Here is a 109,736-nt window from a genome sequence, read left to right as displayed (position 1 = left end):
GAGCAGTTTCAATATACATAATGACGCCAAAAGGCAATTATTTTTCCGCCAGCAATTTTGATAAGGGTGCAAGCAGCAAAGTCCATTTCCGCGCGGCAAGCGTTACAAAAACTTTTACTGCAGCCGGGATCATGCTTCTTCAGCAACAGGGAAAGCTGAACATTGACGATAAGATAACAGCTATGATCCCCGGCTCAACAGAGCCATATGTTCCAAACACTGCGGCATATGATATTCCAAACAAAGACAAGATCACTATCAGACTACTTCTCAAACACAGGGCCGGGGTATGGGACATATCCAACAACAGTATTCCCGCAACGGCCAAAGCTCCCTATGCCGGAAAGAATTACGTTGATTATGTCAAAGAAATTGATGCTTCACACACATTTACTTTTGACGAGCTGACAGGGGTTGTTGCCGCAAACAAATTAAGTTTCTTTGCGCCTGATGCCTCCTACCACTACAGCGATACAGGGTATTCCATCCTTGGGAAGATAATCGAGAGAGTTTCCGGCCAAAGGTATGATAAGTTTGTGGCAAACAACTTGTTGATCCCCAACGGCCTCAACGATACAACTTTGCCCTATCTTGGCAGCCAGCAGTCCTTGCCGGTCCCTTTTGCTAAAGGATATTCAACCGGCGGAGATCTGTTGATCGAAACAACCGAGGATAATATGACTCCCCACATTGCCGAGGGAAATATCATCTCAAATGACGCGGATCTGGCCGTCTGGATAAGAAAACTGTTAAGAGGAGAAGCGGGAGTAAACAAAACAGGCGCCAAAATGATGATGGAGGGCACCCGCTCAAAGAATTATGGCCTGGGAATATCATATGTCCCGGGATTGGGATACGGCCATGACGGCGGACACGCCGGATATGCAACGGTAGTTAAATATGATCCCGACCAGGATGTAACGGTGGTCATTTCCGCTTCAATGATAGTTTTTGATGATCTTGCACCCTACTACGGTTTTTTGCACGAGTTGGGAAGAAAGTCCAAAGCCTGTCTAGGCTATTGAACCGCGGCACCCGAACTGCTTTCCGTCTCGTTTACAGGGACCGGAATATTTGATAAACTGAAGTTAAAGGAGAAAAAATGAGAAAACCGATAATAGCCGGCAACTGGAAGATGTTCAAGAACGCAAAAGAAACAAGGGCCATGCTGACAGAGCTGATCCCTCTGGTCAAAGAGGCAGCCGAAAGGGAAATAGTCGTCTGTCCGCCTTTTATCGATATAGAACCGGCAGTAGGCGTCTGCAAGGGAACTAATGTCAAGATAGGCTCACAAAACATCTTCTGGGAAGAAAAAGGCGCCTTTACCGGGGAGATCTCGCCCGGAATGATAAAGGACAGCGGCTGCGAGTACGCGATAATCGGACATTCGGAAAGAAGACAGTATTTTGGGGAAACCGATGCAACAGTGAACAAAAGGCTTAACGCAGCACTTAAGGTGGGACTGATCCCAATAGTCTGCGTCGGCGAAACCCTTGAAGAAAGAGAAAAGAACAGGACCTTTGAGGTGATAGAAAAGCAGTTGAAAGGCGGGCTCAGCGGGCTTTTAAAAGAACAGGCATTAAAGACCGTTATCGCCTACGAACCTGTCTGGGCTATCGGGACCGGTAAAACCGCGAGCCCCGCACAGGCGCAGGAAGTCCACGCTTTCATAAGAAAACAGCTGGAGGGCCTCTTTGGCAAAGATGTTTCTTCTTCCATCAGGATACTCTACGGAGGAAGCGTAAAAGCCGACAACATCAAGGAACTGATGTCGCAGGAAGATGTTGACGGCGGGCTGGTCGGAGGCGCAAGCCTTGAAGCCGCAGGATTTTCTAAAATAATCAACTTCTGACGCATTATTTGACCTGTTTGTAATATATAACAGAAGTGCTACAATTGTCCTGGGATGGGACTTCCCCGGATATATTATGGGTAAGATAGACCTTAGGGCTCTGATGATAGCATCTGTCCTGCTGCTTGCAGGTTCCCTGGCGACTTCTCTTTGTGCCGCCACGCTCTTTGAAGACAATACAGTATACGAATTAAACTGCTCTCCCGGTCCTGTTTTTTCAAGGTCCTTTGACAAAGGACAGACCTTTTCCTCAAAAAGAGACCTTGCCTCGACAACCGAAGAAGCTTGCTTCCAGCATTTGATCAGGGAAAAAAATCTGCTCGAGGCTTACTGGTATGTTTCGGGACGGTTGTATCTGTCTTTTTCCAGCGATAACGGCGATACATGGAGCAGGCCTGAATCTGTCCATATTTTCGATACAAGGCCCTCAGACCTGAAAGTCTTAAGGCACAAAGGCAGCATCCTGCTTGTCTGGGCAGGCGGCCAGGACAGGCTGTTTTCCAGCTTTTCGGATAGCCTCCCCTATTTTTCTGCCCCGTTTGCCGTAAATGCGGACTCCGTTCCCGAAGGGGTCCCGGCCGTTTCGTCAAGCCAAGACCAAGTACTAATCGTCTGGAAGGATAAGGCCTCCGGACAATTAAAGTATTGTGAGTCCTTTGATCTTGGCAGGACTTACACAGCACCTAAAGAGGTCTCTTCGTCATTCACGCAACAGTCCCTGCCAAAAGCGGCAGTTAATCACGGAAGCGCCATCTGCTCCTGGAGAGTGTTTGACGGCATAACCCACAAATTGATGGCAGCAAAAAAAACCGCCGACAGTTCTGCCTTCGGCAGGCCTTTTGAGATAGCATCCTCAGGCACAAGTATCCCTGCCTGGGATATCGTCCTTTCGCCGCAGGGGGCCTGCTTTGCCGCCTGGAGCTCAGATTCGCATCTCTACTACTCCAGAGCATTCCTTTCCGGAACAAAATGGGCCTCTCCGCAGAAAGAACTGCTTGCTTCGGAAGAAAGCACATCAATAAAGGTCCTGGCCTGTCCCGGAACCGTTATTGCCAAAACAGGCGGCTCTATAAGGACGCTGTCATTTGCCCGGTTGAAAAGCCTTGGACCCAAAATACCGGACGACCATGTCTTTGCTCTGAACAAACCAGCGATCACCTTTGAAGCCGACCCCGTGCAGGAGGCCGACACCTATTTATACTCGGTCAGGCTGGGCAGGACAAGCGACTTTGCCTCATTTTCCGATATTCCGGCAGAGTATCCGATAGCGGCCTTTTTAGAGCCTCTTTCTGAGGGAAAGTATTATTACAGGTTATATGCCTGGGACGGCATCTCTTCTTTTGAATCGCAGGCCAGAAGCTTTAACATAGATACTTCTCCAAAGGTCCTTTCTATGTCTGTCGAAAAACCGCCGTCTTCTTCCTGGTTCAAGAAAGGCTCAACAGTGGTTTTTGAGGCCTCTATTGCCGGCACGACTCTTGAAATAGAGGACGAAACCGAAGCCGCGGCCTATATTAACGGCAAAGCTGCCGAGTCCTCGCTCTACCTTGATAACAGCAGGAACAAAGTCCTCGGGATCATATATCTCCCGCAGGAAGTCACGCAAAAAGAGAACGAGCTTGAGGTAAGGCTGCCTCTGCCTGACGGAACTTACGCAAAAGCCTCGGCAAAATTGAACGTTGACCTTGTAGGGCCTGGGCTCCTGTTCCCATCAAAAGAACCTGTGTTATATTCGGGCAGCGGCAAAAGGATCTTGATAGAATTGTCCGATGACGGGTCGGGACCTGACAACAGGAACTCCTCAGTGAAATTGTTCCGGGACGCTTCAACAATAGAAGGGTCCTGTTCTGCCGGGTCCGGGGAAAAGGAACTGGTGTTCGAACCCAGGACCGCTCTTTCTGACGGCATCTACAAGCTGGAAGCAGTGATCAGGGACCTTGCCGGCAACACCGCAAAACCCGCCACGGCAGTTCTTGTAGTAGATACGGTCGTCCCGGTCATTACCCTTGATGAAACACTTCCTGGAGAGCTGAACCGATCAAGTTTAGCCGTAACAGGAAAGGTTGATAAGCCCTCGGTCAAAAAGATCTTTGCCTCGGTAAACGGAAAACAGTCAAAAGAACAGCTTGTGTCTTGCGACGGCACGTTCTGCCTGGGTATAGGATTAGAAAAAGGAGAGAACAAAGTTGTGATAAGCGCAAAGGACCCGGCGCAGAACACTGCGACCGTGTCAGGGACCATAATCTGCACGGTCATGTCCTCGTCCGCCATTTTTGAGTTCGACGGCAAACAAATAGCCGAGGGGGATTATGTGCCCGCATCCCCTTCCAGCGTAAAGATAACAGACTCCTCAGGCGCGCCGTTTGCCTTTGCCTCTGCTAAGCTGGATTCAACCAGCATAGCTTACGACACATCTACCGGATCTGCCTCTGTGGGAACCCTTTCTGCCGGAAAGCATGAACTTGAGCTTGAAACGCCATCCCATACCTATTCTATAGAGTTCTTTGCCGAAGGTTCTCTCTGCCTTAAAGATCTTCTGCCCTGCCCCAATCCCTTTGACCCGTCTTTGGGCCCCTCAAAGATAACCTATAACCTTTCTAGGCCTGCGCAGGTCAAGCTCTACATTTTTGACCAGACCGGAAGGCTTATCACTTCCTTAAGCGTGCCCGGTACGGCCGGCTACAACAACAATCTTGAATGGGATGGAAAACTGGCCTCAGGAGAGAATGCTTCTAACGGTATCTACCTCATAAAAGTTCTGGCGCAGGAGAACGGACAGGCAACTGCCTCAGCAAAGGGCAGGATCATCGTCCTTCGATAAGCCGCTCGATTTTTTTTGCTGTTTCAAAAGAAAGACAGGCCGAGCGGATATCCGAGGCGGGAGCTCCATTACCTTTTACGGCCTTCAAAAAATCCGACACCTCCGCCCTTATGGGCTCCAAGCCTGACGCTTCGATCTCGCTGACAGTGCCGTCCTTTGTTATTTTGAGCTTTTTTGAGATAAGGTCGGCTTCTGCCAAAATACCGCTGCAAACAGCCCTGATGGTCCTGAGTTTTTTGCCGGACACTTTTGATGCCCTTAAAAAAGCCTTGGTTCCGTCCTTAAAAGCTATTGCGCAGGAAGCGTCTTCAATAACATCCCTGCTGGTCTTTCTGCCTTCGGCCTTGATCAATTCCGGGCTTCCATAATTAGTTGCGGCCAGGAGTATATCAATGTCATGGATCATAAGGTCAAGCACCACGCTCACATCGTTGGCTCTGGGCGCGGGAGGGGCTTCCCTTAAGGCTTCGAAAGAAAGTATCTTTTCCCCCTTTATCGCTTTAAACAATTCCTTGACCGCGGGATTGAATTTTTCTATATACCCTATGGCAAAGACAAGACCGCTTTTATCGAGCGCTTTCTCAAGTTCTTTTGCCTCATCGATCGTTGCAGCTATGGGCTTTTCCATCAGAAGATGGACCCCCTTTTCTATACAGGCCTTTCCAATTTCATAGTGCAGGGTGGTTGGAGCGGCAACAGAGACAGCATCAACATTCTCAAGTAGTTCCTGGACAGAATCAAAGGCTTTGATGTTGTATTTTGAGGCCTGGTCGGCAGAGGACTTTTTGTCAGCGTCAAAAACGCCTGTAAAAACACAGTCTTTGTCCATGGAATAAGCGCGGCAGTGGAGGGACCCCATAAAACCGGTCCCTATAACAGCGGTCCTTATTTTTTTATCTGGATCCATCATTTCTCTTTAGAGGTCAGTATCCGATGTCAAAACTAAGAAGCTGGTCGATCTTTCCGGAAATGAACTTTATCCTGGAAAGCATTTCGCAGGCTTCCGCCCTGGTTATGGGCCGCTGCGGTTTGAAGGTGCTCTCTTTTATGAAAGACAAAAGCCCTGCCTGTCTGGCCGCGCTTATCGACCTAAAAGCCCAGTGTTTTGAAGCAATATCGCTGTAGGACGCAGAAGCAGCTGTTTCCTTTTCCCGGATATCGCCAAACCTTACCAGAACGGACACGGCCTCGGCCCTGGTCAGCCCCGCAGACGGTTTAAAGGTGCCGTCAGGATAGCCTTTTACAATATTGGAATTAAGAGAGGCCTTTATGTACTGCGAAGCCCAGTGCTCCTTTCTGACATCCTTGAACACGTTGCCAGACGGCTTCGTAAGAACCGTATTCTTTGCCCGAACAAGAAGGGTAACCATTTCGGCCCTCGTAAGCCCCTTCTGCGGCTTGAAAGTTCCGTCAGGGAAACCGGACACAATGCCCAGAGTCGCCATATGGGAGATCGGATCGCTGGCCCAGAACTGATGAGGAACATCACTGAACTCGGCCAAGCGAAGCACTCTGCATTCTCCGGAAGCAATATTGGCCCCCTTTTCGTCATACCCCTCCATTTTTATCGGATTTTTTCCTAAAGACAGGTCCACGACCGTTTCAAAAGATCCGGCCAAAGTTTTTATCGCTGCTCCTCCCACTCGGACCTCCCTGACCTTAGATGGCGATTTTGCTTTGAGCAAAACGGAGGGCTTATATGTGATGGTCCTGTCCCTTGGCTCCAATGCAACTATGACCTGCCTTTCAGAAAACGTTGGGATAAGGTAGGAGATCGAAAAATAATGCGAATTTGCATCCGTCAGGCTGGAGGGCTTGAAAGCATAATCAAAAAGGAAACTTGAGAACTTGAGTCCTGCTCCATAGGTGAAACTGCTGGCCACGACCATGGAGTCGGTCTGTCCAGCAGAAGCAACATCCTGATCAAGCCCCATCCTGAGTCCCAGATAGTCGGAAGGCCACCACTCCGTCCCTATATGCAGCAGAGCGGGACGCGGTTTTGCTATGAACATATCCAAATCCGCATCTATTATGAGCTCCTTACCCATACCCTTTGGAAGCATAGAAGAAGGTATCTTTAACCCGATCCCCGTTTTTATTACATTTTCTATACCTTCTTTGCGCTCCTCCCCTGAATCCCAGTTATTGGACCCTCCGATCTGGTTATAAGAATCAGGGAGCATGTTGAGGGCGCTGAACCCTATCCGCAGCCATTCCGAGGGCCTGATGAGCAGGCCGCCGTCAATATCGATCCCGGAAGAGCTGGCGGCCCCAACTGTCCCACCCCCAAGGCTTTGCCTGAACAATTTCACATTGAACCCCAGAGTAGCTTTTACATCAGGAGAAAAAGGGCTGATAAAAGGCAGAGAAGAAAAGGAAAGAATCGCAGAACTTCCCGAAAAAGACATCCCTTCCCTGGTAGAATCGACCGCGACCTGCCCAAGGGCATCCCTGTAGGTCACAAAGCTCCCGGATATGCCGTAAGTGGCGTAAGCAAACCCTACGGAGCCGTAGTGCGTGGGAAACATTCCTGCCAGAGAAAGCACATTGGTGTCATCAAGCAGGCGGGTAGTGGTAGAAACAAGGCTTACTGTCTTTGCCCAACCGCCCCCCGCAGGGTTATAAAAGATAGAGTTTGCGTCATCAGCAATGCCGACGAAGGCCCTTCCCAGGCCTACGGTCCTTGCACCAACGGCAAATCTTGACACATCCGGGATCAGCGCCGCACAGGCAGCCGATGACAGCAGACAAAAAGCAAATATGGCATGTAATATTTTTTTCATTTACTGAAATACTGTTATTTTGTTCTTTGCCAGGACTTTTCCATTTGCTATTAAAAAAGAGAGCAGGATCCCGTTAGGGGCGGTTTCTCTCAGGATATACCCGCTGTATTGTCTCTTTGAAGCCCCCGTATCCAGAGCTCCGTCCCAAAACACTTCGTGATAGCCGGCAGAGCCTTCGGGATCCGTCGAAAGAAAGCTCCTCTTCCACACAAGCGTACCGTCTATCATATAGATCCTTATCTCAATATTGGTAGCGGAAGAAAGACCGTAGGCAAAATAGGTCCCCTCGGTGGTGCCGGCCTTAGAATCGCGGGTCTTGAAAGGATTCGGGTAATTCAGAAAGGGAGAAGTAAGAGTAGCCGCGTCACAGGCGCAGAAAAGCACAAGTATAAGGAGCACAGCCCAAAAACACCCTTTTTTTATCATTGTTCCGGTCCTTTCTCCTTGGGCTGGGATGAATAATAATAGGATTTAGCGCCGTAGTAAGCCTTGTACACCGCTCCCCCCCCATCGAACATTGTAAGCACAAAACCGTAGACCGAGGCTTTGGCATTTTCCAATATCGTTTTTGCATCCACCACTTCATTCCGGTCCGTCCTCCCGTAAGCAATCACAAAGATCACTCCATCGGCTATCGAGCAGAGATGGTGAGCATCCGGAAGCCCCACCAGCGGCGGGCTGTCTATAAGCACAGAATCGTACCTGTCAGAAAGATCGTTTAATATCGCTTTCATTTGGGGAGAGCCGAGCAGAATCGCAGGGTTGGGGGGAATAGGGCCTGAGGCGATAAAATCAAGGTCTGTGATAGAAGTCTTTTGGATGACATCATCCACTCGCTGTTCCCCGCAAAGCACATCCGAGAGGCCCTTTTTAGATGCAACCCCGAACAGTTTGTCCAGAATGGGTTTGCGCATGTCAGCATCTATCAAAACAGTTCTCTTTCCGCTCTGCGCCCTGATAACCGCATAATTTGAGACAGTTGACGACTTACCCTCGCCCGGAAGCGAACTGGTGAACAGAAGCACCTTTCCGGGAGAACCGGCGGCGGCAAATTTAATATCGGCATCCAGTGTTCTGAAAGCTTCCGCCACCTGGGACTTCGGCCTTTTTTCAGCGATCAGGTATTCGAACGGTTCGTTCTTTTTTGCGCTTTTGACGAAAGGGATTACCCCGAGGGCAGGAAAACCGGTGATCTGTTTTGCCTCTTCGGAAGTTCTTATGGAAACATCAAAATATTCCGTAAGGAATGCCGCCCCGGCGCCCATCAACAACCCTATAATGACTGCCATCATCAGATTTAGCAGTTTTTTGGGTTTGATGGGATCTTTCGGTACCACAGCAGGAGAAACAATCTTGGCGCTGCTGGTCTTCATTGCCTCGGCGATCTTGACCTCATTAAGTTTTTCCAGGAGCATTACATAAGTGGCGTCAGCAACTTTGTTGTCCCTCATAAGCCGCGCAACTTCGAGCTCTTTTTGAGGAAGGTCCTTTAACTCGCTGTTATACCTTGCTATAGCGGCATCAAGAGCTTTTTTTCTTTCTGTCAGGCCGGTCACATCGCTGCCAAGGGCACCAGAAGTGAGCCTGGCGCGGAATTCCCTTAGCGCGATGGTCACCTTGGTGCGCTCTATTTCCAGTTCCGCAAGTTTATCGATCTTTACCTGCATCTCCGATGACAATTGGACAGACCCGGACTTTTTTCTGTATTTAAGCAGTTCCTCTTCAACTTTGGTGAGAGATCCCTTTGTCACAGCGATCTGTTCTTCGATGAACTGTTTTACCGACCTTGCCTCAGCCTGGTTCATTTCCTGGCTCCAGGCCACATATCTCTCGCTTATGGTATTTGCCGTGTCTGCAGCCAGCCTAGGAACTTTATTCTGGACCCTGATCTGTATTATGTCCGTATCCCTAAGAGGAACCACTCTGACGGAATTGAGAAGATCTTCAGGGTCAAGAAGCTCGCCTTTGCTGTCCCTTAGGTCGAGCTGTTTTATGGCTTCGCTTATGACCGGACGGTCTTTAATAAGCTCCACATGAGTTTCGATATCATTGCTTCCCTGCAGCAGACTGGCCATGGAAGTAGGTTTATCCACAAGAGGATTAAGAGTGCCGGCATCCTTTGAGATAAGCAGCTTGGCAGTGGCTTCATAGACCGGAGGAACGACAAAAGTGTAAACAAGAACAACAAAAAAAACAACAAGAAAGGAAGCTATCACAAGCTCCTTCCTCTTGAGGAGAAGTCCTATATACTCCCGCAGTTCCATTCTGATATATTATACACAATAAGGTAAGCGAATATCAAATAATTTTTCGGAGGTCTTTCACTAACTAATATGCTCCTTTTGAGGAAAGGACCACGGGGATCGTCTTAAGGAGTATCTTGATGTCAAGCCACAGGGACCAGTTCTCTATGTAATAGATGTCCAGTTTAACCATTTCCTCAAAAGACAGTTCCGATCTTCCGCTTACCTGCCAGAGCCCCGTCATTCCCGCAAGGACCCTTAACCTTTTCCAGTGCCATTCGTTATATTCCTTTACCTCCTGCGGAAGCGGCGGACGCGGCCCAACCAGGCTCATCTGACCCAGCAGGACATTGAATATCTGAGGAAGTTCGTCCAGGCTGAACCTTCGAAGAAGGCCTCCGATGCGTGTCACCCTCGGGTCCCTGCGCATCTTAAAGATGGGCCCGTCGGCCTCGTTTCTGTCCGCCATGAGGCTCTTTTGAGCATCGGCTCCTTCTACCATAGACCTGAACTTGAACAGGTGGAATTCCTTGCCGTTCTCCCCCACCCTTTTCTGCATGAAGAACACTGCGCCTTTTGAATCCAACTTGATAAGCACTGCTATAACGGCAAAGATCGGCGCAAAAAGGAGCACCGCCAAAAAAGAGGCGGCCAGATCAAAGGTCCTTTTAAGCAGCGCGTTGAGTCCGTACAGCTTGATCTCTTTTACGGTAATGAGAGGGACCCCAACTATCTCGTCCGAACTTATCCTGGACTCGATTATGTCAAGCACTCTGGGGACGAACTGGAACTCTGCTCTGCTGACTTCGCATACCTCTATCAGCTTCATGACCGCAGTTGAATCCGCTAAAGAACAGGCAAAGATGATCCTGTCCACCCTGCCAAAGGAAAGCGTTTCCCTTAGCTTTGAATAGAATTGCTGGTCTATTCTTTCCTGAATATAGTCCATCTGCCCCACAATGCGCAGTCCCATTTCTGGATGCTCTGTTATTCTTTTGACAAGACCTGCCTTTTGTGCAGGGTCGCCTATTATGAGGACTTTCGCTACTCCGACACCTTTTAAAAAAAGCCATCTTCTTATGCGGATCACAATGATCCTGAAAGCCGCGATCAGGATTATTGACAGGCCCCAGGCCGCAAAGATGACCCTTCTTGATATCACTATCTCCCTGTAGATTAGCGAAATGATGAAAAAGATCAGGCTGGAAACGGTGACAGCACCGGCCACTGAGGCGGCTTCATCCACGGCATCCCTGTTCTGGTTTTTTGAATAGAGCGAAAAGAAATTGAACACCGAGATCGTGGCAAAAACGGCGAACAGCAGGTTCCTTGAATACCTCTCCAGAAGGAACAAAGGATAGACCCCTGATACCCATGGCGGACCGTACTTAACATAGTAACCAAAGATAAAAGAGACGGCCAGAAAGAATATGTCGGCCGCAAGAAGAAGTATTATTATCAGAGTGCTTCTTTTTTTCATTTTTCTAAATAGATGCCCCGCTCCCTAATTTTAGCATCAATATATGAGGCCATCCTCTTTTTGAACACCTCTCTGGAAAACTTTTCCGCATTGGCCCGGCAGACAGAGGAGGTAGTATCCATAGAATTGAACCTCTTTACGGAAGAGGCCACGCTTTCTGCCGTCTGCTCGCCAAAAAAAATGCCTGTTTTTCCGTCAACAACGGTCTCAAGCGCTCCGCCCCTCCCAAATGCAATGACCGGGCGGCCTGCTGCCTGGGCCTCCAGGGGAGTGATCCCAAAATCCTCCAGGCTGGCAAAGACCAGAGCCCTGCAGCCTGCCAGGTATTCTGCGACGTCAGAGTCATCAAGGTAGCCGAGGAATTCAATATTGCTATTTGCCAGTTTTTTCAGGCGGTTTTCTTCTCTTCCCTCCCCTATTATCTTGAGGGGAAGCTCTAGGGCGTTAAAAGCCTCCACTATTATATCTACTCTCTTTTGAGGAACCAGCCGGGACACCACAAGGAAAAAGTCGGAAGGCCTCCCGGAGGGAACAAAAATACTTGTTTCTACCGGCGGATAAATGACTTCGGAAGGTCGTCCATAACAGTTCTCAACCCTTTGCCTGATGAACTGCGAGATGGAAATGAATTCATCGACCCGCTTTGATGAAGCGCTATCCCAATTTCTAAAGCGCTTCATCATAAGATCGAACACAGCCTGTTTAAAGAGGCCGAACCCGGCATATCCGCTGTAATCATATTGCATGTCCCAGGCGTATCTCATGGGAGTAAGACAGTAGCAGATGTGAAGAGCGCCGGGAGCTTTTTTTACGCCTTTGGCAACGGCATGGCTGATGCTGATAACAAGGTCGTAACCCGACAGATCAAAAGCCTCAACAGCCATCGGCATCAGAGGCAGGTAATACATGTATCTTGAGATTGAAAATGGAAGTCTTTGTATAAAAGAGGTCTTGATCCTGATATCTTTTAAGCGCGCGGGCATTCTTGCGCTGTCATGGACACAAGTGAAAACATCCGCCTGCGGGAACAGCTCCAGAAAGACCTCAAGACATCTTTCGGCGCCGCCGTAGCTTACCAGCCAGTCATGAATGAGAGCAACTTTCATAGACCTTTATCGTCTCCCTCGCGCATTTTTCCCACGAGAACATCTTTGCCCGCTCAAGCGCCTTTGCCGCAAGACCGTCTCGACGGTCAGCATCCCTTAAAAGAGCTATGATCTCACCCGCCAAAGTATCTGTATCCTTGGGATCTATCAGGACGGCGGCGTTTCCCGCGACCTCGGGAAGCGAAGATACATTCGAGGTTATCACGGCAAGGCCGCACGCCATGGCCTCTATCACCGGAAGCCCGAACCCTTCGTAAAGCGAAGGGTATACGAAGATTGAAGCCATACTGTAGAGCGAAGGCAGGTCCTGCGTCTCCACATTGTCAAGCCAGAGGACCCTGTCGCAAGACCTGATCTCTTTTATTATGGGCTCCGACAGCCAGCCGGGTTTCCCGGCTATTACAAGCGGCCTGGCGGCTCGGCTCTTTTTATATGCCCTGACCAGGCTTACGATATTTTTTCTCGGCTCTATGGTCCCCACGAACAGGATATAGCTGTCAGGAAGCCCGTATTTGTTCTTTACCCCATCAAGCCTCTTTTTGTCCGCGACCCGCAAAAAATCGCTCCCCACTCCGTTGTGGACAACGGTTATCTTTTCCGGGGCTGTCCCGTAAATATCGATAATATCATTTTTGGTATTCTGCGAAACCGCGATTATCCTGTCGGCCCGTTTAAGCGAGACCGGGGTCATGAGCCTTTTGTAGCGCCTTTTTAAAAAAGTGAACAGCTCCGGGAATTTGACAAAGGAAAGGTCGTGCACTGTCAGGACCTTTTTGCAGTACAAAGGCTGCGCCGGCAGAATATGGTCGGGGGAAAAAAAGAGATCGAACTTTCCCTTGTTGACGATCCCGGGAAGTTTTAAGTGCTCCCACGATTTGCTCTGCGTCCGATCCAGCATAAGCGCATATTCATTTGACCTGTCTATCTTTAACAACCGGTCCGTCAGGCGCTGAAGGTAGGTCTTTATGCCAAAATCCCTGAAGTTGAGCAGTTGGGCGTTTACGGCTATTTTCATCGTCTAATTGGCGCGCCTACGGGTAAAGGCTATCTGCGCGCACTTGAGCACGATCTTGATGTCGAGCATGAGGGACCAGTTCTCTATATAGTACAGGTCGTATTTTATCTTTTCTTCGGGCGGCATGTCATAGCCGCCGGACTGCAGCTGCGCCCATCCTGCGATGGCGGGTTTTATCCTGTGGCGCTCCATGTATTTGGGAACCATTTCCTTGAACTTGCTCACAAAGATGGGCCGCTCGGGCCTGGGCCCCACAAAGCTCATATCGCCCTTAAGGATATTGAAAAGCTGAGGAAGTTCGTCAAGATTGGTCGAGCGCAGAAAGGCGCCGAACGGGGTCTTGCGCGGGTCGTTTTCTGTGGCAAGCACGGGACCCGAGAGCTTTTCGGCGTTCGGCACCATGGTCCTGAACTTATAAAGCCTGAAGATCTTGCCTTTTAATCCCACCCTTTTCTGAACATAGATCGCAGGCCCCCCCGGCGAAGTGACCTTTATCAGAGCTGCGATCAACAGCATCGGTATTCCGAAAACTGCCAGTCCGGCTAAAGCCGCAAAAACATCAAAAGTCCTTTTGACCATCCTGTTAAAAGGTGTCAGTTTTACCCTTTTAAATCCGACCATGGGAAAGCCCTCTATGTCCTCAACGGCTGGGGAAGTGGTCAGGATCTGAAAGATGTCCGGAAGAGAACCCAGAGAAACCTCTTTCTGGTCGCAGAGGTCCGCCAGCTCTGTCAGTGTATCGCGGGAGATCGAAGGATCGGACACAAAAACCGACTGGATCCTATGCTCGTCAATGATCTTATCCAGCCTGTTGAGCCCTCCAAGGACCTTATCACCTGGCTCTCCCACAAACCCCACAAAATGGATGCCGTAGGAAGGATGCTCCTTTATCTTGGCCTCAAGCGACCTTGCAAGGTCCCCGCTGCCTATTATCACACACCTTCTTGCCCCAAAACCCCTGCCCCTTGCCCAGACCTCAAGACGCAGGACTATCTGCCTCGAAATAAGGATCAACACCAGGGCAAAAGCCCAGCTGATGAGGATAAGAGCCCTTGAGTGTTCGTATTCGCGGTGAAGCAGGGTCGGCACCATGACCAGCAGATAGGACAAAGAAACCGCCACAACTCCAGAAACCAACTCGTCCAGTTCGACAAAGATGCCTCTTCTGGTACGGTACATTCCCAGAAAATAGAACACAGCGGCATTCAAGATGATAAGCCAAAACAGATACTGGGCGTACTGGCGCAGAGGAAAGGACAGAAATCCCGAAAAATAAAAGTCCCCGAACCTGAAATGATAGGCCGCAAAATACGCCAGCGCCAGGCTAAAAGCGTCAAGAACAAGTCTGATTGCGGTGAACATAAGAGAATTGTATCTCAATTAGAGCGTTCATTCAACTTTTCAAAAGCCAGTAATCCAGTGTATCCCTGAGGGTCTTTTCTATAGGGACCTCTGGCTTCCACCCGGTTTCCCGCGATATCTTTGAATTATCTATATTGGCCTCTAAAGCATCAGTTCTGCGGAGTTTTTCGCTTGATCGGCGGATCGCTATCTTTTTCCCCGACATAGCTATGAACATTTGCACAATGTCCCTAAGCAGATAATTTTTGCCGGAAGAAATATTGTAAGCCCCGGTTTTTCCGCTTTTTGCAAGTGCTAAGTAAGCGTCTGCAACATCTCTCACATCCAAGAAGTCTCTCTTTACATCAATATTGCCAAGTTCAATGACCGGCGCCTGCCTTTCCTTCATTATGAGAGCCACCTGCTTTGCAACAGTTGGGACAAAGAATACAGGCGACTGCCTCGGTCCAAGATGGTTTCCCGGTCTTGCCACAATTATATTAAGCCCAAAAGAAGACGCGTAAGTTCTTGCCAAGATATCCGCGGAAGCTTTGCTTGCGGAGTACGGATTAAGCGGCAGTAACGCCGCGTTTTCATCAGCCTTGGTCATAGATGAACTTGCTCCGTACACTTCTGAAGAAGATACGATCAGGGCTCTCGTCTTTGGGCTGCCATTCCTAACAGCTTCTAGTATGTTGACAGTACCCGAGACATTTGCATCAAAGGCTTCTTTTGGGTGTTCCAGGGACAGCTTTACGCTGCTTGCAGCCGCCAGGTGAAAAAGAAAGTCGGGCTTGTCTGAAGCAATAAAAGAATGGAGCTTGTTTTCATCAAGAATATCGGTTTCTTCCAACTTGAGACCATCCAGACAGTGAATGATATTTTCCGTGCCGGTGTCAGGCTGAATAAGACCGTGAACTTCATATCCCTGTGCAAGCAGCAGATCGCAAAGATGGCTCCCGGCAAACCCGTTTATCCCGGTAATAAGGGCTTTCATTATTTGCCAGGAGCTTTGCTGGCCAAAAGATCGCTGTCAACCATAAGTTTGACCAGTGAGGTAAAGTCCGTTCTTGGCGTCCAATTAAGGACCCTTCTTGCTTTTGAACTGTCAGCAAGCAGCAGATCGACTTCGGCCGGACGCAAAAACTCTTTATCTATCTTAACATATTTTTTATGGTCCAGCCCTGCATGTTCAAACGCAATTTTAACAAAATCCAAAACACTGTGCGTCTTTCCCGTTCCGATCACAAAATCCTGCGGCTCCTTTTGCTGCAGCATAAGCCACATGGCCTCAATATAGTCCCCTGCAAACCCCCAATCGCGCTTTGCATCCAGATTCCCGAGGCTGAGCTCTTTTTGAAGCCCAAGCTTTATTTTGGCAACAGCATCAGTGATCTTCCGCGTCACAAATTCCTTGCCTCTTCTGGGGCTTTCGTGGTTGAACAGGATCCCAGAACACGCAAAGATCCCGTATGATTCTCTGTAGTTGACGGTAATAAAATGCCCGTAGACTTTTGCCACGCCATAAGGACTTCTTGGGTAGAATGGAGTATCTTCGTTCTGCGGTGTCTGCCGCACCTTTCCGAACATTTCACTTGATGACGCCTGGTAGAACTTGATCTTCTTGTCTACGTGTCTTATGGCTTCCAGCATCCTTGTGACGCCTATGGCAGTGAACTCTCCCGTCAAAAGGGGCTGGTTCCATGAGGTGGGAACAAAGGACTGCGCAGCAAGGTTATATATTTCATCCGGGCCGGTTTCCTTTATCAGTTCTATCAAGGAAAGCTGGTCCAATAGATCGGCCTGCTTCAAGACTATCTTATCCATAATATGGTTGATGCGCTCAAAACTTTCTGTACTGGACCTTCTCACCATGCCAAAGACCTCATAACCTTTAGAAAGCAGAAGTTCTGCTAGATAAGACCCATCCTGGCCGGTAATGCCTGTTATTAGTGCTTTTTTCATTAGATGTCCTTTCTTTCCGCCCGCCCTAAAATTAATATCCGCTAAGCACTTCCATAATATGCTCCTTGCTAAGAAGAAGAGCTTCGCCTCTGTCTTCCAGAAACGGCAAAACATCTTTTACAATTCTTTTAAAATCAGCCTCGGCTATTTTATGCTTCAATAGATCTTTCCATCTGGACTCAAGATCCGGTATTCTAAAATTCTGCGTCTGATAGATGGCATTGTCCAACAGTTCAATATTTGGCACTGCCTTTTTGCCCAAATACCACACAAGATCGTAGTAATCCCTTCCTTTTTCGAATTTCCTAAACAAGATCGCGTGCAGTTTGCCGGCCATGAGTGAAGACAGATCGTAGGACTGCACATAAAAAGAATAATCCTTATTGAGCAGATGCAGCTGCACGGCGCCTCCTTTGGGAGGATTATAGTCTATTTCCAGTTTGATTGATATTGTTTCATTTTTGTGCGGCGAAAGGTCCAGCTTCTCAAGTATTCCCGGAAATTTAATAAAGGCGTTTCGCACATTACCTTGCGCTTTTTTTCTTGTATTCACGGCAAGGTTGTAACATCTTAATTCCTTTTCAAGGTCCGCTGACATCTCTAAAAATCCCGCCTTGTCCGAGAAGGATGAAAAATCAAGGTCCTCCGAAAATCTTTTCGTGCGGTAAATGAACCTTAGCGCCGTGCCTCCGACAAAGATAAGATCTTTAAAATATTTCTTTTCAAACAACACCTTCAGGACCAATGATTGCAAGTATTCACGAAGCGCATTTCTTTTTTCAAGATCCGAACTGTATTCATTTAACTTTCCCTTTAATAGTTCTTCCATGTCTTCTCCAGTATTTTTACGGCAATATCCACCTTTCTTAACCCAAAAAACCTCGCGTATTTTTTTAACACGGACAATTTTAACCCCTCAATATTCTGAAGACGCATATTCCCCGCGAAAAAGTCCTCTCCCATGGCGCCGGCAGATTTGACATTTAAATATACATGGTCAAGCAACGCTTTTTCCGGTGTCGCGATCATAATACCGTTCTCTTTTACATACCCGAAAAAAAAGTTGTTTTTGATATGCCGGTAATGGTAGATGCCTGTTCTATTTTCAAATCTATTGGTTTTTTTGGTGGATACTGAAGTATAAACCCTGACGATATCAGGGATAAGGCCGTAGTAAGAAAGCGCGTACTCAAGGCTCAAATACGAAGGCTGGACCAAAAGGTTAGCAATAGATCCTGGCTCCGGAAAAGGTTTGTAATCACGGGAAAAGACATAAAGGCCCTTTTTGAGTTGGACAAGAAGCCCCTTTTTTTTCCAGCCTGCCACCTGATTCCTGATTATTTGCTTGTCTTGCCCAAGCATGGGAAAAAGCCGACTATCAATGACAGGCTCGGATTTAAATTTTCTAAAAAACTCTGCAAATTCCATTCGTTTCTCTAAATAACAATATTTTGTTATCTGTCGAAATCATAGCACTTCAGGAATTGACACGTCAAGAGGCCCAAATTTTAGCTTTATCTATGCCTCATCAAAAAACTGTTCCGTTCCACGCATCATAGAATCTATTGAAAACTTTTCGGCAATTGTTCTTTTGGCGGCTATTGCCAGAGCGGAACTCTTTGCAGGGTCTGCCAGGAGTTTAGATGCCGCATCACTAAGCTTGTCCGGATCCCCCGGTGGGACAACGTACCCGTTCTCCCCTTCTTTTATCAATTCCCTTATTCCCCCCACATCTGTCGAAATGACCGCCCTTCCAGCAGCCATAGCCTCCAGAAGCGAGAACGGAAGTGACTCTGACAAAGAAGGCATGACAAAGATGTCCATGCCGCACAAAAGAGGAAGGATGTTTTTTGCATGCCCGGTAAATGTGACCTTGCTTTCTATCCCAAGTTGTTTAGACATCCCTTCAAGCTCTTTTCTTTTTGGCCCGTCCCCTACCAGCAAAAGCCTGACGCATGAAAGGTCCTTTAGAAGCAGGGAAAAGGCCTTCAAAAGAACTTCAAGCCCCTTATTCTTTACAAGCCTGCACACTGTTCCTATTACCACAGTCCCGCCGGAAGTTCCAAAAGCTGCGTCGGGCGGCATATCAACGCCGTTATAGATGACGGCAACTTTGTCCGTAGAAATACCATAGTTGCGGCAGAATGTTTCTTTGCTGTTTTGGGATACGCAAATAAATCTTTGCACACCCCTGAGCGAGGCCAACGCGATCAGTTTCTTTAGCCGGGAAAGAAAAGGGAACCTGGAGGACTGTGCTGCTACAGAGTGGACCGTGGCCGTGATCTTCACACCTCTAAATAAACCGCTGACCAACAGATTGGCTGCGCAGTGGATGGGAAGCCCGAGGTTAAAATGCACCAGATCCGGCTTTTCTCTCTTAAGCAGGAAAAAGAACCGCAGGGGATCCAGATTTGACGCAAGTACCGGAAGATATCTGTCGCGCGGGATGCGGCTTGATATAACGGACAGATAGTGCTCCGCTCCCCCTGATTCCTTTGAGCCGGAGTAAAAAAGTATCTTTTTCAAAGACTTTTTACTTGTCCCTTACGGCAGAAGATACTCCCGGACCGAAAGAAGCGCTTGATTCAATGTGCTTCCAGTTGTTCCTGAACCATTCGATAGTGTTTGCAAGCCCTCTGTCAAAGGGCATTTGCGGTTTATAGCTTACCAGTTTGCCGGCTTTTTCCACCGAGGCAAGCAGCCGGGGCTTGGTATCCCATTTTCTTCTCTGGATCAACCTGATGCCGGCTTTGTTGCCTGTGTGCTCGTTTATCATTTTTGCCAGGCTGATGATGCTGGTCTCTTTACCCGAAGCCAGATTGAACTCCTGGCCTACCGCGCTTTCAAAGTGGCCGGCCCGCAGCAGCCCGTCCACCAGGTCGCCCACATATGTAAAATCCCGCGTCTCTTCCCCGGTGCCTGTAATGGGAAGAGCCTCTCCCTTCATCGCCCAATAAATAAAGTTCGGGATCACATTCCTGTACTGGCCCGGGACCTCGCCGGGGCCGTAGGAATTAAAAAAGCGCGTCTTTACCACGGGCAGTTTGTAATGGTTAAAAAAGAAATTGCAGTAGAGTTCGCCGAGCATCTTGGTGATCTGGTAAGGGGTGGTCAGGTTCATCGACATGAACTCTTCCCTGAGGGGCATTGGCGCGGAGCTCCCGTAGATGGAGCAGCCGGAAGACGCATACACCACCCTCTTAACGCCGTTAAAGAGGCTGTACTCAAGCACCTTTAGTATGCCAAATCCGTTAGTCTGCAGGTCTTTTTCGGGATAGTCAACTGAGTTCTGGTTGGCAAAAAAAGCCGCCAGATGGAAAACAATATCGGGTTTTTCAAAGAACACCCTCTTTAGGTACACATCATCGGCGGTATCCCCCTTAACGAACATCAAGCCCTTCTTTTGGGGGACATTCCAGGTATAACCCGAGGAAAGGTCGTCCAGGACCACCACAAGTTTTGCCCCTGCGTCGCTCAAAGCCGAGCAGAGATTGGTCCCTATGGCGCCTGCTCCTCCCGTAACAAGAACGGTCTTTCCCTCGTAGCTTTTCAAATGGTCGGCTGTCATAATTACTTCCTCCCGCTGTCCTTAATTATATCAGTAAAGATATTCAGGATGTCCATAGCTACCTTCTTCAGCGAAAAATTCTCTACGACATAGTCCCTTCCTGACCTTGCCATCTTAAGGCATTTATCGCGGTTATCAGCAAGGGCCCGTAACTTTTCCGCCAAAAGAGCCGGTTCTTCAGCCTCTATGCAGAGCCCGCACTCGGACTCATTTATCAATTTGGGGGCATCACCCTCCAAAGGCATGCTGGCAAGCACAGGGCGCTCTGCAGCCATCATACTAAGTATTTTTGACGGCACCACGGGGGTTTTGACCTTTTTATTCAGAGTTACCAGGCCGACATCGCAGGAGGCCACGACCAAAGGATAAACGGCTTTTGACTGCATCGGAAGAAACCGGATGTTATCAAGTCCGTACTCCCGGGCCTTTTCGATCATGTTCTTTTTTTCTATTCCGTCGCCAACTATAAAGAATTCAATGTCTTTCCTGTCCTTAAGCAGGCGGGCAGCTTCTATGACACTTAGAAGCCCTTGAGACATCCCCAGAGTTCCGGCATATCCGACAACGAACTTATTATTAAGGTCATGCTGTTTTGAAAATTCATTTATCCTGGGAAGAGGCTTTAAATCATCTGTGTCAACCCAGTTGTGCAGCACCCGTATTTTGCTCTCGTCTATGCCCCTGTTTTTTATGTATTCCCTGTTGCCGGCGGAATGAACTGTGATGGCAGCCGCTTTTTTATAGCAAAATCTTTCTATCGAGCGCAGCGCCGCTATTGAGAGCTTGTTCTTTAGCACGCCCTGGTCTATATAGCACTGCGGATGAAGGTCCTGTACTCCAAATACAAAAGGGACCCTTTTAAAAAGCCGCAGCAGCCAGGCGGAGATCCCCATGAACAATGGAGGCGAATAGACATATACTATGTCGGGGTTTTTAACCATAAGACCCGCGAGGAGGGCTGAAACCGGAGCCGTTAAATGCCCAAGCGCAAGCTTAACTTTTTTTGGGCCTATCAGAGGAAAGCTGACCCTGACCACCTCAACGCCGTCCAGGCTTTCACGCATGAACAGCCTGCCTCTGTATTTGGCAGGGATCTCTTCAAGATTGTACCAGGGGAATCCCGTAACGACCGTTACGCGGTTGCCCAAGGAGACTAGTTGTCTGGCCAGTTCATAGAACAGGTTGGCTGCGGTCCCTATCTCCGGGGGAAAATATCTTGATAAAAGGACTATGTTCATTCAAGAAGGCCTTCAATTGCTTGAAGCTGTTTTGTCTTTAGCGATTCAATGGCCTTAAAAGTGACCAGCGTAGTATACATGTACTCCTCAAAATCCACAGGATTGCCGCTTCCGTTCAATATCGCATCAAACAAAGCTTTGAATTCCGCGTCAAAGCCCCTGTCAAGGTTGAAAGACTTTTTCTTCTGGCTTTTTCCTTCTTTTGCAAAAAAGAAGTTCTTAAAATTATCGATGACGCAAACCGATTTCTTGCTGAACACCTCAACCCTTTCCCTTGGCAGCAGCCTGTCGCCCTGTGAGGCATAAAGGATAGTTGCAACAGAACCGTTCTTCATTTTTAAAGAGATTATCAGGTTGTCTTCACCGTTATCGGACGTGTTCTGCGCAAAGACGCTGACCGGCAGGGACCCGGCCAAAAACTGGACCAGGTCAACAAAATGGCAGGCCTCCCCTATCACGCGGCCCCCGCCTTCGCCTGAATCATGCACCCAGCTGTCTTTGGGAACAAAACCCGCATTCACCCTGCAGTTTATGACCATATTGTCGGCTCCCGCCAGAAGAGCCTTTGCTTTTTGAGCGAACGGAGAAAAACGCCTATTAAACCCCACCATGAATACGAGCCCGGGATGGGAGTTATAAGCTTTTGCTATCTGCCTGAGTTCTTCTTCATTCATCGCAAGTGGTTTTTCGACAAAAACATTTTTACCCGCGTTAAGGCAGTCTATTGCCATCCTTGCGTGAAGATTGTGGCGTACGGCTATAAGAACACAGTTTACCGCTGGATCTTTCAGCATTTCTTTATAATCGGAAACAACATATTTGAACCCGTATTTTCTGGCCGTGTGTTGTGCTTTATAACCGTCCGCATCCGCAAGACAGACAAGCTCGATATTCTTGATCTTCTTTATTGACGGAAGTATCCCCGTATTAGCGTGAAGTCCGGCGCCGATAAGACCGACCCCGACTTTCTTTAAAGGATTAGATGATGCCTTTTTGCGCCCCGGAAGGTCCAGCTTAACGGACCTTGTTTCCTTTTTAAGCTGTTTAGGATATTCCAGTATGACCCCCAAATACGGCTCTTTGCCCTTTAAGATCATGTCATAGGCATCAAGAGCATTGTCGATGGTAAATCTGTGGGAGATAAGTCCTTTTACATTTACTTTTTTTTGGCTGATAAGGGTCAGGAAATATTCCATATTCCTCTGGGTGGTCCATCTTACATACGGCAGAGGATAATCAATGCCTTTGGATTCATAAAGAGGGTCAAACTTACCCGGACCCGTTGCGCGGGAAACAATAACGCTCAATTCTTTCTTAAAAAAATCCTGCCTGGGAACATCAAGGGAGATCATTCCGCAGGCAACTATCCTGCCGTGGTCGCGGCTCAGTTCTGCAGCAAGCTCTATCGGTTTATTGTCCTGGGAACCGGCCATTATTATTACCGCGTCGGCTCCAACACCGCCCGTAAAATCAAGAACAGCCTGCGAAATGTCGTCACGGCCGATAACGGCAGTTTTATCGCAGCCTGCTTCAAACGCCATCTTTACTTTTGACTCGCTTATATCAATTCCTATAACCTTGCAGCCAAAAGCCTTTAGCATCTGCACGGTCAGCTGGCCAAGAAGGCCCAGACCGATGACGGCAACATTTTCACCGAACGACAGGTTCGCAACTCTTATCGCGTTCAAAGCGATAGCGCCAAGCCCAACGAAAGAGGCTTCCTCAAAGGAGACATTTTCCGGTATCTTTACGAACAGGTTCTTGGGTACAAAGTTATATTCGGCGTGTGACGCGTAGGGTTCGCTATAGCATGCGACCCGGTCCCCTTCTGCGACACCAGGGACTCCGTCGGCGACCTTTATAACGCTTCCGCAGCAGCTGTAGCCCAAAGGCACCGGTGAGTCCAGCCTGCTCATGGAGGCTTTGTAGGCTTCCATCAACCCGTCAACCTTGATCTTGTTTATCACCATCTTGACCAGATCGGGCCTGCCAAGGGCCTTTCCCAGGTATCCTTTTTTGGCAAAATCTATCATCAGTTTTTCAGTGCCAACGCTTACAAGCGAATTCCTTGTATCAAGGATCATTCCTCCCGGAAGGAGTATCGGGTCCGGGACTTCCACAAGCTGGAGCTCTCCTGACTTATAGTTCTGGATTATCTGTTTCATACTTTAACCACCCATTTGATTACCTTTCTTATATCTGAAGCCAACATTTTTGGCTCCGACCTGTATGCCCTTCTTCTTGCCCAACCCCGGCGGACAAGGTTGATCATCTTTGTATTGTGCTTGTGAAATGCATCCATCATAAAATTCGCAAGTTTTTCAAATTTTTCATTATCGATTTGCGCCACTCTCTTTTTAGGGTCTTTAAAATACATGTCTTTGGGATTTACCTTGAAAAAGTGGTCCAGCCCCACTTTTTCATACAAAAGCCCCATCTTTACGCCAGTATCGTACAGTTCCGTTTCCGGCATCGGGTTATAGACGCCAAGCCCCGCGTAATAAGGGTTTAATTCTTTCATAAAAGTGTATGTGCTGCGGATATCCTCTTCAGTTTCTTGAGGAAGCCCCATCATAAAATATGCGCTCCAAAAAACATTGTATTTGTTCAGCAGCGCCGCGGCTTTTCTGATCTGCTCCATGGTCACGCCCTTATTTGTCTCTTTAAGTATCTTTGGGCTTCCGGTCTCAACTCCTATCTTGACCACATTGCACCCCGCCTCGATCATCTTTTTGAGCATCTCTTCGTCAAGAACATCCACTCTGGTAGTGCACTCCCAGTTTATGTTCAGCTTTTCATCTATCATCCGCTGCAAAAGCTCGAACAGTCTTTTTCTGTTTATTGTAAATGTATCGTCTTTAAAAGCGAACTGTCTTGTCCCGTAGTTGGTTTTTACAAGTTTGATCTCTTTTATCACGCTGTCAATAGATCTGTATCTTACCCTTCTTGCCCACATATGAAAACAATAGGTGCAGCCGTAGGGGCAACCCCTGGTGGTCATTATAACTCCCATATCCTCTGATGAATAATTTTGGGCGTTCATCAAGAGTTCGCGCGCAGGAAGCGGAACAATATCAAGATCTTCGATCAGAGCGCAATTGGGGTTGTTGATGACCTTTCCGTCTTTTTTATATGAAAGTGACCCGATCCCCGAAAATCCGCTCTTGGCCGCAATAGCCTTCATTAATTGAGGCAGAACCAGCTCCCCCTCGCCTCTAACGGCAAAATCTATATCGTTGCTTGACAAGACCTGTTCCGGATCAAGTGTCGGATGGGCTCCTCCTACGATGACGGGAACAGAAGCATCCCATTTCTTGCAGATTTGCGCCAGCTTGACGGCTGCCCCCAGTTTCTGGGTCATGACCGTAAGACCTATGACATCAGGCCGGAATTCCTCCAGATATTTTTTGATGTCCCCCCAGATATGATGATGATCATTGTTGATGCCATCCACATAGAGTTGAAGCCGCTTGTACTCGTCGCTGTAGTTGATGTCATTGGTCATTGTGATCTTATCGACTTCAAGGACCTTGACCTCATGCCCTTCTTTTGTAAGGACAGCGGCCAGTATGGCCAGGCCGATCGGGAAAAAATTGTTCGCGTATCCCGTAAAGACCTTAAATGGAGGATCTATCAATAAAATCCGCATTATTACCCCTATATCAATACTGCTCGATCTTGAATTTATTTCCCTTGATCAGCCTGTTGACCCTCTGCAGGAATTTTGACACGAATGTTCCGTAGAATATCTGATTGGCAAGTCTGCTCTTGAACAGCACCAGAGCCCCGTAGTTGTGAAGCGTTCTTTTTAAGTAGAACTTGACCGTCTTGAATTTTGAGATATCATCATTGAATGTAACTGCGCTTATGTCTTTTGGCATTATCCCTTTTTTCTTTGCGACATTAAAATGCTCGATGTTATCGGACCTGATACCCATAATATTCGTCATGACAAGGTCTCCAGCCGCGTGATCGTCCGTAACCGCCACAATATCCATCTTTATTGAATCGCCAAACATCGGACCGCTCCTGTTGAGCATAAAAGTCCCGTCATATACGGCCATTTTTATATTGAACAACTTATTGATGGCATTTATTATTTCGCTGAAATCCGAATGATAATACAGCCGCATAACTCCCGGTATACAGCCCCACTGGTTCTTAATAGCTCCGGTGTATCCTGTCATCATGTGTATTTTAGGTACCGGAACTGTTATAAAGGTGTCCGCCTGGTCCAATAAAAGGATCGGGAGCTCTATTTTTACAATTCTTCTGCCTATCTTTATTTCAACCGTTCGCAGCGGGGATTTAGTAAGATTGACCAGCTTTACCCCGTATTTTTTCTGCAATTCGGGAAGGCAGTGGTGTTTGAAGGCCGTTTCAGTTGCCCAGGCTTTGTTGCCGCCGTCAGATTCAACTATCGTTATATCGTCAGTTATATCCTTTAGCGCTCTAACCGCGGCTTCAAGAACCGGGGTTGAAGTTGTAACACCTTCTTTGTATCCGGGATAAGTGTAGTTTGGCTTAAGAACGACTTTTGAGCCGTTTTTTATGAGGTTTTTATACCCTGCCCATTCCATACCCGCGCGTATGTCCTCAAATAATGACGCAGCGGAGGTCTTTTTGATAAAGAACTTGCTCATTTATGAATATTATTATATCACTAATCAAAAGGGGCGTTTTGAACAGGTAACTTCTATATATACTGATTCGTACAGTTTTGCGATCTTATCCCATGTAAAATTATCTCTGACCATCTTATAGCCTTTTTCACCGTAAGCAGCGCGTTTTTGCGGAGAATCCAGAAGCAGTTTGATCTTTTGTGCAAGGTCTTCATCATCATACCGAGCAACTTCACCGCAATTGTCCTTAACAACGCCGGCTATTCCACCTTTGTCATTGATCACCACCGGAGTGCCGCAGGAACATGCTTCCAGTATCGTATTTCCGAAGATCTCATAGCTTGAATTAAGGACATATATGTCCGCGGCGTAATAGGCAAGATATTTGTCCCTGCCGTAAAGCGGCCCCGTCACAAGCACATCTTTTTCTATCCCTAGTTCTTTGATCAAGGCCTCGGCCCCTTTTGTAAAACCGTCGTCCGGCCCTGTTATGATCAAAATGGCGTTATAGTTATCTTTCAACAGTTTTGAGAACGCTTTGATCAATATGTCAACTCCCTTTCTTTTGTGTACCCTTCCAAGATATAGAAGAATTGTTTTGTCTTCCGGTATGCCGTATCTTTTCCTAAACTCTTGTCCGTCCTTGATATCCTCCGGAGGAAGTATTACGGCATTTGATATTGTGACGATCTTGCTGTCAGGAACGCCTTTTGACGCTATCTGTCGCCTTTCCAGGTCAGAAACGCCTATCACCCTGCTGGCGTTCCTAAGTATCCTTGCCCCGAAAATAATATCAAACAGATACTTCTTGATAAAACCGTTCATTATTATAGGAATGCTGCCGTGCGGAGAAACAACATATGGGACACCCGCTCTTGTAGCTGCAGCAGAAGATATCATGTTTTGATATCCCCAATAATTATTCAAGTGAAGAACATCATAATTTTTTGTCTCTTGCTCCAGCCAGTCTTTCATTTCCGGGGTATATCTGTATTTGCCGAATTTTGACGCGAACTTTTTAACTTCAACTCCTTTTAGCTCTTTAGCATAGCCTTCGTCAAAAGCAAAGTCTGTTGTGCAGATAGTGACCTCATGCCCCATTTTTGCCAGCGTTTTTGAAAGCCCAAAGACATTGCCCACCGAGCCTCCCATCTCCGGAGAAAAGAACTGGATCACCTGCATTATCTTTAATTTTTTCATTTGCTCACGCTCTTTGACAGCAACCTCTGCCTGTTTTGCTGTTTCAGATAATAAAAATAAGCCATATTCACCACAAACAAAAGATTAGCGGGAAAAGACTCAAATAGAATATTAGTCATCATAAAAGGCAGATATATTGCCCACAGATGAAAACATATTTGCCTCTTGAGAAACAGACCCAGGGCAAACGAAAAGAACAGGACCAGAGAGAACAATCCGGAGTTATACGCGATCGATGTTACCGTAGAATCGGCAACAAAAGAAGCACCATCATCATCCGTTGACATCCTTTTTGCGGTGGATGCCACATTTGACGCCATCCCGAATTTCTGGGATAGGACCAGATTTTGAAAACCGATACTATCCCCCATTATTCCAACCCGCGCATAAAAAGACTTATAGATATCCCCTCTATTGGTGAGCGTGGGAAGCATAATGACTCCGGAAAACATTATCAGAACAGAAAGGATCAATATCAGCATTTTTTGCCTGGTAAAGCAGTATAAATTTACAAAATAGAACAGCATCAGAGAGATGAGCCCAGTGCCGGACGCGGCTAATATTACGCTTGCCGGGCCAAGCAGATATACGACCCCATTCTTAATAAAACTGTTCTTTACAAAGTGATATGTGTAATACATGGTCAACAAAGCAAACACCGCCATCAATGTCGGAGCAATAAAAAACCCCGGGTTCCGCAGACTTAGCCCCATAAAACCCGGGCCAAACCAGGTCTTTAAATGGAACAATTCCCAAACCTGAAGAACGAATGCAAATAAAAAAAGCCATAGAAGAAGCCTGGTCAGTGTTTCCTGAAATCTCTCATCAATATATTTATATACAAAAAACAATGTCAGAAGCGGAAGGATCCATCTCGCACCATAAAGGATATATGAGATCCCGGTCCCTGCAATGACAGAAATAACGACGGAAAACAATATGGATATCATAAAATACACAAAATTCTTATGGAGAAACAGTCTTTTGTTCTTGAGATAATTTAAAATGCCGACGCAAATGATGGCGATAAATCCTGCATCCTTTATAAGTTTTATGTATATTGGCGTGAGTGAAATATCTGAAACACGCAAAGAATTGCTAAGCAAAGCCAGAATCTCCCCCAAATTAAAGATCGGTGTCAACGCGATCAGGATCAGGATTAAAATACGATATGTCCTGCCGGGAGATATGACTGGTTTATTCATGAGGTATTATAAGTAATTATAACAAACATATTGGCATGAAATAAGTAATAGCTGCCAACATTATGTATAATTGTGACAGGAGCGGCAAAATTGAAAGTAGCATTTCTTGTGACCGGAGGAAGATATGGCGGAATAGAAAGAGTGTTCCTTGTTCTTGCAAATGCCATGTCAAGCCATGTAAAACAGATAGACCTTGTCTTTACAGACATTGAAGGTGAAGTGTATCCCAGAATACCCAAGGGATCCGGATATAACATTGTAAATCTAAAGGCAAAACGGCTAAGAAAAGCACTTCCTGCTCTCATTGGATATTTGGCAAGGGAAAAACCGGACTATTTGATCTCCGGCTCTTTAACAGTAAATCTTTTTGCCGCGCTCGCCAAGATACTCTCATTTTCAAAAACCAATATCATTTTGGGAGTGCACAGCATTATTTCCGAGCTAAAGGAATCCGGAGGGATAACCTTCAGCCTCCTTCCTTTATTAAGCAGGCTGACTTATTGGGCTGCCTATAAGGTCATAGCAGTTTCCAATTTTGCCGCGGAAGATTTTTCTAAAACTACGGGGATCCCAAGAACGAGAATAGATGTAATATACAATCCAGTACCAATAGAAGATATAACAAAAGAATCCTTTGCCCGATTTGAACATCGTTTTTTCAGCACCGGCCATCCGCCTGTCATCATTTCTGTCGGCAGGATTGAAAAAGAGAAGAATTACTCACGCCTCATTGAAGCCTTTTCTATTATTAGAAAACACCATGAAGCAAAACTGCTTATTATCGGGGAGGGTAGCCAAAGAAAAATGCTTATTGAAAAGGCAAAAGCACTCAACATTATTAAGGATGTTGATCTCCCAGGTTTTAATCCAAACCCTTATCCTTATATGAAACAATCTTCGGTATTTGCGCTTTCATCTGATCATGAGGCGTTCGGGATAGTGCTGATTGAGGCTCTAGCTCTTGGACTTCCGATCGTTGCAACAGATTGTCCGGGCGGTATACGAGAAGTGTTGGAAAACGGAAAATACGGAATAATAACGCCCAAGTCGGATACGAAGTCGCTTGCGGATGCAATTGAAAGGTCTTTAGATGCTCGCCGTGATGAAATTTTTTTAAAAAACCGCGCGCGCGATTTTTCCGCAGAAAAGATATCGGATCAGTATCTGAAGCTCCTGGGAGTGCTGGGATAATTTCTCATTTTTAAATAAATGGATTCAATGATCATCCCTATTGCAACGATCACAGAAAAAAGCATTCCTTTTATTCCCAGGTTCTTTTTGTTTCTGTAAATCATCGCGGAGATATTACCAAGAAGAGACTTAATTCCCCTGCCCCTCGCTTCAGACGACGGTTTATGCGCGGCTTTCGCAAAAGGGGTGTAATAATTGACATATTTTCTGGACACTCTGTATGAAAAATCAGCGTCTTCGCCGTAACAGTACCCCATAAGCTTCTCATCAAACATAAATTCTTCAAACACCTTCCGTTTATAGGCGGTCACTCCACCTGCGATAAATTCTACCTTCCTAACGTTTTTATCCCCGTAGACAAATGTAGGCATTCCAGAGATCCTAAAAGCTCCGTTCCCGAACATCGGCATCAAAAAGACCATTTTTAATACGCGGTATAAGCCTTTTTCCGTTTCGGTATTTTGATTTATAATGTTGCCGGATATCCCGCCGATATTTTCCGATCTCTTTTCCTCAAAGAGCTCCAATATTTTAAAAATAAAATCTCTTTCTATAAAAAGATCGTCGTCAAGAAAGATCAGAATATCACCCTTGGATTGTTTTATGCCATAATTCTTTGATTGAGTAAGTCCGGTGCTATTTCTGAACTCCAGATATTTCAAGCCTTTGTATCTGCTCTCAAAATATTGTTTATTCCCCTTCTTCCCCCCTTCAACAACGATCACTTCTTCAGGCAAATATGTCTGGCAATAAACAGCATTCAGACATTTTTCAAGATCCGATTTCCTGTTTTTTGTGGGGACAATCACGGATACGGAATATTGCATTTGGCGCACGATTTAGCTTTCTTTTTTAATAAGATTTGATGTTGTCTTGATCCTTGAGTAGGTTCTACCGATAATTGTTTTTAACAGCATTTCTTTTAGCGATTTTGACATAAAGACCTTGATCCTTGAAGATATATTTCTGTTTAGCATAATAACGCCATACAGGTCCTGCTGATCTTTGGTCCAAAAGTACTTGTACTGCTCATTCCCTCTTAATAGATCAAATATCTTAAACCTTCTGCTGATCGCATTTTCTATCAGTTTGGCCAGCAGCAGTTTGCCCGGAGAATATTTTGCGTACTCGGGATTATAGGTCGGCGTATACCAATAATATCTATCTTCATATGTAAACCCGTAATGCATGGCAACAATATTGTTGTCGAGCCGCAGGACAGACAGCTCAAGCAGGCCGGTGTCATCCAGATCTTTTGCAAGAGATGTGTATCTTTCCGTAAGGGCCCTGTCATAGAACTGGCTGGCCATTTTCTGGTCTTTCCATTTCTTTTTATGCAAAGAAAAGAAATTCGGCAGCAACGACAATATTTCATTGCTATTTTTATAAACATCAAATTTGATCTTCGCGGTCTTTTCGATATTGTTCATTTGACGGGTAACATCGTGCCTTACTTTTTTATTCAAACTTCTTAAATACTTATCATAGCTGTCATGAGCACCAATATTAACTATCACAGACACATCCTTTTTGTCAAAAACCATATCATTTACATCTGCGCCAATATTACGCCAATACTTCAAATTAGATGAGTCGTTCTTTAAATATATAAATTCGGCCCAATCCCATAATGAAGAAGAGGATTTAATTTGCGCCATCAATCTGTTAAAATTCGCAGCATGGTCACTTACTATCATAAAATCCATATAATCCGAAACATCATGCGCGATAAATTGAAGCTTTCGCACTTTTATTATGCGAAACAGCTTTTTGTTAAGGATCATCATCGGAGCAGCAGCAGCTATTTCCCCGTCATGAATGACCAGGATGACAAACAGGTCATGGCCGCGCCCGTAATGCTTCCACCAGTTTAAAAGCCATTCATGCCTCAAAAAAAACAGGTTTGAAGAGCTCTTTTTAAGGGCAAGATTCCATTTGTCTTTTAACGCTTCAAACTCGTCAAAGCTTTTAATGACCTTAATTTCCATATTTTCTCCAGACGGGGACCAAAACCACCTGCTTGTAGAAATCGGGATACTTGGTCAAATTGGACGGCAGGGTCGGCCAGGGGCAGCAGCATGCGCCCTTATCATACATTTCTTTGATAAAGCCTTTAACATCCTTTGAATAAACGGGAAACGCATAAGGGACAACCCCATCCGGTAGTTCCTTGAATACCGGTTCGGCACTTTTTATTTCCTTAATGAGAGCTAAGAACATCTTTCTACGGTTTCTTTTGATCTCGTCATAATTGCTTCTTTTTGCTATGGCCTGGCTGACCGCTGATTGCTTAATCAAGTATTTGTCCAGATCTTTTTCTTCTTCTATCCCTTCATCCATTGGCTCGTAAGATTCTTTCCTTCCAATGATCATTTTTACAATTTTAACCGGACTGATTCCCGACAGATTCTCAAATGCCGCCCTGACCTGTCCAAACAAGTATTTCACTTCCCCTCTGTCATTGTTTAAAACGGGACTGATATCAGACGGTATTGACGGATTGTTAAGCTTAAGTGCAGCGCCGTTTGGTACCGGAAGGGTCTTTCTTATGCTAAAGATAGAAATATCCCCAAAACTGCCTAAAGGCCTGTCCTTGCTGCAGCTCAAATAACCGTGAGCGTTATCTTCAATGTAAAATATTTTTTTTGTCCTGCAGAACTGTTTAATTTCATCATGCTTTGTCGGAAAACCAAAATAATTAACTGCCATAACCGCCTTAACACCTTTTCCGGTTTTTGAAGACAGATCGTCCATATCAGGAGACATATCGCGCCGCACGCCGTAATACTCCGCATTAATACCCAAATAGTTAAGAGGGGCAAGCATAACATTGCAAATATATGAAGGAAGCAGCACAGTGTCCCCTTTTTGAATGCCCAACGCCTTTAATCCGCACATAAGCGCTGTTCTTGCATAACCAAAGAAAAAAACATCCCCGTCATTTAGCGGCTGCGGATACCCCTTCTTTGCCGCAACAAATGTTTTGAGGTCCAATATGGGAGTGATCAGGGTTTTACGCATTTGTCGTGGATCTTCCTTAGTATTTTTTTGAACAGAACCGGCATTTCCGATATCTTTATTCTATACATAATAAAACCATCCAGGCTGGTAACAGCTAATCTTGGCAAAGCATAGATATCGCATCCCTTGCGGACCTCCCATTCAAAAGTGGAAAAAGCCAGTTTAAAACCATTCCGTTTTAGGATGTCTTCATGAACATTGGTAAAATCCGATATCCCGCCGTGCGGGTATGAAAACACATCCGCTTTGGATCCTAGATTGTCCTCAACCGCTTTTTTGGATCCCAATATTTCAATTTCTGCCTCATTATCTGAAATATTTGTAAGCCTGATATGTGTTTTTGTGTGTGGTTGAAAAGATATCCCCGAACCGATCATTTCTCTGATCTCTTCCCATGTCAGGGCAGACCTGCCGATATTTTGCCCCTTCACCTTATACTTGGCTTTAACTTCTTTTAAGTATTTGACCTTTTCCTCATCACTTAGTTCCACCATATACAAAGCTTCTTTTATGTAGGCCTCCGGAGAATCCATTAAATACAACTCTAATTCTTCCCACCAGAAAACCTTGTTCGATCCGATAAAATCAGTTGGAATAAAAACAATAGCGGGAATGTCGTGTTTTTTTAATATCGGATATGCGTGCTCGTAAATATCCGTTGAGCCATCGTCAAATGTTAATAGCACCGATCGTTTTGGAAAAACAAAGCCGTTTTTAACACATTCTATGAATTCATTCTTCGACAACACATTACAATTCTTTTTCAGGAACGCCATCTGTTTTTCAAATTCATCCAAATAAACAGCTAAACCGGTATTCGGATATCTTTTTCCCCCGGAAAGACGGGGCCTTATCCTGTGATACATAAGAACAGTGCAGCAATTATTTTTTGACAAAATAGACATAGCCGCCTCCTAAAACAATACGGACATCAGCGCTTTAATAAAATACCGCAAAGATCCGCGCAGATCTGAAGGATACATCATTTTTGAATTGGAAAGATACAATCTGAACATTCTTTTTCTGATAGCGATAAGATCCGCAAGCCCCTTTTTTTTAAGCCTTGAGTAATTTATATCAAGAACGCGGCCTTCATGGTCGCACATCATCCCCAGATTGTTCGAAGAATAGTTGCCTTCATGCAAAACATAGCATCCCAGCGGCTTTTTTAAGAAAGAAAACTTAAAAGAATTGAGCGCAAGACGCAGCCAATAATCGTAATCTTCCACAAAATGTATGTTTCTAATATCTTCTGAAAACCCCCCTATTGAATCAAAGGCTGCTCTTTTTATGGATGTTGCAGAAGTGGACAGGCAATTTCCTTTATATAAAAGCTGTCTGAACATGTCTTTTGAATAAGGACCATATTTTGAAACCGAGTATTTTTTGCCATTCTTGATAATATCCTCGTCATTACAAACAATCATCAAATCGCTGTCCGAATCAAACACTTTCGCTGTCATTGCAAGTTTTTCAGGATACCAGATATCGTCCTGGTCCAAAAGAGCTAAAACATCCCCTTCCGCACTGCGAATAGCCGTGTTCCTAGCGCCGCCAAGTCCCTTGTTCTTCTGATAGACATATTTGATTTTTAGTTCAGGATGGGATTGTGAATATTTTTTAATAATGTCAGCTGAATCATCCGTTGAGCCGTCATCGCATATTACGATCTCAAAATCCCTGAAAGTCTGTGAGGACACGCTGTCAAGCGCGGTTCTGATATATTTAGCCCCGTTATAAAGCGGGATTATTACACTAAACTTTGGCAAGCTATTTGCCCCATTCTGAGATATAGGCTTTTAAAGACTTGCGCCAATCCGGCATGGGATTTTGGCCCATAAGCTCCAGCTTATAATTTGCCATGGCTTCCGATTCGGCTCTGGGGGCGGGCAAAGGGAACCTGTCGGATGAAACAGGAATGATCTGTGTTTTTTTACCGATTATCTTTGCTATTTCAAGCGCGATATCATATCTTGTGCAAGAGCCTCCACTGTTTCCCAGATGGTACAACCCATAATTCCCGGTTTTTATTATCTTTTTGATACCCTCCAAAAGATCTTTTGCAAATGTCGGGGTCCCGAATTTGTCATTTACAACCTCTAAGTTATCCTTTGCACCAAACAGTTCTATCATTTTTCCGACAAATTTTTTATCGAGCTTGGGTCCGCCGCCTATCATCCAACCCGCTCTGAATATGTAAAAATCATTCAAAAGATCCTTTATAAGCCTTTCACCCTCGTATTTGGCCTTGCTGTAAATGTTCTGCGGGTCAGGCATGTCAAATTCCGTGTTCACATACCTGCCTTTGCCGTTAAATACGCCTCCCGTACTTATGTGGATCATTTTTGCCCCGTACTTTTTGCAGGCAAGAGCAACATAATAGGCACCCATTGCGTTGACCCTGTAGGCATGATCTATCTGGGTCTCGCAGAGGTCAACATTTGTCTCCGCAGCAAGATGAAGAACAAAATCCGGCTTATGTTTTGATACCAGGCCGAACACTTTATCCTTATCCGTCACATCCATCTCGGGAATGTCGGTCATGACCAGCTTTTCACCGTCAAAGACTTCTTCCACATATGATCCAACCATCCCTCTGGCGCCGGTAACTAGCAACATGTTTATCTCCTTTTATAATGACCCGTCATTTAATGCTATCAAATTTACTATACGCTGCGTTGCTTTTCCATCCAACAAGAAAAAGGTGTCCTTTATCAGCTGCGGCCAATTCCTCCTGTAAGAAGGAAAATCTCCTGTGTTAAGGGCAGCTTCGTCAATAAAAGTCTCCAGCTCATCCACGCTGGCAGCGTAAGGCGCTGCAGGAACCTCAAAAAAACTGCTCATGTCAATTATACTATCGGTGCGCAGACAAATAACGGGACATCCAAGAGCTATAGCTTCGTCGGCTGTTATCGAATATGTGGTAACAAGGACATTTGAGCGAAGGATCAGCTGATGGACATTGTCATGTGATTCAGAAATATTTTCATATAGTTTTTCATCCAGTAAACCGGCCACCGGACAGTTAGGATGGGGCTTTATGCAAAAGTGCAGGTCTTTCCTTTTTGCCGCGACTCGCACAACAGCTTCTATTATGGCTTTTGTATCGCCTGTTGACAGAACCGTGGTGACCAGTACTATCTTTTTATTCTTTGGCAATTCAGTTTCTATGCCCTCTTGTTTTAGATAGAACAATTTGTCGGATCTGGGAGAGCCCAAGACAAAACTTTTAATTTCCGGATAACCGCCTTCGATCAATACTCTCCTGCCCATCTCACCCTGAAATATGAATGCGTCGCTTACAGGCATCCCTTCCGACAACTCGCTGGGGCTAAAAGCGTACCACAGCTTCATAGGTGTGATCGAAGCATGCTGAAGCGCATATGTATAAACACCTAATTTCTTTGCCTCATAAAAGAGCACTCTGGACTGCGGATATGTCTCATGGGATGAGACAAGGACCTTGGCACCTGTTGATTTAAACATCCTGCCGCAGGACCTTGTCAGAAGAAGCATTTCCGAAAATCCTTCCCCCGCATACGTCTTTCTTAATTGAGGCTTAAAACAGAAAGAAAGATCAGCGCCGTAATAATCAAAGGATTTTTGAAACAGATCATTTTTCTCCATAAAATAATATCTGACGTATTGTCCTGCTCCCAATGAATCTATCAGGTCCCTTATTCCGATATAGTTTTCCAAGAACACAACACCCGATTTTTTAAGGATCTCCCTGTCCGATATTATTTTTTTTATGCTTCCATAGTAGAAAGAAAAACAAAGTGCATTTTCTCCAGAAGCTTTTGCGGTCCTTTCGGGGATATCAAACAGATATCTGTCAAAAAGGCCCTTTGGGGTCCCGTTTGATATTATTCCGAACAAGGTATAAAAAAGAGTTTTCGCTTTTTCGCGTTTAACTCCAACAAATATCCTGATAAGAATTACCCGAACTGCCATCTTAACAACAAACTTGAGCCTGGGAATAAAATCCTTGAGCAAATTGAGTCCGGAGATCTTAACAACCGAGATCTTTTGGCCTGCCTCCAGTTCGCACAATCTTTGGAACAAGCCGTTGTCCTCGATCTCTTTTTTGTGCATTTCGCTGGCCCACCAGAGAGAAAGCCCCCCGTCGAGTAAAAACAGCTGCCTGAAATCCTTTCCGTTTTGAGTGTATTCTTTTGGCCAGCGGTAGATAAAGTCGATGTATTTTGAGCGCGCATTTAACATGGTCTCTTTGCCGATCATTATTTAAACTCTCCAACAACTGTTGAGGGGAGACTGTCGAGCCCGCTTATGATAAGGGGGAATGCGAACACTCTTTTTAAACCTTTAAGGCTTTTTGAAAGGTCCATATCCTCGATCAGCATCAATGGTTTTCTGTTTTTATTTCTCTTAGAAAGAAGTATTCTGTGGACTTTTCTTCCGGCAGGCCTGTCCGAATAAGAGGATACAGACACTGAATCAATACCTACCGCTTTCAAAAGTTTAAACTTTGCTGCAATATACTCGGCGGCTTCAATCGAAATTCCCGGATTATTATACGAATAATCCTTTGTTTTGCGTTTTTTTGAAAATCCCGTGTTCAAGATAAGGAGGTCGCATTCTTTATTGACTTTAAGAAGATCGTTCTTTGTGACAAATCCTCCTGCTTTTTTAAAACAGTTAAGGACAAAGGGGCGCTCAAAAACGAAAGAACCTGCATCAAACATGTTTATATCGTCGCCCTTTCCGTAAAAATGCCTTGGCCCGTCAATGTGCGTGCCCAAATGATTATCCATAGAAAAGGAAAACGTATTGCACGAATCCCCCTTCACCAGGCTTTTACCGGCAGAGACCGTAAGACGGGAAGAATTGCCGTATGAAGGCGTATTTCTTGAAAGGTTGTGCGATAGAAATCTATATTTTGCCATCGGCTGCCAATCTTTCCATTCCAACAAGGTCATTTATCTTAAGTTTTACCGGCAGAGTATTAAAAGGGTCACTTCCCCGGGTTATCCTGCCAATAAATATTATGCCCGTATCCTTGATCCCTTCATAATCATCTATAGAATCACCTACAAATGCGGTTTCGTCAGGCTTTAGGCTGTAGTTTTGAAGGATCCTTCTGTTAAGTACCGATTTTTTGTCGGGAGATCCCAAAACTTCTATAAAATACGGGCTCAAACCTCTGTCATTTACTATAGACTTGATCTCCCCGTCAGGCGTTCCGGAAACAATAAAGAACTTATATTCATCTTTGTGCTTTTGCAGGAACTCTTTTGCTCCTGTAACAAACGGGCACTCGACGACCTTTTTGTAAACATAGTCGGTAAGGTCTTTGCTTAGCGACAATTTTTCTTTCTCGTTTATCTTCTTATTCAGGAATAGTCTATAAATATTCTCAAATTTTTCCATCCTTCCCATCCCGCCGTGCGCCAGATGGTATTCCACTATCTGTGCGACCTTATCGGGACGATCCCTAAAGATATGGGCAAAGCCGTCCGCCTTGATGCCCATGGATTCAACAATTACTCCGTCAAAATCAAATATTATTGCTTTAATCTTTGACATAAACTCCCAAATGCTTTTTGTGGGGAGCATATTCCTTATAAAGATCTTTAAGCATATAAAGGATCCCCTGCCCAAGATCTATATAGTTCTCACTCGCGATCTTTTTTGCAAGTTTTGGATTGAACGTGAACGGTGTTATCTCATAGTGCTCGTTTGATTCAACGGGCTTATACTGGATCTCGACCTTATTCTTAAGCATTTCTTTGACCATTACAAGAAGGTCTTTGATCTTGATCTGATTACGGCCAGAAATGATCACATACTGGCCTTTGTATTCATCGCTCAAAACATCAACGCTCATCTTGGCCGCGTCCTTTACATGAATATATTCCCTCAATTCCTCTCCGTCGCCGCGGCGCTCGATCCTGTTCTCCATGAGTGCCTGTTTTAGAGCCCTGTGTATCCAGTTGGTATCATTTGACCTTGGTCCGTAAAGAGAGCCGTAACGCAGGACAGTAAAATCAACGCCGTAAATTTCTTTATAACATTCACAAAGAAGCTCGCATGATTGCTTGCTCGCCCTGTAAAACGATCCGGAATCACTGTAAACGTAAAGAGTGCTGGCCATAACATATCTTTTCACCTTGTTTGCCCTGCAGGCTTCAAGTATCACAGTGCTTCCTAAAATATTGCTTTTTACAGTTTCAAGCGGTTTTGCTTTAGCTTCTCCCAGATCGGCCATCCCCGCGTAATTGTAAACGATCTCATGACCTTTTACCGCGTTAAGGACCACCTTTTCATCAGTGATATCCCCGGTTATTGACTTCTGCCCTTCCTTAAGATACTTTGACACCTCCCTGTCAAAGACCGTCACCTGGTGCCCCTTTTCGGTAAGAGCATCCGCCACGTGGCTGCCCAAAAACCCGGAACCTCCGAATACTATTATTTTCATACATTCTCCTCCAGTAATTTTAATAAATTCCGTACCGATTGGCGCTCCATCAATATTCTTGACTCAACTGCATAAGATCCTATATGCGGAGTAAGCACAACGTTTTCAAGCTCTATAAGTTTGCCTTTATACGGTTCTGTTTCAAAAGTGTCTATCCCGGCTCCGGCAAGATGTCCTGATCTAAGCGCTTCAAAAAGAGCTTCTTCGCTCACAAGTCCGCCCCTTGAAATATTAAATAAAAACGCGCCTTTCTTGATCGTTGAGATGTTATCCTTTGTCAGCAAAGCTCCTTTTGTTTTGTCATAAGGAAGATGCAGGGATAATATTTCACATGAAGACAGCAACTCTTCAAAAGGCATGAATTTGGCGTTTTTTACAATATCATTTTTCACCTGGTCAAAATAATATATTTCAGCGCCAAAAGAAAGCAAAAGAGCCGCAACCGCCCTGCCTATCCTTCCAAAACCTATTATCCCGGCCTTTTTCCCCTTAATTAGATTCCCCATGGGTTTCTTCCAAATTCCTTTTCTGATATCTCTATCCGCCTTTGTCACTTTTCTCATCACATCTATCATAACTCCAAGGGTTAGCTCGGCTACCGCGTCCGTCGGGGCATCGGGAGTGTTTGCCACTTTTATACCCAGACTTTTTGCCGCCTCAACATCAACGTTGTCCATTCCGGCACCGCACCTTGATACCGCCTTAAGGCTCTTCAAGGCGGCAAGGGATCTTTTGTCCAGTTTTTCGGTCCCGGCAATTATTCCGATGCAATCTGAACATATTCTGGGGATCTCTTCTTCCTTAAGCTGCCTTCCAAGTTCATTAAAAACTATTTCCATCCCAAGCTTCTTGACCGGATCAAGAACGGTGGGGTCATATTTTCCAAATGATGTTGTAGTAACGGCGATCTTCGTCATATTATTTAACCTTTCTTGCGACCACTCTCATGTGAGAGCTCATATTGCTTTCCGATATCCATTTTTGAAGGGCGGATTTTGCTTTTTCGTCAAGCAAAGCAACTTTATCCCACAACTTTCCTGTGCTCGCTTTCTCTTTTTTTATCATCCCATCCACAATGTCCCAATCAAGCTTTCCGGGAGTCGTGACAGAAATTATTTCAAAACCATTATTTTTCATAAGACCGGCTATCGAACCGGTGTTAAAGAAATTCAGATGATGCGGAGGACTGACGCTCTTTGATCTTTCCCATAAAAGCAGAATATCAAACCCCTCTCCGTTAAGAGTGGTAAGGACCAGATGGCCTCCCGGCTTTAAAAGGCCGTTTATCTTTTTTAAGAACAGCGAGGGGTTATGCAGGTGTTCAAACAGTTCAAACGCGGTCAAAATGTCAAAAGAACCGTCTAGATCTTTTACATCTTCTACACTTTGCTGTCTTACCTCTAACCCCAGGCTGCGGCATATACCTGCCATTTCTACGGACGGCTCTATCGCGTAGTATGTCGAGTCCGGCCTCAATTTTCTAAGCTCTTCCAGGAACAGCCCAAACCCCGCGCCAATGTCCCCCACATTCAAATGCGAAGTCGCGGGTATCATCGGAGCCACGTCCTGCGCTCTGGGCTTAAAGATCTTTTCTCTTCTTATCTGCGCAACCGGTTTAAAGAATTCATTTACCCAAAAGTTTGTCGACGGGGATCTTGAATAGAATTCGTCAAGCACGGAGAAAGGAGGCCTTGGGTTAACAAAAAGAGTATTGCAGTTTTTGCAGGAAACGTAATTAAATCCCAGCTTTTTGAACTGCTCAACAGATCTTTTATCTCCGCATGCGGGACAAGGGCCTACTTCAAATCTTGAAAAATCAAAAAAGGTTTTCACATCCTCTTCCACAAGTTCAAGATATTTGTTAAATACTTCCCGTTTTCTTATTTCTTCTTCCTTCAAATCATTTCTCCTCACGATATTTTTTACATAAAGGATCGTCCTTCATGGCTTTTTCAACTTCTTTTAGGTCTTCGGGCGTGTCAACACTGTATGTTTCGTCCTCACAAAACACCATCTTCACTTTATAGCCGTGTTCTAGAACTCTTAGCATGTCAACAGATTCAATTATTTCCAGAGGGGTCGGCTCAAGAGAATTAAATTCTATAAGAAAGTCCCTTCTAAAGGGTATTATGCACACCTGTTTCATCATCGGTACGCTCTTTGCTCCCTTTTTCCATGACGGGATGGCCTCTCTAGAAAAATACAGGGCGTTGTTGTGAATATCCGCTACCACTTTGACTTCGTTGGGGTCCTCATGCTCCTGTCTTGTCCGAAGCGGAGACATCAGGTTCGACACCAGAGTTGAAGGATCATTCTTAAACGGCTCAAGAGCCAGATCGATCATTTTCGGCGTTGTCATTGGCTCATCCCCCTGGATCATTACAAGGATATCGATCTTTTTACCTGTCTCTTTCTCTATCTTGGTCATAGCTTCCGCGGCCCTGTCGGAGGCCCGCTCATGCGAATCTTTTGTCAGTACCGCTTTTGCGCCGATAGAAGCTGCGTAATCCATTACTTCCTTGTCGCAGGTAGCGATATAAACTTCATTCATAGACTTGCTCATCTTACATCTAAAATAAACGTGGCCTATCATGGGCATTCCCAGTATTTTCTCAAGAGGTTTTCCGGGATAGCGGGATGATGCCATTCTTGCAGGGATTATTCCTATTATATTCATTTACTTCCTCCGGATAGATTTTTAATCACTCTCGCAGGAACTCCCGCAGCCACTACATTGGCAGGAATACTTCCTGTAACAACGCTTCCGGCGCCTATTATGGAATTTTCTCCTATATTTGCGCCTTTGAGGATTATAGAGTTCATCCCTACCCAAACATTCCTGGATATTGTCACGTCAGCATCAGATTCAAACCCCGGATTAACAGCTCTGTTTTCCGGAGGCCAGTAAGCGTGAAAATCGGAATCAACTATAACAACATTGGGAGCTATCATCACGCCCTGGCCGATGCTTATCGTTTTTGACCTTGAAGTAATGGAAGTTCCATTTAGGCCCGAATTACTTCCGATCAATATTTTGGAATTTGGATTCCAAGTCCTCAATCTGACGGGGGAATAGATCGAGCTGGCCGTTCCTCTTTTAGAAGACGAAACAAAAGAAACGTTGTCGCCTATTTCGATCGTGCTTTTCATGGCTCTTAAAATATCTATCGGTCCGTAACATTTCACTTTTTTTCCGGCCTTAACTCCGAATATCCGGGCTTTTATCCTAAAATTGACCGTGCCCCAAAACCCGCTCCACCGCTTGAACGTTTCAAAATAGGCGTGACTGTTCATATCCGCCAAAGTTATTTCTTTTTTCAGGATCTTGGACAAAACCGTGATATACCTCATTTTATTTGGGTCCTTTTGACGCCTCTATGCCTTTTTGCAAAAACACCGTATCCATTCCGTATCCGATAAATCTGAAACCCTGTTTTATCCTTTTCTTTAACTCTGCCGGATTTGCATTAACTATATGTATGCCCAACTGTTTCTTGTTCTCTTTAACTTTTTTAATTATTGTCCGGACTGTTTGTTCAAATCTCTTATCGTTGAACTTGCCGGGGATCCCCATTGAACCGCTTAGATCGTAAGGCCCGATTATTACCGAATCTATCTCTTTAACAGATAATATTTCATCAAGATTGTTTACCGCATCGATATGTTCTATCTGTACAACTAAAACACTGTCTTTATTACTTCTTTTTATATAGCCGTTAAAATCCCTGCCGTATCCGTGCGCTCGGCCCAGACCAAAGCTCCTTTTTCCCTCGGGAGGGTATTTAAGGGCTTCAGCGGCTTTAACAGCATCTTTCTTTGTATTTATCATAGGAACTATTATTCCGCCGGCACCCGCGTCCATAACCCGCCTTATAGTGCTGGGATCGTTTTCATTAAGCCTTACCAGCGCTGAACAATTTGAAAGGTCGATGACTTGGATAAGCTTATAAACGTCCTCTATTCCTATCAAGCCGTGTTCCATATCTATGGCAAGCCATTCAAAACCTGAACCTGCCATTGTCTCGGCAATAAATGTATTTGGAACCTGTATCCATGAGCCCAGCGACAGCACATTTCTCTTAAGCTTTCTTCTCAAATCCATAAAGTCCTCCTTTTTTCTATTTAAAATAATCTTTACATATCGGCTCGCCAAAAGCTATATCTTTCCGGGCGGTCTTCCCCAATATATCCCCGTAGTATTTTGGAGACAATCCATGCCCCGGCCTTATTATCCTGACATTTGTATTTGTTAATTTTTCGCCCTTTTTAATATCCTTGACCGCGTAAACCGACCGCCTGAACATTAAAGATGCTTTCTCATTATCGCCGGGACCGTATTTAACGCTTCCCAAGGAATCAAAGGCTCTTGCGGCTTCTTTAACAAGATTTCTCATTTCTTCAGCCTCTATTGAAAACGCGGAGTCCACTCCGCCGTCTTTTCGCGACAAAGTAAAATGCTTTTCTACCGCAACGGCGCCCAGCGCTATAGATGCTATGGCCGCTCCTATTCCAACGGTGTGGTCCGAAAGCCCGACTTTGCATTTAAATTTTGCCGCCATGTCGGGGATCGTCAAAAGGTTTGAATCTTTTGGCTCCGCGGGATAAGTGCTTGTACATTTCAAGATCATAACCTCGGGACAGCCGTTCGATCTGGCACAAGTTACCGCTTCTTCTATCTCTTCTGCCGCGGCCATCCCTGCAGAGATAAGCATCGGTTTCCTTGTCTTAGCGGCCTTTTCTATCAGGGGAAGGTCAACTATTTCAAAAGAAGCTATCTTATACATCGGGCAGCCCAGGGCCTCAAGAAAATCCACCGCGGTCCCGTCAAAAGGAGTGCTGAAACCCGTTATTCCTTTTTGGCGGCACCTTTCAAATATCGGCTTGTGCCACTCCCAGGGCGTTGATGCCTCTTTATAAAGGTCATACAGCTTCTTGCCTTTCCAAAGGCTTTTATCGTCATTGATGATAAACTCGTCCCTGCCGCAATCAATTGTCATAGTATCAGCCGTATATGTTTGTATCTTTAGCGCGTCAACGCCGCAATCTGCCGCGGCATCAACGATTTTCAAGGCTCTTTCCAGGCTGTGGTTATGATTACCCGACATTTCTGCGATGATAAAGGGACGATTATTCATCATAAAGTTCGCCCGCCTTTGACATGATTATTATCAATTCTCCGGAATTTGAAGTGTACTCTAAAAGCTTTTTATATCCCGCCTTTTCAAACGCTTTTACCGAATTCGGATTGGTGTTCTTTATCCTGGCTATCAGTATTTTGTAGCCGCCGGCTGTTAACTCTGTCCGGCTAAAAAGCCGCAAGATTTCAGGGCCAAATCCTTTTCCTCTTGAATCAGGGGCCAGATTGATGCTTATCTCTCCGGAATATTCATTAAGCCTGTCAACCCTCACAACCCCGATCTTTTTTCCTTCGGATTCGGCAATGATCAGGTCCCTGTCTGGATTTTTGAGAGAATTATTAAACCATTTGTCGTGGTCGGTATCTTTAATGGGTCTTTGATCCAGGCTCATGTTTCTTACTGCAGGATCGTTCCTCCATTCAAAAACATCGCGGCAGTCCATAATTTCCGCTTTTCTTAATATGATGCCCACTTCACATCTTCCTCTTCAGAAAAGATATATCGGCAATAAAGTCGTCCAGATCATTTTTGCTGTTCTTCTTTGTCTCAACCGTGATCATTGATCCCTGCGGGATCAATGCCAGGATCTCTTTAACAGGATAGTTCCCGTTCCCAAAATTCTTATGCTGGTCCCTTTGCCCAAAAACGTCCCCGTCGCTAAAATGATACAGCCTGGGATTAAGTTTAATGAATTGTTTTAGATAGATCTTATAATCTATATTTCCGGAATTAGCAGAGCAGATCGCGTGCCCAATATCCAAGCAAAATCCGGCTCCGCTTTTTTTCATTATCTGTTCTATGGCTTCAGGAGAATTGCCGTTACATATAAGGTCGCTGTCCAGTGCCAGGCGGGGCTTATTTTCAACTACTATCCGTTTATCTGACAATGCCTTTATTTGAGCGGCGGATTCATTATCATCACCGTCAACCCCGGGATGGAAGATTATGATACCGGCCTCCAGCTTGTCTGCAAAACTGACAGCCTCTTGCGCCAGTATTTTATTATTCTCTCTCATCTCTTTCTTGGCAAGGTTCATGCCTCCCAGGTAATGGGGCGCGTGGATGACAAACGGAACCCCCTGTTCTTCTTTAAGTTTTTTCCATATATCCGAATGGTCCTTAAAAGTGCCCGGAACTGAATAAAGCTCGATATAGCCGTACACACCCTCTTTATAGAGCTGTGCCGCGCTGTTGTACTGATCTTCATTCTTTGACCATATCTTTAATCCAAAATTAAACATGCTATTTTTATTTCCAGAGATACAAGGTCTGATTATTTGACGCATTGATCTCTTTAAGACCCGGTTCTTTTTCAAACAGTTCAATTATGTCCGATATAGAGAACAGAGGATCTTTTGCATGCAGTTTTTCCCAGATCGTACGGACCAGAATAAGGTCTTGGGGCGTATCCACGGTCAACCTGATGTCCGCTCTACAGAGTTTTTCGGGCGCTTTGATCTTTTGTATCTTGAATTTATCCGGGTTTTCCGAGATATAAAGGGTGCACAGCTCGCTTCTGTGCCTGTCCTCCCCGTCATTGTGTGCCCTTTTCATTGCAGACAGGCTTATCACTTCAAGAAAAGCACCCAGAGGCAGATGTTCAGTAACGGTAATGTCCGCCGAATTCTTAATATGCAGGGATATAAGCTCGTCAAGGTTTTCCCAGTACACATACGGGTTTTCGGTAGTGGTTCTGACCACAATATCGGTTTTAGCAAGGTCTCCGCCTTTTATCAGCCTGCCAAGGACATCTTTTTGATCGCCGATCACATATCTTAAGCCGTTCTTTTTTGCCAGGTCAATGAACACATGCTGTCCGGGTTCATCGCTTATTGCCAGCACTATCTCATCAAGCTTTTTTGCTTTCCTTAGCCTGCTTATAAGATGAAGGATTATCGGCATATCGTTGATTAGCTGCATCGGCTTTCCGAACAGGCGGGTCGATTCAAGTCTGCAAGCCAGAACAGCGGTCGATTTCATTATTTAAGGTCCTTTCTTTTTACGGGCGAATATTTTTCAATTGCGGCAACAGCGGTTTTCCCGATAAATGGGTCTATCTCTGTAAGATTGTCTTCACCGGAATCATTTATGCGCTTGAGAGCCACGTTCTTGTAACTTATCTTTTCCCCCGCCTTGATGCTTTCGGAAGCCGTTAGGAATTTTTTGTGCTTTTGTCTGTATTCGGTTTCCTTTTTTGAAAGCTCCAAAGATCTTTCCCCTCTGGATTTGGATGCCATATTCACGGCAGAGAGCATCTGCTTCAATTCCCCCGGCTCAAGCGAAGAAAAATAATCCGGTAATTTTTTTGACCTGTCAAGCGTTAAATGCACTTCCACAGCCTTTGCGCCGGCCGCAACCGCAAGCCCCGGCACCAGGACAGCTTCTTGAGAGCCGCCTTCAAGATGGGGAGCAAATCCTACGGGGACAGAAAACTCATCATTCAATAATTGTATCTTTGCCAAAAAGCTGTCCTCCGGCTGCGTGGGGTATGACTGGATACCAAACATCAGCATTATCTTGTCCGTGCCGTTCTTTTTAAGAATGTCCATCGCTTTGTGTATCTCACTGACGTAAGATCCTCCGCACGACAGGATCACAGGCAATTTCATTTTTGCTATTGATCTAAGCAGCTCATAATTTGAAATATCCGCGTTATGCACCTTGATCCCGGCAGCGTTAAGGTCAAACGCTGTATTAGCGCTCTCAAGGCCAAAAACATCAAAAAGGACGTCAAGCCCTTTATCTTTGGCATGTTTGACAAGCCCTTTCCACGTCTCTAGCGGCATCTGAAGCTTTTTATAAAGCTCATAATACGAAAAATCCGGGACCGCCAGCTCATCTGCGGTAAAAAGCTGGAATTTTATCGCGTCAGCTCCCGCATCGGCCGCGGCATCTACGATCTGTCCGGCTATCTGCGCGCTGCCGTCGTGGGCGTTGGCCATTTCTAAAATGACATAAACGCCGTTGTTCTTTTTGTTAAACACTTCCTCGATCTTCATTTTTTAGAGCTCATTATTGGGATTGTCCCAGATATGGTCGCATTCCCACTGGTCATTCTTGTCTTTTCTCCACACTTTTTTGTTCCTCCACCTGTCGCAGATCTCATCAAATTCCTTTTTTGTATATCCCGTCAAATCCAACCATCTCGGGAGGTCTTCCGAAGGATATGCCGGATCATGGACCTTTACAAGTTCAATGGCTTTTTCTCTGGTCAAGACGCCGCTTCTGCAGTCAAGGCTCGCATCATCGGTGCATCTTCCGTAACCGAATTTCATGAATTTTAACCAGTCATGTATGCCGATCTCATGCATGTCGTCTATTCCTCCGAAGATCCTGTACGTTCTCTGATACGGCGACCTTTTGGGTTCCCAGCCGTAATTGTCAACCACGAACTTTGTGAGCTCATGCTGTTCCCACAAATAATAGTTGCCAAGATACATTCCTCTGACCCCAACCCTGTCAAGGTCCTTATCCTCAGGATATTTCGACCAAAGCATATCCATCTCAGTCAATCCTTCTTTGTTGTCTTTTACAAGATCAAACCATTCATATCCCCTTTGCGCATGCTCCGTCCTGAATTTTCTTGTCATCTCAATAAAGTCATTGTATGAATACATCCCGTTCCTGTAGACGCCGGGAGGCTCGCCCCAAAAAAGCAGGGGGATGTTGAACTTTACGGCTATCTGGACCGGGAATGAAAATATGCCGGAGTGCATATACCATGTCATGTCCCCGGTCTTTTCAAAGCCCACTCTGTGAAGTTTTTTTAACGCGGGCCTGCCAACGTGGAATATGAGGTGGTCGCAGTTAAAAAGATGCTTCATCCTGTCCAGATTGCCCTGCGCTTCGGGAAGATAGTTGTCCCCGTGAAAAGTGACCAGCAAAGGTTTAAGCCCCAGCTCTTTTGTTATGATATGAGCCTGGTAATAGCTGTCCTTGCCCCCGCTTACCGGGATAATGCAGTCGTATTGATTTCCCTTGTTCACATAGGGCTCTATTATCTTTTTGAACTTCTTCTGCCTCTGGATCCAGTCTATTTCATGATAATGCTCTCTTCCCACCGTACAACCGGAACACTCCCCCGTCTCATCAAACTCGATCCCCTGCGCGTAGTTTGACGGCACCACGCACGACGTGCACCAGAATATTTTTCCCGCCTCATACCTTTTCTTTTGGGCCTGGTTCATTCTACTGACTCCTTTCCTAAATAATCGTTCAGCTCCCTCACATTGATCCCCGCTTCTATCATAACCCTTCTTGCGTTCCTGTCGCTCAACTCCCTAAAATTAAAGATGTTTGCCGCGGCAACAGCCGAAGCCCCGCCCTCAACCACGCCCTCAACAAAATGCTCGTATTCCCCCACTCCTCCCAGCGCGATGACCGGAAGATTTGTGGCCTTTACGACCTGCTTTACCATCTCTATCTCATAGCCCGACCCTGTGCCGTCCCTGTCTATGCTGTTTAAAAGTATCTCTCCCGCGCCGCTCTCTTCAACAAATTTTGCCCATTTATCCGGGGCCCAGCCGGTAGGTTTTTTTCCGTTATGGCTGTATACCTCATATGTGCCGTCCGGATTTTTCTTTGCATCAATGCTTACCACTATGGCCTGGCTTCCAAACCTTTGGGCCGCCTGCTTTATTATTTCCGGATTTTCAAAGCACACCGAATTGACCGTTATCTTGTCCGCGCCGTTCTCAAATCTTATCTTCATGTCATCGATCGTCCTTATCTTGCCCCCGAACGTCAAAGGCATAAAACAGGATTTGCTTATGACCTGCAACACCTCAATAATACTAGAAACACCCTCTAATTTCTGGTCATCCCTCTTAAGATCGTAGACATCATCCCTTGTGATGTCAATAAATATCAATTCATCAATGGACCAGTTATTGTACCTGGCCGTCTGTATCAAAGGATTGCCTATTGACTGGTGCCGGGTAAACTTATAGCTTCTCACTAAAAACCCGTTCTTCAATAATAATATAGGGATCAGCCTTGTCTTTAACATATTTTATGCCTTAATATAGTTCTCTAAAAGCTTTAGACCGGTCTGCTGGCTCTTTTCCGGGTGAAACTGCACTCCCATCACATTTCCGCTCCTGACAATGCCCGCGTATTTACCGCCGTATTCATAATAGCCAAGTACATTCTTTTCATTCTTCGGAAAGCAGGCATAGCTGTTCACATAGTAAAAGCATGACCTGTCTTTGATGTCTTTCATAAAGGTGTCATCAGGCCTTACGATAGTCGTGTCATTCCATCCGATATGAGGAAGCCTTAGCCCAAAGTTATCGCTCATCATCCTCTTAACTTCTCCGCTTATCAGATGCAGCCCTTCGTTTTCTCCAAACTCATAACCTTTGTCAAACAGCAGCTGCATGCCCAGGCAGATCCCCAATAGTTTGGTCCCGGACAATACAAGGTCTTTGATCTTTTTGTCAAAACCCGTCTCTTTAAGGAGCCTCATGCCGTCCCCGAACGCACCCACTCCCGGCAGGATCAAATACCGGCAATCATCCCCGGCCTGGTCTGCCCGCGTCAGGATCTTGACATCACACTTCAGTTCTTCAAAAGCGTTCTTTACGGAGCTGATATTGCCAAGGCCGCAGTCAATAATATTTATTTTATTTTTCATCGGTTTTGCCTGCCGGTGGCCAACAGGTGTCTGATCAGGTCTATCCCCCTGTCGTCCGCAAATTCGTCAAATCCTCTGATCTCCTTTTCAGGAATAACATCAAAGACCGAATCCTGTCCGTTAACGATCAAAGATATCTTCTTGATCAGTTTTTCACTGTCGTCAAATGCCACAGCATCCTTATATTTTTTGCTGAAAGGATGATTATATGACGCCTGGTCAAAATACAGCCCCTCTATACCGCATATTATCGCTATCGTCGCGGAACTTGTCATCCCCTGCGTTATCACGATATCCGAGATCCCTATCGCCTCGATAAAGGACCACTTGGTCTCATCTATTATATAAACATTATCCATGCCGCTCATCTGCACTTTTAACACTTCATATCTTTCTCTATAGTGCCCTGTAAGATTTACAAACAGGTATTTACCTTTCGGCTTAATAATTATCGTATTTTGCCTTTGATCTTGGGCGGTCTTGAGAATAGTTTCCCAAAAGCTCACAAAGTTGTCCTGCGTCATTTTTATCTCACCGCCAAAGGCTTCATCTATGAATGTGATTATTTTCCCCTTCTGCTTTATCCCCATTTGCGCTATTACATCATTTTTACAGTTTTTGATATCATGGATAAACTTCTTAAAAACATAACCGGCAAAATAAGGGTTAGCGTTTTCGCCTTCAACACCTATCAGATGGGCCTTTCCCCACATTAAAAAGTTATCGCAAACAAGATCCGAGAGCAGATATGTGTCTATGTTTATTGAGTTATCCGACCAGTGCATCAAATAATATTTAACTCCGTGGTCCTTGCAGACGATGGATTCAGGGATATGGTTGGCAGAAAAATAGTCGTGGCCCAATTCTGAAATGACCTCATAATTAGAAAAGATCTTTTCATACGGAATAGCGATCCCCGTAAAAAAGACACTGGTATTTAATATAAAGGTAAAGTTGTTAGACGTTATTTCACCCAGCAGGATAAGGATATTTGAGATGAGATATTTTGGCAGTATCCTTGCCGCAAAGTCTGCTGCGCTTAACCGCAGAGATGGAAGATAAAAACTGCTATATTGAGAGTTTAATGCGTCCTGCCTTGCCATCGATCTTGAGTCGCATTTACCCGATACTCCCCTTGAGAAAAAGAGCATATCATCTCTTTTTATCATGTTCCCGTCAACCAGGAAATCGTCGTGAAAATATTTTCCTCCGCTGGTTTTTAATCCCCACAATGATTCCCGCAGCACCTTAAATTTTCTTTTCTTTTGATAAAGAGCAATACCCGGCTTAACCGAGTTCTTTACTATCGACATAAAGCAGATAAGGACCCCCAATAATCTTATAAACAGATTACTTTTCCTTACCCATCTGATATTGGGACATCTCCCGAACCTGGACGTGTATTCCCCAAAAGCCGTCCTGTTGATAGGGCTGTCTTCAAGAGTGATCTCTTTAATTGGGGCCGTTTCACTGCTGCATTTTTGATCAAACATCCTGAACATTTCCAGAAAATACTCGGTTGCCCTTCTTCCAACGAGCTGTTCAAACCCGTCTGTATGGAACAGCGTGTTCATCTTTCCGGCAAAACCCGTCTTTTTCAAACTGTTCTTCTCAATATATTCCTTTGATATGCGCAGAAGGTCGGAATTTATCCATTCCATATATTCTTTGCTCTTCTGGGTAATTGAACAAGACTGCCAATCCGCAGAAGAAAAAGGGTCCTTAAAGATCAATTGTTTCACCGATCTGATCAAGCTATTTATTTGCATACCGGAATCCTCTCATGCCTTTTTGTTGCCTTTTACAGCTGATATCAAAACCTTTATTACTTTGTCTGTGTCCCGTTTTTTCATCTTCGGAAAAAGCGGGAGTGTTATTGCCTCACCATAATAATTCTCGGCATGCTTACAGGATGTATTCTTATATCCCGATTTCTGATAATAAGGGTGCATGTAAACGGGCAGATAATGAACATTGACCAGGATGTTGTTTTTTCTTAACATATCAAACAGAGCCCTTCTTGTGACGCCGGTCTTTGCGCTGTCGTTCCTAATCACATAAATATGATAGGAAGGATCCGCCCATGGCTGTTTCTTGAGAGCCGATATGCCCGGGATCTTTGAAAAAGCTTTATTATATGTATTTACTATTTCTTTTCTTTTCTTTATGAATGCAGGAAGTTTTTTTGCCTGGCTTATCCCCAGCGCGCATTGAAAATCCGTTATTCTGTAATTGTACCCAAGGTCTCTCATCTCGTAATACCAGGCCCCTATCCTGGCCGCTTGCGCCTCATCCCTGACTATCCCGTGAGTCCGTAGTGAAACAAGTTTTCTGTATAGTTTTTCATTGTTCGTCAGAACAGCCCCGCCTTCTCCCGTGGTGATGTGTTTTACGGCATGAAAACTAAGAACGGACATGTCGCTGTACCTGCAGGAGCCTATCTTTTCCCCGTAATATTTTGAGCCCAGCGCGTGACAGGCATCTTCTATCACCGTCAATTTGTGTTTCTTTGCTATCGCGTTTATCTTTTTCATGTCGCACGGATGCCCGGCAAAATGCACCGGAATGATTACTCTGGTCTTCTTGGTTATCTTATTTTCGATCTCAACAGGATCAATGCATATCGTATCCGGGTCCACGTCCGCAAAAACAGGTTTTGCCCCGCAGTAAAGCATGCAGTTGGCGGAGGCGGCAAAGGTTATCGGAGTGGTTATGCCTTCGACACCCTTTTTTAGCCCCGCGGCCAGGCAGGCAATATGCAAAGCGGATGTCCCGCTGTTTACGGCAACGGCATATTTTGCCCCGCAGTATTTGGCGATCTTTTTCTCAAACTCGCCTACCAGCGGCCCCTGAGTAAGAAAATCATTTTTCAGCGCCCTTGAGACCGCCAGAACATCGCCGTCATCTATATATTGCGTGGCATAAGGGATCTTTTTCATATGTTTTTTATTATCTTTCTAAGCTCATCAACTTCAAGCCATTGTTTGTTGTCCCCGCTCGAATATTTAAAGCCTTCCGGCACCGGAGTCCCGTCAGAATGATTTTCATCGTCCCACCAGTTAAATGCCGGCTGTATCACATAACAATCTTCAAGTTCCTTTGTATTTCTGGCATCGTCCTCCGATATCATGACCTCATGCATCTTTTCTCCCGGTCTGATGCCGACAACCTTTGTCTTGCACTCAGGAGCAATAGCTTTTGCCAGGTCCATTATGTTCATGCTGGGGATCTTTGGAACAAACAGCTCTCCTCCGTGCATCCTTTCAAAGGCCTTTATCACAAATCTGACGCCCTGTTCAAGCGTTATCCAGAACCTGGTCATCTGCGGATCGGTTATCGGCAGAACACCGCTTTCTTTCATTTTTTGAAAGAACGGTACAACACTGCCCCGGCTGCCAACAACATTTCCGTACCGCACAACTGCAAACCTTGCGCCGTGATTTCCCGAATATGAATTTGCGGCAACAAACAGCTTGTCCGAGCATAATTTGGTCGCTCCGTACAGGTTTATGGGATTGCAGGCTTTATCGGTGCTTAGAGCAATGACCTTTTTAATGCCCCTGTCCAAAGCAGCATCTATCACGTTCATAGCCCCCTGAATATTGGTCTTTATTGCTTCCGACGGATTGTATTCCATAGCCGGGACTTGTTTTAACGCGGCGGCATGCACAATATAATCAACGCCGTTAAGCGCCCTTAACAGCCTTTCTTTGTCCCTTACATCGCCTATAAAATATCTTATATTCTTGTATTCGGAGAATTGCTGCTGCATCTCAAATTGTTTCAGCTCGTCCCTGCTGTAGACTATCAGTTTTGCCGGTTTGATCTCGTCAAGAACGATCTTGCAAAACTTCTTCCCAAAAGAACCCGTACCTCCCGTTATCAGAACCGCCTTGCCTTTTAATTCGCTCATCAGTTATTCTCCTTTATTTCCCCGAGTATTTTATCCGCAATTATTTCCCAAAAATATTTTTCCTCCGATCCCTCCGTTTTTATATAACTTTCCTTGTACACGCCAAATGATCCGGCAGGTCTCGCCATCGTCTCCTCCAAACCCAGCCCAGGCTCTCCCGTATAGGGGATCACGCCGAACATACCGGCCATCCCCGATATTTGGGACTCATAATAACTGCCTTTGATCCCCGGAGCCATGATAAAGACCATCGGCTTTTTAAAAAGAACAGGAAAGTTGATCGAAGTGCTTGAATGCAGAAGCACATATTTTGCGCCTGCCGCAAGTTCACAGGTCCGGCCTTCCACTATCGTTCTATCTCCATATCCGTATTTTGCGCCATCGTATTTTGCTCTCGGATGCGCGGCGATCACCACAGGCACTTTTAATTCGTTCTCTATTTTGCCGAATATATCCCTCATCTGTGAAAAATACCCTGCCGCGTCCTGCTTGTAAGGGTTGTTTTCATCTCCCTGCACTAAAAAGTCCGGATGAAGAGGAAAAAATTCGTCCAAAAACACGGCATAATCACGGCTTTTTTCCGCAGGACCCTTTTTTATTTGGTCCAGGTAGATATCATAGTCAAGTGTGTGCGCATAGATAGTCTTTGTGTTCCTGTTCTTTGACGGCACACAATTGACCGGGCTAAGGCCTCCAGCCAGAATATAGGCCGGTTTTTGAACAAGGCCAAGCCTGTCAGCGATCAAAAACAGGTAGTAAAACGCTTTTTCCTTGTATTTTTGCACCTTAAGAATGCCGGGCAGTTTGCCTAATATGGCTGACGGTCTTTTCTTATGCTTGCCTGCAAACCCCGGCAATGGATTTGCCGCAAAGACCGCATATACAGACCTGAATTTTTTGAATATTTGGTAGACAAAATATGTCTTTGCCCTGCCGCCTATAAAATCAATATACATTGTTCCGGGATGAGCTTGGACATAACGGTCCAGGTCCTGTGCGGAGCCGATCTTGTGGACGCCTTTATAGTCAGAAGCTCCATTCACCTGATATGAGGCGCAATATCCCGGGTTTATCGCCTTTGTAAGGTCTAAAATATCGACCTTGATCCCGCGCTTCAAAAGAAGGTCAACGCCGAACCTTTTGTAGTCGCGCTCGCTAAAAGGCGTCTGGATCAAAAATGCAAAACGATCCATCTGCTTTACCCCTTACTTTTTGCCGTTCTTATGATCATATATGTTCTGCAGTACGCAACAAATATCTCTGACGGTATCCTCTTCAATATGCGAATAAAGCGGCAGGCTGAACACCCTGTCCGTTATCCTTACAGTATTGTCCAGTTTATTTGCCTGCTTTATGTTCTTGTAGGCTTTCTGGGCGTGGACCGGAGGATAAAAATATTTCTTAACGATGATATTTTCTTTAAGGAGAGCGTCATAGAGCTCATCCCGAGTCATGCCGAATACTTTCTCGTCAATATAGATGGAAAAGTCTTTGAATGTGCTCCTGTCCTTTGGATCGATGGACTGAAAGCTTATTCCCTGCATACGGGATAGTCTATCCTTATAGAGCTTTACAATCTCATTTCTTCTTACAACATTCTTTTCGATCATCTTCAGCGTCTCTATACCCATCAAAGCGTTGACCTCGCTCATTCTTGCGTTGAACCCGGCAAAGGCACAATCATAATCACCGCTGTCCCCGTAGTTCCTGGCGACCCTCAAAGCATCGGCAAGCTCCTTGTTGTTGGTGGTAGCCATCCCGCCTTCCCCAGCTGTCAAAAGCTTTGTGGGGCTAAGGCTGAACGATTCCACATCTCCAAAACCGCCTGTATTCTTTCCGTTCCTCTTTGATCCGAAAGCATGGGCTGCATCGAACATCAATCTCAACTTATGTTTTTTAGCGATCCTTTCAAGCTCTTCAACATTTGCGGGGTTTCCAAAAAGATGCACTCCCAGGATAGCCGATGTTTGAGGAGTTATCGCTTTTTCCACCTGCGCGGGATCGATATTATATGTTTCCGCGTCACAATCAACAAACACGGGTTTTAAGCCGTTCCACACTACAGAGTGAGCAGTTGCGTGAAATGTAAAGCTGGGCAGGATCACTTCGCCCTTAAGGCCGAATATCTTCATCGAAAGCATTAGGCCGCTGGTGCAGCTGTTCAGGGCAACGGCATATTTGACACCAAGGTATTCGGCCGACATCGCCTCAAATTCCCGAACGGTGGACGCGTTGGTCAGCATCCTGCTGCTTATGATCTTTGAATATCTTTCAAACAGATCTTTGGGGTCCGGAAGCGTAGGCAGCGTTATGGGCACGGGCTCCTTAAAGAACGGCTCTCCACCTAAAAATGCCGGCAGCTTAGAATTCTTCATTGGTTATACTCCACATTGTAGTATTTGGGATCGTTCGCATTTTTTATTTCGCCGCTTGTCAGCGCATCTTTCATCCTTTCTATTGATGTATCCAGCTTTTGAGCTATAGAGAACCTGAGCTTTTTATTCAGCTTTGAAAAAGAAACGAAATAATTTCTTGGATCGGTCGTGTCCCCTTCCATTATCACATCGGCCTGCGGGACCTGGGTCTTAACCGCTTTTGCTATATCCCGTATCTGGATATTAAGTTTTTCCGACCCCACATTAAAGATCTGCCCCTTTATCTTCTTTAACGGAGCGTCCAGACATTTAACATAAGCAGCTGCCGCGTCTGCCACATGCAGCAGAGGCCTCCACTGCGTGCCCCCCCCGTGAACAAAGATCTTCTTTTCGGCTACGGCTGTCTTGGTCATCGTATTCACAACCAGGTCAAAACGCATCCTGGGCGAATACCCGTAAAGAGTGCTCATCCTAAGTATTACGGGAGCAAAGTTCTCGTCTTCCATTGCCAGTATCCCTTCTTCGGACTGTATCTTGGACCTGGCATAGAGAGAGACGGGATTAAGAGGCGACTCTTCAGTAAGCAATTTGTCGCCTTCCATGCTTCCGTACACGCTGCATGTTGAGGCATAGATAAATCTGTTTATCTGATTGTATTTGCAGGCTTCCGCAAGAGCCTTGTTGGCAAGAAAATTAGTCTCTATTGCGGCTTCGGGCTTATCCTTGCATGCGGGGTCTCCCACTATCGCGGCAAGATTAACGACAGAGTCTATTCCGTCAAGACACATGACAAGCGTTGAGATATTTCTCATATCGCCCGCAACAAGTTCAAAGTTTTTGTCTTTCTCCAGTTCCTTTAACGGCGCCTCTCCGTACATCAGGATATCCAGGACCCTGACTTTGAAACCGCGCTTCAGCAATTGCCTTACCAGAACAGAGCCAAGATATCCCGCGCCGCCCACCACCAGCACATGTTTTCCGTTATTTGCGTCCCTGACTTTAGAATCCTTTGCCAGAGGAGCGGCAGCAGGAAGCAGCTTTGAAGGCTTTCCGTTATTATCAAGGGCAAGAATGAACCTGCTGTCAGGCATCCTCTTGATAAGTTTTCTTATTTTTTTCATAGAGCTGTACTCGCTTTTTGCTTCATCGTGGGTCAGCACCACCGGATCGGTATTGATTATGTCCCTTACCGGTTTTTTTATGTCGTGTCCTTTAAGAACCGCTTTTCTGATCTCGCTGTCGCTTACCGCTCCGGCAAGCTTTCCGCCTTCATCTATTATGTAGGCAACGCGCAGACCGGAATGGTCTATCACTCTCATCACATCTTTTATTGACGCCTCCAGCGAGGCTGTCACGTTCTTGACCGGCTTATCCGCCATTATTTTGCCTCCTTGATCACTTTTGCCGGAACCCCTACCGCGGTTGCTCTGTCAGGAATATTGCTTATCACTGCCGCTCCGGAACCTATCATCGCATTATTTCCGATCTTGAGATTCTGTATCACCGATGCACCTGTTCCAACATAAGAATATTCTCCCACCTCCACGGCACCGGCAAGATTTGCGCCCGGCCAGATATGGCAGAACTGTTTAAGACGGCAGTCATGGTCAACGGAAGCGCATGTATTGACGCAGACCCCGTCCTCTATCGCGGTATCCGTGCTCACCACAACTCCCGGCATTATTACGATCCCCCGGGCCAGCTTTACCGACCTTGAGACCACTGCTTTGGGATGTATGGCGTTAACGACTTCGATCCCAAGTTCTTTTGCTTTTTCAAACACAGACGCCCTTATCTTATTATTGCCGATCCCAAGAGCTATTTTCACACCCTTGTTATTCATAAGATAGTCCCATCCTCCAAGGATCTTTTTGCCGTTTATGACAGCACCGTGTTTTGATACATCATCGTCAATAAAACCTTTGACATCAACTCCCGATTCAAGCAGGATATCAAGGACCACTTTTCCGTGCCCCCCGGAGCCGAATACAACCGCTTTCATTTTTTTCTCCTGTATCATCGATCGATCTCTTTCTGTAAAAGTTTTTTGTCAAGCTTGATATCTTTTAATATTTTTACCGCGCGCTGCGCCGCGCGCCCGTCCCCGTATGGGTTTTTGCATTTTTTTGCCAAAGAAATAAACGCCCTGTCGCGGAGCGCTTTTGCTATGGCTCTAACAATAAGGGCTTTTCTGCTCCCGGCATCTATAATATTTGTGCTCCTTTCTCTTCCTTTTTGTCTTGATCCGATATTGACCACAGGGATGCCGAACAGAGGGGTCTCTATGATCCCTGAGCTGGAATTTCCCACCAGCGCATTTGCATGTTTTAACATGCTAAGGTAGTCCGTTCTCTCAACATTTGTAAATATCTTAAATATCTCTTTTCCCTTGTATGAATTTATGACATCTATCATCTGCCTTCCGCCTGCATCGTTGTTGGGATAAAGTACGATCGTCTGCAGCCCGACCGTAGTCAAAGCATCCATTGTCTCCTTCATTTGTCCTCTTGCCGATCCGGTCTCCGTCGTTACAGGATGCTGTAAAGCGATCAGCAGAGGCTGATGAGCGTCCAGCCCGTACTTATTAAAGAGCTCCGGTTTGGAAAGAAGTTTTGAATGTTTTATCGCATCCAGTCCGGGAGCTCCCGTCACAAACACTCTTTCAGGCTCTTCCCCCATTTTTATTATCCTTTTTGCGCTCTTTTTGGTAGCGGCAAAATGAAGGCTTGACATCTTTGTCACAGCATCCCTGACCTGATTATCCACGCACCCAAAGCCCCTGTCTCCTCCGTGCATATGGGCAATGGGGATGTTCATATATAATGCTGCCGTTGCCGCTGACAAAATTTCCATCCTGTCCCCCAAAACCAGCAGGATATCAGGTTTGATCCTTTTAAAAAGTCCGGAAAATTGTTTTATCCCCTCTCCCACCGCCATGGACATATCAAAACCGGAATCCCCCTTCATGACAAACGGCGCTCTGACGACATGCTTTGGAAAATCCTTTTCAACGATCCTGTATGTAAGGCCGTGCTTCCTTGAAAAATGCATCCCGCACACGGCCAGCTGCAGCCTCAAATTCTTTTCTTTTGATATCTTTTCTATCACCGGCTTCAAAAGTCCGTATTCCGATCTGCTTCCGGTGACCACGCATATCTTTCTCATCAGATCTGCTCCAGTTTCTTAAAGTCCAAAGGCATTATCGAAACAAACCTTTTATCGGTAAAGAACTTGATGCCCCTTTTTCTTAAATAGTCCCTGAGGTCCTCGGAATATTTATTGCTGGAGCCCGACATAGTCATGCTGTCAATGTCATATACGGTAGTGCTGCCCGCCGCGCTTGCCGCTTGCCCCATGGTCACGATCAAAGTATATTTGTTCTTTTCAAAAGACCTGCTCCATATTGCGCCGGGGTGCAGCAGGCCGGCATCCGCGGTCAGCCCTTTATCAGAAAGCAGCACTGAATAATCCTCTAAGACCGCTTTTATAACGGCTGTCTTCCTGTCAGCGTTGTATTCTCTGGGAAAGAAAGACTCCTTTACGATCTGCGCGGGATTGCCGGCAGCCAAAGATCCGGAAGGTATCTTTTTATTTACAACGGAATTGATGCTGATAACGACATCATCACCTATTTCAACACCCGGAAGTATCACGACCCGTGAAGGGATCCAGGCCCTGCTTCCGATCTTGACACCGGCAAAGTTTGCCGGGAATCCTTTTAGCACCGGCAGCCAGCTTCCGTGGGTCCATATCATCACCTCCGAGCCGATGCCCACATCATTTCCGATGGTGACCTCTCTTTCGGCATTGATCACCGTGCGCGACCCCACAAAACAATGGTCACCTATTCTGATCCTGGACTCATGCGACGAACTGCTGTAGCCGTAGTCGACCGCGTCGCATGAATACATATGGTCACCTATGATCAGCTCTCTGCAATAAGCCTTCATCCCGTCTTTGAACACCGAATTTGAACCGATTGACAGGTCTCCTGCAACCCTCATGTCGGCATCCCTGCCGATAAGAGTGTTCCTTCCAATCTTTAATCTGAGGCATTTTATCCTGCTTGACTCCCCGATGACCGCATCATCCCCTATCTCAATGCTTAAGGCCGCAATATCGCAGCCCCGTCCCAACTTAACGTTCCTGCCGATCTTTGCGCCGATCATCCTGTAAGCCATGACGCTTAATTGAGATGGAAGGAACCCCGCTATCTTTCTGACCGCTTTTTTAATATTCATAAAATCCTCTTCCTGTTTTTCTGCCAAACTCGCCTTTTGCAAACTTCTCCGCCAATATCTGCGAGGGCTTGAACCTGGGATCTTGCGTGCTTTTTTCAAGAGAAGATAGTATCGAATAGCAGATATCAAGCCCGATAAAGTCTGCAAGCTTGAACGGCCCCATCGGATGAGAAAGTCCGAGCTTTATCGCTTTATCAATGCTCTCGATATCAGCCGTCTTGTTATATGCAAGGTCAAAGGCTTCGTTAAGCATAGAGAACAAGACTCTGTTAACGATAAACCCGGGATCGTCACTGACAACGACAAAGGTCTTGTTAATAGATGCGCATATATCCTTAAGGAACGCCAGCACTGCTTCATCCAGATAGCCGGTCTTCCCAAGCTCTACAAGCTTCATGTCTTTGGCGGGGTTAAAAAAGTGCATGCCGGCAAACCGTTCTTTTCTGCCGGAGGCCTCCGCAAGTTCTTTTATGCTTAATGACGATGTGTTTGAGACAAATACGGCTTTGGGGTCAATGACAGCGCTCAATTCCTTCAAAATAGCCTTTTTAAGGTTGATATCCTCGTTGACAGCCTCAATAACAAGAGTTATATCCCTTCCCCTTAATTGTTCAATTTCTTCTATCGCTATCTTTTCCATCCCTTTGCCAAAGGCAGGCGCCCCGCCTATTTTGCTTTTTACATCGCAAAGGATCAAAGAATAGCCGGCATCGTTAAAGACAGAGGCGATCCCTGTCCCCATTACCCCGGCGCCTACTACAAGAACACTTCCTTTGGTCATATTAATGCCTTTCAAATACCAGAGAAAAAGCTTCGGCGTACTTTGTACCTATGAACAGGCCTCTTTCCCTGCTTGAGATCTCGATCCCTTCCTGCGATCTTGGATGCGGATATTCTCTCAGCTCAAGCTTGTAGCATTTCATCGCCGATATCTTTTTTGCAAATGTGTCCGAGATATCAATGAATACATTGGGACGGAACCCCTGCGCATCATGGTTCAGGTATGTAGTATAAAAGATCTCATAAGCCAGGACCTGCCTTAATCCTGTCTGCAGGAAAGGCCGGCACGCCACAAGGCTTGCCTTGTGAATAAGGTCGTGGTCCGCGTTCACATCCCCTTTGGGAGGGACATAGATCACATTAGGACCGCATTTTTTAACGGCATCTCCTATCGTCTTTGTCAAAGTTATTGTAGGGACTGTATTGATCTTTACGGTCGGCAGCCCTCCAAAATACACCTCATTTATTCCCAAGACCTTGGCGGAGGCAAGGGCCTCGTTCTTTCTGCCCTCCGTTTCCCCGATGTTCCATTCAGGGGAATATATTTGCGTCAGGATCAAAAGGTCCACAATATCTCCTGACTCAACATGCTTTGCGATGGCTCCGCCGCAACCGATCACTTCATCGTCCGGATGGGCCGCTATGACCAATACTTTCATCGTTTTATGTCTCCTTCCATTATCAGTTTATCTTTTCCGATATCTTTCTTTGCCGTCCTGCCGATAATTTTTCCGATATTGGATGGAGACATGCCCGTCCCCGGCCTTTTTACGGCTATCATTTGCCTTGTTAGTCTTGATCCTTTTGGGATGTCAACTGACGCCACCAGGCTTTTTCTTCCTACCCTTAAAGCGGCCTTTTCGGAATTTCTTGGGGCCTTTACCCCGTCCCCCATCGAAAGCTCAACCTTCTTAATTGCACTGACCAGCTTTGACAGTTCATCTGGTTCAATGGATGACATATGGTCCGGCCCCTTCATTTTCCTTGAAAGGGTGAAATGTTTTTCTATCACGCTTGCCCCTCTTGCCGCCGCCGCGATAGAGATCTCCAGACCCTGCGTATGATCGGAATAACCTACCGGAAGTCCCAACTCCTTTGCCATGGTATCCATCGCTCTAAGGTTTACATCCTCATATCTTGCCGGGTAATTTGAAGTACAGTGCAAGAGGACGATCTTGCGGTTGCCCGCGGAATAGACCGCTTTTACGGCTTCTTTTACCTCATTTATGGTCGCCATTCCGGTAGAAAGGATTATCGGCCGCTTATATTTTGCGATATGCTTAAGCATCGGGATATTGGTAAGATCTCCGGAACTTACCTTGAACATCTTCATGCCAAGGCTCCGCAAAAGATCCGCGCTCCTGATATCGAACGGGGTTGAAAGAAACAAGATCTTCTTTTTCCGGCAGTAAGAAGAAAGCGCTTTAAATTCCTGGACTGAAAGTTCAAGAGACTTAAGCATGTCATATTGCGATTTTCCCGGAACAGTCTTATTCTGGTAGGCGGCTTTTGGCGCCCGCCTGGTCACAAGATCCTCCGTGCGGTAGGTCTGGAATTTTACGGCATCCGCACCGGCCTTTTTGGCCGCATCAACAAGTTTTTTTGCCAGGCGCAGACTGCCGTTATGATTGACGCCTGCTTCGGCAATGATGAACACAGAGCCTTTTTTCATTAGAGCGCTTCCCCCATGACATATATGCATTCTTTGTTCAGTATCAGTTCGGTTTCTATGCGGAAATATTTCTTCAATTCATCCGTAAGTTCATCAAAGCTCTTAACAAAACCTATAGGATCAGGAGGGATATAGAGCGAGATGTAGATATATTTCGATCTCTTTGCCGCCTTTTTGATTACCGCCTTCCAGTCTTCAATATATGACAATATTTCCATCATCACCACATGGCCTGCTTTCCCGTCAATTGAATCCAGGCACTGGTCCGCCGTCATTACCCTGAAGTCTATGTCCTTATATTTTGCTTGTGCCTTGGCTATGGCTGTTTTTGACATATCGGCACCTATCACGGCATTGTTAGCTTTTTTTAGCATGTGGGTAAAAGCACCTTTCCCGCAGCCTATATCAAAGATCAGATCAAAGTTATATCTTCCCAGGACCGCAAGTGAGATCACTTTGGTTATATGCAACATATCTTCCTGTGACCAGCTGTCAAAGCTTTCTTTGTCCTCATTGCTGTACATCTCTTCAAATTTGCCCACAAACTTGCGTGCAACCGCGTCAAAGACATATTTGTGATATTTTTTTTCTTCTGCCAATGTTATTAAGCCCCCGTTCTTTTTTGCAGGATCTTCTCGTTCAGCCAAAAATCAAATTCATCGTCTATCTCAAAGTTCTGTTCTTTTGATATCTCAAATCTTTCCTCTTTTTTCCCGTGAAGCGTCCCCTTTTTAACAAGGTCCGCTTTTATTACATAAACGTTGCCGTCATCATAAAAGAAGCCTTTCAACTCCTGTCTCCTCTGGCTGTAGGACCCGTATTCCATGAATTTGCAGATAAAACCCGTTGCAAGATTGTCCGCTCCTGTTTCTATGAACCTTTTTATACAGCTGTCGATAAGGTCTTTGTCCTTAACAGGAGAAGTTGGCTGAAGCAACACGATATTCTCCGCGTCGACTTTTGTAAGCACATGTTGAAGCGCCGAGATGGTGGTTGATTCATCTGTTGCAAGCTCCGAGGGCCTGTCTATGACTGCTGCTCCAAATTGTTGAGCTACCTTCTTTATTTCAGGATCCTCGGTAGACACAACAAATGCGTCAAGCAGTTTTGATGACTTTGCGGCTTCGATGGTCCAGGCGATAAGCGGCTTGCCCGCGATCATCTTTATGTTCTTTTTCGGAATGCCCTTGCTGCCGCCCCTGGCAGGGATTATTGCAAGGAATTTATATTTTTCCACCTACAGCACCTCTTTGGCAGTGTTTTTTACGGCGGTTATGATTGCTTCTATCCTGTCATCTGTCATGTTCACCATTATCGGAAGCGCGATCGCGCGTCTAAGATATCCTGTTGACTGCGCCCAGACCTTTTCAAGGTCCTTGCCTTTATATTCCGGGAAGTCATGGAATATTTGAGTCCAGGTCCCGGCATAATGCCAGTTGATCGCGTCAGGAAGATTTTTTGTGCCAAAGCCTTTTGAGACAAGCGTTTTTGCAAAGGCGGATGCTTTTTCCCTTGATTCGACAAAAAATATTAACGTGTCCCCTGCATCGCCTTTTTCATCCGGCAGCTCCCTGAACTCGATCTTTTGTATGCTTTTTATCCCGTCCTTGAGCTTTTTCTTGTTCTCCCTTTGCTTAGAGAGGATAAAGTCAAGTTTTTTCAGCTGGGCCATGCCTACCGCCCCTGCAAATTCAGTTATCTTATAATTAAATCCCCAGGTTGTGCGCGTGTCCTCGCCTCTGGGCAGAGAGGGATTGTTCTCGTGACCGTGATCAGAATATTCCTTCGCTTTTTGATAGACCGTCTGGCTGTTTGTGACAAGGAGTCCGCCTTCCCCCGCTGTAATAACCTTTCCGATATCAAGACTGTATGTCCCCGCGTCTGCGATAGTCCCAAGATATTTTCCTTTATACATCCCACCCATCGCCTGACAGCTGTCCTCAAGGACCGGGATACCGTGTTTTTTGGCGATCTTAAGTATCTCGTCCATTTTTGCCGCGACCCCTGCCATATGCACGGGTATTATCGCTTTTGTCCTTTTTGTTATCTTCTTTTCAAGGTCCAACGGGTCCATATTCAGGGATCTGTCTATTTCGCATATAACTGGTTTTGCTCCCAGTTCAAGTATCGCTTCTGCCGTTGCGATAAACGTAAAACTCTGGGTTATCACCTCGTCCCCGGCTTTTACGCCAAGAGCCACAAGACCAAGCTTGACCGCGGCAGTCCCTGTATTGATACATAAACAATATTTTGCCCCCAGCTTTTCAGCTATCTGCTGCTCAAACATATCCACTCTGAATATGTTCTTTCTTTTATCGTTCAACCCGTAACGGTACAAGACGCCTCCGTTATCAAATATCTCGTTTACAGCCTTTCTCTCCTCTTCACCTATCAGTTCAAATCCCGGCATGCTTTTCTCCTTTCCTATCTAAATAATCCGCTGAATATCTTTTTTGTGTCTTCTTTTGTTATCTCTATCGGGTTCTGGGCGATAGCTCCCTTGAGCACATCATGCTGCGACACCATAAATTCAATGTCCTCTTCTTTTAGCCCAAAATCCCTTAGGTTTCTGGGGACCTTTAATTTATCCATTAATTTTTGTATCTCTTCAGAAAATTTCCGGTTCTTTTCTTTGACCGGAAGTTTTTTATCAGAGCCCTCTATCAGGTCGTAGAGATCGGCATAATCAAGATAGCCTTTCTCAACATTTGTCCGCGTTATGGACGCTATAAAGACCGCTCCGGCATATCCGTGCGGAACTTTATAAACAGCGCCAAGCGGATATGAAAAAGCCCCCGAAGGGCCGGAGCCGGCGTTTATTAGCGCTATCCCCGCAAGATACGCCCCCAAAGCAAGTCCTCCCCAGACATCAAGGTCCTGCGGCTTTTCAAGCATAACTCTTAAATTATTGAACAAGAGCCTGAAAGCTTCTTTTGAGAACATCCTTGAGACAGGAGTATGATTTTTGTGGACATAGCTTTCCAGGGTATGTACAAGCGCATCGCACCCCGATGACACGGCCACCTTTTCCGGAGTGCCTACATATATAAGGGGGTCGATTATCGCCAAGACCGGAAAATTGAGGGTTGAATTTATCCCCAGTTTTTTCTTTTCTTTTGAGTCGGTAAATACGGCGTTATAGGTAACCTCGCTGCCGGTGCCTGCCGTTGTGGGGATAGCTATCACAGGCAAAGGCCTGTTCTTAAGTTTTGGAAAGCCTCTAAAAGAGAGTGCCGTCCCCTCATTGGTCACCAGTGTAGCTATGCCTTTTGTAAGGTCCAACGCGCTTCCGCCCCCGATCCCCAGCATGCAGTCATATCCTTTGCCCAAGAATTGCTTCCTGAATTCCTCAAGATAATCGTATGTCGGCTCAACGGATTCATTTACATAGATATCAACTGGCGCGCGCCCTGACATTTTCAAAGCATCAAGCGCTTTTTTGATCTGTGTATTGTTAACAACTCCCTTATCAATAATAACCGCGACTTTTTGGCATCCAAGATCCTTTATGTGTTCCGCTATTTTTTCGCTCTGGCCCGCTCCGTATTTGAGATTTGTCGAAACAAAGAAATTAAAATCGCCCATCATTAATCCCCCTTTATTCGCTTTCTTTACGGGTCTCGGCTGATCCCGTTAACGATCTTAACACGGGCAGAAAATCCTTATGATACGGGGACCTTTTATCCATAAGCGATCTTAACGAGATGCTTCGCAGAGGCATTATTCTGTGAAAAAGATTGCAGATCCTTCTTGTAAACACATCTAAATATTCATTCGGAAGGGTTGAGCGCACATTGCTTGCCCCCATGATCTGCTGCAAATATACTTTAAACCCCAAATTGGCGGTTTGCACCGCCTTTTCAATATCCAGGCCGTCGGTCTGCGCTATAGATCTGGAAATAATATCAATATAATTTCCCCATGAAGAATGCCATATCTTACTGGTTATCCATTCATAAGGTCCGGACAAAAGATACCGGCTTTCATGGTCCTGGCGCACGAGGTACAATTTATCGATCTGTTTCACCTTGCCTCTTATCGCGGCTATCGAACATGCTAAGACTTCCTCGCCAAGGCTCCGGTCCACGACCTTTTCAGACTCTTCCCACATCTTTTCCCAGACATCCGTTCTGTGGACAGAAAATATCCCGGTATTAAAGCTCCTGTTCAGATGCAGGTAGCGCTCAACAGCTGTGCCGTCCTCTATGACGGGCATCTTGTAGCTTATAGCGGCCTTTATTTCTCCGTAAACCCCGTCTTTTTTCAGCCACAGGATGACGCCAAGACCGTGGGCGCAGCTGTAGTCGGGATTCTTTTCCAGAAAATCAACGCATTCGGCAAAGTTGCTGTGTATCAAATAATCATCGTCCGCGATAAAAGCTACATATTTAGTCCTGACATTTCCGGATATCTTTCTAAGACATGCTCCGTTAGTCATTCCGGGGCAGGCAATTTGCACAACATCAAGTCCGGACAAATCTTTCTCTATCGCTGTCCTGGTTTTTTCAAACTCTTCGGTATTGCTTGAATCGCCCACAACAACAGGATAGCGGCATCCCGTATCATTAAAGTATTTCAGCAGCCTTATCAGGAATGCCGATCTGTTCATTGTAGATATTAGGATAGTTAACAATCTAGCACGCGACCTTTCTCAATTTAGCGACAGACAATATCCATGCATGCCCTCTCCATCTGTCCTCATCGCTGATCTCTTTAAGGATCAAATATCGGTAGCTGGGAACTTCGCTTTCATTAATCCAGTTCTTGCTGGTCCCAAAGGTCTTAAAACAGGCCAGAGCAGCATCCCTGATCCTGCGCGAATCGATGAGCTTGTTGAGCGCAGGGTCCGAACGAAAATCCCTGTCCGTGAAAGCTTCTTCGTGAGATTCCATGACAAGGGACTTGGAACTCGTCCCCGGAACAACAACGGCGCTGTCCTCTTCACCAGGCCCGCTAAGGACTTCATCAATGCTCTTAATATAATTTATCTTTACTTCTTTCAGGTCTTCAGGCTTAACAACTCCCAAAAGCGAATCATTGTACGGAGTATCATATGTGTAGATCTGTTTAACATTTAGAGCCTTTATTTTTTTTGCCAGCCATGCCGCCGCCATCCTGGACGGATATAAGTCGCCAAAGAATATGCTGTAATTCCAGACAGCATGAACGGTCAGCACAAGTATAAGCGGCACAACGATCCGGGGATGCCCAAAAGACACTCCGATCTTTGCCAGAGAATAGGCGATCACAAGCAATTGCCCGTAAAACCCCGGATAATAGGACCGGCCTATCTGCGGGCCGCGGGTAACTTCTCCCCAGATCACAGGAGAAGCACTAAGGAGCACGATTAAAAGCAGCTCCCCAAGACCGTACAAAGCATTGCCCCCGTTAAAAGCTTTGAACATGACCGCAAGCACTCCTAAAAAGCTTGATCCGAACGTGAACAAAGAGATCCTGCCGTAATATCTATAGACCCATATCCAGCCGGCGCCTCTCATATCATCGCTAATCGGTTTTCCCGTCTTTGCAAAATATGTCCTGTACAATCTAAAATGGCCAAGGCTGCTGGCCAGGTCCCAGTATTCAAAGAAACTTGCCAGGTTTTTCTTGACATTCGGTAGCAACAAAAGTAAAACAGCACAGGCAAACCCCAAAACAAACGGTACATGAGAAGAAATAAGTGCTCTTAACCCGAAACATAAAATGTACACCGCGCAATACAATGAAGAATAAGCCGTGGACTTTATCAATAAAGACATGATCTTAAAGAATCTTCCTTTTGTTTTAATGAACGCGTTTGCAGTTAAACATATTAACGCTGCCGCAAGGAATATCCACGACGCCAATCCCGATAAGCCGTTCATTACGGGAAAAGCAAAAAACCGCACCTGGCTGTAAGCAATGGCCGCAACAACAAAAACGTTGAACTTTCTGGATGAGGCCGAAGAAAATTGCATCAGGCCAAAGACCGCGCCCGATGCCAGGTACCACGGCATCTGGATACAAAGGACTGTTAGCAGAAAGAACATCTGGGCGGTTGAAATATGAAAGCCCATCAGAGCGTTCTGCCAAGGCCAGGCACTAAATATAAAGAACAGATATACAACCAGTGCGATCGGCAGGCCAAAATATTTGCAGGCAATTAAAAACAGCAGGACCGAGGATATGGAATTTGTCGCGGCGCAAAGCGCAACCAGAGGATAATCGCTCTTTTTGTCAAAAGTCAATCTCTGCATAAAAGCGAGCAGGATCACCACAATGTCTTTCATGCGGGATTTTCCTCCTGAATACTTATGCATATCGGAGGGCCATCTCCATTTAGGCGACTGGGCTGCCGAAGCCACCTGTTTTGAGTTGTCCGTATCTTTGCCAAAGTATGTTATTCCTTTTGTAAGAAACAAGAATATAACGCACTGGATGGCGGATATCAGAGATACCGCGATCAAACAATTCCAAAAGTTTATTATGCTAAGCATTTGTTTTTGGGATCCAATTTCTGCATTTCGACCAGTTTTCTATAGACAGGATTATTTTGCATCAAATCCGGATGGGTCCCCATGCCTTTGATCTTGCCTTCTCCGACCACAATTATCATGTCCGAATCTACAATGGTTGAAAGCCGGTGCGCTATAGTTATGACTGTTTTCCCCTTGCCTATCTCATCCAGCGCCTGCTGCACTATCTGTTCTGACCTGGTGTCCAGCGATGAGGTAGCCTCGTCAAATATCAGGACCTCCGGCTCGGCCAGGATCGCGCGCGCGATCGCTATTCTTTGCCGCTCTCCTCCAGAGAGCAAAACACCTCTGTCCCCGATAAATGTGTCGTAACCGTCGGGAAGTCCCAGGATAAAGTCATGAGCGTGGGCTCTTTTTGCCGCCAGTTCGATCTCAGAGTCCGTAGCATTCTCTTTGCCAAAAGATATGTTAGTTCTTACAGTTTCATGGAACAGGAAGATATCCTGAGAGACCACGCCGATATGCCGGCGCCAGGAATACAGGTCATATTCCTTAAGGTCCAGGCCGTCCAGCAGGATAGCGCCTTTTTGGGGATCATAAAAACGCATAAGAAGTTCCGAAATCGTCGATTTACCGGACCCGGAATGGCCCACGATCCCCACTTTCCATCCTTTTTTTACTTTAAAATCAAGGCCGTCCAACACTACTTCTCCTGCGACATAACCGAACTCAACATTCTTGAATTCAAGGCTGTCCTTTAGGCTTTCAAAGGTCTTTGAGCCGTTAACAATATAATTTTTGTTATCGGAATTAAGAAAGCTCTCAAGTTCATGGAGCGCCGGCAATTTAGAGATGATAGCCGCTCGCGTCTGGTTCAGGCTCTTTACCGGAGAGATGATCCTTGTCAAAAAGACAAGAAATGCCAGCAGTATCCCGACCCAGGCTGTTCCCTGCGAGCGCACAAAAAACGCCCCAAAAAACAGGATCAATGCGAGGACCCCGATCCCCGTAACTTCAAAAAGAGGCCCTATCCTTCCGGATATGTCAACAACTCCGTATGTGGCCTTGTTAAAAGAATCCACTTTATTTTCGAATTTTTCAACCATAAACCTTTCACGGCTGAACAATCTTATGATCTTCATCCCGTGAAGAATGTCAAAAAGCACTTTATTAAAATCGTAAGAGGCATCAATGAGATTTTGGGCAACAAGCCTCATCCTTTTTGAATAAATGTTCAATACAACAGACGCAATTGAAACAAGAATTATTGAATATAGCGTCATCTGCCACGAAAGCATAAAAAGAAGCGCCAGCATTATTGAAGCCGTAAAAAGCTGGGGGAGCGCCGAGCCGATAAGGTTAACCAGCGCTCCTGCCGTTGAGCTTGTGTATCCGTCTATGATCAGCTGAAGGTCCGAAGCCCTTCTGTTGTTAAAATATCCCATGCTTACGCTCATCAGCTGCCTGACGCAATCCATCCTTGCGTGTTTTGTCACAACTATCTGAAGTTTGCCTGTCAGGATACCGCTCAAATATGTAAAGATACCTTTTATCAAAGTAGAAACGAACAGTATCACCGCCACCAGCTGGAACCTTGTGCTCAAAGACATCCCGGCAAAGAGGTCTGACAATTTATTAAAGGGGAACGGGATCGAGGCAGTGGACATATTGGTCATGCTTTGCAGTATCGGAAAGACCATGGAAATGCCCACGCTCTCAAGCAGCGCCGCGATTATGCTTACCGCCACAAGCAGCGTGATGAGCAGTATATGAGCTCTTAATATCTTATATATTTTCATTTACCGTTCACGGCCATAAAATCATCCACCACTTTTATAAAGTATTCCATGTGCCGCAGATCAAGGTCCTGATGCAGTCCTATGTGCAGACCGTTGTTGCCTACATACTCCGCGGCCGGGAACTGGCCAAGTTCATATCCCAGATATGCGAATCCGGGGCACTGGGTGGGCATAGAAAGGAACATGTTCCTCGAATCGATGCCGTTCCTGCTGAGATGATCCACAAGCTCATCTCTCGTGAATTTTGCGTCTTTTCCGATGATCACAGGGAACGCGTGAGGCCCTATGAACTCGTCTTTATCCTCTTTTATAGAAAAGAGGTTTGGAGAATATTTTCCGAAATTCGCAAGAAGATATTCCAGGTTCTTTCTTCTTGTTGCCAGGTATTTTGGCCAGGCCTCTATGTTCCCCAGCCCCACAGCCGCTTCAAGTTCGTTCATCTTTGACGAGTAGCCGACCCTTTCAAAAATGAACCTGATATCTTTTCCGCTCTTGAACCTCTTTTCGCAGGTGATCTGGCCTTTATTCATCACGCAGGAGCGGCAGTTGCAGGAGCGGCCGTGAGATCTAAGAGACCTCAGTATTTCGGCAAACTCGCTGTTGTCGGTCGTTATTATTCCGCCTTCAACAGTCGAGATCATGTGCGCGACATACAGGCTGTAAGCGGCCATGTCGCCTATTGAACCTATGTTATGTCCCTTATACTTGCTTCCGTGGGCCTCCGCGGCGTCCTCGATCACATAAAGCTTATGCTTTTTGGCGATAGCCGTTATCTTATCCATTTCGGCCGGTTTGCCCATCAAATGCACCGGCATTATCGCCCTTGTTCTTTCTGTTATGACTTTTTCAATGCCGTCTGGATCAATGTTGAGAGTATCAAGTTTCACATCAACAAAAACAGGCTTGAATCCCGCGTGAAGGACCGCATTGCCGGTGGCAACAAATGAAAGAGAAGGGATTATGATCTCATCTCCCCTTTTTGCGCCGTAATCGTAAAGGACCGCAAGGGCAAGAGTATCCGCGTCCGTCCCGGTGCTCACTGCCACCGCCTCTTTCGTCCCTATCAGCTCGGCGTATTTTTCCTCAAATTCCCTAACATATTTACCTGAGGACAAAAGTCCTGATTCCATGGCCTGCGACAGAAGGTTCTTTGCCTTGTCGGTCACAGACATTGTTCCGAACGGGACCTTCATTTTCTCGCTCAAATCACTGTCCTCCTTTTTCTATCTCATTCCCTGGTCCTGGCAGAATATCACCTGGCTTCCAGCATTCTCGAATTTGAATTTTACTTCCAGAAGTCCTTTGAGAGCCTTTCTGACGCTGTGTTGTTTCGCGGGTTTAACAAAGAAAAGCATAAAGCCGCCGCCGCCGGCCCCGAGGACTTTTCCGCCTGTAGCACCCGCCTTCAGCGCGTCGGAGTAAATGCCGTCCAGGTCGGGATTGGATATTTTGTCTGTAAGCGATTTTTTGAGAAGCCAGGACTTGTGGAGCAGATTCCCGAATTCGCTGATGTCCGAACTCCCGGTCAATATGTCCTTTGCTTCATCCACCATCCTGTACATCTGCCGCAGCTCATTTCCTTTTGAAGGGGTGGAAGCTATCTGTTTTTTCGCTATCCGTGAGGCTATTCTTGAAAGTCCGGTAAAGAAAAGCATCAGGTGTCCCTGCAGCGCCTCTTTTTTGGCCAGATCAAGTATTACGGGCTCAACGCAGAATTTATTGTTCCTGCTAAAGCTGATCTTGTTGAGCCCTCCGTAAGAGGCCGCCACCTGGTCCTGGGAGCCGACGTTTTCTCTTAGAACATGCCTCTCAATATCTATGGCTTCTTTTGCCAGGACATATTTGGTCGCCATTCTGCTTCTTAGGGCATAGACTGCGTTGATGAGCCCAACAGTAAAAGAAGAGCTCGATCCCAGCCCGGATCTGGCGGGCAGATCCCCGTCATGATGGATCTCTATCCCCTCTTTCATCTTCATTTTTGTGAGCACCGCTCTGACGGCGGGATGTTTTATTTCAGATATTTTTTTTACGTTCTCGACCTTGGAATAGACGATCCTGTGCTTGTGCTGAAAAAACTGAGGCAGATATCTGCAGGTTATGTAACAGTATTTGTCTATGGTGGTGGAAAGGACGGCTCCGCCGTTCTCTTCGAACCAGACCGGATAATCGGTGCCTCCACCGAAAAAAGAAATGCGGAACGGCGTCCTTGTTATGATCACGATATCCCTCCATTAGATATTTGCGTACTGGTTCCTTTTTATGATCGCGAAGCTCTTGATGAGCTCTCTTATTCCATCCCGGATCGACACATCAGGTCTGTAGCCGGTCTTTTCAAGCTTTTCATTGCTTACTAAGTAATCGCGTTTGTCAGGGTCCTCGCCCACTGCCGCCTCGACAAAATAGAAATCTGGTATCTGTTTCTTTATCTCCTGACACAGTTGCATTTTGGTGAGGTTGGCGTCGCTAAGCCCCAGGTTGTATACCTGACCTTTCATCTTGGAAAAATTATCAAGAGCGTGCATGAACGCCTTGGCAACATCCCTGACATGGATGTAATTCCTGTTGAAATGCGCCTCGAACAGGACGACGAACCTGTCAAAGAAGGCTCTGTAGGTGAAATCGTTGACAAGAAGGTCCAGTCTCATTCTCTGACTTACGCCGAAAGCGGTGGCCAGCCTGAACGCTACGGCATTGCCGCTTTCTAGTATCATGTCCTCCGCCTCGCATTTCAGCTTTCCGTAGGACGATACTGGCCTCAGAGGACTTTCTTCAGTGCAGAATTTGCCTTTTTCGCCTATTCCGTAGCCGCTGTTGGTGTTGGGGAAGATGACCATCTGGTCTTTGCTTTTAATCTTCAACATCATCTTTATGGCGTCCACTATTATCGTCTGGGCGCCCGAGGGGTCTTTTTTACAGAGGGGCGCGCCCGTAAGGCACGCCAGAGGAAATATTACATCCGCGTCCTTAATGAGCTTTTCCATAACATCCTTTTCTCTGACATCCCCGCGGACTGCCCTGAACTTTGGGTTGGAGCAGCATTCAAGAAGCGGGGACTGGTTGTACATAAAATTGTCAAGGACCGTGACCTCATGTCCTTTTTCAAGCAGTTTGGGGACCATCACAGACCCTATATATCCCGCGCCACCTGTAACCAGTATCTTCATCATTTACTTCCTTTCGTTCTAAAATATTTTTTGAAGCCGTCGGCTATCGCCCTCGGATCAAGTCCGCACTTCTTATGCAGAGATTCCCTGTTTCCCACATCAAACACATACCCGTTCCGGAACCCTTTTATTTCGGCAATTTTTCCGTTAAGTCCTTCAACATCGCAAAGAAGATGCCCCATTCCCCCTCCGCAAACAAACCCTTCCTCCAAAGTTATGATACTTTTATATTTTTTTAATGCGAAGGCCAATTCACGGGGAACAGGTTTAAGCCTTAACAGATCTATCACTCCTATATTGATGCCTTCTTCTTTAAGAAGACGCGCCGCGGCAAGCGCCGCATGGGTCATATAACCCGTGGATATGATACAGAGATCCCGTCCTTCGACAAGTTCTCCAAATCCCTTTTTGACCGGGGCTCCTTTATCGGGGCTGTATATCATTTCAAGAGGTTTGCCGTCAAATCTGAAATACTTGGGGCCGGAATTATCGATCGAGTACTTCGCCATTGCGCGCGCCCCGGTCCAATCCGACGGAGACAGTATTTCTATGCCCGGCAATATCCCGAGGATCGAAATGTCTTCAAGACAGTGATGAGAAGGACCCGAAACATCATAGCTTAAACCTGCTCCGACTCCTACGAAATTGATGTTAAGCTTTTTGTTCTTTGACAGAAGAGAAGCGTTGTTCCTTATCTGTTCGAACGCCCTCATGGTGAGGAAAGCAGCAATAGCATAACAATAGACCGTGAACCCTTCAAGGGCAAATCCCGCGCCAACATTGACAAGGTTCTGTTCGGCGATCCCGACATTGATGAATCTGTCAGGGAATTCTTTTCTGAGCGCGTCGAGCTTTGGCGAACCCAGGTCAGCAGCAATGAACATGATCCGGTCGTCGCGGGACATCTCCCCGTGTATCTTTTCTATGAAAGCGTCCCTCATCGTCATGTTCATTTAAGGGTCTCCAGTATTTTATCTATGTCTTCCTTTTTTACTGTCCTGATATGGCTTAGAGGATCGGTCTCAAGAGAAGGGATGCCTTTGCCCTTTACGGTATCCGCAATTATAACTTTGGGCTTTACTAATGAAGACGCGGTTTTATCAAGAGCAAGGCAGAGAGCTTCCATGTCATGTCCGTCAACTCTCTGTACATCCCATCTGAAAGCGGAGAATTTGTCTTCCAGCGGGCTCATGTCTATGATGTTCTTGCAAAAATCGAGCATGCAGGCCTTGTTCGCGTCAAGGATCATCACCAGATTGTCAAGCTTATGTTCTCCGGCGAACATTACCGCCTCCCAAACCGAGCCTTCGTAAAGTTCCCCGTCTCCAATAAGGACAAAAACTTTTGAATTTGAATTTTTCAGCTTTAGAGCTGCCGCCATCCCGCACGCGACCCCGGCTCCGTGCCCCAGAGAACCGTTTATGGTCTCATATCCCGGGATCAGCATGTCCGGTATTCCGGGAAGCTGTGCGCCTTCGAAACAGACCCTTGAAAGCTCTTTTTCCTGAATAAACCCCAGATCCGCGAGCACGGGATAGAACGATACCGATCCGTGGGCCTTGCTTATGACAAACCTGTCACGGCCTTCCCACTCCGGCTTTTTGGGATCGAATTTTATGTATCCACCGTAAAACAGGACCGTTAAGATCTCAACACACGACAGAGAAGACGCGATCCTGGTCTCTGGCGCGATGGAATGGATCTTCATCGTCTCTTTTCTGACCCGGAGAGCTTTTTCTTTGAAAGTTTTGATCTTATCTTCTTTCATTTCTGCGCCTCAATATAGGCTTTGTATGCCGCTTTGATCCCTTCTTTCAGCATGGTTTCCGGCACCCAGCCAAGGGCGCGGAACCTTGAACTATCAAGAAGTTTTCTTGGTGTGCCGTCAGGCCGCGAACTGTCCCACACAATGGAGCCCTTAAACCCTGCTTCAGCGGCTATCAAGCCTGCCAGTTCTTTTATGGTGTGGTCAGAACCTGGACCGATGTTATAATGACTGTTCTCAAGCTTATCCGCGTTCTTGACGGCAAAGACAGAGGCTTTGGCCGCGTCGTCACTGAAAAGAAATTCCCTGCGCGGAGTCCCTGTGCCCCACAACTCAACGGTTTTGGCGTTCTCCTTCGCGGCTTTGCTGAATTTTGCCATCATCGATGAAATGACATGCGAATTCTGCGGATCATGACTATCGTTGATGCCGTAAAGCGAATTGGGCACCAGAGCTATAAAAATGTTGCGGCCAGCCTGTTTATTATAAGCCCTGCAGGCGTAGATGCCGGCGATCTTGGCAGCGGCATATGCTTCGCTTGTGGGCTCGGTATGTCCGGTGAAAAGATATTCCTCTTTCATCGGCTGTGGACATATTTTGGGATACATGCATGATGAGCCGTAGAAGACAAGGTTATCAACACCGTATTTCTTCGCGGCTTCGAACACATTGTCCTGTATAGAGATGTTCCTGTGGAAAAAATCCGCAGGGTAAGTGGAATTGGCCAGGATGCCTCCCGTCATTCCCGCCGCAAGAAAAACAAATTCCGGCCGTTCCTTATCAAAAAAGTCCGTCACTTTCTGCGCCTGCATTAGGTCCAGTTCCCTGTGTGTTCTGGTAACGATATTGCTGTATCCTTCTGATGTCAGCTTTTTCATAAGGCTTGATCCCAGCAGTCCCGTATGTCCGGCCACATAGATCTTTGAGTTTTTTTTCACTTTTTGTATTCTTTCCCGAAAATTTTGTCTTCAACAACCGCACAGATGATGTGTGCTATCAATATGTGGCATTCCTGCACTCTGGGGGTGTTCATCGAAGGGACTTTTATGCAGTGATCGCAGAACTGGGCCATCTTCCCGCCGGTTTTATTGGTAAAGCCTATGGTGCGGAGTCCTCTGGCTTTTGCCGTTTTTAGTCCTTCAATAATGTTCTGTGAATTGCCGGAGGTCGATATCCCGATAAAAACATCCCCCTTTGCCCCGTTAGCTTCGATCTGCCTAGAAAAAACCTTATCAAAACCGTAGTCATTCCCGATGGCCGTGAGCATGGATGTATCGGTGGTAAGGGCTATCGAAGGCAGCGCAGGCCTGTCAAAATTGAACCTGCTCACGAACTCGGCCGCCATGTGCTGACTGTCAGCCGCGCTTCCTCCGTTGCCCGCAATAAGTACTTTATTGCCGTTTCTATACGCGCTTACTATCACTTCGGATATCTGCCCGATACTTGAGACAAGAGCTCCCTCGCTCAACATCAGGTTTTTAACCTCGATAGATCCTATTATGTGCTGCTTGATCATATCTTTCATCGCCCCTTCCTCAAGATCCATTTGACAGCTTCAAGCGGGTCATTTGCTATAAAGTCCGCAGAAAACCCTGGTTTACTCTTTTCCTCACTGCCATAACCCGTAAGGACAAGGATCGAACGGCAGCCTGCATTTTTGCCGGCCTCAACATCAATACTTTTGTCTCCAACCATATAGGACAAAGACAGGTCAATATCATGCTCTTTTTGGGCCCTTAGTATCATGCCCGGCTTTGGTTTTCTGCATTCGCATTTGATTGTATAAGCTGAAGCCCCAGCGGTAGGATGATGCGGGCAATAATAGACATCATCGATTATTGCGCCTTTTTCGCTGAATTTTTTAAGGATAGCAGTGTTAAGTTTTTTCAGAGCTTCCTCCGTCAAAATCCCCCTTGCAACAGCGGCTTGATTAGAGATGACAATTGACAGATATCCCGATCTGTTAAGCAATTTTATAGCCTCCGCGGCTCCTGGCAGTATCTCAATATCTTCAGGATCGGAAAGATAGCCTACATCCTTTACAAGCGTCCCATCCCTGTCAAAAAAGACGGTTTTTTTGATATTGCCTGCCATGTGTTCAATTATTGAACATTGTAGACGAGTATCAAGGGCATGTCAACACATGCAGGTAAATAGAGGGCAATTCCCGGGGGTTGCACCTTACGACCTAGTATGACTCATCAAATATGAAAAGGTCTTCTTTTGAATTGCGCAACAAAGCATTCAAATAAGCTCGATCGCAAAAGCTGCCTATCACTGATCCTTTATCTATCATGTCCAAAAGAATACGAAGAGAAACCTTTTCAGATCCATGTAGAGCATCAAAGAATTCTCTGTCAGAAGCCCCCAGCCTTCTTACATCGGAATAATCGTAGAATTCTTGGCCATACTTAGCAAAAATAGGAGAGATTTCATTTTTCAAGTTGAATAGGTATGCGTATTTTCTCCTATATTCAAAAAATTTATCATTCACCCTTCCCGGGTAAGGAGGAAGATAGGCAACAACATGATAATTGTACTTTTTGCAGTCATCCAGCAGTTTTTCAAGTTCACCCAGCGCATCATTATTGACTTTAGCGCCAAACTCAAATCTATAGCTTTCTCCGCTTCCGAATGACCTCAATGCGGCATCTATCTCTAAAGAGGTGTCCTTTTTATCACTAATATCTTTACCGTAATGGTAACTCCCGTCGCTTGCAAAGCCATTCTGGTTCACAATAGCGTTTAGTCCGATGTTAGACCTTCTTTTTATCACGTTTCCAATAGTACATTTCCCCGCAATAAAATCATTGATGACCTTTGTGTATTGCAAAAGAGGTATCTTTGATATATTCCTGTCATGGAGCAGAAAATAAGAGTAAGACGGGTTGTCCTTCATATCATCCCATTTTTTATTAAAGAAGTTCTGGTCAAGTCCGATGATCAATAATTTTAGGTCCTCGATCTGAGCCTTTTCAATGAATTTCCTGAGATCGCCAAGTCTGCTGATTCCTCCCCCGCAATTGTAGAACGGTCTGTTAAAATACTTTTCTCTGAACTGCATTGTCCTGGATGTCCCAAGGACACAAATGGACGGTCTTTTCTTTATGAACATCGAATATTTAAAATTTACGGCCGGATCGGAGTACGAGAGACCTACAAGGTTTTTTTTATCGTGGATCTCTATAATCTCTTTCACGGGCATTAGCTCTCTGGAATAGTACAAAAGAGTATAAACAGGCAGGAACAGAACTATCCCCGGGAGCAGCATCATAGATATCTTGATCAGCAGCCGTTTTAAGTCTTTATCCATTATTGTCCTCAAAACTGAAAGTATATGAACTGAGCCTTTTCAAAGACCCCGAAAAACAGTATTCCGTACAGCAGCGAATAATAAAGCGTCCATCTAATCCATGCCGGTTTTCCCGCAAGCATGTGCCTTATGCTGCCATGCCTTTGGATAGAATGCACGAACAACAGGAGCGCGATAGAGGCTAAAGCAACCGCAAACTCGTAGCTGCTAAGACCTAGGCCCGAAACACTGGATACAATATAGCGGATATCAAACACTTGGGACAAGCCGGAAAAAGCGTGAGTTAATATGTGCCTGACATCATGCATGCTCCTTGCTCTGAAGAATACCCAGGCAAAACATGTAAGAGAAAATGTCACCAGCACCTGTATATACTTGTAAATCCGGGGGAACCTTCTGATATTTGACAGTTTCACAGCCTTTTCCCTTATCTTTTCCGTCCAAAGTGAAAAGATCAGGTAGAAGCCGTTCAAGGCGCCCCATATTATGTAAGTCCAGTTCGCCCCGTGCCACAATCCACTTACCGCAAATGTAAAAAACAGATTGAACTGCCATCTCCATTTGGGGACCCTGTTGCCGCCCATAGAAATATAGAGATAATCTTTAAACCAGGTAGACAGTGATATGTGCCACCGTTTCCAGAATTCCGATATCGACTTTGAAAAATAGGGCCTGTTAAAGTTGTCCATCAGCTTAAAGCCCATTACCTGTGCCGCGCCTATCGCAATATCAGAATAACCCGAAAAATCACAGTATATCTGGAAGGCAAAAAATATGGTCGCGACTATCAAGGTGAGGCCGGAATACGGCGTGGGATCATTATAGACAGTATTTACAAGTATAGCCAGCCTGTCAGCAATGACCACCTTCTTAAACATTCCCCACACCATGAGTTTCAGACCGTCAGAGACTCGCCCGTACTCAAAGGAATGCTTTTCATAGAATTGATGCAGAAGGTTCTGCGGACGCTCTATCGGGCCTGCAACAAGCTGCGGATAGAACATAACATACAGCGCGTATATGCCAAAATGGCGCTCGGCCTTTTGTCTGCCGCGAAAGACTTCTATAGTGTAGCTCATTGCCTGAAATGTGTGAAACGAAAGACCTATAGGCAGTATGATGGCCAGGCTTTGTATCGGATAATTCCAATGAATAAGCTGGGCCAGTCTATCAAAGTTTGCGTTAAAGAAATTGAAATATTTAAAAAACCCCAGAAAACCCACATTGGCTATTACGCTGGCAATAAGAAAAAAAGACCTGGCCCTGCCTGCTGAGTTTTCAATGAATATCCCCGCAAAATAATCTATGACTATCGTAACGGCCAGGATCAACACATAAACAGGTATAAAGGCCATGTAAAAAACACAGCTTGCCACAAGAAGCATGAACCATTTCCATTTTTGCGGCAAAAAGAAATACAGGAATGTTACAACGGGAAAGAACACGGCAAATTCCCAAGAATTGAACAGCATTCTTTACATTCCTCTCAGATAAAACGACCTACCAGTATCCACAATTGACATTATAATACAGACGCGTCTATAATCAAAAGGTGAAAAAAATAGCCATAATCGGCGGCTCCGGACTCGATAATCCCGATATTCTTAAGGACCCCGTCGAAAAAGAGCACAATAACAAGTACGGCCAGCCGTCTTCGACGCTTACCTGCGGCAAATTGAGCGGGGTCGATGTGGTGATACTTTCCCGCCACGGAAAAGACCACGGCATCTCGCCTACCAAGATAAACTATCTTGCCAATATGAGAGCGCTTAAGGACGAGGGCTGCACTCATGTGCTCGCGGCAACGGCGGTTGGGTCGCTTAGGCAGGAGATAAAACCGGGCAACCTGGTATTTCCCTCCCAGTTCATAGATTTCACAAAACACCGCAACCTGACATACTATGTAGACGAAGTCCTTCATACCCCGATGAGCCATCCCTACGACGAACATCTGACCGATGTGCTGTGCAAGGCCTGCGATGAGATGAAGTACGAATACAACCGCGATGTGACCGTTATAACCATAGAAGGCCCAAGATTTTCCACCAAAGCCGAAAGCCATATGTTCAGGGCCTGGGGCGCGGACATAATAAACATGTCCACCTGTCCCGAGGTCATCCTTGCCAATGAACTCGGCATCCCCTATCAGACTATCGCCATGTCAACGGACTACGACTGCTGGAAGGATGACGAAGATCCCGTTACATACGAAATGATCCTGAAGAGGATGAAAGAGAACGCCGAAAAGGTCAAGACTTTGCTTATAAAAGTTGTGGGGAGAATATAATGCCTGCCTAACGGTCCCCTGTCCACGGTCTGCGGTCCCCTCCATTGAAAAACCAACCAGAAAAGCATTGATAGATTTGTAATATTATGTCAGAATTAATACTGGGAGGATATATATGAACATTGAAGAAACTTTAAGAGATCAAAAAAGATATTTGCAAAGGAATTTCTTTGTTAAGATGATAGGGATCTTTGGGTCCCGTGTCAGGGACGATTTTTCTACTGAAAGCGATATTGATATTCTTGTGGAACTGGAAAACGGGCATAATGATTTATTCAATATTGTGCGGCTACAACATTATTTAGAAGCTCTTTTATCTAAGAGGGTTGATCTTGTGATCAAAAACTCCATTAAACCCGCTTTGAGAGACAGGATTTTGGGGGAAGTTATGTATGTTTAGCGCAAAAAGGGAATATAAAGTCTTCATTGAAGATATTATAAGCGCAATGGATAAAATTGAAAAATATACTTCTGGCATTAAATTTGAGGGTTTTGAAAACAACAGCATGATTATTGACGCTGTGATCAGGAATTTTGAAATAATAGGCGAGGCGGCAAACAATATTCCCGAGGAGATCAAATCAAAACATCCAAAAGTCGAATGGAAAGAATGTGTCGGATTTAGAAATTTTCTCATCCACGGATATTTCACCGTATCTTTGGAAACAGTCTGGGATACAATTCAAAAAAACCTCCCTCAACTTAAAAAGCATATCAAGGAAATCCAAACACTGTAAAGATAAGGAGGATATAATGCCGATAAAATCAAGGATAAGGACCGTGCCCCACTGGCCAAAAGCGGGGATCATGTTCCGCGACATAACCACTCTTTTAAAAGACCCCGTCGGGTTAAGGCTCTGCATTGATGATTTTGTTAAAAGATATAAGGAAAAAGAGATCGATGTGGTTGTCGGGATAGATTCCAGGGGTTTTATCCTTGGAGGGGCCGTTGCCTATTTGCTGGGCAAAGGCTTTGTTCCGGTAAGGAAAAAGGGGAAACTGCCCGCCGAGACAGAAAAAGAGGAATACAGCCTTGAATACGGGACCGATACCATAGAGATCCATAAGGATGCGGTAGAAAAGGGGCAAAAAGTACTGATAATCGATGATCTTTTGGCAACAGGCGGAACCGCAACGGCAGCCGCCAAACTCGTCAAAAAACTCGGGGGAAACATAATCGAACTCGCTTTTATTGTAGACCTGCCCGAGCTTGGGGGAAGAAAGAAACTCGAAGCCGCCGGTTATTCTGTTTACGCCCAGACAGAATTTGAAGGCGAATGAAAGTAAAAGACAAACAATACCGCACAATTTGGATGGATGGGTCTTCGGTATTCATGATCGAACAGAACCTCCTTCCTTTTGAATTCAAGATACACGAAGCAAAAACATATAAAGACACCTGCCATGCCATAAGAACAATGATAGTCCGAGGCGCCGGCGCGATAGGCGCAGCTGCAGGTTTTGCGATGGCGCAGGCATTCATAGAAAACCATCCGGATGGCCGCTGCGAAATTGAATCCACCCGCCCCACGGCACAAACCCTCTTTTATGCGGTTAAAAGGGTCTTCGACAAAGCCATTAATTCAAAATACCCCAAAAGAGCGGCTTTTGAGGAGGCTTTGGCTATAGCAAATGAAGACGCGCAACATTGCAGGCTGATCGGAGAACACGGAGAAAAACTGATCAAGGACGGCATGAATATTGAGACCCACTGCAACGCCGGCTGGCTTGCTTTTGTTGACTGGGGCTCTGCTCTTTCACCCGTGTACGCCGCTGCCCGCAAGGGCAAAAATGTATTTGTCTATGCAGACGAAACAAGGCCGCGCGGACAAGGAGCTAGACTTACCGCATGGGAGCTATTAAACGAAGGAATTCCTCACAAAATAATCCCCGATAATGCCGGCGCACATCTCATGTCAAAGGGAAAGATTGATATCATTATCGTCGGAGCCGACAGGATAGCGGCAAACGGCGACACAGGCAACAAGATCGGGACACTTGAAAAAGCGATCTGCGCAAAAGAATATGGGATACCTTTTTACATAGCAGCCCCTACATCTACCATAGATAAGGATTGTCCGACAGGCAAGGACATACCTATCGAAGAAAGAAGCGATAAAGAGGTCCTTTACCAGACCGGCCGCGACAAAGAAGGTACCATGAGAGAAGTTTTGGTCTGCAATCCGGGCTCAAATGCCGGAAATCCGGCATTTGATGTAACCCCCGCAAAATACATTACGGGAATAATAACGGAAAAAGGTATCGTGAAACCGGAGAACTTATGAATGAAATTGCCGCGGCCCCTAAATTCGAAACGATATTCCTTTCAAACACGCCTCCAAACGATAAAGGGATAAAAGAGCTGATCAAATGGTGCGGCATCTTTCATAAAAAAGAGCTCGCCCCCTGCTATGGGAAAGGAACCTTCGGGAATCTTAGCTACAGGATAGAGCCCGGCTTTCAACAATTTATTATTACCGCTTCCGGACTTATTTCAAAAGAAACTTTAAGAGGTCGGGATTTTGTCGAGATAGACAGCGCCGATACGGAGGCATTTACGGTAAAAGCACAAGGTTCAAGAGCCCCGTCTTCCGAAAGTATTCTGCACCATGTCATCTATCAGCCACGGCCGGAAATTAACGCCATCTTTCACGGCCATTGCACCAAAATAATGGACAACGCGGCCAGACTAAATATCCCCTGCACCTCAAAAGAACAGCCTTACGGAACGAAAGCGCTTATCAAAGAAGTCCTTGCAATAATTAAAGACAATGATTTTGTGATAATGAAAAATCATGGCTTCATTTCTTTGGGAAAGAACATGTCAGAGGCCGGAGAAAGGGCGCTTAAATACTTGGACAGATCCTGTCAAAGAAATGTCTAATTTCCAATTACCAATATCCAATTGCCAATTTACTATTGGACATTGGAAATTGGAAATTGATAATTGGACATTTGTCTTTCCGGTCCCCGGTCTACGGTAGGCGGTCTACGGTCCCCTTTACCATCCTTGCTATCGCTAAACACGATGTCAGCCCGGGCGATTCTATCCCAATAAGGTTCACAAATCCCGGAAACCCGTTGGCAGACTCCTCTTTTATGACAAAATCCTCGACCGGGTCATTTGGCCCCTGGAGCTTCGGCCTCATGCCTGATGTGTCAGGAACAACCATTTCTTCTTCCAACCACGGCAGATATCTTTTTGCGGCCGCGTAAAATTCGCCCGCTTTTGAAAGATCAACATCGTAGCCGATGTTATCAACATATGTCGTATCTGGACCGAGCCTGATCCTGCCGGTAAGGTCTATGGTCGCGTGGACACCAAGGCCATAACCTTTTTCGTGTGGAGGAGGATAGACCAAATGAGATAATCTCCCGTTAGCGCCTGATACTGAAAAATAATCACCTTTGCAGTAATGCAGTTTATAACCGAGAGGTTCGATATCAAAGCCGGCCATCTGTGCTATTTTGTCAGACATAAGCCCGGCGCAGTTGATCACAAACTCCGACATAACCTCATCGCCTTTCGAAGTCGTGATAATATACCCGTCCTTTTGTTTGCTTATGCCTGTCACCTCATTTCCAAAAGAGAACATAACCCCGCTATTTTCTGCCAGGTCATGCAGCTTCTGCATCAGACCGTGAGAATCAATTATTCCCGTGGAACCGGAATAGATCGCCTTAACAGCAAAAACATCCGGTTCAAGGTCCTTGATCTCATCTGAGTTTGTCAGTCTTAATTCTGAAATACCGATCGAGGCCGCATTTGAATATATTCTCTTGATCTTATCTGCTTCCGCGTCATTTACCGCGACGATCAGCTTTCCGCATTTTTTGTGATCTATAGAATGCTTTTGGCAGAACTCATAAAGAAGTCTATTTCCTTCCAGACACAATTTGCTTTTTAATAAGCCCTTCGGATAGTAAATCCCTGCGTGAATAACTTCGCTATTGCGGCTGCTTGTTTCCTGACCAAATGATGGGTATTTCTCAAAAACCGCGATATCCGCATCCGGATCTTGTGATAGTTCATATGCAACCGCCAGACCAATTACACCTGCGCCGATTATTGAAACTTTTACTTTATCCATGAAAACTTTCTAATAATTTCCAATTAACAATTTCCAATGACAAATGACCAATTATGAATTCGCTTTCGTGTTTTTTATGATCGCGCTCAGGATTAATTTGAGCTCCACACTCTCACACAGCAAATGTTGCAGCTCGGCAATATTAGCCTTGTTCATAAAGAGGCCTGTGCGGTCAATTAATTGCAGCCAATATTTTGTTTCGTTTGCCTCTTTTCTGGCGATACCCAGCTTGTTCAAAAAATCTTTCCTTGATACAGCCCCATCAGCCTCTTCCAAGTTTGCCCCGATCGAAGAGCTGGCCCTTATCAACTGCTTTGCGTAAGTTTGAGCGGAATATTTTCTGGGGAGTTTATCAGCAAGTCTTGCCACATCAACCACAAATTCCAGCACTCTTTCTTTAATATCAAACTTCTTCCCATCACCGGTCATTTCTTATCCCCAAAATTAGACATTGGATATTGGAAATTAGACATTGGACATTTCTGCTGTCTTGCATTAAAATGTCGTCGCCGCAGGCGACTCCTTAATTGGACATTAGACATTGGAAATTGGACATTTGTTACATCGCTTCCAAAATTGCATTTCCAACCATAAGGACTTCTTCCTTTGACAAGAAAGGATGCACAGGAATAGACAACATTGTCCGTCCTATCTTTTCTGCTGCAGGAAAATCTCCGGCTTTGTAACCAAGTCCCAAATACGGCTTTTGCAGATGAAGAGGATTCGGGTAATACACAAATGAAGGAATCTCCTTTGAAGAAAGCTTTTGCATCATGTCATCTCTATTGTCCAACTCGATCGTGTACTGGTGGTAAACGTGTCTAAAACCCTCTTTTTCAACGGGGTGCTTGATCCCGCTCTTTCCAAAAAGACTGCTATATATGGCAGCATTATTCCTTCTTTTATCGTTCCATGCGTCCAAATGCTTCAATTTTACCCGCAAGATCGCTGCCTGCATCTCATCAAGCCTGCTATTGTAGCCGATGATCTCATGGACGCCCCTCGCTTTGCTTCCGTGAAGATGCAAAAGCTTGATCCTGTCATAAGTCTCTTTATCATCTGTAGTTATCATGCCTCCGTCGCCGTAGGCTCCCAGGTTCTTGGTCGGAAAAAAGGAAAAGCAGCCGGCATCGCCAAAGGAACCTGCCTTTTGTCCCCTGTAAGAGGCCCCGGCAGCCTGCGCGCAGTCCTCCACTACCAGAAGGCCGTGTTTTTTTGCCGCCGCAAGTATTGGCTCCATATCGGCACACAGACCCCACAGGTGTACGGGAATGATCGCTCTTGTCTTTTTGGTTATTGCTGCTTCCAGCTTTGCCGGATCTATATTGTGAGTGTCCGGGATAACATCCACAAAGACCGGCTTTGCGCCGGTGTAAGAAATAGCCTCGGCCGTTGCAATAAACGAAAGCGCCGTGGTTATGACTTCATCCCCTTCTTTGACGCCGAGTGCCTTTAGAGCCAAAAACAAGGCATCAGTTCCGGATGCCACTCCTACCGCATATTTTGCGCCTGTGTATTTTGCAAATTCCCCCTCCAGCGCGGCCACATTAGGCCCCAGAATAAAATGACCGCTCTCAAGAACTCTGTCCAGAACCCCGTCTATCTCGCTCTTGAGGGCGGCGTATTCCGCTTTCAGGTCCAGCATCAATATCTTCACGCTTTATTCTCCTATAGTTCCTTTGCAAGTTCCCGGTAAAGGTCTTCCACTCTGATCACCGCTGTTCCATCCTCCGGCTTATCAAGCGCTGTACGCAGCTCATACTCAGCGTCCATAAGGTCCAGCTCTTTAAGCGCCATACCGGTAAGGGCCGCGGGTTCGCCTTCACCAAGTATAACGAATTTTCTGTGCCCGTTGTCGTACAAACCTTTTATTTTATCCTTGATCCTCTCTTTTATGGATGTAAAGGCATCTATCGTTCTTGCGATATACTCGGAAGAGCGTTTTACTTTTTCGGAAAAACCTTTCGGGGTTAGGATATAGCTTACCCTGCGCCCGTCAAGCTGTTTTGCCTTCATATAGCCTTTGGCTATCAGCCTGTGGAGTATGATGTTGACCATTCCAAGCGAAAGGTCCAACGCTTTTGACAGGTATCTCTGCGAAGCCTGCGAATTTTTTGAGAGTTCAGCGATGAGTTTTAGTTCGTTCTCGTCCATAGGATAGGACAATTATAGCACAGGTGTTCAATGGTTGAACGATAAGGAAGGGATGTGTATCCCGAACATAAATGTTCGGCTCCGATCTTGCTTCCCAATGGAGCCGACCTTTTAAGGTCGGGTCCTCGCTACCCACCCGAGCCTGAAGGTTCGGCTCCGATCTTGCTTCCCAATGGAGCCGACCTTTTAAGGTCGGGTCTACTTGCGCCTTTGGGGCATCAGATAATCAAGAAGGAAAGCCGCAAAAACAGAAACGAACAGCCCCATAATGAGGCCGATGACGGTGTTCACGCCGCGCCTGGGCGAGACCGGCGCTTCGGGCAAAAGGGCTTCTTCCACATCGGAGAACGGGGACATCTCTTTTGCGGCGTCCAGTTTAGCGGATTCAAGCTGGCCTCGCAGCATTGTGTAAACGCTGTTGAGTATTTCGACCTCGCGCTTGGCTCTCAGAACATCTACGGTTTCAACAGCCCCCTGCTGATCCGTAAGGTACATCAGGCTTTTCAATTTGTTTTCGGCAGCCGCAAGCTGCGCCTGTATTTTTGGCAGTTCAGCGGTAATATAATCGATCTTTTTCTGCGCCTCAGAATAATTGAGCTTGTTCCAGTAGATCGCCAGGGCATGTATATAAGCGTTGCTTATGAGTTGCGCCGCATTAGGATCGCGATGGCTTACGGAAATGACAAGGAACACCCCGTCAATTTTTGACTTCAATTTGCCAAGGCCGACCGGTTTTCCGTCTTTCGACAACACTGCCGCTTCCTTAGAAACATAATCGTTAACCTTTCTGCTTTCTATAAGCGCCTGTATATCCCCCAGTCCGCCCCCGGACGAACCGATGTTGATTCCCGCCAAAGCCGCAAGTCCCGCCACTGAACCGATAGAAGAAGATGATGATGATCTCATCAATATCCTTGATTTTGCCTCATACACAGGGTCCATGAAAGAAAAAGCGATAAAAGCAGCAGCGCCAAAAAGGAAAGTGATCAGTAATATCAGACTGCGCCAACGGTACAGGACCGCCAGAATGTCTTTTAGATTTATCTCGTCTTCCATCTTTACCTCGTTTTTATAAAGTTCTGCACAGTATAGTAGAGCGTTATGCCGAGCATGATAGTGTTCGCAAAGGTAGCAAAATCGTCAAAGTAGAAAAAGTTCTGCGGCACTTTAATTATGTCGCCGGAAATAATATCAATATCATGGTCTTTAATTCCTTTGTAGACAAGATCGTTGGCATTGACCTTGAATACCTCCGGAACTCCTTTTTCGTTCCTGACCACTTCCACTCCCGAAAGATTTGCCCTGCGGGTGGGACCCCCGGCAAAATTGAGATAATCCGAAAGTTGGGAGCCGGGAAGAAAAGCGAACCTGCCTGGAGCCGACACTTCGCCGTACACATAAACATAGCGCTGGGTATATGGGATAGAGATGGCGTCCCCTTCCATCCTAAGCCTGGTCACCTTGGGCTGTATCAGGACCAGGTAGGACCTGAATTTTTCCTTAAAATGCTTTCTTATCTCGGCATCTATTTTGGCCTTGGCTTCCTTTATGGATAGCCCCATGATCTCTATCACGCCGACGCTCGGAATGAACACCTCTCCCATAGGGGTGATAATGAACTTGTAATTGAGGGTCTTTGCGTTATCTCCCACAATGATGGAAAACGCAACTTCATCCCCGGGATTAAGCGTATAGGCCTTCATCTCCTCCGGAGAATACAGGTACTGCGACTGCGTACCAAAGGAACCCTGGGATGCATCCTGCGCCGCAGAGCTCAGAGGCATCATAAAAAAGGTCAGGACCAAAAGGCCTGCTGTAGGTTTAATTATCCTCTTGAACAAAAGGCTACCTCTTTTCATACCATTTCTGCCTGAATTCTTCATAGTCTTTCTGCTTGTCCTTGATCTTTTTCCACCAGTCCCTATTGTCAATATACCATTTTATGGTATCGCGTATGCCGTCAGAAAATTTTGTCTTAGCCTGCCAGCCAAAGTCCTCTTCCATCTTTTTAGGGTCGACAGCATGGCGCACCACATGGCCAGGCCTGTCTTTTACGAACTTGATGAGCGACTTCGGTTTTTTAACAGCATCAAGTATCAGCTCGGCTATCTCAAGGACCGAGAACTCCTCTCTGGAGCTGATGTTGTAGGCTTTGCCGTCGGCATTGCTTTTGCTGTGAAGCAGCAGGTCAATGGCCGTTGAGTGGTCAAGAGCGTGTATCCAGGTCCTTGTGTTCTTTCCGGTGCCGTAGGCGGGAAGCGGCTTATCCTCAAGGGCATTGGTCAAAAAGAACGGGATAAGCTTTTCCGGATACTGGTAAGGCCCGTAGTTGTTGGCGCAGCGTGAGATGACCACGGGAACGCCGTAAGTTGTATAGTATGAATAGGCCAGCCTGTCGGCGCCGGCTTTGCTTGCTGCGTACGGGCTCTTGGGATACAGCGCGTCGTCCTCAAGCGAGGGCCTGCCGGGAGCCTCGCCATAGACCTCGTCGGTAGAGATGTGTACGAATTTCTTGATGTTTGCCGCTCTTGCCGCTTCCAACAATAGATAGGTGCCGTAGACATCGGTAGAAATGAAGGAATCCGCATCCACAATTGAGCGGTCCACATGGGTTTCGGCCGCAAAATGAACAACGGCATCATGGTTGGCCATGAGGTTGCCCACTATATTCTTGTCCCTTATGTCCCCGTGAAAGAACTGGAAACTGGGATTTCCGGATAGGCCGCTTAAATTGTCAAGGTTGCCGGCATAGGTCAGGGCATCAAGCACGGTCACCTGATAATCGGGGTATTTGCCGATGAGATATCTGGTAAAGTTGCTGCCGATAAAACCGGCGCCTCCTGTTATCAATACCTTTCTCATGCCAAAACCACCTCGCTTTTGTCCCCTATTATGAACTTGTGGTCGGCAGCCTTTCCGGAGGTAGAGACTATCCTGACCCCTCGGCCGATGATGCTCTCCGTTATCTTATGGTGGACCCCGGAAATGGAGACTTCTTCCATTATTATACTATTTTCCACCTTGCTTTTTTCTATCACGACATCGCTTGAGACAGAAGTATAGGGACCTATATAGGCCTTTTTTATCAGGGTATTCCTGCCTATCACCGCGGGGCCTTCCAGGATACTGCTTTCTATCCTGGCCCCTTCTTCGATAACGACATTTCCTTTTATCTCGGAGGGCCTGTCAACGCTCCCTGTTATTTTGGACGGCAGGTCCTTAAGTATCAGCTGGTTTGCCTCAAGCAGGTCCGACGGTTTTCCCGTGTCCTTCCACCAGCCACTCACCACATGATGCTCAACCCTGTGTCCGGTCTCAAGGAGTCGGGAGATCGCATCGGTTATCTCCAGCTCGCCTCTTTTCGAAGGCTTGATAAGATCGACCGCTTCAAAGATAGTTTTGTCAAAAAGATAGACGCCGACCAGGGCAAGGTCGCTTTTTGGTTCTTTCGGCTTTTCGGTCAGCTTTACTATTTTTCCTGAGGCATCCAGCTCCGCCACGCCAAACTGCTGGGGGTCGGGTACTTTTGTCAGGAGAATAAGAGAGTTGGGCTTTTCGTACTTGAACTTAGCTACCAGTTCGGGGATGCCCTCTTTTAGCATGTTGTCGCCCAAGTACATTATGAAAGGCTCGTCTTTCATAAAGTCTCTGGATATCTTGACGGCATGTGCCAGCCCCAGCGGCTGGTCCTGCCTGATATAAGTTATGCTTATCCCCCATCTGCTGCCGTCGCCGACCTCTCTCATGACATCTTCCGCGGTGTCCCCCACTATGACCGCAAATTCTTTGATGCCCGCCGCTGCTATCGATTCTATGCCGTAAAAGATTATCGGTTTGTTGGCTATCGGCAAAAGCTGCTTGGCGCTTGTGTGGGTAAGCGGCCGCAGCCTTGAGCCTTTTCCTCCCGATAAGATAAGGGCTTTCATTTTAGAGCTTCCTTTTGAGATTCGATCAGTTCTTTGATCCCGACGGCAGCAGTCTCTATCAATTCAAGCAGTCTCTTTTTAGAAAAAGGCTCGGTTTCTGCGGTGCCCTGAACTTCAACGAGTTTTCCAGAGCCTGTCATTACAATGTTCATGTCAACAGAGGCCTGAAAATCCTCGCTGTAATTAAGGTCCAGCAGAACTTCTCCTCCAACTATGCCGGCGCTTACCGCTGCAACAAAGTCCTTTATCGGGGTTCTTTTTACCTTGCCGTCCTTAAGCAGTTTTTGGACCGCGTCATGCATCGCCACAAAACAACCGGTTATTGAGGCCGTGCGCGTTCCCCCGTCCGCCTGTATAACATCGGCATCAAGCAGGATAGTGCGCTCGCCCAGCAGTTCCAGGTCCATAACGGCGCGCAGGCTCCTGCCGATAAGACGCTGTATCTCCTGGGTCCTTCCTTTTATTCTGACGCTTGAAGACTCCCTTTTGTTCCTCTGGGATGTAGAGCCGGGAAGCATGCCGTATTCTGCCGTCACCCAACCGGAGCCGGAGCCCTTTTTGTGCGGGGGAACATTCTCTTCTATTGTGGCAGTGCAGATGACTTTGGTATCGCCCATGCACACCAGAACGGAGCCGGCAGGATGCTTGATGAATCCCCTGGTTATGCTGACGCTTCTAAGCTGAGAGTTGTTCCTTTTGTCAGTTCTCAACAGAGCTTCCCTCGGTCTCGGAAGAGGACTGCGCGCTGATCTGGCCTCCAAAGGTCTTGTTGAGGCGCAGCCTGCCGTTCTTGATGGTCCTGATTATCTTGTTGGCGTTGGCTTCAAGGCTTAAAAGGACATCATCGGCGTATTTGTTGGCGCCCCCTTTGATCTCCGCCGCGGCCTGATAGGCCTGCTGTATTATCTCCATGGCCTTGGCCTGCGCGTCCTGTCCGGACACTTCCGCGGCATCATTAACCTGCGGCATTTTTATCCTTGCGGAGGGGGCTTCCTGTCTTTCCTGAGGGGCTCTCATTGTAATGCCGGGCTCTCCCTGCAGCACCAGCCTTATCTTGTCTATGACAGCCAGGACATCGGCTTCGTTGATCAGGGTCTTTCCGGTCATCGGGATCTTTAGGCTGTCCAGGATTAGGGATTCCAGAGTGTCCAGCAGTCCCAGGATCTTGTCCATTATTTGCCCCTTTCGGTCTTTTTAATGGTCTTAAGTTCTTTGTTCACCGCAGCAGGCACCAGGTCCGACACATCCCCTCCCAGTCTTGCTATCTGCATCACCAGGCTCGAGCTTAGATAAGAATATTTATATCCTGTCATCAAAAACACGGTCTCTATCCTGGGCTGCATTTTGGCATTGGTCAAGGCCATCTGAAATTCAAATTCAAAATCCGAAACAGCCCGCAGCCCTCTAATTATAGCACAGGCCCCCTTTGAGGCCGCATAGTCCACCAGTAGCCCGTCAAAGCTCTCGACAGACACTTTTTTCATGCCGGAAACCGACTCTTTTACCATTTTCATCCTCTGCACAAAAGAGAAATTGGGCTCTTTTTCGGGATTGTGCAAGACTGCCACATAGACCTCGTCAAAGGTCTTAAGCGCCCTCTTGATTATGTCAAGATGTCCGTTGGTTATCGGGTCAAAACTGCCCGGATATACACAGATCTTCATTGTTCCATCCTGTAGAACGAGAACACCGTATCCCCGTACTTGTTCTCTCTGAATTTCTTGAGCGGTCCGTATTCGGAACTGACTTCCTGCCTTTTTGTATGCTCGGCTATTACCACGGCTTTTTCCCTTAATATAGCACTTTTTGACAGTTTTTCCAAAGTCTCTATCAGTATCTTCTGGCCGTAAGGGGCCCCTATAAAGATCACATCAAAAAGAGCCTTGTTCTTGTCCAGGACATCAACTGCCCGCAGCACATCCAGCACATAGACCTCGGCCCTGTCGGACAGGGCGCAGAGCTCCAGGTTCTCTTTTATAAAATGGACCGCTTTGCCTTCTTTTTCGCAGAACAGACACAAAGCGGCCCCGCGGGAAAGAGCCTCTATCCCCACCTGGCCGGACCCCGCGAAAAGGTCAAGAAACGCGCTGCCTTCTATGACAGGAGCAAGTATGTTGAAGAGAGCTTCCTTTGCCTGGTCAGAAAGAGGCCGTATTTTTTTGCCTCCCCCTAAAACAGCCGTTTTAAGCATTCGCCCTTTTGCCGAGCCTCCTATCACTCTCATCAGTTGATCACATCCAGTCCAAAGAATTTCCCGTACCTGCCAAACACCTCTGTCTTCAGTTCCCGGCTCTGAGGCTCTGCCAGGTCGGGGTCATTACTGATTATATCAAAAGCTGCTTTTCTTGCTTTCTCCAGCAGCTGCGCGTCGCGTATTATGTCTGCAGCCTTGAACTCAGGCAGGCCGGACTGTCTCACGCCTAAAAATTCTCCCGGCCCGCGCAGTTTAAGGTCCGCTTCGGCTATCTTGAACCCGTCGTTGGTCTCGAGCATCACTTTAACCCTTGCCTTTGACTCTTCCGAAGAGGCCTTTCCCATCAAAAAGCAGTAAGACTGCTCCGCTCCCCTGCCGATGCGGCCCCGCAATTGATGCAGCTGCGAAAGGCCGAACCGTTCCACATGTTCTATCAGCATTATGCTGGCGTTAGAAATATCGATGCCGACCTCTATCACGGTGGTGGAAACCAGGACCTGTATCTTGTTCTCTTTAAAAGCTTTCATTATCTTTTCTTTTTCTGCGGGTTTCATCCTGCCGTGCATCAGTTCAACATTATGATCGGAAAAGACCGCTTTAAGAGTGTCGCAGGTCTGCCTTGCCGCCTTAAGGTCTATTTTCTCGGATTCTTCTATCAACGGGCAGACCACATACGCCTGCCGCCCTTTGGATATTTCTTCTTCCATGAACCCGTAAAGAGATGCTCTTTTGCCCTCGCTGACATATTTGGTCATTACAGGGGTCCTGCCCGGGGGAAGTTCGTCTATAACCGAGCGGTCAAGGTCGCCGTAGATAGTGAAAGCGAGAGTCCTCGGTATGGGAGTCGCGGTCATTACAAGCAGGTCTGGATTATTGCCTTTTGCCCTTAACTGGGTCCTCTGCATCACGCCAAACCTGTGCTGCTCGTCTATCACCACAAGCCCCAGCTTAGAGTATTTGATGCTCTCCTGGATCAGCGCGTGCGTCCCCACAACAATGCACGGCCCGTCGATTGCATTGCCTTCTTCACTCTTGCTCTTAAGCCTCTTGCTCTTTTTATTCTCACCTGCAGTTATCAATTGGACCTTGATCCCCAATTTTGAGACCAATTCCTTGATCTTAAAATAATGCTGCTGGGCCAGTATTTCTGTGGGCGCCATTATCGCGGCCTGATACCCGTTGGACACTGCAGTTACGCAGGAGATAACGGCAACAATTGTTTTTCCGGAGCCGACATCCCCCTGCACCAACCGGTTCATGGGCTTACAAGACGCCATGTCCTTTTTTATCGATCCCAGGACCTTTTTCTGCGCGCCGGTCAGCTCAAATGGAAGGACAGAAAGGAATTTTGACACAAGCTCGGCCTCTGTGTCGAAAGCTATACCCTTTGTGTCCTGTCTTATCTCTTTGCGCCTAATGGCTATCGCGCTCTGCAAAAGAAAGAACTCGTTAAAGGCTATCCTTTGGCGGCATCTTTCGGCCTCTTCGGGAACCGACGGAAAATGCAGGCCTTTTACGGCCAAAGAAAATCCCATTCCAAGTTCTTTTGAGACCTGCTCGGGAAGAGGGTCCTTTACCCGTGGCAGGCACAGTTCAAGAGCCTTTTTCATGATGCGCCTTACGGTCTTTTGGTATAGCCCTGCCGTAAGAGGATATTTTGGCACTACCGCCAAAGCTTCTTCACAGCCGTCCGGCAGTTCATAGTCCTTAACTGATATTTCCAGCCCGCCTGAATAAGGGTTTATGTCCGCCCTGCCGGAAATAATGACAGCGCTGCCTTTTTTTGAATTGAGCGTTTTTTCTACGAAAGGCTGGTTGAACCAGGTGGCAAGCACAGAGCCGGAGTCATCGCTTATTACGGCCTTAACAAGGTTAAAGCCCCTGCCTGTCCTCTCGGCCCTGACGCTTTTTATAATGCCTTTTACCAGGCAGTCCTCTCCGGCAGAAAGCTTTGCCGCCGGCTGTATATTTCTGCGGTCCTCCCAGTCCCTGGGAAAATAAAAGAGCAGGTCCCTGACCGTGCTCACTCCCAATTTTGAGAACAATTTTGCCAGGCTGGGGCCGACTCCTTTGAGGTACTGGACAGGGGTGTCAAGATCTGGGGTCATGAAGTAATTTTAGCACAGGAAATACTTACCTGTAGACATCTCCCCTGTGCTTGATCCTATAAACTGCAACAACCTTTTTTGAATCATCTATCGAGTACAGAACTCTGTAATCGCCTATTCTGATCCTCCAGCCATTATGAACGAACAGCTTCTTAACTCCTGATGGTCTTGGATCAAGGCTAAGCGCGCTGATGGACTTTATGATGCGGGACAGAGTCTGCCGAGGCAGGCGGTCCATTTCTTTGTAGGCCCTGCGTTCGATAATGACTTTGTACATTATCAGCGCAGACGGCCGGCCCTTTTAAAGTGAGATGCGATCTCGCTTAGACTTTTAAAGCTCTTGGCGGAACGCTTTGCTCTTTTTAGGTCCATAGAATCTTCCATGTTCTCAAGATACTCCATAAGGCGCTCATAATCGCGCAGCGAGAAAACCACGGATTTCTTTTTCCCCTTCTTGTCCACCAGATATTCCGGATTAATATTCATCCCTCTACCTCCGGTTAAACTCTAACAAAGAATATCGATAAAATCAATAACTGCGTTGCAGCAGGCTGTCCTATATGATATATTTGTATCTGGAGAATAAAATCATGTCACGCAGATGTTTTATATGTCATAAAGGGCCGGTAACAGGCAACCGGGTCAGCCATTCCAACAGAAAGACAAAAAGGCTGTGGCTGCCAAACCTTCAAAAGCTCCGCATAATAGTCAAAGGCGTGGTCAAAAGAGAGTATGTCTGCACCAAATGTATGAAGGCCGGCAAAGTAAAAAAGGCCGTCTAATCTAGATCTGTCCCTCGCCCTTCATCTTTTCTCTCTTAAACCTTAATGTCGCGATCTCGTCCATGAATTTGATGTCAAGCTGCTTCATCACTTCGTTGTATTTGTCCAGCTTGTGCTCTTTGTCTTTGTCTATGATCTTGCGGTCCTTCATGGCGATAAGAAGTTTTCCTCTTTGTTTTTCCAGTTTTTTGCTGGCCTCGATCACTTTTTCTATCTGGGCGTCCAGATGCTCCTTGAGGAGGTTGAGGTGCTGTTTGCGCTGCATGATCTTGTCCATGCTGGAAATAGCGCCTTTCATCATTCCCTTGAGCTCGGTCGCTTTTGCTTTTTTTTCGTCCTCGATCTCTTTTTCCCGCTGTTTTTCCAGGTAGTACTCTCTCTGGGATTCGGCAAATTTCTCCTGCTCTTTCTTTTCCTTGATCTTTTTTACCTTGAGCACCGTCTCAAGGGGATAATCGAACTTTTTCCCGGGCTTTACTTCTTTTGCCATGGTTCCTCTTTGACCCGAACATGAATGTTCGGCTCCTGCCTTGCTTTCCAAGGAGCCAACCTTTTAAGGTCGGGACCCTATTCCGTTACCAGTATTATAACAACCTTATCCCCCGGGTCCAATCCCTGTGTTTCTATCGCGTAAAGGTCCAGCATCTGGGCCGCTGAGGCAAGGTTGGAAAGGTCTATTATCCTGGGACCGGCAAGGACATAAACGCCGGGAACCGTTTGGCCTCCGTCCCCGAAAGAAGAGTATTGCTCAAGGAGTTCCTTAAGCGGGCGGCCCTCAAAGGCCTGTGCGCTGCCAAACGAGAGCCTTATAACGCCTTCCCTGTCAACAACCCGCAGCGCCTGCACCTTTTTGGAAAGCAGACCGAAAAATGTCTTCTCGTCAATTGTGCCGTTAAAGACCTCGAACCAGCCGTTATCTGCGCCGTGCTCGGCAGAAGTTATCTTCATAGATGCTTCCGCGATCTTCTTCCTTTCCTCAAACGGCAGTTCCTTTTTGAGAAGGTCCCTCTTTCTAAGCTCAATAGAACCCCTGGCGCAGGCGCGCACCAGGTTCTTCTGTTTATCTATTTCTACCGTCACCTCCACACTGGCTTCAGAAGCCCCCATCCTGATAACAGAATCCCTGGCCTGGCTGCGCACCCTCAAAAGGTCGTCTTTTGAAGGGTCCACAATGTTCTTTTCTACCGTATCGCAGACCATTGCCAGAGCGGCGCCTATCGCCGACAGAACAGCGTGGTTTTCTGCTATCTTGTGGGGAAGCTTCATCATTCCTGCAGTGAACGGCACTATCGCCGCGGCTCCCCCTCCGCCGCCGATCAGAGTTATGGAATCCTTATCAAGTTTGTAATCCTTAACAAGGTCCTCCACGACCTTGACCACTTTTGAGCATGCGATGGTCAGGAGCCTTTCCGCGGAAAGCCCAAGCAGCTCCAGCGCTTTTTTCACTGCTTGCCGGCTGCCAAAAGCCCACTCCCCCTCTTTCACGATCCCAAGCGCGTTGGCCGCGCAGGTGGTTGTTACGGCTATCTTACTGCCAAGAGTATCGGCAGTTATCTCATCAGGGGATGAAAATGAAGCATATTTAAGTCCCGCTATGTGCGCGCTGCGCGGCCCCACATCAAGCATCCTGCCCTGCGAAATAACAGGCATAGAACCTCCCGCGATCCCCACAGTTCTGGAATCAAGGGTCCTTAGATACAGCTTGTGTCCGCCTATCTGCGCACTTTTTACAGCAGCCCGTCCCGCCTTTATCACTGCTATGTCGGTGCTGGTACCACCCACTTCCAGAAAGATCCCGTCCGAGATCTTCACATACAGCAAGGCCGATGCTATACCCGCAGCGGGACCGGAAAGAATGGTAAGTATCGGCCTTTTGCTCACTTCATCAATGGACATGACCCCTCCGTCGGAGCGCATTATCATAAGCGGAGCCTTTATCCCGGACTTCTTTACGCAGTCATTTGTGGCTTTTGCCGTCTCAAGCATCTTGGGAAGGATGCTCGCGTTGATGACAGCCGTTCTTGTCCTTATCCTCAGCCCGTAAAGCCCCGAGATCTCGTGGGTCCCCGTTGCGGGGATCCCCATCTTTCCGGCAGCTTCAATTACTTCTTTTTCACCCGCGGGATCATCAACAGAAAATGCCTCCGCAACAACAATGGCACCTGCGCCACGCCCCATTAATTTTTTAATTGCCACTGTGGGGGCGATTCGTGAGTCGCCCCTACGATCACCTTTTTCAACATATTCATAAAACACCTTGATCTTCTTCCCCCCGCCAAGGTCTATATCTCCGACATTTGTTTCCCCCTTGACCCTATACCCTTCGACCCCTGACCCTATTCCGATTATCCCCACTGGGCAAACATCTCCTTCAAGCAGCGCGTTCGTAGCTTGAGTTGTGCTGTGAGCAATAAAGACAACGGATAAAGGGTCTATTGAACAGGAGGAGATGAGGGTCTGAAGAGATTCTATTATACCCTGCGCGACTCCGTTAACGGAGCTGTGGGTGGTCGCAACTTTTACCTGGCCTGTAAGTTGATAAGTTGAGTTATCGAGGGCCACCGCGTGGGTAAAAGTGCCTCCGACATCTATTCCGATCCTGTAACCGGGCATTTACCGCTTGCCCTTTGTCAGCTGCGATTTGATGCTGTCGATCAGTTTTTTCAAATTAGCGTCCTTCTTGTTCAGGTTGTAAGCCTTTTCCCAGGCGGCAGAAGCGCTCTTCATGTCTCCCAGGAAGTAATAAATGGAGCCCAGCCGCTTATAGGCAAGGACATTTTCGGGATCAACAGCCAGAGCCTTTTTGCATTCCTCTATGGCAAGATTGTATTCGCCAAAATGGAAGTACTTAAGGGCGTTGCCCAGCGAATCCTTTATCCTTTCCATATCGCTTGGAGTAAGCGCCGCCTGTTTGGGCTTTTCAAGAGGTTTCTTTGCCGCCGCTTCCTTTGTAGGCTGGGAAACAGGGCCTTCTTCAACCTCCTTAAGGAGCTGGGTCACTCTGTCATTGGCAGGCGATGATCTTTGAGCTATCACCAGTTTCTCGTAAGCATCGGCCAGATTTCCTTTGTTGAGATCGCTCTGCGCTGAATCTATCCAGGCCTTAAGCCATTTGCTGAAGTCGGCTTCGACATATTTTTCTTTGGAAAGCGACGGAATGACCAGCTTGACAGAAAAGAACTGCGTGGTATTGCCGGGGACCTGGCTGTCCGAAAGATACGCGTAATCAAATCCAAACCCGCTCATTTCTATTCCCAGCCCCATGGTAAAGTTCATGGAAGTGGCGTCCCCGGCCGGGACCTGTTCTATCCCGCCTCTTAAGGAAAACATCTGGTTCTGCCTTAATTCCATTCCTGCCTTAATTAAAAAAGGAGACCCGGGCGAATTGATGAGGTCCAGCAAAAGCTCCATGTTCTTTCTGGGCCTGTAAGAAACTCCCATCTTGATCTCCTGCAAGGGTTCATCAGCATAACCGTTGCTCCACAACATACGGCCCGACAGCAGGTTCGAAACGCTGAGCCCCAGCGACATATCGGAGCTCCTGTCATATACCAGTCCGGCATCTACCACCAGTTTTGACCCTGTTCCGCCCGACACTCCCTGAGCATTCTCTCCCTCATATCTGAGCCTGGAACCGTATTTCCACTGGTCGTTGAACCTGTCGGCATAAGTAAAGAACAGTGTATTGCCGGAATAATCAAACGACCGGGTGCTTGCCACTCTTCCCGATGCCTCTCTTGTTGTTTCATAAAAACCCGCTGAACTTTCCCACATTACACCGAGCCCTATAACACCCCTCGGCAAAGGTATGGCACAGCCGAACGAAGAATAACTAAAATCCCCCCCCAGCTTTGTTGAAAGCGAGGACATCTCAAAAGAGACGGCTTCCGATATCCCCGCCGGGTTGTAGAACAGTGTACCAATGTCGTTCTGAGCCGCTGTGTAGGCCCTTCCCATCGATATAGGCCTGGCGCTGTTGCCGGTAAGCCACATTTCCGCCGCGGGCAGCTCGCCGCCGCACAAAAACAGCGTAAGCGCCGTCAGAAAAATTGCAGTCAGCCCTTTATGGACTAAAACCCTCATTTTTTGTGCTTATCTGCTCCTCAAAAGCATAAGTTTTGCCTTCCCCAGTAGTGTGCCCGATGCCGTTACTACCGCAACATACGCACCGTTGCGCAGGTTTGACCCCGAAACGCTGCTGCCGTCCCATTCGATCTCGTTATAGCCGCTTCGGGCGCCCGCGCTGCCTGACAAATATTCCTTCTTTACCGCCACCATTCCGGCATCATCGATAATGTACACGCTTATGTCGCAATCCATCGAAAGAGAATATGCTATTACAGCATTTCCCTGGGATGGATCGAACGGGTTTGGATAACAGAGGGGGCTTCCGGCAAGGACCGGCGTATCGCCTTTTACCTGAAGGTTCCTGATAGAATCCTGGTATACCGAACCGTCCGAATCAACTGCTTTTGCCCCGATCTCGTGCCTTCCTGAGCTTAAGGAACTTTTTGCTGTATAAGTAAAAACGGTATACCCCGAACCTTCCTCTCTGCTGTCATGGACATAAAAAGTCCCGTCTATCACGGCTCCGCACTGGGCAGTGTCAAGAGCAACAGAGTGATCTATCCTGAACTTGATCGCCGGCCTGCTCGAGATGAGGTCCCCGTCGCTTGGCTGCGAATCGTTGATCTCGATATAAGACATTGTCTTTTTTGCGCCGAGATTGACAGCCACTGTTTCAATCCCGTCGTCATTTCTGGCCTTGACCGTGAAACTATAAGCGGAGCCGGATGCAAGCCCCGTACAAACCCAGGAGGTATCGGTGATCCATCCCGAATTAGACATCGTGGTGATGTTTTCACACAGATATTCTGTTCCCGACGGATTGCCGTTGGTCCCCCAGGACGCGGTCATCGAAGCCCTGGCAATGCCGGTAACAGGCTTGGGCGAAGGCGGGTTGGCAAGTAGTCCCAAGGATTTTGTCTGTGCCAGACCTCCCGCGTCCGAAAACAGCACGACCACCGCGATCAAAAAGACCCCGCAAACAATGATCATTCTTTTCATGTTACAGCACCGAAAAAGAGACAAAATGCGCAGCATTCATAGAGCTCTCCTGGTACAGCCTGTAAGAGTAATCAAAACGGAAAGAGTCAAGGGTAAGGCCTATGCCGGCGGCCAGATTGTTGACCAGAGAAGAAGAAGCGCTGATCGACTGGTCGAGTCCCGCGCGTAAAGTAAGATATTTGCTGTACCTGTATTCGACACCCGCGTGCATCGGGGCCGGAAGAGAGCCTGAAGCGGGAACATCGCAGTCTGCCGCAAGAAGCAGCTTGCTGTCAAACAGCCGTTTTGCGGCCCCTATCTTTAGGACCGAAGGCAGGCTGTCCACAGCCCCCGTATCCCATGAGATCCCGCTGCCGAGCAGATTCTGGGCGTTGGCCGCAAAGCTGAGCCCGTCTTCGTAGTCCAGTTTTATACCCAGGTCCGCGTTCACCCCTGAGCCGTGCTTGTTGACAGTGTCGGTGAATCCTTTGGCAAAATATTTCACATTGACCCCGGCCCTTAAAAGCCCGCCGCCGAAGCGGACGGGACCGCGCAGGGAATAGGAAAGGAGAAAAAGCCTGTCATAATAGTCAAAATAAGTGATTGAAGTAGGCCCCGGCGACGGGATCTGCCCCGTACCGGTGGAAATAAAGCCAAAGCCAAGGCTCCCGAAATTGAAAGGATTGGAAGCTCCGAACAGCACATAATTGAGTTCTCCGTCAAACAGCGATGTGTACATGCTGGTGAACTGGAACCTGTCCGCCTGTCCAAGTCCGGCCGGATTCAGGAAAAGAGAGTTTATGTCGTCTGAAACAGCAACGAATGCTTTGCCCATGCCCATGGGACGGGCCCCCGCGCCTATTTTTGTAATGTCCTCTGTATAGCTTTGCGCCAGCGCCGTGGCGCCTAAAAGCAATAACACCAGGAACAAGAAAGCCGCTTTTTTCATGTTATTTCTTTCTTCGCCTTAAGATGCCGTAATATCTTCCCAGCCCCGCCAGTCCCGCCATTCCCATAAGGGCCAAAGATATCAAAAGCGCCAGGTCGGGCCCTTTGCCCGGAGTAGCCGCGCCGGAGCGCCTTAAGACCGCTATTTTCCCTTTTGACAGGACCTTTCCTGTGGGCCGCTCTATCAGTCTGGCAAAGTAGATCCCGCTGCCGGCCCCTCGGCTGAACGAATCAACACCGTCCCATTCTATGCTGTTAGTTCCTGCCTTACCCCCGTTGGAGCCTGAAGCAAAGTCGCGCCGATAGACGAGTTCCGCCGAAATGTTGAAAAGATACAGGGATGTATCAGAATCCTTTTCCAGTTCAAAGATAAGCGAAGCCCGGCCTGCTAAAGGATCGAAAGGATTTGGATAGCAGATCAGGAGCCCGGCCGAGGCCCAGGTCATGATCTCAAAACCTTCTTTGAGCTCTCCTTTTGAACCGTCGGGGTTTTCCACGACCACGTCCCACCTGCCCTTTTTCTTGCCTGTCAGGTCTATCCTGCACGACATAAGCGAACCCGACACAAAACTAACTTCTGAAGCCTCCACAGGGGTCTCCCCGTCAAGAACAAGTTTTACTGAGGCGCCGGCGCTAAACCCGTCGCCGTTTATCTCCGAAATGCTTATAACACCCGAATTATACCCGTAAGACGGAGTTATCGATGCCACATTGACAGGGGACATGACCGCCGAGGTTCCTATTCCGCCGTCAAGGATATAGCTTTTCCCTGTCAGAGTGTTCTTTGCCCTGCCGGACAGCGATCCCGAAAGCTTGAAGCTCCGGGAAAGCCGCTCCTCCGCCCCGGTGCTCGAGAGCCTGCCCGATGACATATATGCCGCCAGCGCGGTTGAATTGACCATGACAAATAATATTATCCACGCAATTATGCGCTTCAAAAGTAAGCACCCCGGTAATTCGTATTAACAGTTCTATTATTTGTTATATATCAAACAATGTCAATAGACAAAAGAGCCCTTGAGGATGGTCAGGCGCAGAGGCGGGTCAGTACAGTACGGCCCATTTTGAAGATGCGTAGTCCACCACAGTAATGCAATCCCACTGATTAAGGTGTTTTACCGGTTGGCCGTCTATGGTATCTGCCGTAAACGGCATGACCGATACAGCGCCGGCATTGACATTTTTAACATAAAGCTTTCTTCCCGAACCCGTAGCTTGGGGAAGGGTCACTGTTAAAGGAGATCCGGAATCACAGATGACAGCCTCGTCTGTGGCCGACAAGCGGCAGTCCGAGGTCTTGACCGAAACGGTCATTTTTTGCCTGCCGATGCTGTTTGCCTGCTCCTTAACGGCTTTTAGAAGGACCACGGACAATTTTGCATAATCAACGCCTTCCACCTGGCCTTTTGAATTGTAGGTGACAAGTTCAGGGAAGACTTTTTCCACATCCTCCGCTATCAGCCCAAAATCTTCTTTGCCCGGAGTGGCCGTGCTCTCGTTCCATTTAAACCTGACCGGGGACAGCTTTCCAAGGTCGGACATATCCCGGTCATAATCCCTTATGTCCGTCTTATACCTTTTGCTTGAAGAAAGTTTGACCACCCGGTTTGAACCTGTAAGGTAAAGAGCCGTGCCAGTGCCGCTGCCAAGGCCTGTCAGGTCCACATCCGCCCCTGTTGCCCTTAATCCACCCGCCACATCAAGTTTGTATGAGGGATTGTTTATGCCGATGCCTATGTTCCCGGTACTTATGGTTGTTCCGGTCCCGGCAATATTTGTTCCAAAAATAATGTTGCCTATCGTCATTTGAGAATTCCCCGTATTGGAGGGTGCATCAATATTGTAGCCGATCACAATATTCTGAGAACCTGTTGTGACCTGATCTCCCGCTCTATAACCGAGGAATGTATTAGAATTCCCCGTGGTATCCCTGCCTGCCTCATATCCGAACGCGGCATTATTTGTCGCAGTAACACTTAAGTAAAGAGCCCTATAGCCAAAAGCACTGTTGTAGCGGCCTGTCGTATTGGAATAAAGAGCCCTGTAGCCAAAAGCGTTGTTGTTGCTCGCTGTGTTTTGGCTCAAAGCCTGGTGTCCCACGGCAGTATTGTAGTTTCCGGTCTGATTGTAATTTAGAGCCGCATAGCCAAGCGCGGTGTTGCTATCTCCGCTTGTATTGCTATTGAGCGCTACGCCGCCAACAGCAACATTGTTAATGCCCTCGGTATTATTAAAAAGCGCGTAATAACCAACAGCAGTATTGCGGATCCCCGTAGTGTTGTTATAAAGCGCCCTTCTCCCGATAGCGGTCTGGTAGTATCCCGAAGTATTGCTGTAGAGAGCCTCCGACCCAACAGCAACATTATCAACGCCCCCGCTGTTGCTGTACATAGCCCTATAGCCCATTGCCGTATTATGGCTTTTTTCAGAGTTGCTGGCCAAAGCCTCTCTTCCAAAAGCTGAGTTACCGGCTCCCGTGGTATTGTCAACCAGCGCTCCATACCCGCTTGCAGTATTGCTTATCCCCGATGTATTGGAATAAAGTGCCGCGCTTCCTATTGCCGTGTTATATCCGCCTGTAGTAGTAAAAGCAAGGGCATTATAGCCCAAACCAGTATTATGGTAGGCTGAGGTATTTGAATAAAGTGCTTTCGTTCCAGCGGCTGTATTGGCAACTCCCGTTACATTTGAATACAGCGTCTGGTAACCTATAGAGGTATTATAGTTCCCTGTGGTCGCAGAATAGAGAGATTGATATCCCACCGCCGTGTTGTAAGTGCCTCCTGAAAGATTGCTTTTTCCGGCTTGCAATCCCAGAAAAGTGCTGTAATTGCTGTCCTTAAAATTGATCAGGTCCCTGACCTGGATAAGGTTGTTGGGAGACCTTGTCCCAATGCCAAGGCGTTTATTTGATGCGTCAAAATACACGCTTCCTGCTTCTCCCGACAAAACAGGAGTACTTCTTTTATAAAATATCAGGGCTCCATCGTTAATATCCTCATCATTATCGATTATCGCAAAGGAAGAAGCATTTGTTCCTCCCTTTGCTATCGGAAGCACACCGGTTACATCATCGGACAAAGAAACCTGTCCCCATACGGGAGCCCCGGAAGTTACCCCTTTTAATACAGCTCCGGTTGTACCCGCCGCCGTTGCCGCCAGAGAACTCGTAGTTGTAGCATATACCAGAGCATACCTTGTATAGCTGTCCGGATAATACAGGTTTGACCACACCGGAGCACCCGAAGTAACCCCTTTCAAAAGCTTTCCTGCTGCACCCGCCGAAGTAGCAGTAAGCGAAGAAGTTGTCGAAGCATAAACCAGACCGTATTGCGTAAAAGTCCCTACACTGGTTCCGCCTCTTACTACGGGCAGTATCCCTGTCATATCAGTTTCAAGAGACAACTGCCCCCAGACAGGAGCAGAAGAAGTGACTCCTTTCAATACCGCTCCCGACGTCCCCGCTGCGGTAGCAGCCAGAGAACTCGTTGTTGTAGCATACACCAGAGCGTACCTTGTATAGCTGTCCGGGTAATACAGGTTTGACCACACCGGAGCACTCGAAGTAACCCCTTTCAAAAGTTTTCCTGTTGCTCCTGCCGATGTGGCAGCCAGAGAACTCGTTGTTGTAGCATACACCAGAGCGTACCTTGTATAGCTGTCCGGGTAATACAGGTTTGACCACACCGGAGCTCCCGAAGTAACACCTTTCAAAAGCTTTCCTGTTGAGCCCGCCACAGTGGAGGAAAGTGATGAAGTTGTATCGGCATAGGCTACCCCGTATTGGGTAAAAGTTCCCAGACTTATACCTGTAAGCCCTGCTCCGCTGCCGTAGAAAGTAGTTGCCCAGATCTTTCCGGTCGAGGCTTCGGTGGAAGCTCCCGAGCCGAACTTGAAATTGCCCGAGGCATCCACCGAAGCTATTATCGTCCCGGAACTATTCTGCCATTCCGTCAGATCTGCCGACTGCGAATCATAGGCCTTGACTATCAAACCCTTTGTGTCCGCAGAACCGGTCTGGACCTCAAGTTTTGAACCCGGAGCACTTGCCCCTACGCCAATGTTACCGGATTGTTTAATTATAAAACGATCATCATTGGTGCCTGTCGCTGCTGTAAATTTCAAATCACCGGCTATATAATCAGAGTGTATGTTCCATGAATGGCTTCCCTGGTCATATAGCTTTACAGAAGGATTGAATCCGGATACATGAAGCCTGATCTCAGAATAAGAACTTTTAACGGACAACTCCGAAGCTGGCGTCCCCGTACCGATGCCGAGCCTCTTATTCGTAACATCATAAAACAGATTTGTAGCTTCGCCCGATAAAGTGCCACTTGAATTAAACTGGACCGCCCCCTCCCCGCCCGCGGGAGTGGCAGAAACACCGGTAAGCCCCGCTCCGCTGCCGTAAAAAGCTTCGGCTGTGACCTTTCCTGAAGTATTGATGCTGAAGCTTCCATCAACAGAGCTTGCCAGTTTAGGCCCCGTCACCGCTCCGCTTGCTATCTCTGCTGTTGCAACCGCTCCGGCCGCAATAGTTGGATTTGGATATGTGCCGGAAAGAGAGCCTCCAGCCGCTCCCGAAGGCGTAACATTGGTAAGTTCGGAACCGTCCCCGTAATATTTGCCGGTGGCAGCTTCTATAGAGGCTCCTGCGGAACCGATGGCAAGGTCCCCGCTGAAAGAGGAATTGCCTGAACCTGAAAGAACTAGTTCTTCAAAGGTTCCCGCGCCGGTAGTGTTAATGCTAAAACTTCCGGTAAGTGCGTCTGCCAGTTTAGGTCCCGTTACCGCTCCGCTTGCTATCTCTGCTGTTGCAACCGCTCCGGCCGCTATAGTTGGATTTGGATATGTGCCCGAAAGCGAGCCTCCAGCGGCTCCCGAAGGCGTCACATTGGTAAGTTCGGAACCATCCCCGTAATACTTGCCCGTGGAGGCCTCTATTGAGGCTCCGGCGGAACCGATAGACAGATTGCCTCCCACACTGGAATCACCCGAGCCGGTAAGCAAAAGGTCCCCCGCTACTTCAAGAGTGGCAGTAGGAGCTCCCGTGCCTATTCCAAGGCGTTTGTTGGTGCTGTCAAAGAAAAAGTTAGTAGCCTCTCCCGACAAAGAACCTCCTGCGTTAAATTGAACCGCCCCGCTGTCGCCTCCAGGAGTAACGCTTACGCCTTCCCAGGTAAGAACACCGGACCCCGTGTTCTTGAGAAAAGTGTTGGTTTCCCCCTGCAGAGACGGCCAGGTGTAAGACTGGCTGTTAAAAGTGGTCTGGCCGGACACTTCAAAGGTGCCGGGGACCTTTTCGGGGTAAGTGGAATCTGCTCCCCCGAGCTGCACAGCCCTTGAGGCCGCTGCGGTAAGAAGCAAAAATAGAATAAAATAGACCGGCAAAAGTTTTTTCATATCACACTATCATTTCGGCTGTCTGCGATGCCCCTCTATATATAACAAGCACAACTAATAATATACTATCGGCGCATAATAATTGCAAGGTTTTTGCCTTTTTCACCTTCATCTTATAGTAGCGTTCCTCCAGGTAGAGTTGCGAAGGCGGGTGACCGGAGGAGTGGCTTCGGTATAATAAACCGTCATGCGGACATGGTCGATGTATATAGTTTCACTCGATCCTCCGCCGCCCCTTTGTTTTTCAACCTCAGCAAATATCCCGTTTATTGTTGCCCCTGCAGGAATAGAGAACCCAAAATTTGTCGCCCTAAGGTAATGAGTTATATTCTCAGCATAATCTTCCTTAATTGAATAAGCGGAAATTACTACGCCAAAATCGGCGTCATTAATTTTGTCGGCATCCCAACTTTCACCCCATAAATCGGCAGGACCGCCGTAAGAGGCGTATGTGTCCGTTCGATATACCCAATAATCCGACGCCGCTTTGTTCGCAGAACCTATGGATCCGTCAGACTTAACAATTTGCACATACTTATCTCTTGTATTCGCTCTGTAATTATTAAGGACTGTTGTCGCATAAATACCATCACTCACCTTACTATTATTAGGATTTGCCCACGATTCAGTTCCTACGACAGCATCATCTGCTGCTGTGCCGGGTGAATTAGGCCCCTGCGACGCGCCAAAACAGGGGGCGGCAAACACAAGCATTACGGCAAGGCCTAGGGCACAAGGAACATATTTCACTTTGTTTTCACCTTATGACCGCTCCTTTGAGCACCGCGTTGCGCAGCGAGGTGGGCGGGGGCGGCTCAGTGTAGTACACTGTGATCCTAACATGGTCTACTAACGCCAGCACTGAAGGTATCCAATCCTTGTGAACGGTCGCGCTTAGCGCGACCCCGAACATGGAACCGTTTATATCTGACGCAGTCCATGATCCTCCCCAAAGATCATCAGAGCCTCCGTAAGGAATGTAGGTGGACACCGTCGGCCAGTGGGTGGTATCGGGTCTGGCTTTATCGCTGCCCGTCAGGCTGTCGGCCTTGACTAATCTTATGGATTTGTCCACTACCCAGTTTTCTGCATCATCATAAATGGTTTTTTGCTTGATCTCGACAAGAATGCCGTCTATAATAGCTCCGCTAGGTATGCCAAAACCAAATCCTTTGCATTTTGCATAGGCCCCATTATCGTTGCGGGCAAAGACATCGTCCTCGATCTTCATCTCTTCTGCCATGGGCCAATCACCCCAGAACTCTTCTTCTACGGTATCCGGCGAATACGGACCCTGTGACGCCGCAAAAGAGGAAGAAACAACCACTGACACGGTCAGGAGCAATACCGTTAGTATTTTTCTTGGCATAATTACGGAACACCCGCTGCAGGATTTGTAAGCTGCAGCTTGATCCGTCCTAGAACTTAGGCGCGTTGACATCTATCCAGTCGGA

107 protein-coding genes are annotated in these 109,736 nt (G+C 46.6%); 11 read left to right on the top strand and 96 right to left on the bottom strand.

Annotation, left to right across the window (positions count from 1 at the left end; genetic code table 11):
• The 3 genes from WC490_01515 to WC490_01505 form a co-directional block, all read left to right on the top strand.
• Window positions 1-1,025: serine hydrolase domain-containing protein (locus WC490_01515; GenBank protein ID MFA5097289.1), on the top strand; the 1,025-nt coding region annotated here is incomplete at its 5' end.
• 77 nt (window positions 1,026-1,102) lie between these two features.
• Entirely contained in the window at window positions 1,103-1,852 is a 750-nt protein-coding gene (tpiA, locus tag WC490_01510) for a triose-phosphate isomerase (protein MFA5097288.1), read from the top strand.
• A 76-nt stretch (window positions 1,853-1,928) separates the two neighbouring features.
• Window positions 1,929-4,673 (top strand): FlgD immunoglobulin-like domain containing protein, encoded by a 2,745-nt coding sequence (locus WC490_01505; protein MFA5097287.1) that lies wholly within the window; start codon window positions 1,929-1,931, stop codon window positions 4,671-4,673.
• On the opposite strand, the gene WC490_01500 is transcribed toward WC490_01505, so the two are convergent.
• The 20 genes from WC490_01500 to WC490_01405 form a co-directional block, all read right to left on the bottom strand.
• Window positions 4,657-5,583, bottom strand: coding sequence for a Gfo/Idh/MocA family oxidoreductase (locus tag WC490_01500; GenBank protein ID MFA5097286.1), 927 nt, complete (start codon window positions 5,581-5,583; stop codon window positions 4,657-4,659). The genes WC490_01505 and WC490_01500 overlap by 17 nt on opposite strands.
• A gap of 13 nt (window positions 5,584-5,596) precedes the next feature.
• Window positions 5,597-7,456, bottom strand: a complete 1,860-nt coding sequence (locus WC490_01495) for an S-layer homology domain-containing protein (GenBank protein MFA5097285.1) — start codon at window positions 7,454-7,456, stop codon at window positions 5,597-5,599.
• The gene (locus WC490_01490) at window positions 7,457-7,882 is read right to left on the bottom strand and encodes a hypothetical protein (protein ID MFA5097284.1); all 426 of its coding nucleotides are present in this window, start codon (window positions 7,880-7,882) and stop codon (window positions 7,457-7,459) included. It lies immediately after the preceding gene.
• On the bottom strand, window positions 7,879-9,720 hold the full coding sequence (locus WC490_01485; protein ID MFA5097283.1) for a polysaccharide biosynthesis tyrosine autokinase: 1,842 nt from the start codon (window positions 9,718-9,720) through the stop codon (window positions 7,879-7,881). The genes WC490_01490 and WC490_01485 overlap by 4 nt, the downstream gene beginning before the upstream one ends.
• A 64-nt stretch (window positions 9,721-9,784) precedes the next feature.
• The gene (locus WC490_01480; protein ID MFA5097282.1) at window positions 9,785-11,179 is read right to left on the bottom strand and encodes a sugar transferase; all 1,395 of its coding nucleotides are present in this window, start codon (window positions 11,177-11,179) and stop codon (window positions 9,785-9,787) included.
• Complete coding sequence (locus WC490_01475) at window positions 11,176-12,285, bottom strand: glycosyltransferase (GenBank protein MFA5097281.1); 1,110 nt, start codon at window positions 12,283-12,285, stop codon at window positions 11,176-11,178. The genes WC490_01480 and WC490_01475 overlap by 4 nt, the downstream gene beginning before the upstream one ends.
• The gene (locus WC490_01470; protein MFA5097280.1) at window positions 12,263-13,300 is read right to left on the bottom strand and encodes a glycosyltransferase family 1 protein; all 1,038 of its coding nucleotides are present in this window, start codon (window positions 13,298-13,300) and stop codon (window positions 12,263-12,265) included. Before WC490_01470 ends, WC490_01475 begins: the two co-directional genes overlap by 23 nt.
• A 3-nt stretch (window positions 13,301-13,303) precedes the next feature.
• Window positions 13,304-14,662, bottom strand: coding sequence for a sugar transferase (locus WC490_01465; protein ID MFA5097279.1), 1,359 nt, complete (start codon window positions 14,660-14,662; stop codon window positions 13,304-13,306).
• A 31-nt stretch (window positions 14,663-14,693) separates the two neighbouring features.
• Window positions 14,694-15,638: a GDP-mannose 4,6-dehydratase gene (locus WC490_01460; protein MFA5097278.1), complete on the bottom strand. Its 945-nt coding sequence runs from the start codon at window positions 15,636-15,638 to the stop codon at window positions 14,694-14,696.
• A complete protein-coding gene (gene gmd, locus WC490_01455; protein MFA5097277.1) occupies window positions 15,638-16,606 on the bottom strand; it encodes a GDP-mannose 4,6-dehydratase in 969 nt (322 codons plus the stop codon). Before gmd ends, WC490_01460 begins: the two co-directional genes overlap by 1 nt.
• A 31-nt stretch (window positions 16,607-16,637) precedes the next feature.
• The gene (locus WC490_01450; GenBank protein MFA5097276.1) at window positions 16,638-17,435 is read right to left on the bottom strand and encodes a nucleotidyl transferase AbiEii/AbiGii toxin family protein; all 798 of its coding nucleotides are present in this window, start codon (window positions 17,433-17,435) and stop codon (window positions 16,638-16,640) included.
• Window positions 17,420-17,968: a hypothetical protein gene (locus WC490_01445; protein ID MFA5097275.1), complete on the bottom strand. Its 549-nt coding sequence runs from the start codon at window positions 17,966-17,968 to the stop codon at window positions 17,420-17,422. The genes WC490_01450 and WC490_01445 overlap by 16 nt, the downstream gene beginning before the upstream one ends.
• Before the next feature lie 156 nt (window positions 17,969-18,124).
• Window positions 18,125-19,132 (bottom strand): glycosyltransferase family 4 protein, encoded by a 1,008-nt coding sequence (locus WC490_01440; protein MFA5097274.1) that lies wholly within the window; start codon window positions 19,130-19,132, stop codon window positions 18,125-18,127.
• A gap of 7 nt (window positions 19,133-19,139) precedes the next feature.
• Entirely contained in the window at window positions 19,140-20,174 is a 1,035-nt protein-coding gene (locus WC490_01435; protein ID MFA5097273.1) for an NAD-dependent epimerase/dehydratase family protein, read from the bottom strand.
• A gap of 2 nt (window positions 20,175-20,176) precedes the next feature.
• Entirely contained in the window at window positions 20,177-21,412 is a 1,236-nt protein-coding gene (locus tag WC490_01430) for a glycosyltransferase family 4 protein (protein ID MFA5097272.1), read from the bottom strand.
• Window positions 21,409-23,577: a bi-domain-containing oxidoreductase gene (locus tag WC490_01425; protein ID MFA5097271.1), complete on the bottom strand. Its 2,169-nt coding sequence runs from the start codon at window positions 23,575-23,577 to the stop codon at window positions 21,409-21,411. Before WC490_01425 ends, WC490_01430 begins: the two co-directional genes overlap by 4 nt.
• Window positions 23,574-25,061: a radical SAM protein gene (locus tag WC490_01420; GenBank protein MFA5097270.1), complete on the bottom strand. Its 1,488-nt coding sequence runs from the start codon at window positions 25,059-25,061 to the stop codon at window positions 23,574-23,576. The genes WC490_01425 and WC490_01420 overlap by 4 nt, the downstream gene beginning before the upstream one ends.
• A 13-nt stretch (window positions 25,062-25,074) precedes the next feature.
• The gene (locus WC490_01415; GenBank protein ID MFA5097269.1) at window positions 25,075-26,055 is read right to left on the bottom strand and encodes a DUF362 domain-containing protein; all 981 of its coding nucleotides are present in this window, start codon (window positions 26,053-26,055) and stop codon (window positions 25,075-25,077) included.
• Between the two features lie 24 nt (window positions 26,056-26,079).
• Window positions 26,080-27,234: a glycosyltransferase gene (locus WC490_01410; protein MFA5097268.1), complete on the bottom strand. Its 1,155-nt coding sequence runs from the start codon at window positions 27,232-27,234 to the stop codon at window positions 26,080-26,082.
• Window positions 27,231-28,184 carry a hypothetical protein gene (locus tag WC490_01405; protein MFA5097267.1) on the bottom strand — a complete coding sequence of 318 codons (954 nt, stop codon included), beginning with the start codon at window positions 28,182-28,184 and terminating at the stop codon, window positions 27,231-27,233. Before WC490_01405 ends, WC490_01410 begins: the two co-directional genes overlap by 4 nt.
• Before the next feature lie 345 nt (window positions 28,185-28,529).
• On the opposite strand from WC490_01405, the gene WC490_01400 reads away from it, so the two are divergent.
• Complete coding sequence (locus tag WC490_01400) at window positions 28,530-29,630, top strand: glycosyltransferase (protein MFA5097266.1); 1,101 nt, start codon at window positions 28,530-28,532, stop codon at window positions 29,628-29,630.
• Here the strand turns inward: WC490_01400 and WC490_01395 are convergent.
• The 52 genes from WC490_01395 to WC490_01140 form a co-directional block, all read right to left on the bottom strand.
• Window positions 29,597-30,457 (bottom strand): glycosyltransferase family 2 protein, encoded by an 861-nt coding sequence (locus WC490_01395; protein ID MFA5097265.1) that lies wholly within the window; start codon window positions 30,455-30,457, stop codon window positions 29,597-29,599. The two genes, WC490_01400 and WC490_01395, sit on opposite strands and share 34 nt — an antisense overlap.
• 12 nt (window positions 30,458-30,469) lie before the next feature.
• Window positions 30,470-31,618, bottom strand: coding sequence for a GNAT family N-acetyltransferase (locus tag WC490_01390; GenBank protein MFA5097264.1), 1,149 nt, complete (start codon window positions 31,616-31,618; stop codon window positions 30,470-30,472).
• Entirely contained in the window at window positions 31,608-32,651 is a 1,044-nt protein-coding gene (locus tag WC490_01385; GenBank protein ID MFA5097263.1) for a DegT/DnrJ/EryC1/StrS family aminotransferase, read from the bottom strand. Before WC490_01385 ends, WC490_01390 begins: the two co-directional genes overlap by 11 nt.
• Window positions 32,636-33,556, bottom strand: a complete 921-nt coding sequence (locus tag WC490_01380; protein MFA5097262.1) for a polysaccharide deacetylase family protein — start codon at window positions 33,554-33,556, stop codon at window positions 32,636-32,638. Before WC490_01380 ends, WC490_01385 begins: the two co-directional genes overlap by 16 nt.
• Window positions 33,557-33,565: 9 nt before the next feature.
• Window positions 33,566-34,420 carry a glycosyltransferase gene (locus tag WC490_01375; GenBank protein MFA5097261.1) on the bottom strand — a complete coding sequence of 285 codons (855 nt, stop codon included), beginning with the start codon at window positions 34,418-34,420 and terminating at the stop codon, window positions 33,566-33,568.
• 1 nt (window position 34,421) lies between these two features.
• Window positions 34,422-35,270 (bottom strand): dTDP-4-dehydrorhamnose reductase, encoded by an 849-nt coding sequence (rfbD, locus tag WC490_01370; GenBank protein ID MFA5097260.1) that lies wholly within the window; start codon window positions 35,268-35,270, stop codon window positions 34,422-34,424.
• A 12-nt stretch (window positions 35,271-35,282) separates the two neighbouring features.
• Entirely contained in the window at window positions 35,283-36,893 is a 1,611-nt protein-coding gene (locus WC490_01365; protein MFA5097259.1) for a CDP-glycerol glycerophosphotransferase family protein, read from the bottom strand.
• Window positions 36,893-37,558, bottom strand: coding sequence for a cyclase family protein (locus WC490_01360; GenBank protein MFA5097258.1), 666 nt, complete (start codon window positions 37,556-37,558; stop codon window positions 36,893-36,895). The genes WC490_01365 and WC490_01360 overlap by 1 nt, the downstream gene beginning before the upstream one ends.
• A complete protein-coding gene (locus tag WC490_01355; protein ID MFA5097257.1) occupies window positions 37,545-38,198 on the bottom strand; it encodes an HAD family hydrolase in 654 nt (217 codons plus the stop codon). Before WC490_01355 ends, WC490_01360 begins: the two co-directional genes overlap by 14 nt.
• On the bottom strand, window positions 38,185-39,090 hold the full coding sequence (locus WC490_01350) for an NAD(P)-dependent oxidoreductase (GenBank protein ID MFA5097256.1): 906 nt from the start codon (window positions 39,088-39,090) through the stop codon (window positions 38,185-38,187). The genes WC490_01355 and WC490_01350 overlap by 14 nt, the downstream gene beginning before the upstream one ends.
• On the bottom strand, window positions 39,087-40,007 hold the full coding sequence (locus WC490_01345) for a phosphoglycerate dehydrogenase (GenBank protein ID MFA5097255.1): 921 nt from the start codon (window positions 40,005-40,007) through the stop codon (window positions 39,087-39,089). The genes WC490_01350 and WC490_01345 overlap by 4 nt, the downstream gene beginning before the upstream one ends.
• 1 nt (window position 40,008) lies before the next feature.
• Window positions 40,009-40,989: a class I SAM-dependent methyltransferase gene (locus tag WC490_01340; protein ID MFA5097254.1), complete on the bottom strand. Its 981-nt coding sequence runs from the start codon at window positions 40,987-40,989 to the stop codon at window positions 40,009-40,011.
• Between the two features lies 1 nt (window position 40,990).
• Window positions 40,991-41,767 (bottom strand): 3-deoxy-manno-octulosonate cytidylyltransferase, encoded by a 777-nt coding sequence (gene kdsB, locus WC490_01335; GenBank protein MFA5097253.1) that lies wholly within the window; start codon window positions 41,765-41,767, stop codon window positions 40,991-40,993.
• A complete protein-coding gene (locus WC490_01330; GenBank protein MFA5097252.1) occupies window positions 41,764-42,441 on the bottom strand; it encodes an acyltransferase in 678 nt (225 codons plus the stop codon). The genes kdsB and WC490_01330 overlap by 4 nt, the downstream gene beginning before the upstream one ends.
• Before the next feature lies 1 nt (window position 42,442).
• Window positions 42,443-43,192 carry an aldolase/citrate lyase family protein gene (locus WC490_01325; GenBank protein MFA5097251.1) on the bottom strand — a complete coding sequence of 250 codons (750 nt, stop codon included), beginning with the start codon at window positions 43,190-43,192 and terminating at the stop codon, window positions 42,443-42,445.
• Window positions 43,193-43,208: 16 nt separating this feature from the next.
• On the bottom strand, window positions 43,209-44,228 hold the full coding sequence (gene pseI, locus WC490_01320; protein ID MFA5097250.1) for a pseudaminic acid synthase: 1,020 nt from the start codon (window positions 44,226-44,228) through the stop codon (window positions 43,209-43,211).
• A complete protein-coding gene (locus WC490_01315; protein MFA5097249.1) occupies window positions 44,218-44,700 on the bottom strand; it encodes a GNAT family N-acetyltransferase in 483 nt (160 codons plus the stop codon). The genes pseI and WC490_01315 overlap by 11 nt, the downstream gene beginning before the upstream one ends.
• 1 nt (window position 44,701) lies before the next feature.
• On the bottom strand, window positions 44,702-45,469 hold the full coding sequence (locus WC490_01310) for a TIM barrel protein (protein MFA5097248.1): 768 nt from the start codon (window positions 45,467-45,469) through the stop codon (window positions 44,702-44,704).
• Between the two features lie 7 nt (window positions 45,470-45,476).
• A complete protein-coding gene (locus WC490_01305; GenBank protein MFA5097247.1) occupies window positions 45,477-46,208 on the bottom strand; it encodes an acylneuraminate cytidylyltransferase in 732 nt (243 codons plus the stop codon).
• On the bottom strand, window positions 46,208-47,227 hold the full coding sequence (locus WC490_01300; GenBank protein ID MFA5097246.1) for an N-acetylneuraminate synthase family protein: 1,020 nt from the start codon (window positions 47,225-47,227) through the stop codon (window positions 46,208-46,210). The genes WC490_01305 and WC490_01300 overlap by 1 nt, the downstream gene beginning before the upstream one ends.
• A 3-nt stretch (window positions 47,228-47,230) precedes the next feature.
• On the bottom strand, window positions 47,231-48,415 hold the full coding sequence (locus tag WC490_01295) for an N-acetyl sugar amidotransferase (protein ID MFA5097245.1): 1,185 nt from the start codon (window positions 48,413-48,415) through the stop codon (window positions 47,231-47,233).
• On the bottom strand, window positions 48,412-49,236 hold the full coding sequence (locus WC490_01290) for an imidazole glycerol phosphate synthase cyclase subunit (protein ID MFA5097244.1): 825 nt from the start codon (window positions 49,234-49,236) through the stop codon (window positions 48,412-48,414). The genes WC490_01295 and WC490_01290 overlap by 4 nt, the downstream gene beginning before the upstream one ends.
• Before the next feature lie 3 nt (window positions 49,237-49,239).
• Window positions 49,240-49,863: an imidazole glycerol phosphate synthase subunit HisH gene (gene hisH, locus WC490_01285; protein MFA5097243.1), complete on the bottom strand. Its 624-nt coding sequence runs from the start codon at window positions 49,861-49,863 to the stop codon at window positions 49,240-49,242.
• Window positions 49,860-51,632: a hypothetical protein gene (locus WC490_01280; GenBank protein ID MFA5097242.1), complete on the bottom strand. Its 1,773-nt coding sequence runs from the start codon at window positions 51,630-51,632 to the stop codon at window positions 49,860-49,862. The genes hisH and WC490_01280 overlap by 4 nt, the downstream gene beginning before the upstream one ends.
• A 12-nt stretch (window positions 51,633-51,644) precedes the next feature.
• Window positions 51,645-52,802, bottom strand: coding sequence for a UDP-4-amino-4,6-dideoxy-N-acetyl-beta-L-altrosamine transaminase (pseC, locus tag WC490_01275; GenBank protein MFA5097241.1), 1,158 nt, complete (start codon window positions 52,800-52,802; stop codon window positions 51,645-51,647).
• The gene (pseB, locus tag WC490_01270) at window positions 52,799-53,776 is read right to left on the bottom strand and encodes a UDP-N-acetylglucosamine 4,6-dehydratase (inverting) (protein ID MFA5097240.1); all 978 of its coding nucleotides are present in this window, start codon (window positions 53,774-53,776) and stop codon (window positions 52,799-52,801) included. Before pseB ends, pseC begins: the two co-directional genes overlap by 4 nt.
• The gene (locus WC490_01265) at window positions 53,776-54,969 is read right to left on the bottom strand and encodes a hypothetical protein (GenBank protein ID MFA5097239.1); all 1,194 of its coding nucleotides are present in this window, start codon (window positions 54,967-54,969) and stop codon (window positions 53,776-53,778) included. Before WC490_01265 ends, pseB begins: the two co-directional genes overlap by 1 nt.
• Window positions 54,970-54,981: 12 nt before the next feature.
• Window positions 54,982-56,151, bottom strand: coding sequence for a DegT/DnrJ/EryC1/StrS family aminotransferase (locus tag WC490_01260; GenBank protein ID MFA5097238.1), 1,170 nt, complete (start codon window positions 56,149-56,151; stop codon window positions 54,982-54,984).
• Complete coding sequence (locus WC490_01255) at window positions 56,148-57,530, bottom strand: NAD-dependent epimerase/dehydratase family protein (GenBank protein ID MFA5097237.1); 1,383 nt, start codon at window positions 57,528-57,530, stop codon at window positions 56,148-56,150. The genes WC490_01260 and WC490_01255 overlap by 4 nt, the downstream gene beginning before the upstream one ends.
• Window positions 57,530-58,153, bottom strand: a complete 624-nt coding sequence (locus tag WC490_01250) for an acetyltransferase (protein MFA5097236.1) — start codon at window positions 58,151-58,153, stop codon at window positions 57,530-57,532. Before WC490_01250 ends, WC490_01255 begins: the two co-directional genes overlap by 1 nt.
• Window positions 58,154-58,167: 14 nt before the next feature.
• A complete protein-coding gene (gene neuC, locus WC490_01245) occupies window positions 58,168-59,316 on the bottom strand; it encodes a UDP-N-acetylglucosamine 2-epimerase (GenBank protein ID MFA5097235.1) in 1,149 nt (382 codons plus the stop codon).
• Window positions 59,316-60,392, bottom strand: coding sequence for a DapH/DapD/GlmU-related protein (locus tag WC490_01240; GenBank protein ID MFA5097234.1), 1,077 nt, complete (start codon window positions 60,390-60,392; stop codon window positions 59,316-59,318). Before WC490_01240 ends, neuC begins: the two co-directional genes overlap by 1 nt.
• Window positions 60,382-61,173, bottom strand: a complete 792-nt coding sequence (locus WC490_01235; protein ID MFA5097233.1) for a 3-hydroxyacyl-CoA dehydrogenase family protein — start codon at window positions 61,171-61,173, stop codon at window positions 60,382-60,384. Before WC490_01235 ends, WC490_01240 begins: the two co-directional genes overlap by 11 nt.
• A gap of 1 nt (window position 61,174) precedes the next feature.
• Window positions 61,175-61,831, bottom strand: a complete 657-nt coding sequence (locus WC490_01230) for a PIG-L deacetylase family protein (GenBank protein MFA5097232.1) — start codon at window positions 61,829-61,831, stop codon at window positions 61,175-61,177.
• Window positions 61,828-62,844, bottom strand: coding sequence for an N-acetylneuraminate synthase (gene neuB, locus WC490_01225; protein ID MFA5097231.1), 1,017 nt, complete (start codon window positions 62,842-62,844; stop codon window positions 61,828-61,830). Before neuB ends, WC490_01230 begins: the two co-directional genes overlap by 4 nt.
• Window positions 62,844-63,443 carry a class I SAM-dependent methyltransferase gene (locus tag WC490_01220; protein ID MFA5097230.1) on the bottom strand — a complete coding sequence of 200 codons (600 nt, stop codon included), beginning with the start codon at window positions 63,441-63,443 and terminating at the stop codon, window positions 62,844-62,846. The genes neuB and WC490_01220 overlap by 1 nt, the downstream gene beginning before the upstream one ends.
• 5 nt (window positions 63,444-63,448) lie before the next feature.
• Window positions 63,449-64,081: an acylneuraminate cytidylyltransferase family protein gene (locus WC490_01215; GenBank protein MFA5097229.1), complete on the bottom strand. Its 633-nt coding sequence runs from the start codon at window positions 64,079-64,081 to the stop codon at window positions 63,449-63,451.
• Complete coding sequence (locus WC490_01210; GenBank protein ID MFA5097228.1) at window positions 64,082-65,254, bottom strand: DegT/DnrJ/EryC1/StrS family aminotransferase; 1,173 nt, start codon at window positions 65,252-65,254, stop codon at window positions 64,082-64,084.
• A 14-nt stretch (window positions 65,255-65,268) separates the two neighbouring features.
• Window positions 65,269-66,432 (bottom strand): iron-containing alcohol dehydrogenase, encoded by a 1,164-nt coding sequence (locus WC490_01205; GenBank protein ID MFA5097227.1) that lies wholly within the window; start codon window positions 66,430-66,432, stop codon window positions 65,269-65,271.
• Window positions 66,433-66,442: 10 nt separating this feature from the next.
• On the bottom strand, window positions 66,443-67,477 hold the full coding sequence (locus WC490_01200) for a TIGR00180 family glycosyltransferase (protein ID MFA5097226.1): 1,035 nt from the start codon (window positions 67,475-67,477) through the stop codon (window positions 66,443-66,445).
• Window position 67,478: 1 nt separating this feature from the next.
• Window positions 67,479-69,320, bottom strand: coding sequence for a hypothetical protein (locus WC490_01195; protein MFA5097225.1), 1,842 nt, complete (start codon window positions 69,318-69,320; stop codon window positions 67,479-67,481).
• Window positions 69,308-71,098 (bottom strand): ABC transporter ATP-binding protein, encoded by a 1,791-nt coding sequence (locus WC490_01190; protein MFA5097224.1) that lies wholly within the window; start codon window positions 71,096-71,098, stop codon window positions 69,308-69,310. The genes WC490_01195 and WC490_01190 overlap by 13 nt, the downstream gene beginning before the upstream one ends.
• On the bottom strand, window positions 71,095-72,303 hold the full coding sequence (locus WC490_01185; GenBank protein ID MFA5097223.1) for a DegT/DnrJ/EryC1/StrS family aminotransferase: 1,209 nt from the start codon (window positions 72,301-72,303) through the stop codon (window positions 71,095-71,097). The genes WC490_01190 and WC490_01185 overlap by 4 nt, the downstream gene beginning before the upstream one ends.
• Before the next feature lie 18 nt (window positions 72,304-72,321).
• Complete coding sequence (locus WC490_01180) at window positions 72,322-73,317, bottom strand: kinase (protein MFA5097222.1); 996 nt, start codon at window positions 73,315-73,317, stop codon at window positions 72,322-72,324.
• Between the two features lie 12 nt (window positions 73,318-73,329).
• Window positions 73,330-74,262, bottom strand: a complete 933-nt coding sequence (locus tag WC490_01175) for an NAD(P)-dependent oxidoreductase (GenBank protein ID MFA5097221.1) — start codon at window positions 74,260-74,262, stop codon at window positions 73,330-73,332.
• Complete coding sequence (locus WC490_01170) at window positions 74,262-75,215, bottom strand: transketolase C-terminal domain-containing protein (GenBank protein MFA5097220.1); 954 nt, start codon at window positions 75,213-75,215, stop codon at window positions 74,262-74,264. Before WC490_01170 ends, WC490_01175 begins: the two co-directional genes overlap by 1 nt.
• On the bottom strand, window positions 75,212-76,030 hold the full coding sequence (locus tag WC490_01165; protein ID MFA5097219.1) for a transketolase: 819 nt from the start codon (window positions 76,028-76,030) through the stop codon (window positions 75,212-75,214). Before WC490_01165 ends, WC490_01170 begins: the two co-directional genes overlap by 4 nt.
• On the bottom strand, window positions 76,027-76,965 hold the full coding sequence (locus WC490_01160) for a GDP-L-fucose synthase (GenBank protein MFA5097218.1): 939 nt from the start codon (window positions 76,963-76,965) through the stop codon (window positions 76,027-76,029). The genes WC490_01165 and WC490_01160 overlap by 4 nt, the downstream gene beginning before the upstream one ends.
• Window positions 76,962-77,552: a D-sedoheptulose 7-phosphate isomerase gene (gene gmhA, locus WC490_01155; protein ID MFA5097217.1), complete on the bottom strand. Its 591-nt coding sequence runs from the start codon at window positions 77,550-77,552 to the stop codon at window positions 76,962-76,964. The genes WC490_01160 and gmhA overlap by 4 nt, the downstream gene beginning before the upstream one ends.
• Window positions 77,549-78,121 carry an HAD family hydrolase gene (locus tag WC490_01150; protein MFA5097216.1) on the bottom strand — a complete coding sequence of 191 codons (573 nt, stop codon included), beginning with the start codon at window positions 78,119-78,121 and terminating at the stop codon, window positions 77,549-77,551. The genes gmhA and WC490_01150 overlap by 4 nt, the downstream gene beginning before the upstream one ends.
• A 94-nt stretch (window positions 78,122-78,215) precedes the next feature.
• On the bottom strand, window positions 78,216-79,340 hold the full coding sequence (locus WC490_01145) for a hypothetical protein (GenBank protein ID MFA5097215.1): 1,125 nt from the start codon (window positions 79,338-79,340) through the stop codon (window positions 78,216-78,218).
• Window positions 79,341-79,348: 8 nt separating this feature from the next.
• Window positions 79,349-80,812, bottom strand: a complete 1,464-nt coding sequence (locus WC490_01140; GenBank protein ID MFA5097214.1) for an MBOAT family O-acyltransferase — start codon at window positions 80,810-80,812, stop codon at window positions 79,349-79,351.
• A gap of 80 nt (window positions 80,813-80,892) precedes the next feature.
• Between WC490_01140 and mtnP the strand changes: the two genes are divergently transcribed.
• The 6 genes from mtnP (at window position 80,893) to WC490_01110 (ending at window position 84,511) form a co-directional block, all read left to right on the top strand.
• Window positions 80,893-81,627, top strand: coding sequence for an S-methyl-5'-thioadenosine phosphorylase (gene mtnP / locus WC490_01135; protein ID MFA5097213.1), 735 nt, complete (start codon window positions 80,893-80,895; stop codon window positions 81,625-81,627).
• Between the two features lie 115 nt (window positions 81,628-81,742).
• The gene (locus WC490_01130; GenBank protein ID MFA5097212.1) at window positions 81,743-82,027 is read left to right on the top strand and encodes a nucleotidyltransferase family protein; all 285 of its coding nucleotides are present in this window, start codon (window positions 81,743-81,745) and stop codon (window positions 82,025-82,027) included.
• Entirely contained in the window at window positions 82,020-82,364 is a 345-nt protein-coding gene (locus WC490_01125) for a DUF86 domain-containing protein (protein ID MFA5097211.1), read from the top strand. The genes WC490_01130 and WC490_01125 overlap by 8 nt, the downstream gene beginning before the upstream one ends.
• Before the next feature lie 16 nt (window positions 82,365-82,380).
• Window positions 82,381-82,908 (top strand): adenine phosphoribosyltransferase, encoded by a 528-nt coding sequence (locus WC490_01120; GenBank protein ID MFA5097210.1) that lies wholly within the window; start codon window positions 82,381-82,383, stop codon window positions 82,906-82,908.
• Complete coding sequence (mtnA, locus tag WC490_01115; GenBank protein ID MFA5097209.1) at window positions 82,905-83,912, top strand: S-methyl-5-thioribose-1-phosphate isomerase; 1,008 nt, start codon at window positions 82,905-82,907, stop codon at window positions 83,910-83,912. The genes WC490_01120 and mtnA overlap by 4 nt, the downstream gene beginning before the upstream one ends.
• Window positions 83,909-84,511, top strand: coding sequence for a class II aldolase/adducin family protein (locus WC490_01110; protein ID MFA5097208.1), 603 nt, complete (start codon window positions 83,909-83,911; stop codon window positions 84,509-84,511). Before mtnA ends, WC490_01110 begins: the two co-directional genes overlap by 4 nt.
• 91 nt (window positions 84,512-84,602) lie before the next feature.
• Here the strand turns inward: WC490_01110 and WC490_01105 are convergent, their stop codons facing one another.
• The 15 genes from WC490_01105 to WC490_01035 all read right to left on the bottom strand — a co-directional run bounded on the left by WC490_01105 (window position 84,603) and on the right by WC490_01035 (window position 96,586).
• The gene (locus tag WC490_01105; GenBank protein MFA5097207.1) at window positions 84,603-85,718 is read right to left on the bottom strand and encodes an NAD(P)/FAD-dependent oxidoreductase; all 1,116 of its coding nucleotides are present in this window, start codon (window positions 85,716-85,718) and stop codon (window positions 84,603-84,605) included.
• A 51-nt stretch (window positions 85,719-85,769) separates the two neighbouring features.
• A complete protein-coding gene (locus WC490_01100; protein MFA5097206.1) occupies window positions 85,770-86,147 on the bottom strand; it encodes a four helix bundle protein in 378 nt (125 codons plus the stop codon).
• Between the two features lie 130 nt (window positions 86,148-86,277).
• The gene (locus WC490_01095; GenBank protein MFA5097205.1) at window positions 86,278-87,375 is read right to left on the bottom strand and encodes a DegT/DnrJ/EryC1/StrS family aminotransferase; all 1,098 of its coding nucleotides are present in this window, start codon (window positions 87,373-87,375) and stop codon (window positions 86,278-86,280) included.
• 11 nt (window positions 87,376-87,386) lie between these two features.
• A complete protein-coding gene (locus WC490_01090; GenBank protein MFA5097204.1) occupies window positions 87,387-87,872 on the bottom strand; it encodes a winged helix-turn-helix transcriptional regulator in 486 nt (161 codons plus the stop codon).
• A 198-nt stretch (window positions 87,873-88,070) separates the two neighbouring features.
• Window positions 88,071-88,928, bottom strand: a complete 858-nt coding sequence (locus WC490_01085; protein ID MFA5097203.1) for a GNVR domain-containing protein — start codon at window positions 88,926-88,928, stop codon at window positions 88,071-88,073.
• 2 nt (window positions 88,929-88,930) lie between these two features.
• Window positions 88,931-89,731, bottom strand: coding sequence for an SLBB domain-containing protein (locus tag WC490_01080; protein ID MFA5097202.1), 801 nt, complete (start codon window positions 89,729-89,731; stop codon window positions 88,931-88,933).
• Entirely contained in the window at window positions 89,718-90,734 is a 1,017-nt protein-coding gene (gene rfbB / locus WC490_01075) for a dTDP-glucose 4,6-dehydratase (protein ID MFA5097201.1), read from the bottom strand. Before rfbB ends, WC490_01080 begins: the two co-directional genes overlap by 14 nt.
• The gene (locus WC490_01070) at window positions 90,731-91,798 is read right to left on the bottom strand and encodes a glucose-1-phosphate thymidylyltransferase (protein MFA5097200.1); all 1,068 of its coding nucleotides are present in this window, start codon (window positions 91,796-91,798) and stop codon (window positions 90,731-90,733) included. The genes rfbB and WC490_01070 overlap by 4 nt, the downstream gene beginning before the upstream one ends.
• Entirely contained in the window at window positions 91,795-92,508 is a 714-nt protein-coding gene (rph, locus tag WC490_01065; GenBank protein ID MFA5097199.1) for a ribonuclease PH, read from the bottom strand. The genes WC490_01070 and rph overlap by 4 nt, the downstream gene beginning before the upstream one ends.
• A complete protein-coding gene (locus WC490_01060; protein MFA5097198.1) occupies window positions 92,498-92,971 on the bottom strand; it encodes a hypothetical protein in 474 nt (157 codons plus the stop codon). Before WC490_01060 ends, rph begins: the two co-directional genes overlap by 11 nt.
• A complete protein-coding gene (coaD, locus tag WC490_01055; GenBank protein ID MFA5097197.1) occupies window positions 92,971-93,462 on the bottom strand; it encodes a pantetheine-phosphate adenylyltransferase in 492 nt (163 codons plus the stop codon). The genes WC490_01060 and coaD overlap by 1 nt, the downstream gene beginning before the upstream one ends.
• Complete coding sequence (gene rsmD / locus WC490_01050; protein MFA5097196.1) at window positions 93,459-94,022, bottom strand: 16S rRNA (guanine(966)-N(2))-methyltransferase RsmD; 564 nt, start codon at window positions 94,020-94,022, stop codon at window positions 93,459-93,461. Before rsmD ends, coaD begins: the two co-directional genes overlap by 4 nt.
• Window positions 94,022-96,100 (bottom strand): ATP-dependent DNA helicase RecG, encoded by a 2,079-nt coding sequence (gene recG, locus WC490_01045; GenBank protein MFA5097195.1) that lies wholly within the window; start codon window positions 96,098-96,100, stop codon window positions 94,022-94,024. The genes rsmD and recG overlap by 1 nt, the downstream gene beginning before the upstream one ends.
• A gap of 25 nt (window positions 96,101-96,125) precedes the next feature.
• Window positions 96,126-96,377: a type II toxin-antitoxin system RelE/ParE family toxin gene (locus WC490_01040; protein MFA5097194.1), complete on the bottom strand. Its 252-nt coding sequence runs from the start codon at window positions 96,375-96,377 to the stop codon at window positions 96,126-96,128.
• 2 nt (window positions 96,378-96,379) lie between these two features.
• Window positions 96,380-96,586, bottom strand: a complete 207-nt coding sequence (locus WC490_01035) for a hypothetical protein (GenBank protein MFA5097193.1) — start codon at window positions 96,584-96,586, stop codon at window positions 96,380-96,382.
• 104 nt (window positions 96,587-96,690) lie between these two features.
• Between WC490_01035 and rpmB the strand changes: the two genes are divergently transcribed.
• Window positions 96,691-96,882 carry a 50S ribosomal protein L28 gene (gene rpmB, locus WC490_01030; GenBank protein MFA5097192.1) on the top strand — a complete coding sequence of 64 codons (192 nt, stop codon included), beginning with the start codon at window positions 96,691-96,693 and terminating at the stop codon, window positions 96,880-96,882.
• A gap of 1 nt (window position 96,883) precedes the next feature.
• Here the strand turns inward: rpmB and WC490_01025 are convergent, their stop codons facing one another.
• The 9 genes from WC490_01025 to WC490_00985 all read right to left on the bottom strand — a co-directional run bounded on the left by WC490_01025 (window position 96,884) and on the right by WC490_00985 (window position 109,651).
• Window positions 96,884-97,372 (bottom strand): hypothetical protein, encoded by a 489-nt coding sequence (locus WC490_01025; protein MFA5097191.1) that lies wholly within the window; start codon window positions 97,370-97,372, stop codon window positions 96,884-96,886.
• Window positions 97,373-97,449: 77 nt separating this feature from the next.
• A complete protein-coding gene (locus tag WC490_01020; protein MFA5097190.1) occupies window positions 97,450-99,495 on the bottom strand; it encodes a hydantoinase/oxoprolinase family protein in 2,046 nt (681 codons plus the stop codon).
• Window positions 99,496-100,965 carry a hypothetical protein gene (locus WC490_01015; GenBank protein ID MFA5097189.1) on the bottom strand — a complete coding sequence of 490 codons (1,470 nt, stop codon included), beginning with the start codon at window positions 100,963-100,965 and terminating at the stop codon, window positions 99,496-99,498.
• A gap of 9 nt (window positions 100,966-100,974) precedes the next feature.
• Window positions 100,975-101,949 (bottom strand): hypothetical protein, encoded by a 975-nt coding sequence (locus WC490_01010; GenBank protein ID MFA5097188.1) that lies wholly within the window; start codon window positions 101,947-101,949, stop codon window positions 100,975-100,977.
• Window position 101,950: 1 nt separating this feature from the next.
• Entirely contained in the window at window positions 101,951-102,877 is a 927-nt protein-coding gene (locus WC490_01005; protein ID MFA5097187.1) for a PorV/PorQ family protein, read from the bottom strand.
• Between the two features lies 1 nt (window position 102,878).
• Window positions 102,879-103,778: a hypothetical protein gene (locus WC490_01000; protein ID MFA5097186.1), complete on the bottom strand. Its 900-nt coding sequence runs from the start codon at window positions 103,776-103,778 to the stop codon at window positions 102,879-102,881.
• 142 nt (window positions 103,779-103,920) lie between these two features.
• A complete protein-coding gene (locus WC490_00995; GenBank protein ID MFA5097185.1) occupies window positions 103,921-108,282 on the bottom strand; it encodes a tail fiber domain-containing protein in 4,362 nt (1,453 codons plus the stop codon).
• A gap of 108 nt (window positions 108,283-108,390) precedes the next feature.
• Window positions 108,391-109,032 (bottom strand): hypothetical protein, encoded by a 642-nt coding sequence (locus WC490_00990; protein MFA5097184.1) that lies wholly within the window; start codon window positions 109,030-109,032, stop codon window positions 108,391-108,393.
• A gap of 7 nt (window positions 109,033-109,039) precedes the next feature.
• Window positions 109,040-109,651 carry a hypothetical protein gene (locus tag WC490_00985; GenBank protein MFA5097183.1) on the bottom strand — a complete coding sequence of 204 codons (612 nt, stop codon included), beginning with the start codon at window positions 109,649-109,651 and terminating at the stop codon, window positions 109,040-109,042.
• Window positions 109,652-109,736: the final 85 nt, after the last annotated feature.

Source organism: Candidatus Margulisiibacteriota bacterium (assembly GCA_041650635.1).
In the GTDB taxonomy this organism is placed as follows: Bacteria; Margulisbacteria; WOR-1; order JAKLHX01; family JBAZKV01; genus JBAZKV01.
This window is presented reverse-complemented; position numbering and strand designations above follow the sequence as displayed.

Coding starts and splice junctions, on each gene's coding strand:
- gmhA (MFA5097217.1), bottom strand. CDS start 77,552: ATGAAAGATATGATCAAGCAGCACATAATAGGATCTATCGAGGTTAAA.
- WC490_01495 (MFA5097285.1), bottom strand. CDS start 7,456: ATGAAAAAAATATTACATGCCATATTTGCTTTTTGTCTGCTGTCATCG.
- WC490_01255 (MFA5097237.1), bottom strand. CDS start 57,530: ATGGCGGATAAGCCGGTCAAGAACGTGACAGCCTCGCTGGAGGCGTCA.
- WC490_01005 (MFA5097187.1), bottom strand. CDS start 102,877: ATGAAAAAAGCGGCTTTCTTGTTCCTGGTGTTATTGCTTTTAGGCGCC.
- WC490_01300 (MFA5097246.1), bottom strand. CDS start 47,227: ATGAAGATCGAGGAAGTGTTTAACAAAAAGAACAACGGCGTTTATGTC.
- recG (MFA5097195.1), bottom strand. CDS start 96,100: ATGACCCCAGATCTTGACACCCCTGTCCAGTACCTCAAAGGAGTCGGC.
- hisH (MFA5097243.1), bottom strand. CDS start 49,863: ATGAAAAATAAAATAAATATTATTGACTGCGGCCTTGGCAATATCAGC.
- WC490_01070 (MFA5097200.1), bottom strand. CDS start 91,798: ATGAAAGCCCTTATCTTATCGGGAGGAAAAGGCTCAAGGCTGCGGCCG.
- WC490_01170 (MFA5097220.1), bottom strand. CDS start 75,215: ATGAACATGACGATGAGGGACGCTTTCATAGAAAAGATACACGGGGAG.
- WC490_01435 (MFA5097273.1), bottom strand. CDS start 20,174: ATGACAGCCGACCATTTGAAAAGCTACGAGGGAAAGACCGTTCTTGTT.
- pseI (MFA5097250.1), bottom strand. CDS start 44,228: ATGATGAATAATCGTCCCTTTATCATCGCAGAAATGTCGGGTAATCAT.
- WC490_01480 (MFA5097282.1), bottom strand. CDS start 11,179: ATGAAAAAAAGAAGCACTCTGATAATAATACTTCTTCTTGCGGCCGAC.
- WC490_01365 (MFA5097259.1), bottom strand. CDS start 36,893: ATGATCGGCAAAGAGACCATGTTAAATGCGCGCTCAAAATACATCGAC.
- WC490_01290 (MFA5097244.1), bottom strand. CDS start 49,236: ATGTTAAAGACAAGGCTGATCCCTATATTATTATTGAAGAACGGGTTT.
- WC490_01305 (MFA5097247.1), bottom strand. CDS start 46,208: ATGAAATCGACCGCTGTTCTGGCTTGCAGACTTGAATCGACCCGCCTG.
- WC490_01410 (MFA5097268.1), bottom strand. CDS start 27,234: ATGAAAAAATTAAAGATAATGCAGGTGATCCAGTTCTTTTCTCCGGAG.
- WC490_01250 (MFA5097236.1), bottom strand. CDS start 58,153: ATGAAAGCGGTTGTATTCGGCTCCGGGGGGCACGGAAAAGTGGTCCTT.
- WC490_01445 (MFA5097275.1), bottom strand. CDS start 17,968: ATGCTTGGGCAAGACAAGCAAATAATCAGGAATCAGGTGGCAGGCTGG.
- WC490_01425 (MFA5097271.1), bottom strand. CDS start 23,577: ATGAAACAGATAATCCAGAACTATAAGTCAGGAGAGCTCCAGCTTGTG.
- WC490_01380 (MFA5097262.1), bottom strand. CDS start 33,556: ATGTCTATTTTGTCAAAAAATAATTGCTGCACTGTTCTTATGTATCAC.
- WC490_01420 (MFA5097270.1), bottom strand. CDS start 25,061: ATGCGGATTTTATTGATAGATCCTCCATTTAAGGTCTTTACGGGATAC.
- WC490_01230 (MFA5097232.1), bottom strand. CDS start 61,831: ATGAAAGTATTGGTCATAGCGGCCCATCCGGACGATGAAGTGATCGGT.
- WC490_01130 (MFA5097212.1), top strand. CDS start 81,743: ATGAACATTGAAGAAACTTTAAGAGATCAAAAAAGATATTTGCAAAGG.
- WC490_01500 (MFA5097286.1), bottom strand. CDS start 5,583: ATGATGGATCCAGATAAAAAAATAAGGACCGCTGTTATAGGGACCGGT.
- WC490_01505 (MFA5097287.1), top strand. CDS start 1,929: ATGGGTAAGATAGACCTTAGGGCTCTGATGATAGCATCTGTCCTGCTG.
- WC490_01020 (MFA5097190.1), bottom strand. CDS start 99,495: ATGCCCGGTTACAGGATCGGAATAGATGTCGGAGGCACTTTTACCCAC.
- WC490_01240 (MFA5097234.1), bottom strand. CDS start 60,392: ATGAATATTAAAAAAGCGGTCAGAAAGATAGCGGGGTTCCTTCCATCT.
- WC490_01265 (MFA5097239.1), bottom strand. CDS start 54,969: ATGGATCGTTTTGCATTTTTGATCCAGACGCCTTTTAGCGAGCGCGAC.
- coaD (MFA5097197.1), bottom strand. CDS start 93,462: ATGAAGATCTGTGTATATCCGGGCAGTTTTGACCCGATAACCAACGGA.
- WC490_01140 (MFA5097214.1), bottom strand. CDS start 80,812: ATGCTGTTCAATTCTTGGGAATTTGCCGTGTTCTTTCCCGTTGTAACA.
- WC490_01195 (MFA5097225.1), bottom strand. CDS start 69,320: ATGCTTAGCATAATAAACTTTTGGAATTGTTTGATCGCGGTATCTCTG.
- WC490_01490 (MFA5097284.1), bottom strand. CDS start 7,882: ATGATAAAAAAAGGGTGTTTTTGGGCTGTGCTCCTTATACTTGTGCTT.
- WC490_01260 (MFA5097238.1), bottom strand. CDS start 56,151: ATGAAGAATTCTAAGCTGCCGGCATTTTTAGGTGGAGAGCCGTTCTTT.
- WC490_01395 (MFA5097265.1), bottom strand. CDS start 30,457: ATGCAATATTCCGTATCCGTGATTGTCCCCACAAAAAACAGGAAATCG.
- WC490_01110 (MFA5097208.1), top strand. CDS start 83,909: ATGAATGAAATTGCCGCGGCCCCTAAATTCGAAACGATATTCCTTTCA.
- WC490_01330 (MFA5097252.1), bottom strand. CDS start 42,441: ATGAGGTATATCACGGTTTTGTCCAAGATCCTGAAAAAAGAAATAACT.
- WC490_00985 (MFA5097183.1), bottom strand. CDS start 109,651: ATGCCAAGAAAAATACTAACGGTATTGCTCCTGACCGTGTCAGTGGTT.
- WC490_01475 (MFA5097281.1), bottom strand. CDS start 12,285: ATGAAAGTTGCTCTCATTCATGACTGGCTGGTAAGCTACGGCGGCGCC.
- WC490_01080 (MFA5097202.1), bottom strand. CDS start 89,731: ATGAAAAGAGGTAGCCTTTTGTTCAAGAGGATAATTAAACCTACAGCA.
- WC490_01360 (MFA5097258.1), bottom strand. CDS start 37,558: ATGGCAAAATATAGATTTCTATCGCACAACCTTTCAAGAAATACGCCT.
- pseB (MFA5097240.1), bottom strand. CDS start 53,776: ATGAGCGAATTAAAAGGCAAGGCGGTTCTGATAACGGGAGGTACGGGT.
- WC490_01090 (MFA5097204.1), bottom strand. CDS start 87,872: ATGGACGAGAACGAACTAAAACTCATCGCTGAACTCTCAAAAAATTCG.
- WC490_01350 (MFA5097256.1), bottom strand. CDS start 39,090: ATGAAAATAATAGTATTCGGAGGTTCCGGGTTTTTGGGCAGCCACGTG.
- WC490_01295 (MFA5097245.1), bottom strand. CDS start 48,415: ATGAACCAGGCCCAAAAGAAAAGGTATGAGGCGGGAAAAATATTCTGG.
- WC490_01000 (MFA5097186.1), bottom strand. CDS start 103,778: ATGGTCAATTCAACCGCGCTGGCGGCATATATGTCATCGGGCAGGCTC.
- WC490_01325 (MFA5097251.1), bottom strand. CDS start 43,192: ATGGATTTGAGAAGAAAGCTTAAGAGAAATGTGCTGTCGCTGGGCTCA.
- WC490_01100 (MFA5097206.1), bottom strand. CDS start 86,147: ATGACCGGTGATGGGAAGAAGTTTGATATTAAAGAAAGAGTGCTGGAA.
- neuB (MFA5097231.1), bottom strand. CDS start 62,844: ATGAAAAAAGGCTCTGTGTTCATCATTGCCGAAGCAGGCGTCAATCAT.
- WC490_01465 (MFA5097279.1), bottom strand. CDS start 14,662: ATGTTCACCGCAATCAGACTTGTTCTTGACGCTTTTAGCCTGGCGCTG.
- WC490_01235 (MFA5097233.1), bottom strand. CDS start 61,173: ATGACCAAAGGAAGTGTTCTTGTAGTAGGCGCCGGGGTAATGGGGACA.
- mtnA (MFA5097209.1), top strand. CDS start 82,905: ATGAAAGTAAAAGACAAACAATACCGCACAATTTGGATGGATGGGTCT.
- WC490_01060 (MFA5097198.1), bottom strand. CDS start 92,971: ATGGACAAGATCCTGGGACTGCTGGACACTCTGGAATCCCTAATCCTG.
- WC490_01015 (MFA5097189.1), bottom strand. CDS start 100,965: ATGAGGGTTTTAGTCCATAAAGGGCTGACTGCAATTTTTCTGACGGCG.
- WC490_01485 (MFA5097283.1), bottom strand. CDS start 9,720: ATGGAACTGCGGGAGTATATAGGACTTCTCCTCAAGAGGAAGGAGCTT.
- WC490_01280 (MFA5097242.1), bottom strand. CDS start 51,632: ATGCAAATAAATAGCTTGATCAGATCGGTGAAACAATTGATCTTTAAG.
- WC490_01145 (MFA5097215.1), bottom strand. CDS start 79,340: ATGGATAAAGACTTAAAACGGCTGCTGATCAAGATATCTATGATGCTG.
- WC490_00995 (MFA5097185.1), bottom strand. CDS start 108,282: ATGAAAAAACTTTTGCCGGTCTATTTTATTCTATTTTTGCTTCTTACC.
- WC490_01205 (MFA5097227.1), bottom strand. CDS start 66,432: ATGATGGGCGATTTTAATTTCTTTGTTTCGACAAATCTCAAATACGGA.
- neuC (MFA5097235.1), bottom strand. CDS start 59,316: ATGAGAAAGATATGCGTGGTCACCGGAAGCAGATCGGAATACGGACTT.
- rsmD (MFA5097196.1), bottom strand. CDS start 94,022: ATGAGAGTGATAGGAGGCTCGGCAAAAGGGCGAATGCTTAAAACGGCT.
- WC490_01085 (MFA5097203.1), bottom strand. CDS start 88,928: ATGGAAGACGAGATAAATCTAAAAGACATTCTGGCGGTCCTGTACCGT.
- WC490_01190 (MFA5097224.1), bottom strand. CDS start 71,098: ATGAAAATATATAAGATATTAAGAGCTCATATACTGCTCATCACGCTG.
- WC490_01125 (MFA5097211.1), top strand. CDS start 82,020: ATGTTTAGCGCAAAAAGGGAATATAAAGTCTTCATTGAAGATATTATA.
- WC490_01120 (MFA5097210.1), top strand. CDS start 82,381: ATGCCGATAAAATCAAGGATAAGGACCGTGCCCCACTGGCCAAAAGCG.
- rfbB (MFA5097201.1), bottom strand. CDS start 90,734: ATGAGAAAGGTATTGATAACAGGAGGCGCCGGTTTTATCGGCAGCAAC.
- WC490_01390 (MFA5097264.1), bottom strand. CDS start 31,618: ATGGAAATTAAGGTCATTAAAAGCTTTGACGAGTTTGAAGCGTTAAAA.
- WC490_01470 (MFA5097280.1), bottom strand. CDS start 13,300: ATGAAAATAGCCGTAAACGCCCAACTGCTCAACTTCAGGGATTTTGGC.
- WC490_01175 (MFA5097221.1), bottom strand. CDS start 74,262: ATGAAGATACTGGTTACAGGTGGCGCGGGATATATAGGGTCTGTGATG.
- WC490_01405 (MFA5097267.1), bottom strand. CDS start 28,184: ATGATATCCATATTGTTTTCCGTCGTTATTTCTGTCATTGCAGGGACC.
- WC490_01355 (MFA5097257.1), bottom strand. CDS start 38,198: ATGTCAAAGATTAAAGCAATAATATTTGATTTTGACGGAGTAATTGTT.
- WC490_01345 (MFA5097255.1), bottom strand. CDS start 40,007: ATGACGAAGATCGCCGTTACTACAACATCATTTGGAAAATATGACCCC.
- gmd (MFA5097277.1), bottom strand. CDS start 16,606: ATGAAAAAAGCACTAATAACAGGCATTACCGGCCAGGATGGGTCTTAT.
- WC490_01025 (MFA5097191.1), bottom strand. CDS start 97,372: ATGGCAAAAGAAGTAAAGCCCGGGAAAAAGTTCGATTATCCCCTTGAG.
- WC490_01430 (MFA5097272.1), bottom strand. CDS start 21,412: ATGAACATAGTCCTTTTATCAAGATATTTTCCCCCGGAGATAGGGACC.
- WC490_01415 (MFA5097269.1), bottom strand. CDS start 26,055: ATGAGCAAGTTCTTTATCAAAAAGACCTCCGCTGCGTCATTATTTGAG.
- WC490_01450 (MFA5097276.1), bottom strand. CDS start 17,435: ATGGAAGAACTATTAAAGGGAAAGTTAAATGAATACAGTTCGGATCTT.
- WC490_01385 (MFA5097263.1), bottom strand. CDS start 32,651: ATGCGTAAAACCCTGATCACTCCCATATTGGACCTCAAAACATTTGTT.
- tpiA (MFA5097288.1), top strand. CDS start 1,103: ATGAGAAAACCGATAATAGCCGGCAACTGGAAGATGTTCAAGAACGCA.
- WC490_01010 (MFA5097188.1), bottom strand. CDS start 101,949: ATGAAAAGAATGATCATTGTTTGCGGGGTCTTTTTGATCGCGGTGGTC.
- WC490_01035 (MFA5097193.1), bottom strand. CDS start 96,586: ATGAATATTAATCCGGAATATCTGGTGGACAAGAAGGGGAAAAAGAAA.
- WC490_01310 (MFA5097248.1), bottom strand. CDS start 45,469: ATGTTTAATTTTGGATTAAAGATATGGTCAAAGAATGAAGATCAGTAC.
- WC490_01460 (MFA5097278.1), bottom strand. CDS start 15,638: ATGAAAGCCCTTATTACCGGGATAAACGGGTTTGCCGGGAGCCATCTT.
- WC490_01040 (MFA5097194.1), bottom strand. CDS start 96,377: ATGTACAAAGTCATTATCGAACGCAGGGCCTACAAAGAAATGGACCGC.
- WC490_01150 (MFA5097216.1), bottom strand. CDS start 78,121: ATGGCAGGCAATATCAAAAAAACCGTCTTTTTTGACAGGGATGGGACG.
- rpmB (MFA5097192.1), top strand. CDS start 96,691: ATGTCACGCAGATGTTTTATATGTCATAAAGGGCCGGTAACAGGCAAC.
- rfbD (MFA5097260.1), bottom strand. CDS start 35,270: ATGTTGCTAGTTACCGGCGCCAGAGGGATGGTTGGATCATATGTGGAA.
- WC490_01210 (MFA5097228.1), bottom strand. CDS start 65,254: ATGCCGGGATTTGAACTGATAGGTGAAGAGGAGAGAAAGGCTGTAAAC.
- pseC (MFA5097241.1), bottom strand. CDS start 52,802: ATGAAAAAGATCCCTTATGCCACGCAATATATAGATGACGGCGATGTT.
- kdsB (MFA5097253.1), bottom strand. CDS start 41,767: ATGAATATAATAGGAATAATCCCTGCAAGAATGGCATCATCCCGCTAT.
- WC490_01105 (MFA5097207.1), bottom strand. CDS start 85,718: ATGGATAAAGTAAAAGTTTCAATAATCGGCGCAGGTGTAATTGGTCTG.
- WC490_01165 (MFA5097219.1), bottom strand. CDS start 76,030: ATGAAAGAAGATAAGATCAAAACTTTCAAAGAAAAAGCTCTCCGGGTC.